Raw genomic sequence first — 115,343 nt, forward strand, 5'->3', positions numbered from 1 at the left:
CAGGATGAATTGGTCTTTCTTCCCCTTGGAGGACTCGGCGAAATCGGCATGAACGCTGCCCTCTACGGCTTCGGCCCCGAGGACGATCGGCAGTGGATTCTGGTCGATTGCGGCATGGGTTTCGGCGGCGAGGAAAACCTGCCCGGGATCGATGTCGTCTATCCCGACCTGCGGTTCATCGAAGAGGAGCGGCACAATCTTCTCGGGATCTTCATCACCCATGCGCACGAGGACCACATCGGCGCTCTGGTGGAGATGTGGCCGCGCCTCCGTGCGCCGGTCTATGCAACGCGGTTCGCCATCGGCCTCCTGGAGACACGACGTCTGTCCGAAGCGGATGCGCCGAAGGTCGACCTGAACGAGATCGTCCCCGGGCAACGCCTGAAGCTTGGTGCCTTCGAGATCGAGTACGTGCCGGTCGCCCATTCGATTCCGGAATCGAACGCTCTTGCGATCCGCACGCCGCACGGTTTGGTGGTGCATACGGGCGACTGGAAGCTCGACAACACGCCCTACCTTGGCAGCCTGACCTCGGAAGACAGCTTCCGGGCCCTGGGCGATGAAGGGGTGTTGGCGCTCATCTGTGATTCCACCAATGTGGTCCGCGACGGCACGAGTCCGAGCGAGTCCGACGTCGCCCGGAATCTGGCCCAGTTGATCAAGGATGCCCCGCACCGGGTCGCGGTCACCACCTTCGCGTCCAATGTCGCCCGCATTCGCTCGGTGGCCGAGGCGGCCCGCGAGTGTGGCCGCGAGGTGGTCGTTGTCGGCCGTGCCATGGATCGGGTGGTCGAGGTCGCCAAGGAGTGCGGTTTCCTGGACGACCTGCCGGAGTTCCGCTCCACGGAAAACTTCGGCTACATGCCCCGTGACAAGATCGTGGCGATCCTGACCGGGTCGCAGGGCGAGCCCCGGGCGGCTCTCGCCCGGATCGCTCAGGACGAGCACCCGGACATCGCGCTGTCCGCAGGAGACCGGGTGATTTTCTCGTCGCGTGCGATCCCCGGGAACGAGAAGGCTGTCGGCTCGATCATCAACAATCTGATCGAGCAGGGCATCGAGGTGATCACCGACCGGACGGAACTGGTGCACGTGTCCGGACATCCGCGTCGCGGCGAGCTGGCGCAGATGTACCAGTGGACCCGTCCCCGCATCGCCATTCCGGCCCATGGCGAGCCCCTGCACCTGAGCGAGCACGCGAAGTTCGCGCGGGCTCAAGGCGTGAAGGAAGTCGTCCGGGCCAAGAACGGATCGCTGGTGCGCCTTTCGCCCGGCCCGGCCGAGATCGTGGACAATATCCCCGCTGGGCGACTCTACCGCGACGGCAACATCGTCATCGGAGCCGGCGAGCGGGCGCTGCCGGAGCGCCGCAAGCTTGCCTTCGCGGGAATCGTCACCGTGGCGATCGCCATCGACGACCGGGGCGAGCTCGTCGGCGATCCCGTGATCGACGCCATGGGCATCCCGGACAAGACCAGACAGGGGCGTGACCTGACCGACGTGATCGCGGACACCGTGGCCGACCTGCTCGACGGGCTCCCCAAAGCCAAGCGACGGGATCCGGAGGCGGTCGAGAATGCCGTCCACCGGGCCGTCCGCGCAGCCGTGAACCAGGAATGGGGCAAGAAGCCCGCCTGCCATGTGCTGGTCATCGAGGCCTAGGAGCTGACAGGGGAGCGCCTATGATCGGACGCCTCAATCACGTTGCCATAGCGGTGCCCGACCTCGCGGCCGCTTCGGACCTGTACCGGAAGACTCTCGGGGCGGACGTCTCGGCACCGGAGGCCCTGGACGAGCACGGCGTCACGGTGGTTTTCATCACGCTGCCCAACACCAAGATCGAGCTTCTCGAGCCCCTGGGAGAGGGATCGCCCATCGCCCGTTTCCTCGAGAAGAACCCGGACGGCGGGGTGCATCACGTCTGCTACGAAGTCGACGACATCATCGCGGCCCGCGACCGGCTTCTGGATTCCGGCGCCAGGGTGCTCGGCTCCGGAGAGCCGAAGATCGGAGCCCACGGGAAGCCGGTGCTCTTCCTGCATCCCAAGGACTTCAACGGCACGCTCATCGAGCTCGAGCAGGCGTGAGGACAAGCTGTTGATAAATCTCGTAAAAGCCCTTTCGGGATCGCTCTGGTCCACGATCGCGGTCGTCGTGGTCGTGTCCGGTCTCGCCGTCACGGCGGCTGTCCAAGCCTTCGGCCTGCGCGTCAGCGGAGGCTTGGCGCTCTACTTCGTGATCTGGTGGATCCTGCTCTTCGCGGTCCTGCCGTTCGGTGTCCGCAGCCAGGTCGAAAGCGGGGACGTGGTCCAGGGGAGCGAGCCAGGAGCCCCAGCCCTTCCGGCGCTTCGGGAAAAGGCCATTTGGACGACACTGGTCGCGTCCGTCGTGCTGGTCGTGGCTGCGGCGGTTTTTCCTTTGGCCGGTCTCTAGAGCATCGGGCGCAAAAGTGGGAAGCGGTTTTGCGCGAAAAGATGCTCCCGAACAAAAGCTTGAAGCATCGGGCGCAGAAGGAGCCGTCTCTCCCCTCCACGTCATCACCGGGCTTGTCCCGGTGATCCCGCTTGTCTGAAGCGCTGAGCCCGAAGCAATCGGGATGGCCGGCACAAGGCCGGCCATGACGTGTGGAAGGTATCATCACCCGCTCATGCCACCCGCTACGTCATCACCGGGCTTGTCCCGGTGATCCCGATTGTTCGAGGCTCCGGGTCGAACGATGCGCCAGCCAAGAGTGGAGCATCGGATCCGAGCCCAAACATGGGTCCACGTTCGGGTCCGATGATCTAGAACCAAGAAGAGAAGGAGCCGAAAAAAGAAAAGCAAGGCTTTCGCCTTGCCTGAACTGCCTTTTGGCAATTTTTGATCCCTGGCTTTCTCAGACCAGCGCCTCAGGGCACTTGGGGATCTTGTTCCTCCCGAAACTCGGACCGTAGCCTTTGACCTTGGAAGGCCTCAGACGTTAGCGGTTCGTTTATAGTCACCTTGCCCGACCGTGTCACCTTTTATGGGCACCTCCTGATGCATTTTTCGGCATTTCTTGTATTGATCTTTGGTCTAATCCATCTCGCCGCAGGCCCGATGGGGCGATGACAGCTTGTCTTTTCCCCGAGGCCTGTGTTGTGTGCTGGAAGCGAGTCGCTACCTTTCTCCTGTTCTGACCGAGATCCAAAGGCGTCCCATGCGTTTGAGCCGCTACTTCCTCCCCATCCTCCGCGAGACGCCGAAGGAGGCGGAGATCGTCTCCCACCGTTTGATGCTGCGCGCCGGAATGATCCGGCAGGAGGCGGCCGGAATCTATGCCTGGCTCCCCCTCGGCTTGAAGGTCCTGAACAAGGTCAACGCGATCGTCCGCGAGGAGCAGAACCGCTCCGGCGCCCTCGAGCTTCTCATGCCGACGATCCAGTCGGCGGATCTCTGGCGGGAATCCGGCCGCTATGACGCCTACGGCAAGGAGATGCTGCGCATCCGGGACCGTCATGAGCGCGACATGCTGTTCGGCCCGACCAACGAGGAGATGGTCACCGAGATCTTCCGGGGCTATGTGCGCTCCTACAAGGATCTGCCGTTGAACCTCTACCATATCCAGTGGAAGTTCCGGGACGAGGTGCGGCCGCGCTTCGGCGTCATGCGCTCGCGCGAGTTCCTGATGAAGGACGCCTATTCCTTCGATCTGGATCAGGCCGGCGCCGTGCATTCCTACAACAAGATGTTCGTGGCCTATCTTCGGACTTTCGCCCGCATGGGCCTGAAGGCGATCCCGATGCGCGCCGACACGGGTCCCATCGGGGGCAATCTCAGCCACGAGTTCATCATCCTGGCCTCGACCGGCGAGAGCGAGGTGTTCTGCCACGCGGATTACCTGAACTTCGACATTCCGCCCGCCGAGACGGACTTCGACGATGTTCCGGGCCTCCAGAGCACCGTGGACAGGTGGACGTCGCTCTACGCAGCCACCTCCGAGATGCACGAGGCCTCGGCCTTCGAGGCGGTTCCGGACGACAAGAAGATGTCCGCCCGCGGCATCGAGGTCGGCCACATCTTCTACTTCGGCACCAAGTATTCGGAGCCCATGGGCGCGAAGGTGATGGGGCCCGACGGGCAGGAGAGGCCGGTCCATATGGGCTCCTACGGCATCGGGCCGAGCCGGCTGATCGCCGCCATCATCGAGGCGAGCCACGACGAGAGCGGGATCATCTGGCCGGAAGCCGTCGCTCCCTTCGACGTGGCGATCCTGAACCTGAAGGCCGGCGACGCCGCGACGGACGCCGCTTCCGAGCGCCTCTATCGCGAGCTGGAAGCGGCAGGACGGGACGTTCTCTACGACGATCGGGACGAGCGTCCTGGTGGAAAATTCGCCACGGCCGATCTCATCGGGGTTCCGTGGCAGGTTCTGATCGGACCCAAAGGTCTCGCCGAGGGCAAGGTGGAATTGAAGCATCGGGCAACGGGACAGCGCGAGCATCTTGCGCTCGAGGACGTGATCGCTCGCCTCACGGTTCGTCAATAAGCCGACATGGCCAAGGACAGAAAAGCCGGCACGGGACCGGCCGGGACCAAACCCTTCTCGCTCTTCGAGTGGATGCTCGCCGGGCGTTACCTGCGCACGCGGCGGCGCGAGGGTTTCGTGTCGGTCATTGCCGGCTTCTCCTTCCTGGGTATCATGCTCGGTGTCGCGACACTGATCGTGGTGCTCTCGGTCATGAACGGATTCCGCAAGGAGCTGCTCGACAAGATCGTCGGCATCAACGGCCATATCTTCGTGGCGCCGCTGGAGAGCCCGCTCACCGACTACCCGGAGGTCGCGGCGCGGATCGCCGCGGTGCCGGGCGTCAAGCGGGCCATTCCTCTCGTCGAGGGGCAGGCCTTCGGCTCCTCGCAGTACAACGGCAGCGGCGTTCTCGTGCGGGGCATCCGGGCTGACGATCTGCGCAAGATCGACCATATCGCGGGCAATCTGCGCCAGGGAACGCTCGAGAATTTCGAGGAAGGCGAGGGGGTGGCGATCGGCCGCCGTCTTGCCGATGCGCTGTCGCTCCAGGCCGGCGACACCTTCACGCTCATCACGCCGCGCGGAGCATCGACACCGTTCGGCACCGCGCCCAGGGTGAAAGGCTATCCGGTCAAGGCGATCTTCGAGATCGGCATGTCGGAGTTCGACTCGACCTTCGTGTTCATGCCGCTGACCGAGGCTCAGAACTACTTCAACCGCAACAACGACGTGCAGCTCATCGAGGTCTATCTCGACAATGCCGATCGGGTGGATGCGGCTCGCGCGGCGATCGACGAGGCGGCGGGCCGGCCGATCCTGATGACCGATTGGCGTCAGCGTAATCGAACATTCTTCGGCGCGCTGGAGGTCGAGCGGAACGTGATGTTCCTGATCCTGACACTGATCGTGCTCGTGGCGGCGCTCAACATCATCTCCGGGCTGATCATGCTCGTGAAGGACAAGTCGGAGGACATCGCGATCCTGCGCACCATGGGAGCGACCCGAGGGGCGGTCATGCGGGTGTTCCTGATCACGGGCGCTTCGATCGGCATCGTCGGGACGATTGCAGGCTTCGGCCTCGGCCTGCTGCTTGCGCTCAATGTCGAAACCATTCGGGACGTCATCTCGCGGTTGACGAACACCAATCTGTTCCCGGCGGAACTCTACTTCCTGAGCCGGCTGCCCGCCGAGGTGAACCCGACCGAAGTGGCGACCATCCTGATCATGGCGATGGTTCTGTCGCTTCTGGCGACCCTCTATCCCTCCTGGCGGGCCGCGAAGCTCGATCCGGTCGAAGCGTTGCGTTACGGTTGAGTATGTCGGCAGCCCAGTCCCAACCCGCCCTCTATCTCTCCAAGGTCGAGCGCCGCTACCCGCAGGGAGACAGCTTCCTCGAGGTGCTGCGCGGTGCCGATCTCGCGATTTGGCCGGGCGAGATCGTGGCCCTCATCGCTCCCTCGGGGACGGGCAAGTCGACCCTTCTTCACCTGGCGGGCCTTCTTGAGAAACCCGATGGCGGACAGGTTTTCGTAGGCTCGAAGCCGACGGCCTCCATGAACGATCAGGAGCGCACGCGCGTCCGGCGGGAGGAGCTCGGCTTCGTCTACCAGTTCCACCATCTCCTGCCGGAATTCTCGGCCCTCGAGAACGTGGTGATTCCGCAGCTCATTCGGGGCCTGTCGCGGACGGAAGCCCAGGATCGGGGGACCCAGCTCTTGACCTTCCTGGGTCTCGGCAAGCGTCTCGATCACCGTCCCGGGGAGCTGTCCGGTGGTGAGCAGCAGCGCGTCGCCATCGCACGCGCCGTCGCCAACGCCCCCCGGCTGCTGCTCGCCGACGAGCCGACCGGCAACCTCGATCCCAACACGGCCGATCGGGTGTTCCAGACGCTGGTGGCCATCGTCCGGGCCTCCAAGCTCGCGGCCCTGATCGCCACCCACAACATGGATCTCGCGGCCCGCATGGACCGCCGCGTGACGATCCGCGACGGCCTGATCGTCCAGCTGCCCTAAGAGATTCGCAAACCTGAAAGCGACGGTGCTCGAGCATCGGACGGAAAAAGTGGACCCGCTTTCGGGATCCATTCCGATGCTGCACTCCTTGATGAGCGCATCGTTCGAGCCGACCCGAAGGGCCGCGCCGCCGAATGCCGGACCCGCTTATCCGCACGATGCGCTGGCGAGCCTGGTGGCGAAGACGCCGGCCGGTGCCTTTTAACGCTTTGTTGACTCCGTCCCGCGCCTGGGTTCCGCACAGGCTTTACACAGAACATCCGATGAACAAAGATGAACATACTGGGAACACGGAGATCAAACCATGCTTCGCTTCATCCTCGAGACCACCGCCGAAATCGCTTCTCTCGCCATGTTCGGGTCTGCCGTGGCAATCTGGGCTCTGGTCCTTTCTCCCATCGCTTGATACCGGGATCCACAAGAACCCACCGGGATTCACAGGAACATAGTCCTCGCGCCCGGTGATCGGACTCCGTTAACATAGAATCGTGCAACTATGCGTGCCATTCGATGAGTAGAGTTTTATGGCGCGCATTCTTCACGATATCGGCTTCGTCCATCTGCATGTCCATTCCTCGTACTCCCTGCTCGAGGGGGCGCTGAAGGTCGCGCAGCTCGCAAAGCTCGCCGCCGCCGACAAGCAGCCGGCGCTCGCACTCACCGACACCAACAACCTCTTCGGAGCCCTCGAGTTTTCCGAGAAGCTCGCGGGCTCGGGCATCCAGCCGATCGCCGGCGTCCAGCTCTCCGTCTGCTTCGAGGAGCCGGATCCGGTCGCCCGCGTGGTGCCGCAGCCATCGAACATCGTGCTGCTCGCGCAGACGGAGGAGGGGTATCGCAACCTCATGCGCCTCGTGAGCCATGCCTATTTCGGCGTGCCGCTGGGTGAGAACCCGCGGGTGATGGCCCCCGCGCTCACGGCACACAGCGAGGGGCTGATCGCCCTGACGGGCGGATTCTCGGGCCCGCTCGATTGTGCGCTGCGCAACGGGGGGCGCCAGGATTTCGCGCAGGCCCGCCTCGACATGCTGAAAAGCGCCTTCGGTCATCAGCTCTACGTCGAGATCCAGCGCCATGGTCTCGAAGACGAGCGCGTGATCGAGAACGAGCTGCTGGCTTTGGCCGACCGGAACGGGCTGCCGATCGTCGCGGCCAACGAGCCCTTCTTCTCGTCGGCGAAGGACTACGAGGCGCACGATGCGCTGCTCGCCATCGCGGAGGGGCAGATCGTCTCGAACCCCAACCGGCGCCGCCTCTCTCCGGAACACCACTTCAAGACGCGCCAGCAGATGATGGAGCTGTTCGCGGATCTGCCCGATGCGCTCCAGGCGAGCGTCGAGATCGCCATGCGCTGCGCCACGCGGGTGCGGACCCGCAAGCCCATCCTGCCGAATTTCGGCACGGGCCCCGACGCGGTTTCCCTGGACGAAGGCGAGGAGCTGAAACGGCAGGCCGAGGAAGGGCTCGAGAAGCGCCTCGCGGCTCATGGACCCGCGCCGGGTCTGACCGAGCAGGATTACCGGGACCGGCTCGCCTACGAGATCGGCATCATCCGGAACATGAAGTTTCCGGGATACTTCCTGATCGTGTCCGACTTCATCAAATGGGCGAAGGACCACAACATTCCGGTCGGACCGGGACGTGGGTCGGGAGCAGGCTCCCTCGTGGCCTATGCGCTCACCATCACGGATCTCGATCCCCTGCGGTTCGCCCTGCTGTTCGAGCGCTTCCTCAACCCGGAACGCGTCTCGATGCCCGACTTCGACATCGACTTCTGCGTGGAGGGCCGAGAGCGCGTCATCGAATACGTGCAGCAGCGCTACGGCGAGGAGCAGGTCGCGCAGATCATCACCTTCGGTACGCTGCTCGCCCGCGGCGTGATGCGCGACGTCGGCCGCGTGCTTGAAATGCCCTACGGGCAGGTGGACAAGCTCACCAAGCTCGTGCCGCAGAACCCGGCCAATCCGGTCACCCTCGCGCAAGCCATCGAGGGCGAGCCGAAGCTTCAGGCGGCCATCGACGAGGAACCGGTCGTCAAGCGCATGCTCGACATCGCGCAGAAGCTCGAAGGCCTTCACCGGCACGCCTCGACCCACGCCGCCGGCGTGGTGATCGGCGACCGGCCATTGCAGGAATTGGTGCCGCTCTATCGAGACCCGAAGACCGGCATGCGGGTGACCCAGTTCAACATGAAATGGGTCGAGCAGGCCGGCCTCGTGAAGTTCGACTTCCTCGGGCTCAAGACCCTCACGGTTCTGCGGACTGCGGTCGATCTCATTCGACGGAAGGGGATCGAGGTCGATCTCTCGGCCCTGCCGCTCGACGACCGCAAGACCTACGAGATGCTGCGGCGCGGCGAGACGGTCGGCGTGTTCCAGGTGGAATCGGCGGGCATGCGCAAGGCTCTGGTCGAGATGGAGACCGACCGCTTCGAGGACATCATCGCCCTCGTGGCGCTCTATCGCCCGGGCCCGATGGCGAACATCCCGGTCTACTGCGCGCGCAAGCTCGGCAAGGACGAGCACAACAAGAAGGACTGGTATCCCCACGACAAGCTGGAGCCCATCCTGCGCGAGACCTTCGGCATCATCGTCTACCAGGAGCAGGTGATGGAGGTGGCGAAAGTCCTCTCCGGCTACTCGCTCGGCGATGCCGATCTTCTGCGCCGCGCCATGGGCAAGAAGATCAAGGCGGAGATGGATGCGCAGCGCGAGCGCTTCGTGTCCGGGGCGAAGGAGGGCGGGCTCGACAAGGCGAAATCCAACGAGATCTTCGACCTGCTCGCCAAGTTCGCGGATTACGGGTTCAACAAGAGCCACGCGGCCGCCTATGCTCTCGTGGCGTTCCAGACGGCCTATCTCAAAGCCAATCATGCGGTCGAGTTCCTGGCCGCGTCGATGACGCTCGATCTCGACAACACCGACAAGCTGGCCGAATTCCGCCGCGAAGCGCAGCGCCTCGGGTTCAAGGTCATCCCGCCGTCGATCAACCGGTCGGGCGTCGTCTTCGACGTGACCTATGACGAAGACGGCAAGGGCCAGATTCTGTATGCCCTTGCGGCCGTCAAAGGGGTCGGTCGCCAGGCCATCGAGAGCGTCGTCGAGGCGCGCGGCGACAAGCCGTTCAAGGACCTTGCGGACTTCGCCCGACGCATCAATCCGCGCATGCTCAACAAGCGCACGCTCGAGAACCTGATCGCAGCCGGGGCCTTCGACGAGCTGGAGCCCGACCGGGCGAAGGCCTGCGCGTCGGTCGACGCCATGATGAGCCTCGCCCAGCAATCTCACGAGGCGGCCAACGGCGGCATGATGGACATGTTCGGCGGTGTCGCGTCGGCGGATGTGCAGCTGCGCATCGGACCCTATGATCCATGGCCCGCCGCCGAGAGGCTGCAGCGGGAATACGACGCCGTCGGTTTCTTCCTCTCCGGCCATCCCCTCGACGAGTACGGCGACCTTCTCAAGAAACTGCGTGTGCAGACCTGGGTCGAGTTCTGCCGCTCGGTCAAGGCGGGCAATTCCGTGGGTCGGGTCGCCGCCACCGTGCTCGACAGGCAGGAGCGCCGCACCAAGACGGGCAACAAGATGGGCATCCTCGTGCTGTCCGATCAGACCGGGCAGTTCGAAGCCATCATCTTCTCCGAAGGCCTGCAGCGTCTCCGGGATGTCCTCGAGCCGGGCTCCGCCGTGGTTCTGATGCTTCAGGCCGGGCTCGAGGGCGAAGAGGTGAGGGCGCGCATCGGCATGGCCGAGCCGCTGGACGAGGCGGTCGCCAAGCACCAGAAGAGCATGCGCATCTTCCTGCGCGACGAACGGCCGATTCCCAGCGTCTACGAGCGGCTCAAGGTCCGGGGCGAGGGCGAGGTTTCCCTCGTGCTCATCCTCGACGACGGCGACCGGGAGGTGGAGGTCAAGCTCCCCGGTAAATACATGGCCAGTCCCCAGATCGCGGGCGCGCTCCGGGCGGTGCCGGGCGTGGTGGACGTGCACATGAACTGACGCGGCCGGAACGGCCCTCACGGAGTGCGGGAGCGAGCCCCGCCTCAGCGACGGCCGGTCTTCGCAGCCGGGGGCTCGGCACCGGAATCATGGACGTCGCCGAGGCAGCGGCGGCCGGGCGGGGGGCTTCACCGGGAAGCTCGGCCATGCCGTCCTCGGACCCTCGAGAATCGGCCCGGAGAAACTCCCCGAGGCAACTCCCCGAGGCCGTGCGAGATTCCTTCCGGGAAAGCGATTCCGCAGCTGACGGGTCTTCCGAGAGCAGGCCACGTCGGCCTTCCCATCCTTTGGCTTGCATTTCCGAGCCTTTACCCCTATATGCGCGCCTATCCCACACGCGGAATCCACCTCATAAGCCCATGAGGTATCCCGGTGGCCGGTTCGACCGGTCCACTGTTCCGCGGAGGCTTAACCGGAGAACAAACTATGGCGCTTCCCGATTTCTCGATGCGCAGCCTGCTTGAGGCTGGCGCTCACTTTGGCCACCAGGCCCACCGTTGGAACCCGAAGATGGGTCAGTACATCTTCGGCACCCGCAACAACATCCACATCATCGACCTCGCCCAGACGGTTCCGATGCTGCACCGGGCCCTCCAGGCCGTCAGCGACACGGTCGCCAAGGGTGGCCGCGTGCTCTTCGTCGGCACCAAGCGTCAGGCTTCCGACGCGGTGGCCGATGCGGCCAAGCGTTCGGCCCAGTACTACGTCAACTCCCGCTGGCTCGGCGGCATGCTGACGAACTGGAAGACGATCTCCGGGTCGATCCAGCGCCTGCGCAAGGTCGACGAGATCCTCGCCGGCGGCGGCCAGGGCCTCACGAAGAAAGAGCGTCTCATGCTCGCCCGTGAGAAGGAGAAGCTCGAGCGTGCTCTCGGCGGCATCAAGGACATGGGCGGCACGCCCGACCTGATCTTCGTCATCGACACCAACAAGGAGCAGCTGGCGATCCAGGAGGCCAAGCGCCTTGGCATCCCGGTGGCCGCCATCGTCGACACGAACTGCGATCCGGACGGCATCACCTTCCCGGTTCCGGCCAATGACGACGCTGGCCGCGCGATCTCGCTCTACTGCGATCTGGTCGCTCGGGCCGCTCTCGACGGCATCTCCCGTGGCGCTGGCGCCATGGGCATCGACATCGGCGAGTCCGAGAACCCGATGGCCGAGGAGCTCCCGGCGAACGACACGGCTGTCGCCGCCTACGAGGGCGAGCAGTTCGAGCGTCTCGCGGCTCCCCGCGGCGCGCCCGACGATCTGACCAAGCTGAACGGCGTCGGCCCGCAGCTCGAGAAGAAGCTCAACGAGGCCGGCATCTTCCATTACTGGCAGCTGGCCGCCATGCAGCCGGGCGATGTCGCCCAGCTCGACAAGGACCTGAAGCTGAACGGCCGCCTGGAGCGTGACGGCTGGATCAACCAGGCCCGCTCGATGATTGAAGCCGCTGCTGCGTGAGCCTGACGGCGCCGCACCATGCAGCGCCGCTTGAACGATTGACCGAGCCCGGCGTTCCACGAGCGCCGGGCTCCCTCTATGCATGAACCTTTGAAAGGAATAGCCATGGCGAACATTACCGCTGCGATGGTGAAGGAGCTGCGCGAGACGACCAGCGCCGGCATGATGGACTGCAAGGCCGCGCTTGCCGAAACGAACGGCGACATGGAGGCGGCGATCGACTGGCTCCGCAAGAAGGGTCTCTCGAAGGCTGCCAAGAAGGCCGGTCGCGTTGCGGCCGAGGGCTTGGTGGCGGTCGAATCCGCCGGTCACACGGCGACGATCCTCGAGGTCAATTCCGAGACCGACTTCGTCGCCCGCAACGACCAGTTCCAGGCCTTCGTTCGCGAAGCCGCCAAGATCGGCCTGATGGGCAACGGCACCCTCGAGTCCCTCGAGGCCGCCCACTTCCCGGGCTCGCAGACGACGGTCAAGGATCGCCTGCAGGAGCTCATCGCCACCATCGGCGAGAACATGACCCTGCGCCGGATCGCCAAGCTCGAGGTCTCCAAGGGCGTGATCGCGTCCTATGTCCACAACGCGGTGACCGAAGGCCTCGGCAAGATCGGCGTGCTCGTGGCGCTCGAATCCGAAGGCGACGTGACCGTCCTCGGCACCCTCGGCCGCCAGATCGCCATGCACGTGGCCGCCACCAGCCCGGTGGCGCTGGACGCCTCCGGAGTCGATCAGGCGACGATCGAGCGTGAGAGCGCCATCCTGCGCGACAAGAACGCCGGCAAGCCGGACCACGTCATGCAGAAGATCATCGAGAGCGGCCTGAAGAGCTACTTCAAGGAGGTCACCCTCCTGGAGCAGCCTTTCGTTCACGATCCCTCGAAGACCGTGACCCAGGTCCTCAAGGAGGCCGAGTCGAAGGCCGGCAAGCCGGTGACCCTCAAGGCCTTCGTCCGCTATGCTCTCGGCGAGGGCATCGAGAAGGAAGAAGCCCCGGACTTCGCGGCTGAAGTGGCCGCCCAGGCCGGTCTCAAGGCCTAAGTCGAACCTGAGTAAAACGGCGGCTCTTCAGCCGCCGTTTTCATGAGAGGCTCGAAAAGAAAGGTCTGACGATGGCAACGTTCCGGCGCATCCTGGTTAAGCTTTCCGGTGAGGCCCTGATGGCTCCCGATGGCTACTGGCTGGATTCTCAGATCCTGTCATCCCTGGCGGAAGATCTGGCCCAGGCCACCCGCGCGGGCTTCGAGATCGCCGTCGTCATCGGCGGCGGCAACATCATTCGCGGCGCCCGCATGAGCGCAGCCGGCTGGATCGACCGGCCCACGGCCGATTCCATGGGCATGCTCGGCACCGTCATGAACTCCCTTGCCGTCGAGACGGCCCTGAACGCGGCCGGCGTTCCGGCCAGGACCATGTCGGCCGTCTCCATGCCGACGATCTGCGAGACCTACGCCCGTCAGCCGGCGCTGCACCACCTCGACAAGGGGCAGGTGGTGGTTCTGGCCGGCGGTACGGGCAACCCGTTCTTCACCACCGACACCGCCGCCGTCCTGCGCGCCGCCGAGCTTCGCTGCGACGCCGTCCTGAAGGCCACCCAGGTCGATGGCGTCTACTCGGCGGATCCGAAAAAGGACCCCGGCGCGATCCGATTCGACCGGTTGACCCACGACGAGGCCATCGCCAAGGACCTGAAGGTCATGGACACGGCGGCCTTCGCCCTGGCGCGGGAGAGCCGGCTCTCGATCATCGTGGGCTCCGTGCATGCCCCGAGTTCCGTGACGGCGCTTCTCCAGGGGAAAGTGCCGTCCACCGTGGTCGCCCCTTGATCCAAGGGCCTTGATGCTGGACCCTGGGAAGCGTAAGCCCGTTTAAATAGTTCGCGTAAGGACAAATTCTGATGGCCACGACCTTTGATCTCGCCGATGTGAAGCGCCGCATGCAGGGCGCCATCAACGCTTTCAAGAACGACCTGGCTAGCCTGCGCACCGGGCGCGCCTCGCCGAACCTGCTCGACCCCATCCAGATCGACGCCTACGGGTCCCTGATGCCGATCAGCCAGGTTGCCACCGTCAACGTGCCTGAGCCGCGCCTGCTGAGCGTTCAGGTCTGGGATCGGGGCATGGTGGCGGCCGTCGAGAAGGCGATCCGGGAATCGGATCTCGGGCTCAATCCGCAGACGGAAGGGCAGGTGATCCGCCTGCGCATTCCCGAGATGAACGAGCAGCGCCGCAAGGAGATGGTGAAGGTGGCGCACAAATATGCCGAGGAGGCGCGGGTCGCCGTTCGACACGTCCGACGCGATGGCCTCGACCTGCTCAAGAAGCTTGAGAAGGACAGCGCGATCAGCGAGGATGACGGCAAGCGTCATGCGGATCAGGTTCAGAAGGCGACCGACCAGTTCGTGGCCGAGATCGACAGCCTTCTCGTCACCAAGGAAAAGGAAATCATGCACGTCTGACAGCCAGGCGCGCATTGGGACGGACATATGAGCGGCGAAGCCAAAAAGTCGGCCCCGAGCCTTGCGTGCAACGAAGCAGGCGAGGGGATGCCGACTCATGTTGCCATCATCATGGATGGAAACGGCCGCTGGGCCGCTCAGAGAGGGCTGCCTCGGTTCGAAGGGCATCGCAAGGGGATCGACGCGATCCGCCGTGCGGTCAGAACCGCGACGGATCTCGGTATCCGCTTCCTCACCGTCTACAGCTTCTCGGCGGAGAACTGGCGCCGGCCCGCCGATGAGGTCTCGTATCTCATGGGATTGCTCAAGCGCTTCGTACGCCACGACCTCGCCGAGTTGCACGCCAACAACATCCGCGTTCGCATCATCGGCGAGCGCGAAGGCTTGGCCTCCGACATCCGCATGCTCCTCGACGAAGCGGAGCAGCTCACCCGCTCGAACACCGGCCTGACCCTCGTCATCGCGTTCAATTACGGAGGCCGCCAGGAGATCGTGAGTGCCATCCGGGCTCTCGCGGTCAAGGTGAAGGCGGGAACACTCGACCCGTCCGAGATCGACATGAACACGGTCGGAGCGACCCTCGACACCCATGGCATTCCCGACCCGGATCTCGTCATCCGGACGTCGGGCGAGCAGCGGGTGTCGAACTTTCTCACTTGGCAGACCGCGTATTCCGAGTTCGTCTTCCTGCCCTGCTTCTGGCCGGACTTCGACGAGACGGCGTTTCAGAGCGCGATCGCCGAGTACTACAGGCGCGATCGCCGTTTCGGCGGTTTGAGCGCGCGGGCAGGCTGACGATGGTCGCAGACCAGGGCTCGTCCTTGCCGTCCCATCCAAAGCCGAGTTCATCCAAGGAACTGACGACGCGCATTCTGTCCGCCGTCGTCATGATCGCAGCCGCCCTGCTGACGGCCTATTGGGGCGGCTGGCCCTTCGCCCTGTTCTGGCTGGCGGCCGGGACCGCCATCATGGTGGAATGGACCCGGATGACGGGGGCCGAACCACGCCCCCTGGTGCAGGGCGTCCTCGCGCTCGGGCTCGCCGTTCTGACCGCCCTTCTCCTCGCGGAGGCGAGCTTCGGCCTGTTCCTCCTGGCAGGGCTCGTCTTCCTTGTGACGGGCATCGTTGTGACCCGGGGCGGCCCCAGCCGGATCTGGTCGGGCTCGGGCTTTCTTTATGCATCCTTGATCGTTCTCGTCCCGCCGATCGTGCGCGACCATCCCGAACTTGGAATTCTGGGCCTGCTGTGGATGTTCGCCGTCGTGTGGGCAACCGACATCGCGGCCTATTTCACGGGACGAACCTTTGGGGGGCCGAAGCTCTGTCCGCCGATCAGCCCGAAGAAGACATGGTCCGGCTTCGTCGGAGGCGTCGTCGCGGCGGCCCTGTGCGGCGTGTTGGTCGCCTGGGCCGGCGGGGCCTACGGCCACAGCCTGCCCTTCGGCTTACCGGCAGTCGCCGTGCTGTCCGTCGTCGCATCGGTCGCAAGCCAGATCGGAGATCTCGGTGAGTCGGCTCTGAAGCGCCATTGCAACGTGAAGGACTCGAGCCATCTCATCCCGGGACACGGCGGCGTCATGGATCGCCTGGACGGCTTCTGGGCCGTCTGCCTTATCGTTGGGGCCATTCTGCTGACGATTCACCTCACTGCATAGGCGCCCATGACCCGTTCCATCACGATTCTCGGCGCGACCGGCTCGATTGGCCGCTCGACGGCCGACGTCATCCTGGCTCATCGGGACGAGTTTCGTGTCGAAGCCGTCGTCGGGGGCAGCAATGCGGCCGCTTTGGCGAAGATCGCCAAAGACCTGGGGGCCAAATTCGCCGCCCTGGCCGACGAGGCGGCCGAAGGGGACTTGAGACAGGCTCTGACGGGAAGCGGAATCAGGGGCGGAGCCGGACAGGCGGCCGTTCTGGAGGCGGTCGATCGCGATGCCGACATCGTGCTGGCCGCCATCAGCGGAACGGCCGGCCTTGCTCCCACCCATGCCGCACTGAAACCGGGCCGGCGGATTGCCCTCGCCAACAAGGAAAGCCTCGTTTGCGCCGGCGGCGTCTTCATGGCTGACGCCCGCCGCCTCGGGGTCGAGGTGATGCCGGTGGATTCCGAGCACAACGCGCTGGATCATGCTCTTGCTTCGGGTTCGGACCGGGATGTGGAGAAGGCCGTGATCACCGCATCCGGCGGACCCTTCCGCACCTGGACCAGGGAGCGGATCGCGGGAGCGGATGCACGGGAGGCGTCAGCCCATCCCGTCTGGTCCATGGGCTCGAAGATCAACATCGACTCCGCCACCTTGATGAACAAAGGGCTCGAGCTGATCGAGGCTCATCATCTGTTCGACCTCGAGGCGGGGCGGCTCGACGTGCTGGTGCACCCGGAAGCGATCGTGCACGGCCTCGTTCAGTGGAGCGACGGCGCCGTGACCGCAGGCCTCGCCTTGCCGGACATGAAGGTTCCGATCGCCAATGCGCTCCGGAATCAGAACCGCCTGAGGATGGATTTGCCTCGTCTCGATCTTGCCGCGATTGGTCGATTAAGCTTCGAGCCGCCTGACGAAGGGCGCTTTCCATGCCTATCTCTGGCGAAGGCGGCACTCAAGGCCGGTGGGGCCATGCCCACGATCCTGAACGCTGCCAACGAGATTGCGGTCGAAGCCTTTATTGCGGATGCGATCGGATTTTACGATATTTCCGAGATAGTTGAACGGGTTTGTTCAACGTTTTCCGGAAGAAATATCGCGGCGCCGTCGACGGTGGCGGACGCATTGTGGATCGACCAGGAAGCCCGTCAGGCGGCACGGCAGCTTCTGCCGGTCCGGACCGGAACGGCGCGGCTCTGAAGAGCCCGAAGGGGACGATGATGGACTTTCTTTCGACGATCGGCGGGGCGACGGGCTCCCTGTTCCTGACGCTGATCTCCTTTCTCGTGGTTCTCACGGTGGTCGTGTTCATCCACGAGTTCGGCCATTTCTGGGTGGGGCGGCTCTGCGGCGTCGGAGTGACGGCCTTCTCGATCGGTTTCGGGCGCGAGCTGATCGGCTGGACGGACAGAAAGGGGACCCGCTGGAAGATTTCGGCGATTCCCCTTGGCGGCTACGTCAAGTTCGTCGGCGACCTCAACGCGGCCAGCGTGCCCGACCAGGACCAGCTCGACCGGATGCCGGTGGAGGAGCGCGCCATCAGTTTTCCCCACCAAAATGTGGCCAAGCGCGCGGCGATCGTCGCGGCGGGTCCGATCGCCAATTTCATCCTGGCCATCGCGATTTTCGCGGGCTTCAACTACTTCAACGGCCGTCAGGTGCTGGAGCCGAGAATCGAGGCGGTCCAGCCGGGAAGCGCGGCGGAAAAGGCGGGCTTCCAGCCCAAGGACCTGATCCTGACGGTGGATGGCCGGCAGATCCAGACCTTTGCCGACATGCAGCTGATCGTCAGCTCCAGCGCAGGGGAGCCCCTCGAGTTCACGATCGATCGAAACGGGCAGACGGTCGCTCTGACGGCCACCCCGAATTTCGTCGAGCGAACCAGCCCCTTCGGAAAGCAGCGCATCGGCCTTCTGGGGGTCGAGGCTTCCAGGGACCCATCCGCGATCAAGCGCCTGACCTATTCCCCTTGGGGAGCCGTCAAGGCGGCCGTGACAGAGACATGGAACCTCGTCGAGCGGACCCTGAACTTCATCCGACGCCTCGTGATGGGCTGGGAATCGGCCGATCAGCTCTCGGGCCCCATCGGGATCGCCCGGGCGTCGGGCACCGCCTTCGACGTCGGCGGCGTCTACAGTCTCGTCAGCCTGATCGGCTTCATGTCCGTTTCGATCGGGCTCATTAACCTTTTTCCCATTCCGCTGCTGGATGGCGGGCATCTTCTGTTCTATGCCATCGAGGCGGCGCGGGGCCGTCCCTTGAGCGAGAAAGCCCAGGAAATCGGGTTCAGGATAGGGTTTGCCCTGGTGGCGATGCTCATGCTGTTCGCCACTTGGAATGATCTTGTTCACCTTGGCAGCAGTTTTCTGGGCCAGGGATCGTGACAAGGACGCCACGCTCTTCAAAAATTGGTACTCTGTTGTGGATGTGCCGTTTGCAATAGCGGCGAAAGTTTGTACAAGCGGTCCACACGGATAAGGTTGGGGGCACTCGTCTCCGACCGGCGGGACCTTCCTCGCCAGGGACAGAATATAAAGAACGGGCCAGTTGATGATGTCGACGACCAAGCCTCGCCGGAAGAAGCCGGCCACCACCGCCATTGTCGCGATCAGCGCGCTGATGGCCGGGATTACTGCCGGGGAGAGCGCCTTCGCCCAGCAGGTGGCCCCGGGGAATCGCCGCGCTTCCGCAGCACAGGGTCCTATCGTCAACCGCGTGGTGGTCGAAGGAAACAAGAAGGTTGAGAAGGCCCTTCTTGAGGACCAGCTTCAGGCCCGCGCTCGCGCTCCGTACAACCAGGCTGCCGTGGACGCAGACGTTCAGCGCATCCTCGAGGTCTATCGCCGTTCCGGGCGCGGTCTCGCCCAGGTGACCCCTCGTCTGGTGGACCTGCCCAACGGAACGGTCGACGTGGTCTACACCATCAACGAGGGTGACAAGACCGGCGTGAAGGATATCCGCTTCGTCGGGAACAACCAGGTGTCTTCCAGCCGCCTGCGCGGTCTCATGCAGACCACGGAGACGAATCTCCTCAGCTTCCTGAAAAGCTCCGACGTGTACGATCCCGATCGGCTCTCGACCGATCTGGACCTCATCCGCCGGTATTATCTCAAGAACGGCTATGCCGATTACCGCCTCGTCTCGAGCGATGTGGCCTTTGACCCCAACGGGGGCGGTTACGTCATCACGATCACGGTCGACGAGGGCGAGCAGTACCGCTTCGGCAGCGTGACGGTGGATCCCCGCATTGCCGGTGTGGATCCGGGCGCCGTGCGCCGGGACATCTCGACTTCCGAAGGCTCGGTCTACAACGCCGAAGCGGTTGAAAAGTCGGTTCTGGCGCTGACGACCGCTGTCGGCCGTCAGGGCAATCCCTTCGCTCAGGTGCGTCCGGTCGGTACGCGCGATCCCTCCACGCGCACGGTCAATCTGACCTATGTGGTCGAGGAAGCCCCGCGGATCTACATCGAGCGCATCAACGTGCGCGGCAACAGCCGCACCCGCGACTACGTCATCCGTCGCGAGTTCGAGCTGGGCGAAGGCGATGCCTACAACCAGGTCCTGGTCGACCGCGCCGAGCGCCGCCTGAACAACCTCGGCTACTTCAAGCGCGTTCGTATCTCCAACGAGCCCGGCTCTTCGGCCGACCGCGTGGTCGTGAACGTGGACGTGGAGGATCAGTCCACCGGTTCGTTCGCCATCTCGGGCGGCTACTCGACGGCCGACGGTTTCATCGGCGAAGTCTCGGTCACCGAGACCAACTTCCTGGGCCGCGGCCAGTTCGTCCGTCTCGCCGGGCAGCTCGGCCAGCGCGCCTACGGTGTCGACTTCTCGTTCACCGAGCCGTACTTCCTGGGCTACCGGATGTCGGCCGGCATCGACCTGTTCTCGAAGTTCAGCGATCAGACCCGGTACTCCCGTTACGAGAACCGCATGACCGGCGGTACGCTTCGCCTCGGACTCCCGTTCACGGAAGAGTTCACGGTCACGGCTCGCTACTCGCTGTATCAACAGTCCCTGGATATCCCGAACGACACCGATCAGCCATACAACGACTGCTCGGTTCCGATCCCGGGCTATACCCAGCTGAACGCCGACGGAACGCCCAACCGCCAGTTCTGCGAAGGCAACGGCGAAGCCTCCCTGGCGATCAAGGAATCGCAGGGCGACACGATTACCTCGCTGGTCGGCTTGACCTACAACTACAACACGCTCGACAGCATCCGCGAGCCTCGGAACGGCTTCTATGCCGAAGTGAAGACCGACGTTGCCGGCCTCGGAGGCGACTCGCATTACTTCCGCGTCACCGGCGACGCGCGGTACTATCGCGAGCTGTTCGAGGATGTGGTGGGTATCGCCCGTATCCAGGGCGGCCACATCATGGGCTTCGGCGACAACGGTGCCGAGTTCGCACAGGGTGGCGATCTGCGCATCATCGACCACTTCTTCATGGGTCCGTCCCTGGTCCGCGGCTTCGCGCCCAACGGCATCGGGCCGCGTGACATCTCGAGCCTCGACAGCCGGGCCAACGCTATCGGCGGCACCACCTATTTCGGCGGCACGCTCGAAGTGCAGTTCCCGATCTGGGGTCTGCCGCGCGAACTGGGTCTGAAGGGTGCGGTCTTCGCCGATGCCGGTACGCTCTACGGCTACGACGGTCCGACCACCTTCGACGTGAACGGCAACAACTTCATCGACGGCTATTCCGGAACCTGCACGCGCAACGCGAGCGCGACCACGACGCAGGAATGCATCGAGGTTCTGGACAGCAAGAAGATCCGCTCTGCCGTCGGCGCGTCGATCCTGTGGTCGTCGCCGCTGGGCCCGATCCGCTTCGATTACGCATTCGCCCTCTCGAAGGAAGAGGGTGTGATCAGGGATGGCGTGCGGGTCGGTGCAGACCGGACTCAAGCCTTCCGGTTCACCGGCGGCACGCGCTTCTAATCGGGGAGGGCGCCTGCGGGCGCCCTCACTTATGGTTTATGACAGAATCCAATTTCTTCCCGCAAAGCCAGACGTTGACTCTGCGTCAGGTGGCGGAGATGGCGAACGCAACGCTCCCCGACGGCACCGACGGGGAGTTTTTGCTTAAGGGCGTCGCCCCTCTCGAGAGCGCAGGGCCCGGCGATCTCGCCTATATGGACAACCCGGCCTATGTCGGCGCTTTGGCGACGACGCGCGCCCGCGCATGCCTCGTGACGCCACGTTATGCCGCAAAGGTCCCGTCCGGCACGATCGCCGTCGTGACCCCCCAGGCCTATCGGGTTTTCGCGCAGGTTCTCGGGATCCTGTTCCCGTCCGCCATGCGTCCGGAATCGGCCTTCGCGTCGACCGGGGTCTCACCCGGCTCCTTCGTTCATCCTTCGGCACGGCTGGAGCATGGGGTCCGGGTCGACCCGGGCGCCGTCATCGGGCCTCACGCCGAGATCGGGTCCGGCACCCTCATCGGGGCCCATTCCGTCGTCGGTCCCAAGGTGAAGATCGGGCGCGACTGCTCCATTGCGGCCCATGTGACCGTGTCCCATGCCTTCATCGGCAACCGGGTCATCCTCCATCCCGGGGTCCGGATCGGGCAGGACGGGTTCGGCTTCGCCATGGGACCTCAGGGCCACCTCAAGGTGCCGCAGGTCGGCCGCGTCATCATCCAGGACGACGTGGAGATCGGCGCCAACACCACCGTCGACCGAGGCGCCAGCCGCGACACCGTGATCGGCGAGGGGACGAAGATCGATAACCTGGTCCAGATCGCGCATAACGTGGTCATCGGCCGCCATTGCGTGATCGTCGCGCAGGTCGGCATCGCCGGGTCCACGACGATCGAGGACTACGTGGCTCTCGGCGGGCAGGTCGCCGTCAAGGGGCACGTGCGGATCGGCATGGGAGCCCAGATCGCGGCGACCAGCGGGGTCAACGGCGATGTTCCTCCTGGAGCCCGCTGGGGGGGTATCCCGGCCCGGCCGATGCGCGAATGGTTCCGTGAGATTACGGCCCTGAAAAAGCTTGCATCCCAGGGCGATTCCGCCAAAGACGACGGTGCGTCTTCATAACGTTCGTTGAAGGCACCCACTACCGCCGGGAGTTCACGTCATGTCCGAAGCGCCCACCACGCTTCAAACCGCCGATATCATGGAGATCCTGGAGCTCCTGCCGCACCGGTATCCTTTCCTCCTGGTCGACAAGATCATCGAGATCGACGGCGACAGATCGTGCATCGGCATCAAGAACGTCACCTTCAATGAGCCACAATTCACGGGCCATTTTCCGACCCGGCCGATTTTTCCCGGCGTTTTCCTGATCGAGGCCATGGCCCAGACGGCGGGTGCCATCTGCGTCAAGGCGAAGATGGCCGAGCAGGCGAAGCCGAAGCAGGTTTTTTTCATGACAATCGATAAAGTGAAGTTTCGCCGGCCCGTCGAGCCGGGTGACCGGGTCGAGTTCCACATGCGCAAGCTGAACAACCGCCGCAATATGTGGTGGTACAAGGGCGAGGCGAAGGTCGAAGGCACCCTCGTCTGCGAGGCCGAGGTCAGTGCCATGCTGGTGCTCGAATAATGGACGTCACGATTCATCCGACCGCCGTCGTGGAGGATGGGGCCAAGATCGGCCCGGGCGTCAGGATCGGTCCGCTCTGCACTGTCGGGCCCGAGGTCGAGCTCGGCGAGGGCTGTCAGCTCATGAGCCATGTGGCCCTGGCCGGGCGGACGAAGATCGGCCCGCGGACCCGGATCTTCCCGTTCGCCTCCATCGGCCATATCCCTCAGGATCTGAAGTACAAGGGCGAGGCCTCCACCCTCGAGATCGGCGCCGATTGCATGATCCGCGAAGGCGTGACCATGAATCCCGGCACCGAGGGAGGCGGTCTTCGTACGGTGATCGGGGACCGCTGCGCCTTTCTGGCCAACTCGCATGTGGGCCACGACACCAAGGTCGGCAACGACTGCATCCTGTCCAACAACGTGATGCTGGCCGGCCACGTGACGGTGGGCGATTTCGTGATCTTCGGGGGCGGTTCCGCGGTGATCCAGTTCGCCCGCGTCGGCTCCCATGCCTTCGTGGGAGGCATGTCCGGCCTGGAGAACGACCTGATCCCCTATGGCATGGCCATGGGCAACAGGGCGCATCTGGCGGGCCTCAACATCATCGGTCTGCGGCGCCGTGGCTTCAGCCGTGAGCAGATCCACGACATCCGCCGGGCCTATCGCCTTCTGTTCGCCGATGAGGGCACACTGGCGGAGCGCGTCGAGGACGTGGCCGGAGAGTTCGACGATCATCCGTTCGTGCACGAGATCCTCGACTTCATCCGCGACGGCAAGGATCGGGCGATCTGCACGCCACGGGACCCCGTCAGCTCGTCCGGTTAGTGCATCGTGCGGAAAAGTGATTCCGGTCCTCCGCACCGAGTGATGCGCTCGCCGAATGAAGATGCAGCGAACCGGCCCAAGAGGCATCCGTCGGCTTTCGGGCCCGATTCTTCCGTGCCTTCAGGCCCGATCGCGATCCTCGCCGGGGCGGGGCAGCTTCCCATCCAGGTGGTGGATCATCTCGAGGCGACGGGAAGGGACGTCCGTGTGCTGGCGTTCCGCGGCTTCGCCGAAGGCGATCTGCAGCGGCGCGCCCATGCCACCGTCGACCTCCTCGACCTGAAGACGATCATGAACACCCTCGAGGGATGGCGACCCGCGGCTGTCTCTCTCGTGGGGGCCGTGCGCCGCCCGGGCTTCTCCGCGCTGCTCAGTGCCTATTCTCTGTTGCGGAACATGCATGAGGTCAGAGAAGTCATCACGCGCGGCGACGACCAGGTCCTGCGCGGTGCCGTGATGCTGCTCGAGGAGCGCGGCCATCGCGTGGTCGGCGCCCACGAGCTCGCGCCCGATCTCGTGGCCGCTCGGTCCCTGAGCGGAGTTCGCGAACCCGGCGCCGACGACCGCGAGGCCATCGGCCTCGGCCTCGACCTCCTCAATTCCCTGTCGGCCTTCGACATCGGTCAAGGCGCGGTCATCGCTCGCAGGCACGTTCTGGCGATCGAAGGCCCCGAAGGCACGGATCGAATGATCCGGCGTGTCCTGAAGATGCGACAGTCCTGGCTCGGGCTTCGGCGCCGGGAAGAGGGTGGAGTGCTGATCAAGGCGGCGAAACACGGCCAGGATCTCCGGGTCGATATGCCCACCATCGGACCGCGCACGATCGTGGAGGCGGCGAAGGCCGGGCTTTCCGGCATCGCCATCGGGGCCGGCTCCACCTTCGTGCTGGAGCAGGAGAGGACCCTCGCGACGGCCGACAGGCTCGGTCTTTTTCTGATCGCCGTCGACCTGCCCTGGATGGAGGATTCCCTTGGCTGAGAACGAGCCGCTGACCATCTGGATCGTCTCCGGCGAGGAGTCGGGCGATCAGCTCGGGGCGAAACTGATGCGCTCCTTGAAGGCGAGGCTCGGAAGCGACCGCCTGCATTTCGGCGGCGTCGGCGGCCATGCCATGGAGGGAGAAGGGCTGAAGAGCCTGTTTCCCCTCGAAGAGATCGCCGTCATGGGCTTTTCCGCCGTCATTGCCCGGCTCCCTTCGATTGTGAAGCGGATCCGGCTCACGGCGGATGCCGTCGTGGCGGCAGAGCCCGATATGCTCGTCATCATCGACAGTCCGGATTTCACCCATCGGGTCGCCAAGGCGGTGAGACGCCGGGCGCCTCACATCCCCATCATCGATTACGTCAGCCCCTCCGTCTGGGCTTGGCGCCCGGGCCGCGCCCCGAAGATGCGCGCCTATGTGGATCACCTGCTGGCCCTGCTGCCGTTCGAGCCGGCCGCTCACGAGCGCCTGGGCGGTCCGCCGACCACCTATGTCGGCCATCCGCTGATCGAGCGTCTCGCCGACATCAGGCCGGTGCCGGGCGAGCGCGGCGGCGCCGGGGACGAACCCCTCAAGCTGCTCGTCCTGCCGGGCAGCCGGCGCTCGGAAGTCAGCCGCCTCATGGAGCCCTTCGGCGAGGCAATGGCCCTCCTCAGGGAGCGCTCGCCGCGTCCGTTCGAGGTGACGATCCCGGCGGTTGCCCATCTCGCTCAGGACATCAGGGCCCGGGCAAAGTCCTGGCGCGTGCAGCCGCGGATCGTCGAGGGGGAAGGGGCCAAATGGGCCGCATTCCGCGAGGCGGATGCAGCGCTCGCGGCTTCCGGCACCGTGACCCTCGAGCTCGGCCTCTCCGGCGTCCCGATGGTGGTGGCCTATCGCGTCTCCAAGATCGAGGAGGTGCTGAAATATCTCATCAAGGCTCCCTCCATCGTGCTGACCAACCTCGTGCTCGGCGAGAACGTCATCCCGGAGCTCATCCAGTGGGACTGCACGCCCGACAAGCTTGCCGATGCGCTGCTTCCACTCCTTCATGACTCTCCCGAACGCCGGCGGCAGCTCGCGGCCTTCGGCAAGCTCGATGAGCTGATGCGGATCGGCGACGAAGTGCCGAGCGAGCGCGCGGCGCGGATCGTGGAAGAGGTGCTGGCTTCCCACAGGAATGCTTGAAGGGGTCGGGGGATGCACAATCCCCTGGTCGTGCCCGACCCGGCACGGTGATCCCGATCCGGAGAATGCGATGCCTCAGGATTTGGAAAGGCGCTAGCGCATTGGACGGACCCAGAGGGCCGCGTCCGAGGCTCTAACCCGGTTCGACCGTCCCATCACGGGACCGGACGACAAAAAAGGGGCCTTTCGGCCCCTTCTCGCTGTCGGCATGTCCGTCCGCCTCAGCCGCGCTGGGCGACCGTCACATAATCGCGCTCCGTCTCGCCCGTATAGAGCTGGCGCGGACGGCCGATGCGCTGGGACGGATCCTCGATCATCTCGCTCCACTGCGCAATCCAGCCGACCGTCCGGGCGAGCGCGAACAGCACCGTGAACATGGAGGTGGGGAAGCCCATCGCCTTCAGGGTGATGCCCGAATAGAAGTCGATGTTCGGGTAGAGCTTCTTCTCGATGAAGTACTCGTCCTTCAGGGCGATCTGCTCGAGTTCCACGGCCACGTCGAGGAGCGGATCGTCCTTGATGCCGAGTTCGTTGAGCACCTCGTGGGTGGTCTTCTGCATGATGCGCGCGCGCGGGTCGTAGTTCTTGTAGACCCGGTGGCCGAAGCCCATGAGGCGGAACGGATCGTTCTTGTCCTTTGCCTTGGCGATGTATTCCGGAATGCGATCGGGCGTGCCGATCTCCTCCAGCATCTTCAGGGCCGCTTCATTGGCGCCGCCATGAGCGGGTCCCCACAGGCAGGCGATGCCGGCCGCGATGCAGGCGAACGGGTTGGCCCCCGACGAGCCGGCCAGGCGCACGGTCGAGGTCGAGGCGTTCTGCTCGTGGTCGGCGTGCAGGATGAAGATCCGGTCGAGGGCGCGCGAGAGCACCGGATTGACCTTGTATTCCTCGGCCGGCACCGCGAAGCACATGCGCAGGAAGTTGGACGTGTAGTCCAGTTCGTTCTGCGGATACACGAAGGGCTGTCCGATGGAGTACTTGTACGCCATGGCGGCGAGCGTCGGCATCTTGGCGATCATGCGCATGGAGGCGATCATGCGCTGGTGCGGATCCGAGATGTCGGTGGAGTCGTGATAGAAGGCCGACAGGGCGCCCACGCAGGCGACCATGATGGCCATCGGGTGCGCGTCGCGGCGGAAGCCGGTGAAGAACCGGTTCATCTGGTCGTGCACCATGGTGTGGCGCGTGACGCGGTAGTCGAAATCGGCCTTCTGAGCAGCGGTCGGCAGCTCTCCGTAGAGGAGCAGGTAGCAGGTCTCGAGGAAGTCGCCGTGCTCGGCGAGCTGATCGATCGGGTAGCCACGATAGAGCAGGATGCCCTTGTCGCCGTCGATATAGGTGATCTTCGACTCCGTGGCAGCCGTCGAGGTGAAGCCGGGATCGTAGGTGAACATCCCGGTCTGTCCGTAGAGCTTCGAGATGTCGATGACGCTCGGGCCGATGGTGCCATCTTTGACCGGCAGTTCCACGGACTTGTTGTCGACGGTGACTGTGCTGGTGTTGGAACTCATGCGTCGTGGCCCTTTCAAAAAGGAGGCCGGGCAGAACCTAGAGCAACCTGTGGATCGGAGAAGACCTCCGTGGTTGCCCAACCGCGGTTTGCCGGTCGGTCGGTAGGATAATGGCGCCTTCGGTAGCTTATCCGTGGGAACGGAGCAAGCACATCTAAAGGCGAGATGCCCTTGCTATGCAGCAGGCGCATCCTTGATTTGGTCCCGAAGACGCAACATGGTTTCGTCCTTGCCGAGCACTGCCATCACGTCGAAGAGACCGGGCGATGTGGCCCGCCCGGTGAGGGCCGCTCTGAGCGGTTGCGCCACTTGGCCGAGCTTGGCTCCGATGGCCTCGGCGTGCTCGCGCACGACCGCTTCCACGCTGCGGGCCGACCAGTCGGTGACGGCGTCGAGCTTGTCCGCGATGCCGGCGAGGCGCGTCACGCCGTCCGCGAGCAGGCTCGCCGCCTTCTCGTCGAGATGCAGCGGGCGCTGCGCGTAGAGATAGTAGGCACTGTCGAGCAGCTCCACGAGGGTCTTGGCGCGTTCCTTCAGGCCGGGCATGGCGGCGATGAGCTTCTCGCGCAAGCCCGGCCTGAAGGTGCGTCCGAGATGGTGCTCGTCCTTGTCCAGCTCCGGCAGCAGGTCCTCGAGGGCCTGCACCAGGCGCTCGTCGTCCGCCTGGCGCATGTAGTGACCGTTGAGGTTCTCCAGCTTGGCGAAATCGAAGCGCGCCGGCGACCGGCCGATGCTGCCGAGATCGAAAGCATCGATCATCTCCTGGGTGGAGAAGATCTCCTGATCCCCGTGACTCCAGCCGAGGCGCACGAGATAGTTGCGCAGGGCCTCGGGAAGATAGCCCAGGCTGCGATAAGCCTCGACGCCGAGAGCGCCGTGCCGCTTCGACAGCTTGGCACCGTCGGGTCCGTGGATGAGCGGAATATGCGCCATCTTCGGCACGTCCCAGCCGAGCGCCTGATAGATCTGCGTCTGCCGGGCCGCGTTGGTCAGGTGGTCGTCGCCGCGGATCACGTGAGTCACGTTCATGTCGTGGTCGTCCACCACCACGGCCAGCATATAGGTGGGCGTGCCGTCCGAGCGCAGAAGGACAAGATCGTCGAGATCCTTGTTCTGCCAGACCACCCGGCCCTGCACCTCGTCCTCGACCACCGTCTCGCCCTCGGTCGGCGCCTTGAGGCGGATGACGGGCTTGACGCCCGCCGGTGCCTCCGCGGGGTCGCGGTCGCGCCAGCGGCCATCGTAGCGCAGGGGCCGGCCCTCCTTGCGGGCGGTCTCGCGCATCTCCTCCAGTTCCTGCTGGCTGGCATAGCAGCGATAGGCGCGGCCCTGCGCCAGCAGGCTCTCCGCGACCTCCCGATGGCGGCCGGCCCGGGAGAACTGGTAGACCACGTCGCCATCCCAATCGAGGCCGAGCCATTGGAGCCCGTCGAGGATCGCCGCGATGGCGGCATCGGTGGAGCGCTCCCGATCCGTGTCCTCGATGCGCAGCAGCATCTTGCCCCCGTGGCGCTTGGCGTAGAGCCAGTTGAACAGGGCCGTGCGCCCGCCGCCGATATGCAGGAAGCCGGTGGGAGAGGGGGCGAAGCGGGTGACGACGGTCATCGCGGGAAACCTTGAATGGAAAAAACTCAACGAGCTGAGCGGCTTGTACCGTCCGCAGCGTCATCCGACTCAATCCACAGGACGGTTTGGGCCGGGGCGTGCAGTCGTCTAGCATGCAACCTGACCCGCGTTAAGCCGAAGCCACGATGGAAGACAACCGAGAGAAGCCCTATCGGATCCCGCGCCACGGCGCGCGGGCCGTGGTGCTGCCTCGGCCCTGGGCTTACCCGGTCGAATGGCGTCGTCTCGACGGTCGTGGCTGGCTCTCCCGGAGCATCGCTCACGAGATGGACCAGCGCCGGCTCTTTCCTTGGATACCGGTCTTTTTCGGCATCGGCATCGTCCTTTTCTTCCAGGCCGATGGCCAGCCGGCCCTTTGGGCGCCGTTCGGCGCAGCCGCATCCTGTGCCGCTGCCGCAGTCGCTCTTCGACGGGTTCAGGCGGTCTCCATCGCCCTGATCGCGATCGCCGCGCTCTTCGCGGGCTTTTCGGCCGGGGCCATCCGCATGCGGTCCGTGGCCGCCCCGGCGCTCTCCCGCATCGTCGTTACGCCGGTCACAGGCTTCATCGAGTCCATCGAGGAGCGGCCGGAGGGCAAGCGGCTGCTGCTGCATGTGGTCGAGATGAGGAATGTCCCGGATGCGGAGCGGCCCGAGCGCATTCGGGTCTCCGTGCGCCGCGGGATCGAACTTTCGCCCGGGCAGCTGATGACCGGCACGGCGCGGCTGTTGCCGCCGTCGCAGCCCGCATGGCCCGGGGGCTACGACTTCGCCCGGGACGCCTATTTCAAGGGGATCGGCGCGGTGGGGTCGATGGTCGGTCAGATCCGCCCGACCGCGTCGCCGCCCGGCGCGAGTTCGGCTCCGACTTGGGCTCTGTGGCTGGCCGCGTCCGTCGACGCAGCCCGCAATGCCCTGACCGAGCGCATCGCCACCTCCATCGGGGGAGCGGCCGGAGGCGTCGGTGCCGCGCTGGTGACGGGCAAGCGCGGCCTCATCCCGGAGCAGACGAACGCGGTCCTGCGCGGCGCCGGCATCTATCACATCGTGTCGATCTCGGGCCTCCACATGGTCCTGGCCGCAGGCACCTTCTTCTGGCTGGTGCGGGCCCTCCTGGCCCTTGCGCCGGGTCTTGCTCTGTCGTGGCCGGTCAAGAAGATCGCCGCCGTGGCCGCGATGGTCGGGGCCACGATCTACTGCATCTTCTCGGGCTCGGATGTCGCCACGGAGCGCTCGCTCATCATGACTCTCGTGATGTTCGGGGCGGTTATGGCGGACCGTCCCGCCTTGAGCATCCGCAACCTGTCGATCTCCGCCCTCGTGGTGCTCGCGCGGGAGCCGGAGGCGCTCCTCGGCCCGAGCTTCCAGATGTCGTTCAGCGCGGTTGCCGCCATGATGGCCCTCGTGCCTCTCATGCATCGGAGGGTTCCCGACGGAGGGTCCTCCGGTCTTGTCGCGCGCGTCGCGTCCAGGGCAGCGCGGCCGGCGTTCGGACTTGTCACGACGACCCTGGTGGCCAGCGTCGCGACCGCGCCGTTCGCAGCCTATCATTTCCAGAGCCTGAACCCCTACGGTCTCGTGGGCAACGCGCTGGCCCTTCCGCTCGTCTCCCTTGTCGCGATGCCGTGTGCCGTGCTTGGCGTCCTGGCCTATCCTTTCGGCCTCGACCGGCCGATCTGGCAACTCATGGGAGCCGCGGTCTCGCAGGTGCTCGATGTGTCGACCTGGGTCGGCGGCTTCGGCGGGTCGACTCTGGTCGTTCCGGCCCTGGGCAGCGCCTCTCTCGTCCTCCTGAGCGTCGGGCTGATCCTGCTGGCGCTGCCCGCGTCCTCCCTGCGCTGGCTGGCGGTCGTACCCGCCGGGGTGGGGCTCGCCTGCGCGGCTGTTCCGTACCGCTACGACGTCTTCATCGACCGGGACGGAGCAGGGGCGGCCATCCGCGGCCGGGACAGTCGGCTGACGCTCGTCGGGCGCCCGTCTCGCTTCATCGCCGAGCAATGGTTGCGTGCCGACGGGGATGCGAGGAGCGTTGACGATGCGAGCCTCAGACGGGACGCCAGATGCGACAGGGCCGGCTGCGTGGTGGCGGCTGCCGGCGGACGCTGGATCGCATTCGTCCAGGAGTTCTCTGCCTTCGAAGAGGATTGCCGCCGCGCCGCGGTGGTGGTCTCACGGCTCCAGGCGCCGCCGGGCTGCAAGGCCGGCTTCGTCTGGGACGGTGGGGCGTTGAAGGAAAGCGGAGCGACGACGATCCGCTTCACACCCGAGGCCGTCGAGGTGCGCTCTGTCCGGACAGGAAGCCAGATCCGGCCATGGTCGGAGGCGGCGCATCGGCCGGAGCTGTCGCCCGCTCGGGAAGGGCCGCGCCGAGCGCAACCGATCCCCGAGCAGGATCTTCCCGAAGAAGGCGTCAGTACCGGCGAACCAGACTGACGAGCTTGCCCTGAATCTTGACCCGATCGGGGCCGAGCACGCGGGTTTCATAGGCCTGGTTCGCGGCCTCGAGGGCGATGGAGGATCCCCGACGGCGGAAGCGCTTCAAAGTCGCCTCCTCGTCGTCGATCAGGGCCACGATGATGTCGCCCGTATTGGCCGTGTCCTGCCGGCGGATCACCACGAGATCGCCGTCGAGAATGCCGGCCTCCACCATCGAGTCGCCCCGAACTTCCAGAGCGAAGTGATCGCCCTGGGCCAGGAAATCGCCCGACAGGGTGATGGAGTGGCTGCGGGTCTGGATGGCCGAGATCGGCACACCGGCGGCGATCCGGCCCATGACCGGGATCGTCGCTTCCCGATCGCGCGGATCGGGCGCCGGCTGTGGCGCGGCCTTGGTCTTACCGGCGAGGCCCCCCTCGACCACGCTCGGGGTGAACCGGCGCTGGCTCCCCGCGCCGCTCGTGCTCTCCGGCAACCGGATCACCTCAAGGGCCCGGGCGCGGTTCGGCAGGCGGCGGATGAAGCCGCGCTCCTCGAGCGCCGTGATCAGGCGATGAATGCCGGACTTGGACTTGAGATCGAGCGCATCCTTCATCTCGTCGAAGGACGGCGGCACGCCGGTCTCACGCAGCCGCTCATGAATGAAGCGGAGCAATTCGTGCTGTTTACGCGTCAGCATGGCTGGCCCTTACTGCCCCTCAGCGGGGCGATTCTGAAACAAATCGGGAACAAGGTAGCTGTTCCCGCTGTGTTCCGCAAGCCTGGGTATTCCAGAATTGATCAACAGGTCAGCAGAAGCGCTCGAGCCTGATGATCCGGCAGGCCTCTCCGGCCGCAGCCGCGGGGGCGTGAGGCGGGCGGACCAGGAGCGCGTCCGAGCGCTCGAGGATGCTCAGCATCGACGAATCCTGGAGCAGATGCGGGGTCGCGACCGGCAGCATCAGGCGCTCGGGCCCCTTGGTCAGGCTCACGGGAACGTCCTGGAACGAGAGCGAGGCGCGCATGTAGTCCTGACGCTCGCGATTGGCCGGAAGATCGGCGCCCAGTACGGCATCCTCCGTCGGGTCGTCGGCCGCTTTCTGGTCGCCAAGGAGCGCACGGATGGCCGGAATCAGGAAGAGCACGGCGCAGACCAGAGAGGAGACCGGATTGCCCGGCAGGCCCAGGAGCAGGGTTCGTCCGAGGCGCCCGTGCATCAGGGGCTTTCCCGGCCGCAGCGCCACGCGCCAGAAGCCGAGGTCCATGCCGTGGCGGCTCAAGGCCTCCTGCACCAGGTCGTGCTCGCCCACGGATGCGCCGCCGAGCGTCACGAGGATGTCGGCTCCGGCGTCCCTGGCCGTCCGGATCCGCTCGTCGAGCGACTCGAGGGTGTCGCGGGCGATGCCGAGATCGATCGCTTCCGCGCCGGCCCTCTCCGCCATGAGGATCGTGGCCGGCAGGCTCGAGGCGGTGATCTGGTCGGGACCGACAGGCTCGCCCGCCCGCACCAGCTCGTCGCCGGTCGCGAGAATGGCGACTCGCGGCCTGCGGTGCACGCCGAGTTCCCCGTGGCCCATGGCGGCCGCGAGAGCGACATGGCGGGAATCCAGGCGCAATCCGGCCTGCAGGAGCACATCGCCGGCCCGGAAATCGAGGCCGGCGGCCCGGATATGACGACCCGGGCGGGTCGCCTCCTTGACGGTCACCTGATCGCCCGATCTCTCCGCGTCCTCCTGCAGGACCACCGCATCGGCGCCGGCAGGAACAGGAGCCCCGGTGAAGATCCGAACGGCGTCGCCGGCGCCGACAGCCCCGGAGAATCGGTTTCCGGCCGCGCTCGCCCCAATCACCCGCAGGGTCTTCGGAACGGTCGCACAATCGGCGCTTCGCACCGCATAGCCGTCCATCGCGGAGGCCGGGAAGGGGGGCTGGTCCCGAAGCGCGCTCACATCTTGGGCGAGGGTCCGGCCCGCGCAGGCGGCCAGGGGCACATGCTCGGTCTCGACCGGTCTTTCGACACTTGCCAGAACGCGGGACAGAGCATCCTCGACCGAAATCAGGTTCATGGCGCCTCGAAATCCCCCGAGCGGCCGCCGCTCTTGCGGCGCAGGCGCACGTGCTCGATCCGCATCGCCTTGTCGACGGCCTTCACCATGTCGTAGATCGTCAGGCAGGCGACGGAGACGGCGGTCAGGGCCTCCATCTCGACGCCCGTCTGGCCCGATACCTTCACTTCGGCGCTCACCCTCACGCCCGGAAGGCTGTCATCGAGGGTGCAGTCGACCTTCACCTTCGAGATGAGAAGGGGATGACAGAGCGGGATGAGTTCGTGAGTGCGCTTGGACGCCATGATCCCGGCGAGACGGGCCGTGCCGAGAACGTCGCCCTTCTTGGCCTCGCCGTGGCGGATCAGGTCGAGCGTTTCCGCCTGCATGATCACGCATCCCTCGGCGATCGCGGTGCGGCTGGTGACGCCCTTGTCGGAGACGTCGACCATGCTGGCCTGACCGGTCGCATCGAGGTGCGTGAGTTTCGTCATGCGCCCTCGCCGAACAGAAGCTTCCGGGTGGCCGCCGCAACATCGGCCTGACGCATCAGGCTCTCACCCACGAGAAACGTGCGGATGTGGACCTCCGACAGCCGCTCGATGTCGGACCGCGTGAAGATCCCGCTCTCTCCGACGACGATGCGGTCCGACGGGATCAGGGGTGCCAGTTCCTCGCTGACGCCGAGGGACACCTCGAAGGTGCGCAGGTTGCGGTTGTTGATGCCGATCAGCCGGGTGCCGAGGGGCAGGGCGCGCTCCAGTTCGGCGCGATCGTGCACCTCGACCAGCACGTCCATGCCGAGATCATGGGCCGCGTCGATCAGGGCGCGGGCCTCCCCGTCGGAGACGCTCGCCATGATCACCAGGATGCAGTCGGCTCCCCAGGCCCGGGCCTCGTAGACCTGGTAGGGCTCGAACAGGAAGTCCTTGCGCAGCGCCGGCAGGCCGGACGCGTCGCGGGCCTGGGCCAGGTACTCGGGCCTGCCCTGGAAGGACGGTTCGTCGGTCAGGACCGACAGGCAGGTGGCGCCGCCCTCCGCATAGGCCCGTGCGAGGCTCGGCGGGTCGAAGTCGGCGCGGATCAGCCCTTTGGACGGACTTGCCTTCTTCACCTCGGCGATGAGAGCCGGGCGCCCTTCGGTGAGATGGCGCTCGATGGCCCTGGCGAATCCGCGCGCCGGCGCGGCCGAGCGGGCGCGCCGCTCCATCTCGCTTTGCGAAACGGCAGCCTTCGCGGCTTCGATCTCCCGGCGCTTGTAAGCTTCGATCTTGCTGAGAACGTCAGCCATGGAAGCCCCTCGCTCAGCTGTTGGACACTTTGACGAGGCGCTCGAGCGTCGCCTTGGAGGCGCCGCTGTCCAGAGCCCGGGACGCCCGGTCGAGCCCGTCGCGCAGGTTCTCGGCTTCGTCCGCGACCACGAGCGAGGCGGCCGCGTTCAACAGGGCGACATCCCGATAGGGGATCCGGGCGCCGTCCAGGACGGCGCGCAGCTGGGCCGCATTGTGCTCCGGATCGCCGCCTCGCAGGTCGTCGAGCGAGACGGTCGGCAGGCCGACCTCCTCGGGCGTCACGGTGAAGCGGCGGATCGCGCCGTTCTCCAGGGCCGCCACGAAGGTCGGCCCGGTCGTGGTCATCTCGTCGAGGCCGTCGGAGCCGTGGACGGTCCAGACCTTCTGAGATCCGAGCTCCTTCAGAACCTGGGTGAGCGGCTCGATCCAAGCTTCCGAAAACACGCCGAGAAGCTGGCGCTTGACGCCGGCAGGATTGGCGAGCGGACCGAGCAGGTTGAAGATCGTCCGGGTGCCGAGCTCGACCCGCACGGGGGCCACGTGGCGCATGGCGGCGTGATGGGTCTGGGCGAACATGAAGCAGAGTTTGGTCTCGTCGAGGCACCGCTCCAGGCCCTCCGGATCGAGGCCGAGCCGGAGGCCGAGAGCCGCCAGGACGTCCGCCGTGCCGGATTTGGAGGAGGCCGCCCGGTTGCCGTGCTTGGCCACGGGAACGCCGCAGGACGCCACGATGATCGACGCGAGGGTGGAGATGTTGTAGCTGCCCTTGTGGTCGCCGCCGGTGCCGACGATGTCCACGGCCTTGTCAGGCGCATTGACCCGCAGCATGCGGCCACGCATGGCCGTGACGGCGCCGACGATCTCCTCCAGAGCCTCGCCGCGCACCCGCAGCGCCATCAGGAAGGCGCCGCCCTGGGCGGGCGTCACTTCGCCGGAGAGCAGGTCGTCGAAGGCATCCCGCGCCTCGTCGCGCGTCAGGGATGCGCCCGTGGCGACCTTGGCGAGATAGGATTTGAACGATTCCATCGCTTTCACTGTCCTGCTGATGCTGCGGCACCACCGACAGCCCGGTATCTGGCGTTCCAATCCGCCGCGAGATCGAAGAAATTGCGCATGATCGTCACGCCGTGCTCCGACAGGATGCTTTCAGGGTGGAATTGCACACCGTGGATCGGCAGGGCGCGGTGCGACAGGCCCATCACGAGGCCGTCGGAGGTTTCCGCCGTGACCTGGAGGTCGGCCGGGCAGGTTTCGCGGTCGACGATGAGCGAATGGTAGCGGGTCGCCTTGAAGGGGCCGTTGATGCCGCGGAAGACGGCCTGCCCGCCGTGCTCCACGTCGGAGACCTTGCCGTGCATGGGCAGGGGCGCCCGCGAGACGGTGCCGCCGAAGACCTGGCCGATCGTCTGCAGCCCGAGGCAGACCCCGAAGGTCGGGATGTCGGGCGAGGCCCGCCTGACCAGGTCGAGGCAGATCCCCGCCTCGTTCGGCGTGCAGGGGCCGGGAGACAGCACGATGGCGTCCGGCTGGGAGGCGAGCACCTCGTCGGTCGTGATGGCGTCGTTGCGCACCACGTCGACGGAGGTCGCGAGGGGACCGAGCAGATGCACCAGGTTCCAGGTGAAGCTGTCGTAGTTGTCGATGACGAGAACGCGGGTCATAGCGCGCCGACGTTCGCGTAAGCGAAGCTCCCGGTCAAGGGACGCCTTGGCTCACCGCTCATTGTCCGACCCTCGCCTGGCTGGCGAACCGCACGGCTTCCTCTGCGGCCCGGAACAGCGCCTTGGACTTGTTGATGCATTCCTGCTGTTCGGAGGCCGGATCGGAATCGTACACGATCCCGGCTCCCGCCTGAACGGCCATGCGTCCGTCCTTCACGACCGCGGTGCGCAGCACGATGCAGGTGTCCATCTCGCCATTGGCGCCGAAATACCCGATGCAGCCCGCGTAAGGCCCGCGCTTGTCCTTTTCCAGCTCGTCGATGATCTGCATGGCCCGCACCTTCGGGGCGCCGGAGACCGTGCCGGCCGGGAAGCCCGCCACCAGGGCATCCAGGGCATCGAACGAGGGGTCGAGCCTGCCCTCGACGTTCGACACGATGTGCATCACCTGGCTGTAGAACTCGAGGAAGAACGAATCCGTGACGTCGACGGAACCCATCTCGGCCACGCGGCCGACATCGTTGCGTCCGAGATCGAGCAGCATGAGATGCTCGGCCCGCTCCTTGGGGTCGGCCAGCAGGCTTTCCGCATGCGCCCGGTCCTCGGCCGCCGTCGCGCCGCGCGGGCGCGTTCCGGCGATGGGGCGGATCGTGATCCGCCCGTCTCGGACCCGCACCAGGATTTCCGGCGAGGAGCAGACGATCTGGAAGTCCTCGAAGTCGAGGTAGCAGAGGAACGGCGCGGGATTGACCCGCCGCAGCGAGCGGTAGAGCGCGAAGGCCGGCAGGGGAAAGGCCGACTCGAAGCGCTGCGAGAGCACCACCTGGAAGATGTCGCCGGCCCGGATGTACTCCTTCGCCTTGGCGACCATCGCCTGGAATTCCTGCGGCGTCGTGTTCGAGACCGGGGGATCGAAATGGATCCGGGTCGGATCGCTGCGGTCGTCGATGGGAAGCGGCCGCTCTAGGGCGAGTGTCACGTCGTCGAGGCGCGCGAGGGCGCCCTCATAGGCGGCCCTCGCGGAGGTTCCGGACCGCGGGCGCACGGGCGTGATGAGGGAGATCTCGTCCTTCACCGCGTCGAACACGACCATGACGGTCGGGCGGATCAGGATGGCGTCGGGAACCTCCAGCACGTCCGGGTTGGGCTCGGGCAGGCGCTCCATGAGCCGCACCATGTCGTAGCCCAGATAGCCGAAGAGGCCGGCCGCCATGGGCGGCAGATCGTCGGACAGGGGCAGGGCGCTTTCCTTGATCAACGCCCTCAGGCTCTCCAGGGGAGGAGCGCCCTCCGGGGTGAATTCCTGCATGCGGCCGAGAGCCTCCCGGTCGATCGACGCCACGCCGCCCTGGCACCGCCAGACCAGATCGGGATCGAGCCCGATCATGGAGAAGCGGCCGCGGGTCGCTCCGCCTTCCACCGATTCGAGCAGGAACGCCGAGCCCTTCCGGTCGTGCCGCAGCTTCAGGAAGGCCGCGACAGGGGTCAGCAGGTCGCCCACGAGGGTCGTGCGCAGGACGCCGGCTTCGCCGGCCTCGTAGGCCGCCGCGAAGGTGTCGAAATCGGGTGTGGTCGTCATCGGTCTAGGATTCGCCGCCCGTGGCGCGACGCAGCGCCTGCTGATTGATCTTGACTCCGAGATCCTGGCGGACCTGGGCGATGTACTGGCTGAGCAGGTCGTCACCGAAGCCGGTCCGGAGCTGGTTTTCGGCGTTCTGCGCGGCCTGGGTCGTGGTGACCAGGGGCGGCACGGTGGCGGACGTGACCTTGAACACCGCGCGGGCGTCGGTTCCGTTCGCGGCGTGGCCGGCCTTGCCGACCGGAACGGCGAAGATGCGGTTCACCGCCTCGGCCGCGAGATCGCCCTTGGCGGCATTGCGGGCGAGGTCCGTCCCATTCAGGACCGACGCCCCGACCGACTGGGCCACGGCTTCGAGGGCCTCGCCCTTCTCCAGGCGGCCGGTCAGTTCGTTCGCCTTCTCGGACAGGCGCTGCGCCACCTGATCCTCGCGCCATTGGGCGGCGACCTGATCGCGGACTTCGTCGAGGGTCTTCTCCCGGGAGGCCTCGATCCCGGTCACGTCGTACCAGACATAGCCCGTGGCCGTGCGCAGGGGTTCGTTGTCGACCCCGATGTCCGAGGCGAATGCCGCTTTCACGACCGCATCCTTCTCGGGCAGGTTCACCGGGTTTCCGGCCTTGTCGAGGCCGCCGGCCTCGACCGCCGGCACCTGGATCAGAATCAGCCCCTTTTCCTTCGCGACGTCCGCCAGAGGCTTGGCGCCGGCGCGCAGATCCTCGATCTCATCGTGGATCCGCTCGATCTGACCCTTCGCACGCTCCTGGGCGAGCTCCTGCCGGATCTCGGCCGCGACCTCCTCGAAGGGACGGACCGACTCGGGCTGGATCTGGGTGACGCGCACGAGCACCGGTCCGAAGCGGCCGGTGATCGGGGCGCTGACGCCGCCCTGGTCAAGCGCGAAAGCCGCGTCCGCGACGGCCTGATCGAGCATCTCGGCCCTGGTGAAGGTGCCGAGCTCCAGATCCTGCGGGGACACATTGCGCTCGGTGGCGACCGCCTCGAAGGCCGTCCCGTCCTTGATCTTCGCGGCCGCCGCCTCGGCGTCGGCCTGGGACGGAAAGGTGATCTGCTGGATGGTGCGGCGCTCCGGAGTGCCGTAGGACGCCTTGCGCTGGTCGTAGGCCTGGCGCGCATCGGCCTCGGACACCGCATCCGGCTTGGCGAGCGCCGCCGCGTCGAGAGCCATCACCGAGACGGCCCGGTATTCGGGAGCCCGGAAGGTGCTCCGGCGCTCGTTGAAGAAGCTCTGGAGCTGCTCGGCCGACGGCGCCGGAATGTCGCCCGCCATGGCCGGGGTCAGCAGCAGGTAGGAGGCGGCGCGCCGCTCGCTGGCGTAGCGGTGCAGGGCTTCCCGAGCCGCGATCGGGACGTTGATGTCGCCCGCGATGGCCTCGGCCAGATGGAGGCGGGCCATGGCGGAACGCTGGTCGTGAACGAAGCCGGCCTCGGAGAGACCCGCATTGCGGAGAGCCTGGTCGAACTGCGCGCGGTTGAACTGGCCGTCGGCACCCTTGAAGGCCGGGTTGTTCACGATCGAGGCGGCGACGAGCTGATCCGACACGGAGAGGCCCATCTGCTTGGCCTGTTCGGCCATGACCGCTTCCGTGACGAGGTTGGACACCACCTGCTGATCGAGGCCGAAGGCCCGCGCCTGCTCGGGGCTGATCACCGTGCGGAACTGGCGCCCGAGGCGCTGGAGCTCGTTGGTGTAGGCGGTGCGGACCTGGTCGACCGTGATGGTCGTGCTGCCGACTTCGGCCACCGCGGAAGCCGGAGTGACGCGGAAGATATCGCCGATGCCCCAGATGGCGAAGCTGACGATGAGGGCACAGAAGAAGATGGTGGCGATCGCTTTGCCGACCACCGTCTGCCCAGCCTTGCGCATGTTCCGAAGCATCGTGAACCCGTTTTCCAAAAACTCGTTAATCCTGCCGATAAACGATCAGGGGCTCTACGAAAAGGGCAAGTCTGGTTGAAAGAAGGCTCCAGCCTCTGCTACTGCCGGATCATCAAGCGTGACAGGAGTGCCTCACATGAGCGTCGATAGGCCGCGCCCGCTGGTGGCGGGAAACTGGAAGATGAACGGGTTGAGGTCCTCGACGAGGGTCCTGGAGGAGATCCATGCGGGCTATACCCCGGGCCTCAAGGCCAAGGTCGAGCTCGCCGTCTGTCCGCCCGCCACCCTGGTGGGCGTTTTCGCCCATCACGCCGTCGGGTCCCGGGTGGCCATCGGCGGCCAGGACTGCCATGCCAAGGAATCGGGCGCCTTCACGGGCGATCTGTCGGCCGAGATGCTGGCCGACGCCGGGGCGACCTACGTGATCGTCGGCCATTCCGAGCGCCGTCAGTACCACAGGGAGAAGGATGTCGATGTCTGCGCCAAGGCCGTGGCGGCCTATCGCGCCGGCCTGACGGCCATCGTGTGCGTCGGGGAGACCCGCGAGGAGCGTGAAGCGGGCAAGACCCTGGCGGTCGTCCGCAAGCAGCTGCGCGGCTCGATCCCGGTCGATTCGAACAGCCACAACCTCGTGGTCGCCTACGAGCCGGTCTGGGCCATCGGCACCGGCCTGACGCCGACCGTCGCCGACGTGGCGGAGGTGCATGCCCTCGTCAGGGACGAACTGCGCCGCCTCGTGGGCAAGGCGGAGGCGCCGAGGGTCCGCATCCTCTACGGAGGCTCCGTGAAGCCTTCGAACGCCGCCGAGCTGATGGCCGTGGACAACGTCGACGGTGCCCTCGTGGGCGGGGCGAGCCTCGTCGCGGCCGATTTCCTCGCGATCGCCGGCGCCTATCTCGGGTAACGGCGAAAAGGCGGCTTGCGGGTCTTTGATCCTGCGCCCACCTATGCTACAGGCCGCCGCAACGAACGGATTGCGAGCGGCTGCCGCCCTGTGCGCAGCCGCTTGAGGTTTTTGAAAACGATGCAAACAGTTCTCATCATTGTCCACCTGATCATCGTGCTCGCCCTGATCGGCGTGGTTCTCCTGCAGCGCTCCGAGGGCGGCGGCATGGGTCTCGGCGGCGGGGGAGGCGGCGTTTCCGGCTTCATGACCGGGCGCGGCCAGGCCAACGCCCTGACCCGTGCGACGGCGATCCTGGCCGGCCTGTTCTTCGTGACGAGCATCGCGCTCACCGTCATGGCGACCACGACCCGTGCCCCGCGGTCGATTCTCGATGGCGCCGCGCCGGCGGCTCCGGCTCCGGGCCCGCAGGCTCCGGCCGCGCCGCAGGGCGGCAACGTGCTCGAGCAGCTTCAGCGGCTCCAGGGCGATCAGCCGGCGGCTCCGGCCCCCGCCTCGCCAGCGCCGACAGCGCCTCAGCAGTAAGCGAACCAGGGCCGGACCTTCCGGCCCTCTCTTTTTGTGGATGGGTTTCGGGTGGCCGGGTTCGCGATTGCGAATCGGCGCCCGATGTTTATGGATAGGGGTCCATGACGCGGTACGTATTCATCACCGGCGGCGTGGTGTCTTCGCTCGGCAAGGGTCTGGCTTCGGCGGCTCTGGGAGCGCTTCTCCAAGCACGCGGCTACAAGGTTCGGCTTCGCAAGCTCGACCCATATCTCAACGTCGATCCGGGGACGATGAGTCCCTATCAGCACGGCGAGGTCTTCGTGACCGATGACGGCGCTGAGACCGATCTGGATCTCGGGCATTACGAGCGCTTCACCGGCGTTCCGGCCACCAAGGCCGACAACATCACCACCGGGCGCATCTATCTCGACATCATCACCAAGGAGCGGCGCGGCGACTATCTCGGCGCCACCATCCAGGTGATTCCTCACGTGACCAACGCCATCAAGGACTTCGTGCTCACGGGCAACGAGGGCTTCGATTTCGTTCTCGTGGAGATCGGCGGCACCGTCGGCGATATCGAGGGGTTGCCGTTCTTCGAGGCCATCCGCCAGCTCGGCAACGACCTCGACCGGGGTCAGGCGATCTACGTCCACCTGACCCTGCTTCCGTTCATCCCGTCGGCGGGCGAGCTGAAGACGAAGCCGACCCAGCACTCGGTCGCGGAACTGCGCTCCATCGGCATCCAGCCGGACATCCTGCTCTGCCGTACCGACCGCGAGATCCCCAAGGACGAGCGCCGCAAGCTCGCCCTGTTCTGCAACGTGCGCGAGACCGCCGTGATCGAGGCGCGCGACGCCCGCTCGATCTACGACGTCCCGCTCGCCTATCACGAGGCGGGACTCGACAGCGAGGTCCTGGCCGCCTTCGGGCTCGACAGCGCGAAGGTGCCCGACCTGTCCCGGTGGACCACCATCTCCGGGCGCGTCCACAACCCGGAAGGCGAGGTGACGATCGCCGTGGTGGGCAAGTATACCGGCCTCAAGGACGCCTATAAGTCGCTGATCGAGGCCCTTCACCACGGCGGCATCGCCAACCAGGTGAAGGTGAACCTGGAATGGATCGAGAGCGAGATCTTCGAGCACGAGGATCCGGCCCCATTCCTCGAGGGCATCCACGGCATCATGGTTCCCGGGGGCTTCGGCCAGCGCGGCGCCGAGGGAAAGATCCGGGCGGCGCGCTTCGCCCGCGAGCGCAAGGTGCCGTATTTCGGCATCTGCTTCGGCATGCAGATGGCGGTGATCGAGGCGGCGCGCTCGCTCGCCGGCATCCAGGATGCCAGCTCGACGGAGTTCGGCCCGACCGCCGAACCGGTCGTCGGCCTCATGACCGAGTGGCTGCGCGGCAACGAGCTCGAGAAGCGTGCGACCGGCGGCGATCTCGGCGGCACCATGCGCCTCGGGGCCTATCAGGCTTCGCTCAAGCCCGGCAGCAAGGTGGCGGAGATCTATGGCGGCACCGAGATTTCCGAGCGTCATCGGCACCGCTACGAGGTCAACATGACCTACCGCGACCGGCTTGAGGGCAAGGGTCTGCGGTTCTCCGGGGTCTCGCCGGACGGCGTGCTGCCCGAGATCGTGGAGTACGAGGACCATCCCTGGTTCATCGGCGTCCAGTACCATCCCGAGCTGAAATCGCGTCCGTTCGAGCCGCATCCGCTCTTCAAGAGCTTCATCCATGCGGCCGTGGAGCAGAGCCGCCTGGTCTAAGGGCCGCCGCCGCCTGACCCTCGGGCCGAACTCCACCCTCTCCACGTGATCACCGGCCTTGTGCCGGTGATCCCGATCCGTCGGGCACAACGCTCTTCCGATCGGGATGGCCGGGACAGGCACGGCCATGACGGGGACGATATGCCTTTGACGCAGCATCCCCGGGGGCGAACTTCCGCGCGGCCTTCGCCAAACCGGGCCCGCCGCACGAGCGCATCCTGCGGACCCAGCGGGCCGCGCTAAGCATCGGACGTGAAAAGTGGACTTGCACTTTTGGGATCCATCCGATGCTTTCTTCTTGAATGAGAGCATCGGTCAGAACGGACCCAGCGGGCCGCGCCAGCGAAAACCGGATCTACTTTTCACGTCCGATGCTCTAGGTATGCTCTCGTTACAGGAAAGTGCCCAATGTCACGCCGGATCGACCATCTCGTCATCGCCGTCCGCGATCTCGACCAGGCCGGGAGCTTCTATCACCGTCTCGGCTTTCAGGTCGGCGCCCGCAACCGGCACCCCTGGGGCACCGAGAACCGCATCGTCCAGCTGTCGAATTCCTTCATCGAGCTGATCACGATCGGCGAGGGGGCCGCCATCGCGCCTCATCGGGCGAGCGCCTTCAGCTTCGGGGCCTTCGTCCAGGACTATCTCAGGGACCGCGAGGGTCTTGCGATGCTTGTCCTCGACAGCCGGGACGCGACGGCGGACGCTGCCCTGTTCGACCGGAGCGGCATCGGATCGTTCGAGCCGTTCCATTTCGAGCGCAGTGGACGGCGTCCCGACGGCAGCGAGACGAAGGTCGCGTTCACCCTCGCCTTTGCGGCGGCCGACGGAGCGTCCAAGGCCGGTTTCTTCGTCTGCCAGCAGCATTACCCGGAAAACTTCTGGAATCCGGAGTTCCAGCGCCACGACAACAAGGCCTCCCGGATCGCCTCCGTGACCCTGGCGGCTCCGGATCCGGAGCGCCACCGTGGCTTCCTGACGGCCTTCACGGGGGTTCAGCCCGCGAGCCCCGACGGCGACGACCTGTCGTTTTCCCTCGGCGAGGATCGGGTCGACGTGATGACGCCGGACGACGCGGCCGAGATCTATGGCTCGGTTGAGGCGGAACTCGACCAGCCGTCCTTCGTGGCCTTCGCCGTGCGCGTCGAGGACATCCGTCGGCAGGCGACCTGGCTCGACTCCGCCGACATCCCCTACCAGCATATTGGCAGCAGGCTCATCGTGCCGGCCAGCACCGCCTTCGGGGTCGCGATCGCATTCGAGCCAACGTAATCTTAACCATAGCCCCTGTACGGATTGAAATAATGAATCGTATGGGGGATTGACCGTGGCTACATCTCTGGCGGGCCTGCCCGACTTCCTGATCTTCTTCGTCCTCGCGGTCGCCCTGGTCGGCCTGTATCTCGCGATCTACACGCTGGCGACCATGCACAACGAATTCGCGCTCATCCGCGAGAACGTGATCTCGGCCGCCACGGCCCTCGGCTTCAGCCTCGTCGGCTTCGCTCTTCCGCTCGCGAGCGCCATCGTGCACGCCCAGACGATCATCGACTGCCTCGTCTGGGGCCTCGTCGCCCTCGCGGTGCAGATCATCGCATACTGGCTCGTCCGCATCGTGATGCCGAACCTCTCGCAGCGCATCGCGGGCGGCGAGATGGCCGCCGCCCTGTTCCTCGGCGCCGCTTCCCTCGCAGCCGGGATCATCAATGCGGCCGCCATGACGTTCTGAGAACACGTCCGTTCCGGACCGGACGGTCGCGGACCTCTCCTCGAGACGCCGTCAGAGGCTCGCCTCGACCATGCGGGCGAACTGCAAGGCCTCCGCCCGCATGCCAGGAGGCACCAGCATCGGATTCTTGTGTCGGACGGCATACAGCATGGCGATCCGCTCGATCGCCCGGAGATAGAGATCCGGGATCTCGTTCTCGCCCCACTCGAACGACTGGTAGTCGCGCAGGCTGATTTCGATCTCATGCGCCATTCTGCTCTGCGTGAACCCCAGCGCGGTCCTGAGAGCGACCAGTTCCTGCATCTTGCTGTCTTCGGACATTAGTGCGCCCCCCACGCGCCGCCACGTCAATAGGTCGGTCCGGTTCAGATCGGCCTGAAGGTAAATTTTCTCAGTTTTCCCAGGCAGATAGCATCCTGTTTTCGAATTGACCTAAAGTAAATCGACCTTTGGTTGGAAGCACGGGGTTTGCTGATCTTTTGGTTAAGGGTCGTTTCGCTCCGGTGCGGTGAGCCCGGCGGCCGGGCCGCTGCCGGAGAGGCGGCGGCCGCCATCCGCGACCGGAAGCCATGCGCATCGCCGCTTTGCTTGCCGGTCCAGAAAGGCTAGAGACGGCGCATGACCGATCCGAAACAGCACCCCACCGTCGTCGAGGCCGGCTCCGTCCGCTTCGGCAACCACCTGCCCGTCAGCATCATCGCCGGCCCCTGCGCCATGGAGAGCCGCGACCACGCGCTCGAAATGGCGGCCGCGCTCAAGGAGATCGCCGGAAGGCTCGGTCTGGGCCTGGTCTACAAGTCATCCTTCGACAAGGCCAACCGGACCTCGATCTCCAGCGCGCGCGGCATCGGCCTCGACAAGGCGCTGTCGATCTTCGCCGAGGTGAAGGAGAGATACGGTCTGCCGGTGATCACCGACGTGCACGAGAACGACCAATGCGCCCCCGTCGGCGAGGTGGTCGACATCCTGCAGATCCCCGCCTTCCTCTGCCGCCAGACCGATCTGCTGATCGCCGCGGCCAGGACCGGGCGCGTGGTCAACGTGAAGAAGGGCCAGTTCCTGGCGCCCTGGGACATGGCGAACGTGGCCGCCAAGGTGACGGGAGCCGGAAACCCCAACGTGATGCTGACCGAGCGCGGGGCCTCCTTCGGCTACAACACCCTGGTGTCCGACATGCGCTCTCTGCCGATCATGGCCGAGACGGGCGCCCCGGTGATCTTCGATGCCACCCATTCGGTGCAGCAGCCGGGCGGCAAGGGCACGACGTCGGGCGGCCAGCGGGAATATGTGCCGGTGCTCGCCCGAGCGGCCGTCGCGGTCGGCGTGGCCGGCGTCTTCATCGAAACCCACCAGGACCCGGACAAGGCTCCGTCGGACGGGCCCAACATGGTTCCGCTGAAAGAGCTCGAAGGCTTGCTGGCGCAGCTGAAGGCCTTCGACGCGTTGGCGAAGGGCAGGGCGGCCTGACCTTTCCATGACTTTTCAGGAGGTCAGGTCTGCGTTCCTGATCCTCGTGCCGCGACGAGGCCGTGATAAGGAGCGTGAGCTCCGTTCACGGCCTTTTTCATTGGGATTCCATGTCCTCCCGCAACCTGATCCTGATCCTCGCCACCAGCGGCTTCGCGAGCACCTTCTCGGGCCGGGCCGTCGAGCCCATGGTCGGGATCATCGCCCGCGACCTGAACTCCGCCCCGCAGACGATCGCGCTCCTGTCCGCCGCCTTCGCGCTGCCTTACGCCTTCATCCAGCCGGTCCTGGGCCCGATCGGCGATGCCCTGGGCAAGGAGCGCGTCATGAAGGTGGCGCTGGCGCTTCTCTTCCTGGCCTTGGCCTGCTCGGTCCTCGCCCCGAACGCGGCGACGCTCTTCACGCTGCGCATCGTCGCGGGCGCGGCGGCCGGCGGGGCGGTGCCGCTCTCCATCGCGCTGATCGGCGACCGGGTCGAGATGGCCAAGCGCCAGGTCGCCCTGAGCCGCTACCTGGTCGCCGTGATCATCGGGCAGCTGGCCGGCTCGTCCTTTGCCGGACTCCTGGCGGAGCTGATCGGCTGGCGCGGGGTGTTCACTCTCTCGACCGGCCTGGTGGCCCTGGCCTTCGCCGCCACCGTGATCGGCTTCCGGGGGGCGTCGCCGGGCGGGAAATTCGATCTCGAGAGCGCGCTCCTGCGCTATCGGGACATCCTGTCCAACCCGCGGGCGCTCACTCTCTTCAGCCTCGTCTTCGTCGAGGCCATCGCGATTTTCGGGATCTTTCCCTATGTGGCGCCGCTGCTCGAGGAGCGGGGCGGGGGCGGGGCCGCGGAGGCCGGCTTCGCCATCGGCGGATTTGCGGTCGGCGGCCTGATCTATTCCGCCCTCGTGAGCTGGATGCTGAGGCGGCTCGGCATCGGCAGGATCCTCCTGGGCGGAGGCTTCTTCGCCGGGGCCGCCCTCGTTGTCCTGGGCCTCGGCGGCGACTGGAAGCTCGATGCCATCGGCCTGCTGCTCATGGGCCTCGGCTTCTACATGCTTCACAACACCTTCCAGGCCCAGGTGACCGAAGTGGCTCCGGGAGCGCGCGCCTCGGCGGTCGCTCTCCACGCCTTCTCGTTCTTCTGCGGTCAGGCGCTCGGCGTCGTCGCGATGGGGGTCGGCCTGCGCAATATCGGCCTGGCCGGGGCGACGGGCATCGCCGCCCTGATCATCGTAGGGGTCGGCGTGACCGCGTCAGCCCTCCTGACCCGGCCCGCCGCTCAGCGGGCCCGGTAGGGCGCCACGCCCTGATCGGGCAGCCAGAGGTTCTTCGGCAGTTCGCCGGTCTGCCAGAACACGTCGATGGGAATGCCGCCGCGCGGGTACCAGTAGCCGCCGATGCGCAGGTAGCGGGGCTCCAGCAGGTCGGCGAGGCGCTTGCCGATAGCCACCGTGCAATCCTCATGGAAGGCGCCGTGATTGCGGAAGCTGTGCATGTAGAGCTTGAGCGACTTGGATTCGACCAGCCACGGACCGGGCAGGTAGTCGATCACCAGGATGGCGAAATCCGGCTGTCCCGTGACGGGGCACAGGGAGGTGAATTCCGGCACGGTGAAGCGGGCGAGATAATCGGTGTCGGGATGCGGGTTGGGCACCCGGTCGAGCTGCGCCTCCTCGGGGGATTGCGGCTGGGCGCTGGCGTGGCCGAGCTGGAGACTGGTTTCCGTCATCGGGAATTGACCTTGGATTGATAAGGGGAAAGCTCTTGCCGTCCTTGCTCACATGGGCATTTCGGTCAATAAGCCAATTCATGACTTGAGGCCGCACCCGTCATCCGGGCGGCGCCGGCCGCACTTCAGCCCGCAGGAGCCTGCCCCATGACCGCCATTATCGACGTTTTCGCCCGCCAGATCCTCGACAGCCGGGGCAATCCCACGGTCGAGGTGGATGTGACCCTCGAAGACGGCTCCATGGGCCGGGCCGCCGTGCCCTCGGGCGCCTCCACGGGGGCCCACGAGGCGGTGGAGCTGCGCGACGGCGACAAGTCGGTCTATCTCGGCAAGGGCGTGCTCAAGGCCGTCGACGCGGTCAACAACGAGATTCTCGACGCCATCGGGGGCATGGACGCGGAGGAGCAGGTCGCCATCGACGAGACCATGATCGAGCTCGACGGCACCCCGAACAAGGCCCGCCTGGGCGCCAACGCCATCCTGGGCGTGTCGCTGGCCGTGGCCAAGGCGGCGGCCGATGCCGCGGCACTCCCGCTTTACCGCTACGTGGGCGGCACGCAGGCCCGCGTCCTGCCGGTTCCGATGATGAACATCATCAACGGCGGCGCCCATGCCGACAACCCGATCGACTTCCAGGAATTCATGATCATGCCGGTCGGCGCCCCGACCCTGGCGGAAGCCGTGCGCATGGGATCCGAGGTGTTCCACACCCTGAAGAAGGCCCTCAAGGATGCCGGCCACAACACCAATGTGGGCGACGAGGGCGGCTTCGCCCCGAACCTTCCCTCGGCGGAGGCCGCCCTCGACTTCATCATGAAGTCCGTCGAGCAGGCCGGCTACAAGCCCGGCCAGGACATCGTGCTCGGTCTCGACTGCGCGGCCACCGAGTTCTTCAAGGACGGCGCCTACCATTACGAAGGAACCGGCCAGAAGCTGAACCCGCAGCAGCAGGCCGAGTACCTGGCCAAGCTCGTGTCCGCCTATCCGATCGCCACCATCGAGGACGGCATGTCCGAGGACGACTGGGAGGGCTGGAAGGCCGTGACCGACCTGATCGGGTCCAAGTGCCAGCTCGTCGGCGACGACCTGTTCGTGACCAACGTGGAGCGTCTGTCCGAGGGCCTCGAGCGGGGCGTCGCCAACTCGCTCCTGGTGAAGGTGAACCAGATCGGCTCGCTCACCGAGACGCTTGCCGCCGTCGACATGGCCCACCGGGCCGGCTACACGGCGGTCATGTCCCACCGCTCCGGCGAGACGGAGGATTCCACCATCGCGGACCTCGCGGTCGCGACCAATTGCGGGCAGATCAAGACCGGCTCGCTCGCCCGCTCGGACCGGACCGCCAAGTACAACCAGCTCATCCGCATCGAGGAAGAGCTCGGTCCCCAGGCGCGCTATGCCGGCCGGGCGGCCCTGAAGGCGCTGCGCTGAGCCAAGCTCGTCCCAACGAAACGTCGCGAGAACGCGTGAAAGAGAGGGGGCCGAAAGGCCCCCTTTGTGCATCCGTGAGCCTATGAAGAGACCGCTCGTCTTTTGATATGTTTTAACGATTCATGATCCTATGGTAGTGAAGGTACTGGTGGGGGCTGTGGCCCTGGCTTCATCGACGATCCAGTCTTCCCAGTCATAGGAATTTAAACATGAATTTATCACTGCTTGGGCCGCTCGATGCTCTCACGATCGGCAATCTGGACGGGGACGTGGTCCAGACCACCGTTCAGGAGGCCGTTCTGATCGACCGGGATGGCGATGCGACGCTCGATCTCATCGACGCGAACGAGCCTCTGCGATCCCTCATCGTCGATAACAGCCTGGGCGGGGATCCAACCGACCGGCTCGGGATCGATACGAGCCTCGGCCACATCACCCTGTCCGGCGACCTCGAGGAAGGGGCCAAGATTCTTTACGATGGCACCGTCATCGGCACGATCTCGAGCCTGAACTCGGTCATGTGGATCGATCTCGAGGCGGGGGTCACGACGACTCAGGTCCAAGAACTCATCCATGCGGTGACCTACACCAATGTTTCGACCTCATCGGACATCTTCGAGCGCGCCATCTCGATCGCCGTCATGTCCGACGACAACATGTACGTCGCCGACATGACGGTCCAGGTGGCGCCCGCGTCGGTCGTGTTCCTCGAGAAGGGCGTGGAGGCGAGGACGGGTACCTCGGCGGACGATACATTCGCGGTCTCGGCAGTCGCCCTCGATGAAGGAGATACCCTGGACGGTGACGATGGCAACGATACTCTGCAGTTCGTTGGGATCGGAGGCGATTTCGATTTTAGATTGCTTGCCGAGCTGAAGAATGTCGAATTCATCGTGGGCCGAACCGGTGACGACACCATCGTGCTCACGGCACAGCAAATGTCCGGTATCACGGCAATCGATGGCGGAACAGGCTCCGACCCGGACGCGGAGTCTGACACCCTGGTCATCACCGGCGGCCCCGTCGATTTTTCCGACAAGATCATCACCCACATCGAGCTGATCAGGTTCGCCTCGGCTGCCGGCAGTGTCGTGACGTTTGACGACAAAGCTTTGGCTCTCAAGACTTTCGCCTACCAACCCGGGCTCAAAATCGTCCTCAGCGGAGACAGCTTCAACCCCGAGGAACGTGACCAGCTGCACCTTCAGGGATTCGAGTTTGTTCAGGACATATCCGGGACGGATTCGGATGAACCGCCTCAAATCTCAGGGCTCAACGGCGACCGCCTCTACATCACCCCGCAGAGGCCCGTCCCTCTCGATTATGGGCGGAATGCCGTTCTGTCCGACGACAGTCCGTTCATGCGAACGCTGACCATCGATGTGGTGAACGGTTCCGAGGCGCTCGACCGTCTGGGGCTCGACACCATCGGCAAGATCGCCCGGGATGCCACCACCATCACCGTCAACGGGACAGAGATCGGACATGTGAGCGAGGAGACCTCCTCGCATCTGACCATCTCCTTCTCCACAAGCGCGACGCCCGCGCTGGTTCAGGAGCTCATCCGCTCCCTGACCTATACGAGCACCGGCCCGACCGCCGCCGCCCGCGAGGTCAAGATCACCCTGGAAGACAGCTTCGGCAACACGACGCAGGCCACCGTGACGGTTGTCCCCGACGAGAAGCCGACCCAGGTGAATTTCATGGGAACCGCCGTGAACGAACTCGCCGCGAACGGCGATCAGGTCGGGATCCTGTCGGCCCTCGATGCCAATCCGGACGACAGGGTGACCTTCACGCTGATCGACGACGCCGGCGGGCGCTTCAAGCTCGACGCCTCGGGGAGGAACGTGGTCGTGGCCGATGGAGTCAAGCTCGATTACGAGCAGGCATCGGCGCACAGCATCACCGTCCGCGCCACCGACAAGGCCGGTCAGTTCACGGACCAGACCTTCAGGATCGCCGTTCGGGACATCTCGACCGAGATCACGGATGGCACCGGCGGGGACGACCGGATCGTCGCCGGGGCGGGCAAGGATCGCCTCGGCGGCGGCCTCGGCAACGACACCCTCAACGGCGGGGCCGGGAACGACATCCTCACCGGGGGCGGGGGCCGGGACGTCTTCGTTTTCGATTCGAAGCTCGGCAAGACCAATCCGGCCAACAAGAAGAGCAATCTGGACAAGATCGTCGACTTCTCGTTCACGGACGACACCATCCATCTGGCGAAGTCGATCTTCAGCACGATCAAGAAGGGCGCCCTCGCGAAGGGGGCATTCCATGTGGGAACGGCCGCCCACGATGCCAGCGACCGGATCATCTACAACAAGAATACCGGCGCGCTGCTCTACGACAAGGACGGCACGGGGGCGAAGCAGGCCGTCCAGTTCGCCACCCTGGCCGGGCACCCGCTCAAGGTGTCGGCGAGCGACTTCTTCGTGTTCTGACCGACCCGTCCGTGCCCCATTCGAGCGCGGACGGGCCTCCGCGGTTGCGTGATCCCGTTGCAGTCCCGAGCGGTGACGCCCGGGCTGGGGCGGCGCGGCGACCCGGGCTCGGAAGGGCGCGCAGTGCCCCTGGTCAACACCTCCTTAACCATGCCGGTGTATGACTCGTCTTCATGGTGATCCGCAGACGCGCACGACGATTCTTGATTCCGCTGGTGCTCTACAGCATCTCGGCCGGGGTGGCGGCCTATTTCGTCCATCACGCCCATAGCGGCGCGCGCGGCATCGAGGCGCAACAAAAGTATGAGGCGCAGGTCGCCGAACTTTCCGCGGAACTCGATGGTTTAAAGACCCAGCGCTCCGAGTGGGAGCGCCGCATCGCGCTGCTCCGGAGCGATCAGATCGACCGCGATCTGCTCGAGGAGCGGGCGCGCGTCATGCTGGGCCGCGTGCACAAGAACGACCTGGTGATCATCACCGGACCGTAATTAACAATAACTTAAAAGTTCTGCTTAACTGAAATCGAGTTGATCGAAAATTTCAGTTGCGGGCCAATAGGTTGTGCATTTCATTGTGCACCGCAAAACACCTTTTGACCTACTCGCTTTCCGATTCCGACTGCGCTACAACTTTCGTCGAGGAAACCCTTCGGAGGACCCGATGGCTGTTGCTGCCCGCAAGGCGGGCCGTGCCGGTGCAGGCGCGGCTAACAAGACTACCCCCAGCAAAGGCTCCAAGAACGGAGCCACCCCCAACTCCCCACAATTCGACAAGAACCAGGATCTGTCAGCTTATAACGATATGCTGCTGATCCGCCGCTTCGAGGAAAAGTCCGGCCAGATGTACGGCATGGGACTGATCGGCGGCTTCTGCCACCTCTATATCGGCCAGGAGGCCGTCGTCATCGGCATGCAGATGGCCACGCGAGAGGGCGACCAGGTGATCACGGGTTACCGCGATCATGGTCACATGCTGGCCTGCGGCATGGACGCGAAGGGCGTCATGGCCGAGCTGACGGGCCGTCGCGGCGGCCTGTCAAAGGGCAAGGGCGGCTCCATGCACATGTTCTCCAAGGAGAAGCATTTCTACGGCGGCCACGGCATCGTGGGCGCGCAGGTGTCGCTCGGGACGGGCATCGCGTTCGCGAACCATTACCGCGAGAACGGCAATGTCTGCCTGACCTATTTCGGGGACGGCGCGGCCAACCAGGGCCAGGTCTACGAGAGCTTCAACATGGCGGCGCTCTGGAAGCTGCCTGTCGTCTACGTGATCGAGAACAACCGATACGCCATGGGCACGGCCGTGACGCGTGCGTCCGCCCAGACGGACTTCTCCAAGCGCGGCCTGTCCTTCGGCATCCCGGGCGAGCAGGTGGACGGGATGGATGTCCGCGCGGTCTACGCCGCCGGCCAGCGCGCCATCGAGCATGCCCGCACCGGCAAGGGTCCGTACATCCTCGAGATGCAGACCTACCGCTACCGCGGCCACTCCATGTCCGATCCGGCGAAGTACCGCACGAAGGACGAGGTGACCCGCATGCGCGAGGAATACGACCCGATCGAGCAGGTCCGCCGCCGCCTGCTGGAGAGCTGGAAGCTGTCGGAAGACGAGCTCAAGGCCATCGACAGCAAGGTGCGCGAGATCGTCAACGAGGCGGCCGAGTTCGCCACGCACGATCCGGAGCCGGATCCGTCCGAGCTCTATACGGACATCCTCCTCTAAGCGACGCGTTGGCGTCGCTTCCCCCCGAATCTCGCCGCTGCGACAATCAAAACGAGTCTTTTAATGGCGATCGATATTCTCATGCCTGCCCTCTCGCCCACCATGGAGCAGGGCAAACTGGCCAAATGGCTGAAAAAGGAAGGCGATCAGGTCAAGCCCGGCGACGTGCTGGCCGAGATCGAGACCGACAAGGCCACCATGGAGGTCGAGGCGATCGACGAGGGCGTCCTCGCCAAGATCCTCATCTCCGACGGCACGGACAACGTGGCCGTGAACACCCCCATCGCGATTCTGGCCGGCGAGGGTGAGGACGTTTCCTCCGCGGCCGCGTCGGCCAAGGCGCCGGCCGCTCCGGCGCCGGAGTCCCAGCCGGCACCGACGCCCGACATGGAGCGGGAAGGCATGGCCGACCGCCCGTCGCCGGATTCCATCCAGGGTACGGACGTGACTCCGGTGGGCGAGCCTGCGGCCCCCTACGTGATCCAGACCCGCACGGCGCACGATGCCATGGCGGAGATCCCGGAAGGGACCGAGATGGTCTCCATGACGGTCCGCGAGGCGCTTCGCGACGCCATGGCGGAAGAGATGCGCAAGGACGACACGGTGTTCGTCATGGGCGAAGAGGTGGCCGAGTACCAGGGCGCCTACAAGGTCACCCAGGGCCTTCTGCAGGAATTCGGCGCCAAGCGCGTGATCGACACGCCGATCACCGAGCACGGCTTTGCCGGCGTGGGCGTCGGCGCCGCCTTCACGGGCCTGCGCCCGGTTGTCGAGTTCATGACCTTCAACTTCGCCATGCAGGCGATCGACCAGATCATCAATTCGGCCGCCAAGACCCTCTACATGTCCGGCGGCCAGCTCGGCGCTCCCATCGTGTTCCGCGGGCCCAACGGGGCCGCCGCCCGCGTGGCCGCCCAGCACAGCCAGGACTTCGCCGCCTGGTATTCGCAGGTTCCTGGCCTCAAGGTCGTGGCGCCTTACTCGGCCTCGGACGCGAAGGGCCTCCTCAAGAGCGCCATCCGCGATCCGAACCCGGTCGTGTTCCTGGAGAACGAGATTCTCTACGGCCAGTCTTTCCCGGTGCCGAAGCTCGACGACTTCACGGTCCCGATCGGCAAGGCGCGCATCCACCGTCAGGGCAAGGACGTGACCATCGTGTCCTTCTCCATCGGCATGACCTACGCGCTGAAGGCTGCCGAGGAACTGGCCAAGGAAGGCATCGAGGCCGAGGTCATCGACCTGCGCACGATCCGCCCCATGGACACCGACACGATCGTCGCCTCGGTCATGAAGACCGGCCGCTGCGTCACGGTGGAAGAGGGCTATCCGCAATCGGGCGTCGGCGCCGAGATCGCCATGCGCATCATGGAGAATGCGTTCGACTATCTCGACGCCCCGGTGATCCGCGTGACCGGCAAGGACGTGCCCATGCCCTACGCGGCCAACCTCGAGAAGCTCGCGCTCCCGTCGGTGGCGGAAGTGGTGCAGGCGGCGAAGGCCGTTTGCTACAGGTGATGAAATGACTGAACGGAAATTCGAGGCTCTCAACGTTCCGCCCGACGCCCTGGAAAAAGGGGGCGTCGAGATCCTGAGGGCTTCGGTCGTCGACGGGGCGGTGAGCATCGCGCTGCGCCGCGCCTTCGACGATCCGTTCACCTGGGGCGTGCTCCTGGTGGATCTCGCCCGTCATGCCGCGCGCGTCTACGCCATGGAAACCGAGTTCTCCGAAGAGGAGGCTCTCGCCGAGATCACGGCCGGCATCCAGGCCGAGCTCGACGATCCGAGCGATCCGGGCTCGACGCAGGCGATCAATTAAACCTTTCCAGATCAGGATCCATCAACGCCATGCCCATCAATATCCTGATGCCCGCCCTGTCTCCCACCATGGAAAAGGGCAACCTTGCCAAGTGGCTGAAGAAGGAAGGCGACCCGGTGAAATCCGGCGACGTGATCGCCGAGATCGAGACCGACAAGGCCACCATGGAGGTGGAAGCGGTCGACGAAGGCATCCTCGCCAAGATCGTCGTTCCGGAAGGCACGGCCGATGTTCCGGTCAACCAGCTCATCGCCCTGATCGCCGGCGAGGGCGAGGACCCGAAGAGCGTCACGGCTCCCGCCGCGGGCGGCGCTCCGGCTCCGGCGCCCAAGGCGGAAGCCGCACCGGCGCCGGCCGCTCCCGCGGCGGCGCCTCAGCCGCAGGCCAATGCCATTCCTGGCGATGCCTCGGCTCACATGTCCTATGCCCGGGTCGATCAGGCGCCGGCCGGCCCCGCGCAGGCGGCCAAGCCCAACGGGGCAGGGCAGCAGACCGGCAACCGGGTCTTCGCCTCTCCGCTCGCCAAGCGCATCGCGAAGGAAGCCGGCGTCGACCTCGGGTCGGTCCGGGGTTCGGGACCGCATGGCCGGATCGTCGAGAAGGATGTCCGCGCCGCGCTCCAGGGCGGCGGCGCCAAGCCCGCCGCCGCTCCGGCGGCGGCTGCGCCGGCACCGGCGGCCAAGCCGGCGGCCCCGCAGCTCGCGCCGAGCATGGGCGCCGACCAGGTCAAGGCGATGTTCGAGGCCGGCTCCTACGAGGAGGTGCCGCTCGACGGCATGCGCAAGACGATCGCCAAGCGCCTGGTCGAGTCGAAGCAGACGGTGCCGCACTTCTACCTGGCGCTCGACTGCGAACTCGACGCCCTGATGGCGCTGCGCGAGCAGATCAACAACGCGGCCGGGAAGGACAAGGACGGCAAGCCCGCCTACAAGCTCTCGGTCAACGACTTCGTCATCAAGGCGCTCGCCATCGCGCTCCAGCGCGTGCCGGCCGCAAACGCGGTCTGGGCCGAGGACCGCATCCTGAAGATGAAGCACTCCGACGTGGGCGTGGCGGTCGCCATTGAGGGCGGCCTGTTCACCCCGGTCGTGCGCAGGGCCGAGCAGAAGACCCTCACGGCCATCTCGGCCGAGGTGAAGGACATGGCGGGCCGGGCCCGCAACCGCCGCCTCAAGCCGGAGGAATACACCGGCGGCTCGACCGCGGTGTCGAATCTCGGCATGTACGGCATCAAGGACTTCCAGGCCGTCATCAACCCGCCCCACGGCACGATCCTTGCGGTCGGCGCCGGCGAGCAGCGGGTGGTGGTGAAGAACGGCGCACCGGCGGTCGTGCAGGCCATGACCGTGACGCTCTCCTGCGACCACCGGGTGGTCGACGGGGCGCTCGGGGCGGAACTCCTGGCGGCCTTCAAGCAGCTCATCGAGAGCCCGATGGGCATGCTGGTCTGAAAGACGTCATGGCCGGGCTTGTCCCGGCCATTCTCTGTCGGCGATAGGGAGGCTCCATGCCGCTCATCCGCATCTCGCTTCGCAACGGCAAGACGCCCGCCTATCGGAAGGCGCTGGCGGACGGGGTCTATCTCGCCCTGCGCGAAACGTTCAACGTTCCCGAGGACGATCTCTTCGTCACCGTCAGCGAGCACGAAGGCGACAACTTCTTCTACGGGGCGAACTATCTCGACATCCCGCGGAGCGACGATCTCGTCATCATCCAGCTCACCGTCAGCAACACACGGACCATCGACCAGAAGAAGGCCCTCTTCAGACGGATCGTCGAGAAGCTCGGGGCGGATCCCGGCCTTCGTCCCGAGGACGTGTTCATCAACCTGATCGAAGTCGAAAAGGAAAACTGGTCCTTCGGTCACGGCATCGCGCAGTACGCGCAGGGGAACTAGCACTATGGCAAACCAGTACGACATCATCGTCATCGGCGGCGGGCCGGGGGGCTATGTGGCGGCGATCCGCGCGGCCCAGCTCGGGTTCAAGACCGCCGTGGTGGAGCGCGAGCATCTGGGCGGCATCTGCCTCAACTGGGGCTGCATCCCGACCAAGGCGCTCCTGCGTTCGGCCGAGATCTACCACTATATGGAGCACGCCAAGGATTACGGCCTGTCGGCCCAGGGCATCGGCTTCGACGCGGCCGCCATCGTCAACCGCTCGCGCGGCGTCTCCGGCCGGCTTAACGGCGGCGTCGGCATGCTGCTGAAGAAGAACAAGGTCGACGTGATCTGGGGCGAGGCGACGATCTCGAAGGTCGGCGAGGTGGTCGTGACCGCCCCGAAGAAGCCCGCCATGCAGCCGCAGAACCCCGTTCCGAAAGGCGTGCTGGAGCCCGGGACCTACCAGGCCAAGAACGTCATCGTGGCGACCGGCGCGCGTCCCCGGGCGCTGCCGGGCATCGAGCCGGACGGCAAGCTGATCTGGACCTATTTCGAGGCCATGGTGCCGCCTTCCATGCCGAAGTCGCTCATCGTGATGGGCTCGGGCGCCATCGGGATCGAGTTCGCCTCCTTCTACCGCACCATGGGCGTGGACGTGACCGTGGTCGAGGTCATGCCGCAGATCCTGCCGGTGGAGGACGCGGAAATCGCCGCGCTCGCCCGCAAGCGCTTCGAGAAGCAGGGCATGAAGATCTTCTCGGGCGCCAAGGTCACGAAGGTCGAGAAGGGCGCGAACTCCATCACGGCCACCATCGACGACGGCAAGGGCGGCACGCAGACCATCACCGCCGAGCGGATGATCTCGGCGGTCGGGGTCGTCGGCAACATCGAGAATCTCGGCCTGGAGAAGCTCGGGGTGAAGATCGAACGGGGCGTGGTCGTCACGGACGGCCTCGGACGGACCAATGTGCCCGGCATCTACGCCATCGGCGACGTGGCTGGCCCCCCGATGCTGGCGCACAAGGCGGAGCACGAGGGCGTCATCTGCGTCGAGACCATCAAGGGCCTGCATGCCCACGCCATGGACAAGGCCAAGATCCCGGGCTGCACCTATTGCAACCCGCAGATCGCCTCCGTGGGCCTCACCGAGGCCAAGGCGAAGGAGCAGGGCTACGACATCCGGGTCGGCCGCTTCCCGTTCATCGGCAACGGCAAGGCCATCGCGCTCGGCGAGCCCGACGGCCTGGTGAAGACGATCTTCGACAAGAAGACCGGCCAGCTGCTCGGCGCCCACATGGTCGGCGCCGAGGTGACGGAGCTGATCCAGGGCTTCGTGATCGCGATGAATCTCGAGACAACGGAAGAAGACCTGATCCACGCCGTCTTCCCGCACCCGACCCTGTCTGAGACCATGCACGAGAGCGTCATGGATGCCTACGACCGGGTGATCCACATCTGAGGCGCTCCGGTCCCCAACTTTGCGTGGACCCAAGGCGAGTTCCAGGAATTAACCAGCCAGGACCGGTGAAACGGCCCTGGCTGCGCCGTCTGACGACGGGGACAGCCGCCCAGACCGTCGGCACGGGAGGAGGCGGCGATGACAAGCGTCGCAATGAGGGACGAGGTCCGGACCTCGCAGTCCCGCAGGAAGCCCTGGTACAAGGTTCTCTACATCCAGGTTCTGATCGCGATCTTTCTCGGCATTCTCGTCGGCTGGCTCTTCCCGGACCTGGCCAAGAGCGACTGGATCAAGGCCCTCGGGGACGGCTTCATCAAGCTCATCAAGATGGTCATCGCGCCGATCATCTTCTGCACGGTGGTGTCCGGCATCGCCCACATCCAGGACGCCAAGAAGGTGGGACGGGTCGGCATCAAGGCCCTGGTCTATTTCGAGGTGGTGTCGACCTTCGCGCTCGTCATCGGCCTTCTCGTCGGCAATATCGTGAAGCCGGGCGCAGGGTTCGCCGGGACGCCGGACCCGGCCGCAGTCGCCGGCTACGCCAAGCAGGCCGCCGAGCAGAAGCCGGTCGATTTCCTTCTGCACATCATTCCCGACAGCGTGGTCGGGGCCTTCGCCCAGGGCGACATCCTCCAGGTCCTGCTGTTCGCGATCCTGTTCGGCTTCGCCCTCCTGGTTCTCGGCGAGCGGGGCGAGACGGTCCGCAATATCATCGACGACGTGGCACATGGCATGTTCGGCGTCATCGCCATCGTCATGAAGGCGGCCCCGATCGGGGCTTTCGGGGCCATGGCCTTCACGATCGGGCGCTACGGCCCCTCGGCGCTGGGAAACCTCTTCGGCCTGATCGTGACCTTCTATGCCACGGCGGCGCTGTTCATCTTCGTCGTGCTGGGCGTGATCGCGCGGATCGTGGGCTTCAGCATCTTCAAGTTCATCGGCTACATCAAGGACGAGCTGCTGATCGTGCTCGGCACCAGCTCGTCCGAGAGCGCCCTGCCGCAGCTCATGGAGAAGCTCGAACGGCTCGGCTGCTCGAAATCCGTCGTGGGCCTCGTGGTCCCGACCGGCTATTCGTTCAACCTCGACGGCACCAACATCTACATGACCCTGGCGACCCTGTTCATCGCGCAGGCGCTCGGCTACGACCTCACCCTCAGCCAGCAGCTCACCATCCTGCTCGTGGCGCTCCTCACCTCGAAGGGCGCCAGCGGCGTCACCGGGGCGGGCTTCATCACGCTGGCCGCGACCCTGGCGGTGGTGAACCCGGCCCTCGTGCCCGGAATGGCGATCATCCTCGGCATCGACAAGTTCATGAGCGAGGTGCGCGCGCTCACCAACATCACCGGCAACGGCGTGGCCGCCGTGGTCGTGGCCTGGTGGGAGGGCGAGCTCGACCGCGACAAGCTCAATGCGGGCCTCAACCGGCAGGTCGACCCGTCCGACGTCGAGACCGCCGTGACCACGGATTGATCGCCGGATGTTAGGAGCGGGTGCCCACCCGGACCTTCGGCAGAAGCGTGACGCCCGCCCTCTCGGGCCTGGCGAATCTCTTCGCGCCGGCCACGCAGCCGATCACCGCGAGCGTGGCGGCGATCATCGACCACCCGACCGTCTCGTGCAGAAGGGCGGCCGCCCAGAGGAGGCCGAGGAACGGCTGCAGGAGCTGCAGCTGCCCCACGCCGGCGATGCCTCCCAGGGCGAGGCCCCGGTACCAGAACACGAAGCCGATCAGCATGGAGAACAGGGACACATAGGCGAGCCCGAGCCATGCCGGGACGCCGATTCCACCCAGGGAGTCGGGCCATGTGAGAAGCGTCAGCGGCCCCGTGACGGGCAGCGACAGGGCCAGCGCCCAGGAAATGACCTGCCATCCGCCGAGCCGCCGCGCCAGCGTCGCGCCTTCGGCGTAGCCGAGCCCGCAGAGAAGAACCGCCCCGACCATCAGCAGATCGCCGGCCGGTGAGGCCGAGAATCCCTGGAGCAGCGAGAACCCGGCCACCATCGCGCCGCCGAGCCCCGAGAAGACCCAGAAGGCCGGCTGCGGCCGCTCGCCCCCCCGCAGCACCCCAAAGACCGCTGTCGCCAGGGGCAGGAGGCCGATGAACACGATCGAATGGGCCGACGTGACATGTCGGAGCGCCAAGGCGGTCAGGAGCGGGAAGCCGATGACGACGCCCAGCGACACGATCCCGAGGGCGGCAAGGTCGGACCGGGCCGGGCGCTTCTGGCGCAGGATCATCAGCAGGGCGGCGCCGAGGAGCCCGGCGATGCAGGCCCGCGCCACGGTCAGGAACAGGGGATCGAAATCCGCCACGGCCACGCGCGTGGCCGGCAGCGAGCCGCTGAAGATCAGCACGCCGACGAAGCCGCTGATCCATCCTGTCTTCGTCCGGTCCATGTCCGTGCCTCCGCGGGATGATCTTCTCGGCTCGATCACATGGTTTTTCCAGGTACGGTCCAGTACAGTTCATCCGAACTGTCATGGTCATGGAGGCAGTACAGTGGATGAGCTCGGAACCAATCGCCCGCCCGGAACCCGGGTGGAGCATGTCATGCAGGCGGTCCGCGCGCGGATCGCAAGCCGGTCCCTGAACCCGGGCGCGAAGCTGCCGTCGATCCGCGCCCTTGCCACGACGATGGGCGTGTCCAAGTCCACAATCGTCGAGGCCTATGACCGGCTGGCGGCGGAAGGCGTCATCCGGTCGAGGCCGGGCTCCGGCTTCTTCAGCGCGGCGGCGCCGCCGCCCCTGTCTCTCGCGGAGCTCGGGCCGCGCCTCGACCGGGCCGTCGACCCGTTCTGGGTGTCGCGACAGTCCCTGGAGGCGGGGCCGGGGATGCTCAAGCCCGGCTGCGGCTGGCTTCCGGCCGAATGGCTGCCCGATGAAGACATCCGCCGCGCCCTCCGCCAGCTCGCCCGGACCAGGGAAACCGCGAAGCTGACCGATTACGGCACGCCGGGAGGACTGGCGCCTTTGCGTCAGCTCCTGTCGCGCCGCATGGCCGAGCAGGGCTTTCATGCCGGTCCGGACCAGATCCTGCTGACCGAATCCGGCACCCAGGCAATCGATCTCGTATGCCGGCTCCTGCTGCAACCGGGCGATGCGGTCCTGGTGGACGATCCCTGCTATTTCAACTTCCTGGCCGTTCTGCGTGCCCATCACGCGAAGATCGTCGGCGTCCCCTATACCCCGGAGGGGCCCGATCTCGTGGCATACGAGACGGCGCTCGCCGAGCACCGGCCCCGCCTCTACATCACCACCTCCGGCCTCCATAACCCGACCGGCGCCACATTGAGAGCCGCGACGGCCCACAAGGTGCTGAAGCTCGCCGAAACCCATGGGGCCCTCATCGTCGAGGACGACATCTTCGCCGATTTCGAAAGGGAGCCGGCGCCGCGGCTCGCCGCTCTCGACGGCCTCGACCGCGTGGTGCGGATCGGGAGCTTCTCCAAAACGCTTTCAGCCTCCTTCCGGTGCGGTTACATCGCGGCCAGGACGGACTGGATCGACAGGCTGGTCGATCTCAGGATCGCCACCGGCTTTGCCAGCAGTCCCTTGTCGCAGGATCTCGTCTTCAGCGTCCTCGGCAGCGGCACCTACCGCAAATACCTGGACGGGCTGCGGGTCCGCCTTGCGAAGGCGAGGACGGACACTCTGCGGCGTCTGCGCGCCCTCGGCATCGAACCGTGGCTGGAACCCGAGGCCGGCATGCTGCTCTGGTGCCGTCTGCCGGATCGCCTGAACGCCGCCGACGTGGCGCGGCACGCGCTTCGGGGCGGCGTGGTGCTCGCGCCCGGCAATGTCTTCAGCCCGGCGCAGACCGCCGCCGATTTCATGCGTTTCAACGTGGCCCAGTGCGGGGACGAGCGCGTGTTCAGGATTCTCGACGGAGCCATGCGGTCCGGGCTCTGAATGCATCCCGGGCGGACGCCGCGGCGCAGCGATCAGCGCTCCGGTCCAGTGGCGTTGACGCCCGCCAGCGATCCGCAGCAATCTTGCCCTCCAGCTCTGAAGAGGAGGGGGACATGGCGGGTTCGGATAACCGGCACGAGGGCCGGTGCCGGTGCGGTCGGGTCAGGTTTCGTGTCGATGGGCATCCCATCATCGCCATGGCCTGTCATTGCGAGGGTTGCCAACGCATGACCGCGAGCGCCTTCTCGCTGAGCGTCCTTTATCCGAGCGACCGGTTTGCCGTGCTGCAGGGCGAGCCCGTGATCGGCGGACTGCACGGTGCCACGCGGCACTTCTTCTGCCCGCACTGCATGAGCTGGCTCTTCACCCGGCCCGAGGGCATGGACGAGTTCGTCAACGTCCGCACCGCGATGCTCGAAGACCCGGGCCGGTTCCCGCCGTTCATCGAGACCTATACGAGCGAGAAGCTCCCATGGGCCACCACACCGGCCCTGCACAGCTTCGAGAGCCTGCCGCCGATGGAGCGCTATCCCGAGCTGGCGGCCGAGTTCGCGTCGCGGGTCGGCCCGGCCACGGGCGGGGTGTGATCCTCCTCCCTCATCCCGCCGCGTCGCTGACGCCCCTCACGTCCTGACGCCCTCCGCACGTCATGGCCGGCCATCCCGATCCGAGAAACGCCGCCGCCACGGAAGGGAGATCACCGGCGTGATGACGTGGAGCTGATCATGTCCGAAGAGCTCGATCCGGAACGGCACGGAGCGGCGCAGCGGCGGCATCCCCGCGAGCTCGTCGATGGCGGGAAACCCCGGTCACGATGCAACGATAGGGCAGGCCTGCCATCTGAGCATTTGCGAATGTCCGCCGGACGTCTTAAATCAGCGGCAGATCAGGAAGGGCAGGGTTCCCTCGCCCAGGGATTGTAGCTTCATGGCCGTCGTTCTCGACCTCCTCAACAAGGACCAACGCCCCCGCCATCCGGAAAAGGCGCATCGGCCGGACCAGCCCGTTCAGCAGCGCAAGCCCGAATGGATTCGCGTGAAGGCTCCCGGTTCGCCGAAATGGGCCGAGACCAACCGGATCGTGCGCGAGAACAAGCTCGTCACCGTCTGCGAGGAGGCCGGCTGCCCCAATATCGGCGAATGCTGGGAGAAGAAGCACGCCACCTTCATGATCATGGGCGACACCTGCACCCGGGCCTGCGCGTTCTGCAACGTGAAGACCGGCCTGCCGCAGGCCCTCGACCGGAACGAGCCCGAGAGCGTCGCCAAGGCCGTGGAGAAGCTCGGCCTGGAGCATGTGGTCATCACGTCCGTGGACCGTGACGACCTGGCGGACGGCGGCGCGCAGCATTTCGCCGACGTGATCCGGGCCATCCGGGCCCGTTCGCCGAAGACCACCATCGAGATCCTGACGCCCGACTTCCTCCGCAAGCCCGGCGCACTCGAGATCGTGGTGGCGGCCAAGCCCGACGTGTTCAACCACAACCTCGAGACCGTGCCGTCCAAGTACCTGAAGGTCCGGCCCGGGGCCCGCTACTTCCACTCCATCCGCCTGCTGCAGCAGGTGAAGGAGCTCGATCCGACGATCTTCACCAAATCCGGCATCATGGTCGGCCTGGGCGAGGAGCGGAACGAGGTTCTCCAGCTCATGGACGATCTTCGCTCTGCCGATGTGGACTTCATGACCATCGGCCAATACCTCCAGCCCACCAAGAAGCACCATCCGGTGATTCGCTTCGTGACGCCCGACGAATTCAAGGCCTTTGAAACCACGGCCTATGCCAAGGGTTTCCTCCTCGTCTCCTCGACCCCGCTGACGCGCTCGTCGCACCACGCGGGAGAGGATTTTGCCAAGCTGAAGGCGGCTCGTCTGGCGAAGCTCGGCTGAAACCTGACGGACACGGTTCGGACTTGGCATGCAGCGCATCTTGGTGATCGGCAGCCCGGGCGCGGGCAAGAGCACCCTGGCGAGCCGTCTCGCAGGGCGCCTCGATCTGCCGCTGATCCACCTCGACCGGGAGTATTTCGGCCCCGGCTGGACCGTGCCCGACAGGGCCGAATGGCGTGAGCGGGTGAAGACCCTCGCGGCCCGGCCGGCCTGGGTCATGGACGGCAACTACGCCAGCACCTTCGATATTCGTGTTCCCCGGGCGACCGCCATCGTCTGGCTCGACCTGCCGCGCTGGCGATGCGCGTCGAGCGTTCTCTGGCGGGTGGCGAGGAACTACGGTCGCTCCCGGACCGATCTGGGCGACGCGGGGCCGGAACGGTTCGACTGGTCCTTCATGCGCTGGATCTGGTCCTACCCGCGACGGATGCGGCCGAAAACAGCCCGGATGCTGGAGCGTCTTCGCCCCGATCAGCAGGTTTACGTCCTGCGCTCCCGCTCCGAGATCCCGGCCCTCGAGGCCACGCTTGCAACCGTCAAAGAGGCCGCCTGAGCATGCCGACCTTTCGCACCACGCGCACCGTCCAGCATACGCCGGCTCAGATGTTCGCCCTGGTGGCCGATGTGGAGCGCTATCCGGAATTCGTGCCGCTCTGCGAAGAATTGCGGGTCATGCGCCGGGTCCAGAGCGGGGAGGGCATCGAGTCGCTCGTCGCCACGATGTCGGTGGGCTACAAGGCCATCCGGGAAACCTTCACCACCCGGGTGACCCTCGACGATCCCCGTCGGAAGATCACGGTCGAGTACGTGGACGGGCCCTTCAAGTATCTCGAGAACCGCTGGACGTTCCGCGAGGCGCCGGGCGGCTGCGAGGTGGATTTCTACATCAACTACGAGTTCAAGAGCTTCGCGCTGGGGCTTCTCATGGGCAGCGTCTTCGACAAGGCCTTCCGCAAGTTCACCGAAGCCTTCGAGGAGCGGGCGGACGAGATCTACGGCGCGCCGCCCGCGTCCCGGGCCGGGGCCAAGACCGCCTGATCAGCGAAGAACCTGCTCGAGCAGGGACAGGGCGTCCTCGACGGCCCGACGACGCACAATCTCCCGGCCGAGGTCGCCGTAGCGGCGCTCGAGGTGCACCGTCCCGGCCCCCTTACGGGCGAGGCCGAAATGCACCAGACCGACCGGCTTCGCGGCCGTCCCGCCGGTCGGGCCGGCAACCCCCGTGATGCCCAAAGCCACGTCGGCGCGCGAATGGGCGAGGGCGCCCTTCGCCATGGACCGGGCGACCTTTTCGCTGACGGCGCCCTCGGAGACGATCAGTTCGGCCGGGACCCCAATCAGCTCCGTCTTCGCCTCGTTGGAATAGGTCACGAAGCCACGCTCCACCACAGCGGAAGAGCCCGAGATCTCCGTCAGCAACGCCGCCACGAGGCCTCCGGTGCAGGATTCCGCCGTGGCGATCTTCAGGCCCCGCCGGCGATAGGCCTCGAGGAGCGCTGCGGCGCGGTTCACCAATTCAGGGGTCATGGACTTGTCTCCGGCAGGCGGATCGTGGCGGCCGCCTGCGCGGCAATGCCCTCGCGGCGGCCCGTAAAGCCTAGTTTCTCGGTGGTCGTCGCCTTGAGCGAGACCTGGTCGACGCGCAGGCCGGCGATTTCCGCGATCCTCTGCCGCATCTCCTCCCGATGGGGGCCGAGCCGCGGTAGCTCGCAGAGCAGGGTCGCGTCGAGATGATCGACCATCCCGCCCCGACGGCGGACGAGCTCCACCGCATGGGAGAGGAACCGGTCGGAGGAGGCGCCGCGCCATTGCGGATCGCTCGGCGGGAAGTGGGTGCCGATGTCCCCGTCGGCCAGGGCGCCGAGGACAGCGTCCGTCAGGGCATGAAGGATCACGTCGCCGTCCGAATGGGCGACCACCCCGCGGTCGTGAGGAACCTTGACTCCGCCGAGCCAGACATGGTCGCCGTCGCCGAAGGCATGCACGTCGAAGCCGGTGCCAAGGCGGGTCAGGTATGGGGTGTCTCGGCTTGTCATGCGCCGCTCGGCCTCTTGGAAATCGCCAGGATGGGTCAGTTTGGCATTGCCCGCTTCCCCCTCGAAAACGTGAACCGTCAGCCCGGCCCATTCCGCCAGGGCGCCATCGTCGGTGAAACCATGAAGGCCCGAGGCCGCCGCGTTGCGGTGTGCGTCGAGGAGGAGCGGAAACTTGAAGGATTGCGGGGTCTGCACCGCCCTGAGCGCCGACCGATCCGGGGTGGAGACCACCTCGGACCGATCCCCGACGATCTTGATCGTATCCGTGACCGGAATCCCCGGAACGGCCGCATCCCAGAGGAGGCCAGCCTCGATGGCTCTGTCGATCAGGTCAGGGCTCGCGAAGGGGCGGGCCGCATCGTGCACGAGGACGATCTCGGGGTCCGAAGCCGCCAGCGCGTCCAATCCGCTGCGAACCGAATCCTGCCGCGTCGCGCCGCCATGGACGCATGGCAGGAGTGCCGGTGTGACGGATGGCAAACCCCGGACCGCTGCCTCATAAAGCGCCTGGTCGTCAGGATGGATCACGACGACGGCCCGGGCGATCCGCGGGTGGGAAGCAAAGGCGAGGAGCGTTCTTGCGAGGACGGATTGCCCGTGCACCAGGCGGTACTGCTTCGGGATTCCTTCCCCGGCTCTCGATCCACGGCCTGCGGCAACGATGAGGGCGGCAACTGACATCCGGGCGAGATCTCCGCGACGAACGTTCTCCTAAGCGCGAGGGGCCGGGAAAGCAAATCCCCGTGAGAGGGGCTTGCACCGGCGGGCGAAATGGCTATTGATTAGGCACAATGAGTTTTGATCAAAAATTAGGCGCAAGCGGCTTTCACATCGGTCCGGTTCGGGTCGAGAGGGCGGCCATTCTCGCACCCTTGTCCGGAGTGACCGATGTCGCATTCAGGCGCATCGCCAAGCGTCTGGGGGCCGGGCTCGTCGTATCCGAGATGGTGGCGTCGGACGAGCTGGTGCAAGGCTCCGAGGAGGCGCAGCTCCGGGCGGAAGGCGCCGGGATCGAGCCTCACGTCGTGCAGCTGGCCGGCTGTGAGCCGCGCTGGATGGCGGAGGCCGCCCGGGTGGCCGAGGCCGCGGGAGCGCGGATCATCGACATCAACATGGGCTGCCCGGCCAAGCGCGTGATCGGCGGCTTCGCGGGATCGGCCCTCATGCGGGATCTCGATCACGCTGCCCGGCTCATCGACGCGACCGTCACGGCCGCGAGCGTTCCCGTGACCGTCAAGATGCGGCTCGGCTGGGATCAGGGCGCGATCAACGCTCCCGACCTCGCCCGCAGGGCCGAGGCCTTGGGCGTCAAAGCCGTGACCGTGCACGGCCGGACGCGCCAGCAGTTCTACAAGGGGCAGGCCGACTGGACGGCCATCGCGGACGTCGTCGATGCGGTGAGCATTCCTGTCATCGCCAACGGCGATGTCGGGTCGCTCGACGATGCCCGGCGCTGCCTGTCGGCCTCGGGTGCGGCGGCCGTGATGGTAGGGCGCTCCGCGGTTGGAAGGCCCTGGCTCGTGGGCCAGATCGGCGCCGCCCTCCAGGGCGTGACCGTACCCGATCCGTCCCCGGAGGACATGACCGAAATCGCCCTCGAACATTATGCGGGGCTGCTGTCGCTCTATGGCGAGAAGGTCGGCGTGCGGCATGCCCGCAAGCACCTGGCCGCCTATGCCGACGCGGCCGCCGCCGCTGGCTTTCCCGTCGCGCCGGGGCTTCGTGCGGCTCTGGTGACCTCCGAGGAGCCCAGGACCGTGCTTGCGCTGCTGAGCTCGCTTTACGGGCAGCGGGGCCGGGAGGCGGCATGACGGTGGCGGCCATCAACGACCTGATCATGAACGCGCTTCCGATTCCGGTTCTGACCGTCGGGCCGGAGCACCGGATCGTCCATGCCAATGCGGCGGCCGAGTCGTTCTTCGAGATGAGCCTGCGCATGATGCTGCGCCAGAAGCTCGGCGACCTGCTGCCCTTCGGCTCGCCCGTGATGGCGCTGGTGGAGGATGTCCGCCAGCGGGGCTCCAGCGTCAGCGAGCACCGGGTCGACATCGGCAGCCCGCGCCTGGGCGCGGAACGCATCGTGGACGTTTCGGCCAGCCCGCTCGGCGATGAGGCCGACAGCGTGATCCTCATGCTCCAGGAGCGGACGATCGCCGACAAGATGAACCGCCAGCTGACCCACCGTGGAGCCGCCCGGTCGATCACCGCGCTCGGGGCCTTGCTGGCGCACGAGATCAAGAATCCGCTCTCCGGCATTCGCGGCGCGGCACAGCTCCTCGAGCAATCCGCCAGCGAGGACGACCGCCTGCTGACGCGCCTCATCTGCGACGAGACCGACCGGATCGTGAAGCTCGTGGAGCGCATGGAGCTGTTCGGCGAAGAGAGGCCGGTGGAGCGGGGGCCGGTGAATATCCATGGGGTGCTCGACCACGTGAAGCGCCTCGCCCAGTCCGGCTTTGCACGGCACATCCGTTTCGTCGAAAACTACGACCCGTCCCTTCCACCCGTGCTCGGCAACAGGGATCAGCTGATCCAAGTCATCCTGAACCTGGTGAAGAATGCCGCCGAGGCCGTCGGCATCGATGCCCCGGACGGGGAGATCGTGTTGTCGACAGCCTTCCGGACCGGGGTGCGGCTCCAGGTCCCGGGCTCCCAGGAGCGGGTCAGCCTGCCCATCGAGCTCGGCGTCATCGACAATGGTCCCGGCATTCCCCCGGAACTGATGAGCGATCTGTTCGATCCTTTCGTCACGACGAAGGTCCAGGGCAGCGGCCTCGGTCTCGCGCTGGTGGCGAAAATCGTCGGGGATCATGGCGGCATTGTCGAATGCGAGCCCGCGCCGAGACGAACCACATTCAGAATCCTCCTGCCCATGCACCGCGCCGACGACGGGCGCGGATCCGATTTGTGAGACATATGCGATGCCGAGCGGACAGATCCTTCTCGCCGATGACGATGCAGCCATTCGGACCGTCCTGAACCAGGCCCTGTCGCGGGCCGGGTACGAGGTTCGCTCCACCAGCAACGCCGCAACCCTCTGGCGGTGGGTGTCCCAGGGGGAGGGCGACCTCGTCATCACGGACGTGATGATGCCCGACGAGAACGCCTTCGACCTTCTGCCCCGCATCAAGAAGATGCGGCCGGACCTGCCGATCATCGTCATGAGCGCTCAGAACACCTTCATGACGGCCATCAAGGCCTCGGAGCGCGGAGCGTACGAGTACCTTCCGAAGCCCTTCGACCTCAAGGAACTCGTGGCGGTCGTCGGCCGGGCGCTGTCCCGGCCCCGGAACGTGCCCACGGGGGCCGGCCCGTCGCCCGAGAACGAGGACATCCCGCTCGTGGGCCGTTCGCACGCGATGCAGGAGATCTACCGGGCGCTCGCCCGTCTCATGCCCACGGACCTAACCGTCATGATCACGGGCGAGTCCGGCACCGGCAAGGAACTCGTCGCGAAGGCGCTGCACGATTACGGCAAGCGCCGGCAGGGCCCGTTCGTGGCCGTGAACATGGCGGCGATTCCCCGCGAGCTGATCGAATCCGAGCTTTTCGGTCACGAGAAGGGCGCCTTCACCGGCGCGACCGCCCGCAGCACCGGGCGATTCGAGCAGGCCGAGGGCGGCACCCTGTTCCTCGACGAGATCGGCGACATGCCCATGGAGGCCCAGACGCGCCTCCTGCGGGTCCTTCAGCAGGGCGAATACACGACGGTCGGCGGCAGGGTTCCGATCAAGACCAACGTCCGGATCGTGGCCGCCACGAACAAGGACCTGCGCGTGCTGATCCAGCAGGGCCTGTTCCGGGAGGATCTCTATTTCCGCCTCAACGTGGTTCCCCTGCGCCTCCCGCCCCTGCGCGAGCGCGTCGAGGACATTCCGGACCTGGCGCGTCACTTCTTCATGCTGGTGGAGAAGGAGGGGCTCGCCCGCAAGCAGCTCGACGCGGAGGCCATGGACCGGCTGAAACGGTACCGCTGGCCGGGCAACGTGCGCGAGCTCGAGAATCTCGTGCGGCGCTTGGCCGCCCTCTATCCGCAGGATACGATCACCGGCGCGATCATCGACGCGGAACTCGACTCGCAGCCGCTGCTGACGCCGCAGCCTGTCGGGAAGGTCTCCCAGGCATCCCAGCAGGGTTCGGAGGGGCTGTCGGAAGCCGTGGAACGGCACTTGAACGAGTATTTCTCCGGCTTCCGAGACACGCTTCCGCCTCCGGGCCTCTATCACCGCATCCTGCGCGAAATCGAAGGTCCCCTGATCGGAGCGGCCCTGGCGGCCACGCGCGGGAACCAGATCCGGGCGGCCGAGCTTCTCGGGGTCAACCGCAATACCCTGCGCAAGAAGGTGAGGGATCTCGAGCTCATGGTGGTGCGGTCCAACCGCGGCTGAGCCTTCCCGGCTGTAATAATTTGACCACAGTGTTGTGTTGGTGCATCACCCAATGACAGGGTGCTGAACCGAAAGCACCCCTTGGGGGCCTCGGATCTTGACCGACCAGAGCACGATGGAACAACACCGTTCGTCCGAGACGGGCCACAACTGGCTGATCTGGGTCGGTTACGTCGCCGTGCCGACGGCGCTCGCTTCGGCGCTGGTCACGTTCTTGATCCTGGCGGGTGCGACGCCGATCCCTCCGACGAACAGCATCGTGCAATGGGTCTTCATCCTCAACGGCGTCCTCATTGCCCTGCTGCTCGGGATCGTTGCCTGGCAGTCCCAGAAGCTCATCCGGGCAAGGATCCAGGGAGCGGCCGCCGCGGGCCTTCATGTTCGGATCGTGGGACTTTTCACCCTCGTGGCCGGGGTGCCGGCCATTCTCATCGCTGGCGCGGCCTCGGTCTCGTTCGAACGTGGCCTCGACTCGCGATTGACGAGCAACATCAAGGATTTGATGACGAACACGGTCGCGATTGCCTATTCGTACCGTGAGATTCAATGCCGGACCCTTGCCCGCGAAACGCAACTCCTGGCCGCGGACCTGAGTCGCGCGATTGCGTTCTACAACACCGATCGCAACTTTTTCCGCGACTTCATGAGCTCGCGCGCCCGCTTTCTCGGCCTGCCTGTCGCAATGGTCGTGGAGCCTAACGGCACGGTTCTGGAGAGAGCCCTCGGCAAGCCGCTTCCGGATCTTCCCGAGCCCACGCCGGCGGATATCGAGGATGCCAACACGCAAGAAGCTCTCTGCCTACTCCCCGGCACAGGCAACATCCTGCGATCTGTCCTCAAGCTCAACGACGGAAGCAATCGAACTCTTTATGTGGCTCGCGAGGTCGACCGCCAGGCGATCGAATTCCCGGCAGTGGCCGAAAACGGCGTGGCCTTTTACGCGGCGCTCGACCAGCGAAAGGCCGGGCTTCAATTCGCCTTCGCGTCCATGTTCACGCTGATCGCCCTGATCGTGCTGCTGTCTGCGGTCTGGTTCGGGCTCAACTTCGCCAACCGCCTCGTCGCTCCCATCCGGCGCCTCATCCATGCGACCGACCAGGTGGCGACCGGCAACTTCTACGTCCAGGTTCCGGTTCGCCGGGGGGAGGGCGATCTCGGACATCTGGGCGAGACCTTCAACAAGATGACCTCCGAACTGCGCCGCCAGCATGATGGCCTGACGGCCGCCAGCGACCTCATGGATCGGCGGCGGCGATTCACCGAGGCGGTTCTGGCCGGCGTGTCGGCTGGCGTCATCGGCGTCAACGCCCGGGGCCATATCACCATCGTCAATCCCTCGACCGAGGCCCTGCTCGGCACGTCCCACAAGGAATTGCTCGGCCAGCCGATCACAACCGTTCTGCCGGAGGTCGCCTCCCTGGTCGAGGAGATGAACCAGGGGCGCCAGCGCCTGATGCAGCAGCAGATTCACATCTCCCGGAAGGGCAGGGAGCGCACCATCGATGTTCGCGTGACCAGCGAACAGGCGCGCGGAGGCCTGCGGGATCTCGTCATCACCCTCGACGACATCACGGATCTCGTGGTCGCGCAGCGCACCTCGGCCTGGGCCGACGTGGCGCGGCGCATCGCCCATGAGATCAAGAATCCCCTGACGCCGATCCAGCTCTCGGCAGAGCGCATCCGCCGCAAGTACGGCAAGGTGATCACGACGGACCGGGAAGTGTTCGATCAGTGCACGGATACCATCGTGCGGCAGGTCGACGACATCAAGCGGATGGTCGACGAGTTCTCGTCCTTCGCCCGCATGCCCAAGCCCACCATCGGCGACGAGGACCTGACGGAGACGATCCGGCAGGTGGTCTTCATGATGAAGATCGCCCATCCGGAGATCGCGTTCATCGATCAGGTTCCGGCCGGCTCCCTGATCGCTCCCTTCGATCGAAGGCTCGTGTCGCAGGCGGTGACGAACATCGTCAAGAATGCAACGGAAGCGATCGCCGCGGTGCCGGAAGCCGAGCGGGGCCAAGGGCAGATTTCGGTGCTGCTCGACGACACCCACCCGGATTATCTGATCCTGGCGATCACGGACAACGGCAAGGGGTTTCCCGTGGAAGGCCGCCAGCGCCTCCTCGAGCCCTATATGACGACGCGCGAGGGCGGAACCGGACTGGGCCTGCCGATCGTTGCCAAGATTCTGGAAGACCATGGAGGTGGCATGGAACTGGCCGACAACCCCGCAGGCAGGGGCGGGCAGGTTCGCATGTGGATCCCCAAGACGAAGCACGTTGCATCGGAAGAGGCATCGGCCGCTTCCAGCCGAAATGACTCTCGCAGGGCAAGCCTATGAGCGCTGATATTCTCGTCGTCGACGACGAAGTCGACATTCGTGAGCTGGTGGCCGGCATTCTCGAGGATGAAGGACACCGGACCCGGACGGCCGGCACGTCCGACGACGCCCTGGCGGCCATCGAAACGCGGCGCCCCCACCTGGTCTTCCTCGACATCTGGCTTCAGGGAAGCCGGCTCGACGGGTTGCAGGTGCTGGAGATCATCAAGTCCCAGCACCCGGATCTGCCCGTTGTGATGATCTCCGGACACGGCAACATCGAGACGGCCGTTTCGGCCATCAAGGCCGGGGCCTACGACTTCATCGAGAAGCCCTTCAAGGCCGACCGGCTCGTCCTCGTGGCCGAGCGGGCCCTGGAGGCCTCGCGCCTGAAGCGCGAAGTCCGCGACCTGCGCTCGCGTTCGGTTCAGGCGAGCCGAATCGCCGGCCGGTCGATCGTCATCAACCAGCTCCGCCAGGCGGTGGAGCGGGCCGCGCCGACCAATGCGCGCATTCTGATCACCGGAGCGCCCGGCTCGGGCAAGGAGCTGACCGCCAGGACGGTTCACGGCCTGTCCACCCGCGCCAACGGTCCGTTCGTCGTTCTCTCCGCCGCGACGATCACGCCCGACACCATGGAAGCGGAGCTTTTCGGTACGGAAGGCGGCGAGGGCGGAGGACGCCGTGTCGGAGCCCTGGAGGAGGCCCATGGGGGCACCCTCTACATCGACGAGATCGCCGACATGCCGCGCGAGACGCAGAACCGCATCCTGCGTGTCCTGGTCGACCAGAACTTCCAGCGCGTCGGCGGAACGACCCGGGTTCATGTGGATGTGCGCATCGTGTCCTCGTCCAGCCGCGACCTGCCTGGAGCCATCGCGGCAGGCCAGTTCCGCGAGGATCTCTTCCACCGGCTCGGCGTGATCCCGATTCGCGTGCCGTCCCTGGCGGAGCGGCGCGAGGACGTGCCCGAGCTGATCGAGTTCTTCATGGAGCAGATCTCGTCCACGACCGGCCTCCCGAAACGGCGCATCGCCGAGGACGCCATGGCGGTCCTCCAGTCGCACGACTGGCCCGGCAACGTGCGACAGCTCCGCAACAATGTCGAGCGGCTGATGATTCTCACCTCCGGCGATCCCGACGCCGAGATCACGGCCGACATGCTGCCATCCGAGATCGGCGCCCTCGTGCCAAGCACTCCGGGCGGGGCAGGGGGAGAGAAGCTCATGAGCCTGCCCCTCCGGGAGGCGCGCGAGATCTTCGAACGCGAGTATCTCCTGGCGCAGATCGCGCGCTTCAGCGGCAACATCTCGAGAACGGCGGAGTTCATCGGCATGGAGCGCTCGGCGCTGCACCGGAAGCTGAAATCCCTCGGAATCGGAGGATAGGGGTTCTCCGGTACCGGGCGGGACAGGGTTCTGCAGGTCGGGAAAGAACGAAAACCTACAATCCACGGGAAAATATGCTCCGAGGGGGTAGAACTGTTGCGCCCCCCTTGCCGAACGCTGCCGTTCGCCCTGTAATAGATCTGCCGGTCACCGACCGCACGAAAGCGGACAACCATATTCAGGCGGCCCCATAGCCAAGACCGGCGGCGATGGGCTGGCGAGGCAACTTCAATGGCGGGCGATCGCGCGCAGAATCTTCAGGACACATTTCTGAACTATGTTCGGAAGCAGAAAATCCCCCTGACGATCTTTCTCGTGAACGGGGTGAAGCTTCAGGGCGTCGTGACCTGGTTCGATAATTTCTGCGTCCTTCTGCGCAGGGATGGTCATTCGCAGCTGGTTTACAAACACGCCATTTCCACCATCATGCCAGGACAGCCCGTGCAGTTGTTCGACCAGATCGACGAGGCTGGCGAGAAGGCTTGAGGTGACCGAACCACGCAGCCCTGGGGAAGAACGTCTCGCCCAGCTTGCCGAACCTGAAAAAGAGGTTGCAGCCGGCACAAGAGCCCTTGTGATCGGCCCCTATCTGACCCGCAGGCGGCGCGCATCGGTGGAATCGGACGGTGAGGGCGGCAACCCACGCCCTCCCGAAGCGCGCCTCGACGAGATCACCGGCCTCGCCCTCGCCATCGACCTGACCATCGTGCATTCGCTGATTGCGCCTCTTGCGTCGCCGCGTCCCGCCACGTTCATCGGCAGCGGCAAGGTCGAGGAGCTGGCCGGTCTGATCCGGGCCGAAGAGGTCGGGCTCGTGGTGATGGACTGCGCCCTCAGTCCGGTGCAGCAGCGAAACCTCGAGAAGGCCTGGGGTGCCAAGGTCATCGACCGGACCGGGCTGATTCTCGAAATCTTCGGGCGCCGGGCCCGCACGAAAGAGGGCACCCTCCAGGTCGAGCTGGCCCATCTGTCCTACCAGAAGGGCCGTCTCGTCCGCTCCTGGACTCACCTCGAGCGCCAGCGCGGCGGCTTCGGCTTCCTGGGGGGGCCGGGCGAGACCCAGATCGAGGCCGACCGGCGCCTGATCCAGGAGCGCATGACCCGGATCGAGCGTGATCTGGAGAGCGTCGTGAAGACACGCTCCCTGCACCGGACCAGCCGGCGGCGGGTCCCCTATCCGATCATCGCCCTGGTCGGCTACACCAATGCGGGCAAGTCGACCCTGTTCAACCGGATGACCCAGGCCGATGTCCTGGCCGAGAACATGCTGTTCGCGACCCTGGATCCGACCTCGCGAGCCATTGAGCTGCCGCATGGGGAGAAAGCCATCCTGTCGGACACCGTCGGGTTCATCTCCGATCTGCCGACGATGCTCGTGGCTGCCTTTCGGGCGACTCTGGAGGATGTGGTCGAAGCGGATGTCCTGCTTCATGTCCGGGACGTATCCCACGGAGAGACCGAGGCTCAGGCCGGCGACGTCGCCGTCGTCCTGCGGGAGCTCGGGATCGATCCGGATGACACGAAGCGGGTCGTCGAGGTCTGGAACAAGGCGGATCTCCTGTCGCCCGAGGACCGTGAGAGGCTGTCCGCCACGTCCCACCGGACGGACGAGGAGCGGCGGCCGATCCTCATCTCGGCCCTGACCGGCGACGGCATCCCCGAACTGCTCGCCACGATCGAGCAGCACCTGGCTCTGGGACGACCGACCTACGAGGTCGACGTGGCTCCGGAAGACGGGCAGGGGCTCGCCTGGCTGCACGAGAACACGGAGATCCTGGAGCGCCGGGCGAAGGAGAATGGGCACACCATCCTTCAGGTCCGGCTTGTTTCCGGCAAGGAACCCCGGTTCCTGAACAGGTTTCCCGAGGCGCGCGTCCTATAGGGCCGAGCCGGATTTCCGCTCGGCGAGCTTCGCCGCCACCCAGAGCCGCTCCATCTCGTCGAGCGACGCTTCATCAAGGCTCCTGTCCTGCGCCCCAAGAGCCGTCTCGATCGCCCTGAAGCGCCGTTCGAACTTGGCGTTGGTCCGCCGGAGGGCGCGCTCGGAATCGATCGAAAAATGCCGGGCGAGATTGGTCACCGAAAACAGCAGGTCGCCGATCTCGTCTTCGATCCTGTCTCGATCACCGGATGAAGATGCGTCCTTAACCTCTTCCAGCTCCTCGTGAATTTTATCGATGACTTGTGTTGCCTCGGGCCAGTCGAACCCGACCCTGGCGGCCTTCGAGGTCAGCTTCTGGGCCCTGGTCAAAGCGGGCAGGGCAGTCGGAATTCCGCCGAGGAATCCGGCCTCGTGCGCTTCGGGCGACTGCCCGAGTGCCTCGCGGTCGGCGCGCCGCTCGGCCTTCTCTTCCGACTTGATCCTGTCCCAGAGGCTTTTCACGTCCTCGGGCGACAGGTCCCTGATGTCTCCGAAAACGTGGGGATGACGCCTGATGAGCTTGCGCGTGATGGCGTCGACCACGTCGGGAAAGGCGAACGCGCCCTGCTCTTCCGCCATGCGGGCGTGGAAGACGACCTGAAGCAGCAAATCGCCGAGTTCGTCCCGCAGATCGGCCAGATCGCCGCGCTCGATGGCGTCGACCACCTCGTAGGCTTCCTCCAGCGTGTAGGGGGCGATCGATGCGAAGTCCTGCTCGAGATCCCAGGGACAGCCGGTCTCGGGCGTGCGCAGGGCCGCCATGATCTCGATCAGCCGCGTGATGTCCGTGGAAGGCTTCATGATGGAATCCCTGGTCGCTTCGGCCGTGTCATAGCCTGAGGACAGAACGACCGGCTAGCCGGAATTGCCTCATCGCCCTGGTTTAGCGGTATAAGGTGAGCAGGACACCTCAAGCACAGCAAGGACGAAACCCCAATGAGAGCGCGGGTCAAACTGGTCGACGGCATGATGTTCGTGGGCGAGTCCGGGAGCGGCCATGCCGTCGTCATGGACGGGGCGCCCGAATATGGCGGACGCAACGTCGGCATCCGCCCCATGGAGATGCTTCTGATCGGGCTCGGCGGCTGCACGGCGTTCGATGTGGTTCAGATCCTCAGGAAGGGCCGCGAGCAGGTCACGGATTGCGACGTCGAGGTCACGGCCGAGCGCGCCGAGACGGATCCCAAGGTCTTCACGGCCATTCATATCGAATACCGGGTCAAGGGGAGGGATCTCGCGCCGGCCAAGGTCGAGCGGGCGATCGAGCTCTCCAAGGAGAAGTACTGCTCCGCCTCGATCATGCTGGGAGCGGTCGCCAAGATCACCCATTCCTGGACGGCCATCGAGGAAGCCGGGGACATGGAGGCCGCCTCCTCCTGAAACCTTCCCTGACCCGAGGCCATCACCATGAAGCTGTTCTTCTCTGACGCCCAACTGGCTCATCGACCCAGGCAATACATGGTGCATGGCCGGATCGTTGCGCCCTTCGAAAACCCCGACCGGGCGACGACGCTTCTCGCGGTTCTGGAGGCGCAGGGACTGATCGCGACCGATCCGGGCGACCGCGGTCCGGACCCGATCCTGGCCGTTCATGCCGACCATTACGTGGATTTCCTTCAGGGGGCCTACGATCGCTTCCTGGAACTGCCGCATCATGGTCCGGAGGTGCTGCCGAACGTGCATCCCTATCGAGGCTCGAGCGGCGATCTGGAGGAACGCGGCAGGCCGCGCCCGACAGGGATTCTCGGCCAAGCCGGCTGGTATGTGGGCGACATGTCCTGCGCCATCATGGCAGGCACCTTCCAGGCCGCCTACGCGTCCGCCCAGGCGGCCATTGCCGCAGCCGAGGCGGTGCTGGCCGGCGAGCGTGCGTCCTTCGCGCTCTGCCGTCCGCCCGGACACCACGCCTATGCGGACCGGGCCTCGGGCTTCTGCTTCTTCAACAATGCCGCCATCGCGGCCACCTTGCTGCGCGGCCACTTCGCCAAGGTCGCCATCGTGGATTTCGATACGCACCACGGCGATGGGACGCAGGCGATCTTCTATACCCGCCCGGATGTCCTCTACGGCTCCGTGCATACCGATCCCACGGCCTATTATCCGCATTACGCGGGTTATGCGGACGAAACCGGGGCCGGGCTCGGCGAAGGCGCCAATCACAATCTGCCGCTCGCCCCGGGGGCCGACGGCGAGGCGTTCATCGACGCCAATCAGAGGCTGGCGCTGGCCGTTCAGGCCCATGGAGCGGAAGCGCTGGTGCTGTCGGCCGGCTGGGACGCCCATCGGGACGACCCGTTGTCGAAGCTCGACATCACGACCGACGCCTATGCCCGCATCGGAGAGATCTGGGGCAAGATCGACCTTCCGACCCTGATCGTCCAGGAGGGCGGATATTCGCTGGCGGCGGTCGCCGAGGCCGCGCCGGCTTTCATCGCCGCATTCCGGGAGAATGGCGCCGGATAGGCCTGGCGGCGCCGGCGATCACGCGCTCTTCGGGTTTGACGGGTCGGAAGCAGCCCCGGCGATCGGGGCCGAGGGAAGGGTGCGCCGAGGAGCGCAGCCAAGCCTGCACACGAAATTCGCATAAGATATATTATGGAACTAACGCTATCGCCCCGGCGGCTCTTCGCTGGCCCCCCGACCGGCGTCCGTGCCGAGCGCGGAATACCATTCCGCATATGGCGTATCCCGGACCAGCTGCCGGTTGTAGTCAGGCGCGCCGTCGCTCCACCACACGGGACCACGTTCGCCGAGTGCTCGCTTCGCGTCATCGACCCGGGCACGAACTCTGGCCAGTGCCTCCGGATCGTCCCTGACGCTGCGGACGGCCCGGCGCGCCGTCATCAGCTCGTGCACAAGGCGCTCGCGCTCCTGAGGCTCGAGTTCCGGATTGCTCAAGCGCCACAGCCGACCGCGGACCACGAAATACCGGCCATCGGGCGTTCGCGGATACGGGGTGCCTGTTCGCGCACGGCTCACCGGTCGCCCCGATCGCCGGCTTGGGAAAGCAGCCTGGCCGGAACCGGCCGGTCCTGTCCGAAGGGACTGGGTGTCCGTCCTTCCCGTCCTTCCATCACGCCGTCTCGACCTGAAGTCCGTCGTAGGCCGGCTCGATATGCGGTGGCAGCTCGCGGCGAAGCGTCTCGTAGTCCAGATCCGTGTGCAGGTTCGTCAGAATGGCTCGCCTCGGCCGGACCCTGCCGATGAGCTCCAGAGCTTCCGAAAGCGAGAAATGGGTCGGATGAGGCGTGTAGCGCAAGGCGTCCAGGATCAGGACCTCCAGCCCCTCCAAGGCCGGCAGGCTCTCATCCGGCATGTGGCTCACGTCCGGAGCGTAAGCGATGCCGCCGAACCGGAAGCCGAGAGCATCGATATCGCCGTGAACCATCCGGAACGGCAGCGCGTCGACCGGGCCGCCGGCGCCCGACACCGCCACCGGAACGCCGGGCTTCAGGCAGCGCATTTTCAGGATCGGCGGATAGCTGCTGCCGGCCGGCGTCTCGAAACAATAGCCGAACCGCATCTGGAGCAGCTCGCTGGTCATCCGGTCGGCATAGACCGGGATCCGCTGATGCTGAACGATCGCGAGCGGCCGCAGATCGTCAATCCCGTGGATGTGGTCCGCATGCTCGTGGGTGACCAGAACGCCGTCGAGGTGCCGCACGTCGGCCCCGAGGAGCTGGTCGCGCAGATCGGGACCTGTATCGACCAGGACGGTGGTGACGCCACCGGGCCCGGTTCGCTCCACGAGAACGGAACAGCGCCTGCGCCGGTTCTTCGGGTTGTTCGGGTCGCAGGCTCCCCAGCCGACGCCCACCCGCGGCACGCCCGCGGAGGATCCGCAGCCGAGGATCGTCAGTCTCGTCGTCATGACGCGAGCGCCCGCCCGGAAGCCGCATCGGCGGAGGCCGCCTTGGAGAACAGGCGATAGAAGTTACCTGTCGTCAACGTGGCGATGTCCTGCTCGCCCACGCCGGCCACCTCGGCAAGAACGCGGGCCGTGTGGGCCACGAAGGCCGGTTCGTTGGTCTTGCCGCGATGCGGCACGGGAGCGAGATAGGGGGCATCGGTCTCCACGAGCAGGCGATCGTGCGGAACGGCAGCGGCGATCCGGCGGATCTCCTCCGAGTTCCGGAAGGTCAGGATGCCGGAGAAGGACACGTAGAGCCCAAGTTCGACCCCGACTCGGGCGAGCTGTTCGCCGGACGAGAAGCAGTGAAGAACCGCATTGAAGCGCCCTCGCCCCATCTCGTCGGTCAGGATCCGGATCATGTCCTCGTCGGCGTTCCGGGCATGGATCACCAGAGGCAAACCGGTTTCCCGCGCGGCCGCTATATGGGTGCGGAAAACCCGCTGCTGCACGTCGTGCGGGCTTTTGTCGTAATGGTAATCGAGGCCGGCTTCGCCGATGGCGACGCAGCGCGGATGCCCGGACAGCTCGATCAGCCGCTCGGCCGGCACGTCCGGTTCGGCGGCCGCGTTGTGGGGGTGCGTCCCGACGGTGCAGAAGATGTCGTGATGGGCTTCGGCCAGGGACCGGTAGGTCTGGAAGCGCTCCACATGGGTCGAGATGGTCACCATGCGGCCGACCCCGGCGGCCGCGGCCGACGCCAGAACATCGGGGAGGCGGCTCTGAAAGTCCGGGAAATCCAGGTGGCAATGGCTGTCGACCAACATCGGTGAAGGCGCCCTCCTCTATGGTGGTTTGCTGCATAAAGCGGTTCAAAGCCTGCGTCTAGCGACGCACCCCCTGGGCGGTCGCCTCCGGCTCGTCATCCTCTTTGGTTTCCTTGTGGCGCATCCGGCGAAGCCGCTCCTGCTGCCGGGATACGGGAGCTTCGTCGTGTTCCTGCGGCCGAACCACGGGGACCGCCAGGCACACGCTCTGGGCCGGAAGGACATCGCACCAGTCGTGCATCAGCTGCTTGTAGCAGCGTCCGACCGGTCGGATGTTGCGATCCAGGTCGTACAACCCCACCGGCGTGACACGGTTGTTCTCCTGGCGCAGGGCCGTGTCCCAGTCCATCTGGTCCGTGAGCGAGTACCAGGTGAACCCGACGATCGGCACGCCGGTGTTGCGCACCCGCAGGACGTTGGCCCATTGCTTCCAGAGCCAGTTCACGGCTTCGTCGCCGTTCGGCCCCTGCATCAGATTCGTCTCCGTATGCATGACCGGAAGCCGATACCGGTCGTAATATTGGCGGGTGATCTCGTCGTAGCCGAAGACATCGCCGGCCGAGCGCGTCGAGCCGTCGGCGCAGACCCGGTGCTCGTTGGTCACGTAGTAGTCGTTCCCCATGATGCAGTGGTGGCGGAGCGAGGAACGGCTGAGGAAGAAGTGGTACTCGTCGCGGCTCATGCCGCTATCCATCAGGAACTCGTACATCTCCGAGTCGATTCTGCGGCCATAATTCAGGTCGAGGGACAGGAAGCGCCGGGCGTTCATGATCTCGGCCGGCTTGATCGCGGCCGGGTTCTCGGCGTGGAAATACTCGGACGACTCGCTCTGGATGAACAGGGCGTCCGGCCGGACCTTGAGGATCCGCTCCATGGCGAGGACGTTGGCCTTCACGATATGCTTGAGGGCGGTCACGAAACTCTGGTCGCTGGTCATCTGCTCGTTCCACCAGCCGTAGGCGGCGGAGAACTGGGCGCAGATGAACATCTCGTTGATCGGCGTGTAGAGCTGCACCCAGTGGTAGCGGCGCGCGAAGTCTTCGGCATAGGACGCGAAAAGATCCGGGAAATCCGGGTTCTGGAAGTTGCCGATCCAGTCCGGGACGCCGAAGTGGCAGAGATCCACGATGGGAATGATGTTGCGGCGGAAAATCTCGCCGAACGTCATGTCGGCGAAGGACCAATCGTAACGGCCCGGCCCGATGAACGTCGTATGCAGGGGCGGACCGTAGCGCAGGACCTGGATGTCCAGGTCGTTCAGAAGGTCGAAATCCGTCTTCCAATGGGTGTAATGGCCGCATTTCTCCATCTGGTCGATGCGGGTGCGGCCATTGTTGATGGTCGGGATGCTGTTCTCGATCCCGGTCGCGAACATGAAGCTGGTGTACATCGCGCGCTTCCGCTGAGGGCCCGGCCGGGCCTTTCGAAGCGGACGCGTCAGGACGCCTCCGCCTCGATATAACGCGGGAAAATCGGCCCAGGTTGCGGAAGCGCCGTGCCGGCCGCCAGACGGTGCTCCGGTCCGATCGCCGCGATTGCCCTGCCCTCCGGCGCAACAGCCAGCAGGTCCAGCAGCTTGGCGGCGGCCGTCGGAACGAACGGCTGAGCCAGAATGCCGACGGCGCGCAGAATCTCGGCCGTCACATAGAGGACGGTGTTCATGCGGGCGGGATCGCTCTTGCGCAGCACCCACGGCTCCTGGGAGGCGAAGTACCGATTGGCCTCCGCCACGACGGCCCAGATCTCGGCCAGGGCCGTATGGACGGCGAAATCCTTCATGGCCGCCCTCGCCTTCCCGGGCAAGGCGTCGGCCAGCCAGAGGACGTCCTGGTCCGCCTGGGTGAACGCGCCTGGCTGCGGCACGGCGGCGTCGCAGTTCTTGGCGATCATCGAGAGCGACCGCTGCGCCAGGTTCCCGAGATCGTTCGCCAGATCCGCATTGATGCGGTTGACGATGGCCTCATGGGAATAGTTCCCGTCCTGGCCGAACGGGACCTCGCGCATGAAGAAGTAGCGGATCTGGTCGACCCCGTATGTGTCGGCAAGGTCGAAGGGATCGACCACGTTGCCGACCGACTTCGACATCTTCTCGCCCTTGTTGAGCAGGAAGCCATGCCCGAAGACGCGCTTCGGCAACGGCAGCTCGGCCGACATCAGGAAGGCCGGCCAGTAGACCGTATGGAAGCGCACGATGTCCTTGCCGATGATGTGAACGTCGGCCGGCCAGTAATGCCAGCGCGGATCGTTCTCATCGGGGAATCCGCAGCCCGTGACGTAGTTGTTGAGGGCATCGATCCACACGTACATGACGTGCTTCGGGTCGCCCGGCACCGGCAGGCCCCAGGCGAAGGTCGTCCGGCTGATCGAGAGATCCTGCAGCCCGGACCGCACGAAGCTCGTGATCTCGTTGCGGCGGGTCTCCGGGCTGATGAAGTCCGGGCTGGCCTCGTAGAGGGCGAGGAGCCTGTCCTGATAGGCGGAGAGCCGGAAAAAGTAGCTCTCCTCCTCGATCCACTCGACCGGCGTGCCGGTCGGCGCGCGCCAGCTGCCGTCCGGCTGCTTCGTCAGCTCGCTCTCGTCGTAATAGGCCTCGTCCCGCACCGAGTACCAGCCGGAATACTTCGACAGGTAGATGTCGCCCTTCTCCTGCATCCGGCGCCAGAGTTCCTGCGTCGAGGGCAGATGATCCGAATCCGTGGTGCGGATGAAGCGGTCGTAGGAGCAGTCCAGCCGGTCGGCCATGGCCTTGAACTTGGCCGCCATCTCGTCGACGAAGGCCTTCGGGGTGGTGCCGTTCCTGTCGGCCGTCTGCTGGATCTTCAGGCCGTGCTCGTCCGTGCCGGTCATGAAGAACACGTCATAGCCGTCGATGCGCTTGAACCGGGCGATCGCGTCGGAGGCCACGACCTCGTAGGCATGGCCGATATGGGGAGCACCATTCGGGTACGAGATAGCCGTGGTGATGTAGAATTTCTGCTTGTCGGCCATGTCGGATCCTAAGCCCTGAAATCAAAAACCTTCGAGAAACGAAGCTTCAAGCCGCCCGCCGAACCGCATCGGCGAGATCGTCGAACATCGTCAGGATGAAGGGCCGGCGGTCGAGGTTGAACACGTCGATCTCCCGCGCCGAACGGCCGATCTTCTCACATACCTCCACCAAAGGTGCAAGGCGCGACGCGCCGAGGCCCGCCTGCTCGTGGAGGCGCTCGGAGACCCAGCGCTCCACCGTTTCGAGGGCCAGCGCGTAGGTGTCGTCCGCATCCCGGCGAGAGAGGGCTTCCGCAAGCGCGAGGACCTGTCTGGCATCGGTCGCCGGCAACCCGTCCAGGAGACGGGTGATCTGGTCGATGAAGGCGACCTTCTCCGCGTCGAGCAACTCCAAGGTGCGTCGGACGGAGCCCTCGCCGTAAGGCAGAGCCTGCTCCACCAGATCCCGGGGAATATCGCTCCAGGGCGAGCCGAGGGAGGCGATGGCCGCCTGGATGTCCCGATCCTCCAGAGGGCGCAGGAGAAGCCGGCGGCAACGGGACCGAATGGTGGGAAGCACCCTCTGCGGGGCATGACTGACGATGAGGAAGAGCGAACGCGGCGGCGGCTCCTCGATCACCTTGAGCAGCGCGTTGGCGCTCGAGATCGTCAGATCCTCGGCGCTGTCGACGATGCAGACCCGGTATCCTCCGTCGGCAGCGGTCGAGCCGAACATGGCGAGCGCCCGACGGACCGCGTCGACCGGGATGGTCGCGGACGGCCCCTTCTTGTCCGTGGCCGGAGCCCTTCTCAGGACCGAAAGGTTGGGGTGGGACAGGGCCGCCACCTGGCGCGCCGCACTCGAATCGGGGGACAGGTCCAGGCTCGAAATGGCTTGATCGCGGCTCTTTCGCGGGTCGAGAACCGTGCGGGCGACCCGGTAGGCCAGAGTGGCCTTGCCGATCCCCTGAGCGCCGCCGATCAGCCAGGCGTGGTGAAGGCGGCCGCTGCGCAACCCTTCCAGGAAGGCCTCCTCGCCTTCCCTGTGGCCGAAGAACGCGAACTGCTCCCGGGGATGCGGGGCTCCCTCCAGCTGATCCGGCTCGGCGACATCTTCAGCGTCACGCGACATCGAGCGACCTCGCGGCGGGTTCCGTCACCTGGGGAAGGCGCTCGCGCAGGGCCGCCCAGATCGCGGCCGCGACTTCGTCCGGATCCTGATCCGCATTGATCACGGCGCATCGTTCCGGCGCGGCCCGGGCGATGGAGAGATAGGCCTGACGGAGAGACTGGTGGAAGGAGAGGTCCTCTCTCTCGAACCGGTCAGCGCCCTCGCCCTTCCCGGCCTGCCGCGCTCCCGCCCGGGCGAGTCCCGTCTCCGCCGGGAGATCGAGGATGAACGTGAGGTCGGGCTTCACGCCCCGGAGAGTGATGGCCTCGAGCCGGTCGATCAGTCCCTTGTCGATGTTGCCCAGGGAGCCCTGATACGCCCGGGTGGAATCGGCGAAGCGGTCGCAAAGAACGTGGGTCCCGTTCGTGAGCGCCGGCACGATCGTCCTGTCCAGGTGGTCGATCCGGGCGGCGGCGAACAGGAGAGCTTCCGCGAACGCCCCGAGATGCTTGGCGTGGCCTTCCAGGATGAAGGCGCGGATCTCCTCGGCATGGGGCGATCCGCCGGGCTCGCGGGTCACGAGAACGGGCTGGCCCATCTGCGACAGACGGGCCCTGAGCCTCTCGATCTGTGTCGACTTGCCGGCGCCCTCCCCGCCTTCGAAGGTGATGAAGCAGCCTTTCATCAAATGCCTTCGATCACGCTCGTGAAGGCGCGGCGCACCCAGCCGGTGCTGAATTCCAGCAACCCATCCAGGGCGCGCTGGCTCAGCGTCCCTTCCTGGACGTCCTCATTGGCATAGAGCGGCATGTCGAGAGCCTGCATGTCCCCGCGGTTGACCTGGAGCCGGGCCACCTCGGCCCCTTTCTGGACAGGGGCTTTCAGGGGGCCGGTGTAGATGATGCGCGCGGTCACCCGTTCGCCTTCTCCACGAGGCACAAGTACACGAACCGGCTTCTGCGACACAAGCGGCAGGGACCGCCGGCTCCCGCCGAAAACCTGAGCCTCTCCAACGACCTGCCCCTCGGCGAACAGCTGCTGGGTTTCGAAGGCCCGGAAGCCCCAGTCCAGGAGCTTGCGCGACTCGGCCGCGCGGTCCTTGGCCGTCTTGAGACCGTTCACGACCACGATGAGCCGTTGGTCGTTCTGGACGGCCGAGCCGATGAGACCGAAGCCGGATTCATCGATATTGCCCGTCTTCAGCCCGTCGGCCCCGATATCGAGGAACAGCAGCGGATTACGGTTCTGCTGGCGGATCTTGTTCCAGGTGAAATCGCGCTCCCCGAAGATCTTGTAGAGATCGGGATAGGTCTCGATGATGTAGAGGGCGAGCTTCGCCAGGTCCCGGACGGTGGTCTTCTGCTCGGGGTGTCCGTAGCCGGTTGCGTTGCGGAAAGTCGTCTTGGTCAGGCCGATCTGCTTGGCCCGCTCGTTCATCATGCGGGCGAAGTTGTCTTCCGTACCGGCCACGCCCTCGGCGATCGTGATGGCGGCGTCGTTGCCCGACTGAATGATGAGACCCCGCAGCAGATCTTCGAGCCGGATCGAGGTGTTCACCCGGGCGAACATGGCCGAGCCGCCCGATCCCCCGCCCCCTTTGCGCCAGGCATTCTCCGAGACGGTGAACTCGCTGTCGAAATTCAGGCGGCCATTCTTGATCTCGTTGAACACCACCTCGGCCGTCATGGTCTTGGCCATGCTGGCCGGCACCGTCGGCTCGTCGGCATTCTTCTCGAACAGAACCGCATGGCTCCCAGCGTCCATGAGGATGGCCGTGGGCGCCATGGTCTGAAAATTCTGGGCTTGCGCGGCCTGCGGCCAGGCGACCGAGAGGGAGATGGCGCTCCATACCAAACCAATCGCCGCCAGGCAGCGGGCGACCTTAACGTGACGCATCGTCAAATTCTCCAGGATCCTCCCTTAGGAGACCCCGAATCTGTGGCGCGTCAACAACAAATCAACGTCCGGCTACGCTGGCCTGTGCGGCATGTTACGCGGGTTCAGGTCGGTCGAAGGCGGCCACTAGCGCAGAACGAACTTCTCCGGGCTGGCGGGCGCATAAGCCCCTGCCCTCTGGAAGCCGGATTGCGCGTTCCCGGCCGGCGCCTCGTAGAGGCTCGCGACCACTGGACGCGACGCAGGAACGGTCCCGGGAGCGGCCGAACTGATCCGCGCGACCGGGCTCGCCGCGCTCGGGATCGTCCCGAGGTCGAATGGACGCTCGGGCGGAAGTGGGACATTGCTGGCCATCGCGGCACCGGCGGGCTGGGCCGCGCGAGCCGGGGCCGAATAGGCCTCGTCGTCGGGCTCGTAGGTGCGCAGAGCGATGGCCTGCCGGGGAGCGTTGGGCTGCGGCGCCGCCCGGGCGATCATGGTCGGAGCCGCTCCGGTCAGAGAGGCCGGCGTGCCGTCCGTCCTGAGGCTCGCCAGGAGGATGCGGTCGTCGCTGCCGTTGGTGGAGGCGCGGCCGACATATTCGACCCGGACGCGAGCCGTTCCCGACTGCCGGAAGCCCAGAGCGGCGGCGGCCTTCTCGGAGACGTCGATGACCCGGTTCCCGTGGAAGGGGCCGCGATCGTTGACCCGGACGATCATCGAATGACCGTTCTGTAGGTTCGTCACGCGGGCGTAGCTCGGCAGCGGCATGGTCGTGTGCGCGGCCGCGATGGAATCGCGGTCGAAGACCTCGCCGTTGGCCGTCATGCGGCCATGGAAATTGGACCCGTACCAGGAGGCGAGCCCCTCGCTGGCGCGGGGGGTCTCGTTCGGAACATAGGTGCGGCCGGCGACCATATAGGGCTTGCCGACCATCTCGCGGCCGCCGCCCTTCGGGATCGGCTGGCCGTCGGCCACGACCTTCGGGCTTGGGGCTACGCCGTATTTGGGATCGATGCCGCCACGCACATTCGAGGAGCAATTGGCTGCCGTCAGGGCGATCGCGGTCACGCCTGCGATGCGGATGAGCGTCCACTGATTGAAGGACGAGGCCTGTCCCTTCATTCCGGTCTTCGCAGCAGCGCCCTCACAAGCCATCTCGTCTCGCATCCTATCGTCTGTTCGGCGCATGGCGTCTCCTCCACTGCGCGGACATCAAGCCAAAGTGCTGATCCACTCCTTAAAAGGAAGTTAAACCGCCGCGCTTGTCAATGGCAAAGCTGCCAGAGCTGAAACAATAATACATTTTGCGAAACGGCATTATGATTCAGGAGGTTGGGGCTACTTCCTGAGATACAGGTTTCGGGAGATCTCTGACTCCTGGGCTGATCTGGAGGCCCGGCAGAGGGCGCAAAATCAGCGGGCATCGCCGCCGGCGAAATCGATTTCGGTCCTATTCGGAGAAGCTTAGCCGAAGATGCTCATGCGCGACGTCCTCGATGCCGGAGTTCTAAACGGAATCGGGCTCAGATTTGCGAGGAATTGGTTAAAAAATCCCTTCGCTTCCCGTGAGGCCGCGCGGAAAGAAAGACGGAGGATGGCGGAGGGGATGAGGTCCTCCTAGTTGAATCACTAGGCCATTGTTTTGTTAGATTTCAATGGGTTGACTAAAGATACCTGTGTGGAGAAACCGGGTCGATTAGCTGTATGGAGCCTTCCCCCATGCAACTCGTTGAGCGTCATCAGCCAACCTACCGGGCCGACAACTGGCACCGAGGCCCAGGCCAAACCCGTTCACTTATCTCTTGGGGTTCTATCCAACTGAACCACAACGGCCTGAGGGGACCATAGGGCACTAAGAACAGGCTGGGCTACAATGGCACCAACGATTGCAAAGGACGCCGCAGCAAGGCCGATATAGCCGCACGTCTGAAGACGCCTCTTGTCGGGCATTAGCTACCCTCCCGAGCATCAATGATGCCGAGTACCGCTTAATGTTCAAGCTGGTTGCGGCTCCGGCGCTTGGAGCTTCACCAGCAGGTCGCGATGAGCATACCAGTCCCTGAGCGTCTCCTGCATTTCGTGCAGCGCCGCCTTGGCGCCTGCGGTGGGCTGGGCCTCCCAGGCGAGTTCCTGAATGAGAGCAATTTGATCCGAGATCTGCTGCTTGAGGTCGTTGATGTCGCTCGTGAGCCTTTCCAGTTCTTCCGGCGGACGAAGTGCAGAGACGGATTGGCTAGAAAGACCATCTTCAAGTTTGAGCATGTCTCGGCATAGCGCCTGATGGGCTTAAAGCCAAGCTTCCCACCCCACGTCCCTGCCAAGCACGATCTCACGAAGAGCCCTGCCGTTGCCGTGGCGGGACGTCAGGGCTCTTAACCCCGCCTCAAGGAGGCATGCCTCATCCTCGCCTTGCTTTCAGAGAAACTGGCACAAGCCACGGGAAAGCGCACAAGGGGCATGCACAATGGATCACACTGATCTCTTAGAGTTGGTCGCTGACGATCTGACCCAAAGCGTCTCAAAGATGCTCATCGAGATGGGCTCGGAAGACGGTCAGAGGTTCGCCAGAAGAGCCCTCGTCAATTTCGCAACCCAAGCCCTTAGCGGCGCTCCTAGGGTCGGCGGGATGGACATCTCGACTTTCACAGACGGTGAGAGACACGCTCTGGCTCAAGCCTCGGCTATGGTGCTCGCAACCATCCAAGCGGATGCTTCGAGGCCACAGTAGGAAGCCGGGAGGCGATCTCCTCCGGATGCCACTTGCGCTGTTGCTATCTCTTCACTGGCGGCAATCTTCAGGTTGGAGGCCCGCGCACTCCAAACGCTGGAAGAAGGCCGTCAGCGACAGCACCCCCCAAAAAGAAAGAACCCCAAGCGGGGAACTTGGGGCTCTCTCACAGAGGACCATGAAGTAGCTTATGCGTCTGCCTGGGATATTCGGCGAAGAAGGCCCAGGCATAGACCCAACTCTGCGCCTGTCATTTTGGTCCGCCTCACATCCAATAATTTCGCCTAAGGCACAGGTGGAAACAATCTCGCCTCTTGCTGTTACCGAGAGGATGGGGGCTGCGATGCCTGAGATTGCTAAAGCTTCGTACTATCGGGAATTGAAGCGGGAGTTGGACTTACGTGAAACCGAGGCCCAGCTTCTTGCGGCTGCCGCGGAGAAGCTCGAACGGGAAAGTCAGACCGTCATAGCCGAAGCAATCCGCGATATGTGGCGGCACAATGAGGTTGCGAGGCTCAGACTTCAGACCCAGTTAGGTGCCCTTTTCTTCTGCTGAACAACGGACGTGCACTGGCAGCCCAACGAGCCGCTTTAAGATATCAAAGAAAAGCCCAGTCGAACGGCCTAGATCACCGATAGCGTGACCGCGGAATGCACCCCGAGGAAAGTCAGACCAGCGGCAATCGACACAGCCAACACAGTCGTCCTGAGGTCATCCTCATCCTGGTCGTTCATGGGGCCGCTCCCGAAAGTCGCTTCCTTTTGCTGGATAACGCTTGCGAGGTTCGGATGATTCCGTGTGGGCAGTAGTGAATACGGGCTACTTCTCTCCCCAAAAAGAAAGCCCCCTTGGCCTCAAGGGAGCGCTGGAGGTTCCGGCTCGTGTACATGGGTCAAACCGCTGCGCCGGGGACCACTTACCTACATGGCTAAGCTCAGCGTGTCTGTCTGGTTCCAGACAGTTCTGCACTTCAATCCTAGGTCTCGCCGACCTCGGGGGACCTAGCCCTATGGAACGCAGCCCGATCAGGTAGCTCTCCATCCCCGAAGGCTCCCTGGAACCACGACCATACTTTCCCATTTCTCCGACACCCGAAGCGCCAAGATGGGAACGTGACGATGATGACCCAGAACGAACGAACCGCCCTCGCAATGCTACGCTCCGGCTTTAGCTGGCAGGATGCCTCTGACGCGAGCCACGTAAGCATCGATCGGTTGAAGGAGTTGTGGGCGGCGAACGGGGCTCACTCAAAGAGAGATGATGCCAACCGGCGTTGATGACGCATTCTGGCGGATCTTTGCCCGGTCCAAGAACGCCCCTTGAGGTGGCATGAGGGCATTTTCCGAGTACAAGCCAACCACCAAACCATCGGGGCTGCCATCGCGCGGCCCCTTCTCGTTCCAAGGTGCCATTTCCTTCCGCTCCTCTCCGTCGCCAGCGGCGTTTCTCGTCTGGCAGGGACTCGCACCCCATCCGACCAACTTTGGCCGTTTGGTTTTATCTCTGAAAGAATGCCTCTAGGGTAACCTGAAGTGGACCTGTAGCATGGCCCGAGAGTAACCTAGGGATGGATCGGAGGATCTCTCTGGGAGGTCGCTATGAGGACAGTCATGTCCTTATTCACTGTCATTCTCACCCTGACCCTCGCCACCTTGTTCGTCCTCATGGCTGGTCTGTATCTGATCTCACTGTTCCTAGACCCATCGATGATGCGCTTCTGGTGACCAGAGAGGCCATTTTGTTTGTGCCACGCCAATGAAAGGGTATCGACAGGATCGCGGCGAGGAATTCCCCCCGGTGCCCCTCGCGCCACACACGCGGTCCATAGAAGCGTGACGACACCCGCCCCATACCGCACACTGGGCAAAGGCGTCGGCAGAGCAGATCCAAGTTTCGAGCAAGTTCGGTCTGTCCTTATCCGTTGCCAATGATCTTACTGGCTAGGGCTGACAGGATGAACTGTGGGCCATATCCGGTGATCTCCGATGCAATGATCGCACCAATGACGATGGCAGAAGCAACCGCAACTCGGCGGACGCGAGGGTTATGCTGTTCTATCCTCATAGGATTCTCCTTAAGAATAGACCTGGGAGCATACGCGCCTCACAACATGGCTGAGGTGCTCCGTCACACAGCATCGGGACAGGCTGTTCCACGAGGGCTTACCCCTAAGGCTGTCCGTCTTGGACTCGGTCAGCGGCACGACAATCCCAAGCGGTTTAAGGACCCCTTCGATGTCATCAGCCCTTTGGGTCAGAAGATCCTTGCAGAGAACTGGCATTGGGTTGCCGCTGATCTCCAACAGGCGAAGCAGTCTAAGCCAATCGTGAGGGAGACCTCAAAGGCGCTGGCAAGACTCAAGGAGGGTCGCCGTCGTGAGATGACGACCCAGATTGACGTCTGTTGGCTACGTGATCACTTCCCTAAACTGACCCAGGACGAGATCGCCAGTCTTGTCGACATCACGCAGTCGCTGGTGAGCCGCTACGCGAAGCTTCAGGGGAAGCAGAGGGATCATGTGAAGAACCCGTTACGGAGCCACCATGGCTGCTGCCACAATGGTTGCAGCATATCCTGAGACGGTGACGAGTGGGCCGAGCACAACAGCTGCTGCAAGGAGGCCGAGAGAGGTCTTAAGGGTACGCATAACGAGGCTCCTCAAATGTTGGACCTCAAGCCTGACCCCATAAGGCTAACCGATGGTTAACCTTGGCAATAGCGATTGCTGCCCTTCTGGTCACCTGATCTTAATCCCTCCCCTGCTCTAAGCCCGCTCTTTCGATCCCCAGAACAAGCTCTTTCACTGACAAGCCCATCGAGCAATTCATGAACAATCAAGCCATTATCTTCACAGACGGAGCTTGCCTCGGTAACCCTGGACCAGGAGGCTATGCCGCTGTGGTCACTATTGCAGGCCATGAGCAGATCATCGTCGGACGCGACCGCTCGACGACGAACAACAAGATGGAGATGACAGCAGCCATCAAGGCGCTTGAAGCTGTCCCTCAGGATCTTCCCATCGTGATCCACAGCGACAGCCAGTACGTCATCAAAGGCGCGACCGAGTGGCTCCGTGGGTGGAAGGCCAAAGGGTGGCGCAAGGCTGACGGCAGGCCTGTCATGAACCAGGATCTGTGGATGAAGATGGACGCTGTCATGGTGGGCCGGAAAATCACTTGGAAGTGGGTCAAGGGCCACGCTGGTCACCCTGAGAATGAGCGAGTGGATCAACTGGCGAACTGGGAAGCCGTGAGGGCTTCAGCGGGGTCGAGTGATTCATGAGGAACTGCTGAGCAAAGGACGCTACCACGAGAGCTATGGCCAATCTTCAACTAACACCCTCAGATACTCAGTAAGTGTTAGTTGAAGATTTCAGGATTGCGAACGCTTCAGCAGCATGGCCTTATGCCTCCCCAATCGATTTTCACTGACCGCACAAGCTTCAAATTGCAAGGGAATGGCATGGAATTCAAATCGAAATCGGAAACGGAGGCCGTTGCGGACGCTTATCCTTCGGTGCTTGCCTCAACGGCCGAAGAGAAGCTTCACTATCTTCTAAACGCGGTTGAGAGCATGGACCGGCGAACCGCACAAGAGTTGGAGCGGCTCGACAGCAGCGGCGCTGAAGAGGAACTTAAAGCGTTCATCAGACAGGACATTCTGGCTCGCCACCAAGTAAGGCGATCGCCTCTTCAGGACTCAGTGGAGGAGCTACGTGCGTTCTACCGTGCTTCGACGCCAGAGAGCCAAAACTGAGCGTTAGCTTAGGCTGACCACACGGCCCTCACGGGCCACTTTTTTGCAGTCCGAGACGGTGCCCTCAGGCACCCAATCGCCCCAGCCGAGGAATAGCCCCTCCCCAGCTGGGGCGTTTCATGTCGATCAATGACCCTAGCCGACGAATGAACCCTGCTGGATTTCCGGCAGGGACACCCTGAGGACCTTCTTCAGTCGCTCATCGATCACCTCGATGATGATCTCTGATCGCGCATCCGGCGGCATTTCAGTCCACCGTTCCAGGAGCCGGTGCCCTATCCTGAGGACCTCAACACGGGCGGCTGCTAGGTCAGGCAGCTCCACACCATCGCAGTCCTCATCGACGCCAAACCTGCTCCGAACATCTATGTAATAGAGTGGCATGGCTGCCAGCCCTCCATTCACGTGGGTCAGTTCCCTCAGGTTCAGCCAGGATTGCATCGGCTCGATGAACCTCTCAGGAACAAGGATGCAAGCGCCTCAGGATGGCTGGATATTGGAGCCTTGTGCTGATCATGACCCGGTTCTTGCCGTTACGAGGCGACTCATCCGACCAGAATGGAGGTTCTATAGGCCAGTGGCGTCATGCAAAATGCCTATGCTCATGCGTGGCGGACCTGAGTGGGTCGCTCTCAAGCAGATCGTGGAAAAGCTAGAAAATTTATTATCTTAGGGGATGACAAAGCGAGATGGCGGAGGGGGTGGGATTCGAACCCACGGTGGGCTTGCACCCACGGCGGTTTTCAAGACCGCTGCCTTAAACCACTCGGCCACCCCTCCGGATGCGGAGAAATCCGCACCGGCACTCATCCTTCTCTAAGGCCGCCCGGCCGGACACGTCAACCGACACGGCCTGATCTCCCCGGCGATAGCCCTCCCCGCAAGCCTTGCCCGCAACCCTTGCCCGCAGGCCCTCACGACCAATGCGTGCGCGCCGTATCGATGTGCAGATCGTCCATGGGCTGAATGGGGTCGGCCACCGGCTGATCGAGTTCCGCCGCCGCATGGGGCGTCGTCTGATGAGCATCGCCGCCATTGACCTGATCCGTCCAGGCGCTCGAGGCGTCATGCCCGGGATCGATGACGCCATCCGCCATCAGCAGGAGAATGTCCGATCCGGAGAGATCCTGGGTCGTGCCGGAATCCGCCCCGGCCGCGAGGCCGTGAATCTCCGGCGCAGCCGGCGGGGGCTCGTCCACGACGATGTCGACGGATCTCGGCGCAGAGGTCGCTCCCTCGCTGTCGCGCAACGTGACCGAGATGCTCCTGGATCCGGCCGCGAGCCCGGACGCATCGCTGCTTTCGAGGACGAGGGACTGGAGCACCGCGGCGTAGGTCTCGGGCCTGGCGTGGCCGCTCAACGTCAGCGTCCCGGCAGAATAGCCGCCGCCGACCACCTCGATGCCCGTATCGCCGATCATCACGTGCCCGTTCTGGTCGTGGAGGGCATAGCCGTCGAAGTCGAGACGATCGTTCGGCTGCCCGCCGGACAGGGTGATGGTCGCGCCGCCGAGCTCGGGGCTGTCGATGTCGCTCGCCCGGGCGGCCCCGATGGCGTGGGTCTGGTGCGCGCTCGCGTCGGCATGGGCGGGCGCGGTCAGGCTCAACTCGGGAGCGTCGTTCACGGGATCGATGGTCACCGTGAATGGGGTCGTGGTCGTGGCGGTCTGGCCGGTCGCCTCGGTGCTGGTCGCCTGGAGGGTGAGATGCAGCGTCCCGTTCCAGTCGTCGGCGGGGATGAGCTGGAGGCCCGTCAGGGCCCCGGCGGGAACCCGCCATGCGCCGTCGGCGAGCGCCTCGCCCTGCGAGAGCCGGAAATCCGCGGGAATTCCCAGGACGGTGACCGAGAGGGTCTCGGAACCGTCCGTGTCCACGAGGGCGGCGGACAGGTCCAGCGGGATCGCGTGATCCTCGTGTCCGACCACGTCGTGGACGGTCACCTGGGGCGCATCGGCCACGGCCGTCACGGTCACCAGATGCGTGCCTGTGACCTCGCGGGTCGCGGTGACGCCATTGCCCGCGTCGGTGATGGTCGCTTTCAGGGTCAGGGTGAAATCGGCATCGCTATGACCCGAGAGCTGAACCGATACGAGACCGGCCCGCAGGTCGGCCGTGGAGACCAGCCAGCTGCCCGGCGCCTGTTGGGAGCCCACGGTCAGGCTCGCGCCGGTCGGAAGCCCTGAGACTTGCGTGAACTCCGACCAGGTTTCGGATCCGTCCGTGTCCTGGAGGGTGAAGGTCGGCTTGATCAGGATCGCGGTATCCTCGGCTCCCGCGCTCATGCCGCCGATCGTTCCCGTGTCCGCGACAGGGTTGAGGCTCACCGTGAAGTCCACGGATGTCCGGGCGGGCGATCCGCCGGTGGTCTCCGTGGCCACGCCGGTCAGGGTCAGGGTCAACTGGCCCGAAAACTGTGCCGGCGGCGTCATGGTCAGCCCGTTGAGCTGCGCGGGAGTCAGCAGCCAGCTGCCGTCGGGCTGCCTCGTGCCCGCATTGAGGCTGGCACCGGCCGGGACGCCGCTGAGCACGAACTCCAGGGTCTCGGATCCGTCCGTATCCCGCAGAGAGCCGCCCAGGCCCGCAAGGCTGACCGTCGTGTCCTCGCTGCCCGTGACATGGGACACGGTCACATCGGGAGCATCCGCGACGGCGCCGACCTGGACGCGGAAGCTCGCCTCGGTCGTGGTGGAGCCGCCCGTGCTCTCCTGGGCCGTCGCCCGGATGGTCAGGGAGAATGTCCCGGCGTAGTTCTCCGGCGGAATGACGGCGAGCCGCGGCAGGTCGGCGGCAGACACGATCCACGTTCCGTCGGCCTGCTGTGCCCCGTAGGTGAGGCTCGCGCCGGCCGGCATGCCCGAGATGACGACCGTCAGGACTTCCGAGCCGTCCCGGTCGGTCAGGGCTGCCGCGAGGTTCAATGCGATCGGCTGATCTTCGAGACCGGATGCATCGCGGGCGCTCACGACCGGCGCATCGGTCACGGCATCCACCTGCACCTGGAACGTATCGCGGGTGGTCGCGACGGAGCCGTTTGATGTTTCCCGCGCGTGGGCCAGCAGGGTCAGGTTCATGGTCCCGCTCCAGTCGGCGGGCGGCGTCACGGTCAGGCCGGCGAGCTGCGAGGGCGTGAGCGTCCAGCTGCCGTCGCCGTTGTTGATGCCCGCGGACAGGCGCGCGCCTTCGGGCAGCCCCTCGATCACCACGGAGAGCACCTCCGAGCCGTCGGTATCCGTCAGCCGGGCCGAGAGGTTGAGATTGATGGTCCCGTCTTCGTTCCCCGCCGCATCATGCACCGCGATGACCGGAGCATCGGCCGCTGGCGCGACGGAAACGGAAATCGTCCGATATGTCGTCTGCGTGTCGCCGTTGCTTCCTTCCCGGGTCGTCGCCTCGACCTTCAGTTCGAAGGTCCCGTACTTGTCCGGAGGCGGCACGAAGCGGAGACTCGCGAGATCGGCGGTGTCGACCCGCCATTGTCCGCCCCCGAGATCGACGAGACCCGTGCCTTCGAGCCGAGAGCCCGCCGGAAGATCGGAGATCATGACGGACGTGACGCTCTCGCTTCCGTCGCGGTCGCTCGCCGTGACGGACAGGTTGAGGGGAACTCCCGTGTCCTCGACTCCGGCCGGAGGATTGGCACCGATGGCGGCATGGTCGGCAACGGCTGTCACTTCGACGTTCAGCGTGGCCTTGGTGCTCGTCTGGCTGCCCGTGGCCTCGGTGGCGACGGCCGCGATCTTGAGCGTGATCGTCCCCGAGAAATCGGCCGGGGGCGTCAGGGTCAGGCCGGTCAGCTGATCAGGGCGGAGAACCCACGCGCCGGTCGCCGGATCCCGCACGCCGGCCGACAGGGACGCGCCGGCGGGAACGCCCTCGATGCGGATGCCGAGGGTCTCGCGGCCGCTGTCCGCGTCGTTGGTCATGGCTCCGATGGACAGGGTGACGGAGCCGTCTTCGTTGGTGACCGCATCCTCGACCGTCAGGCCGGGAGCCTGCGCGACCGGCGCGGTGCCGGGCGTCGCGTCGGGTGTGGTGCCGGATCCATCGCCACCGGTTCCCCCGCCTCCCCCGACGGGCGCCGTCACGGTGACCGGAACGGTTTCGGTTCGGGCAGCTTGGTCGCCCTCGCGCTCCACCCCGACCGCCGTCACCGTGAGACTGAAGCTCCCGGTGTAGCCGGCCGGTGGACGGATCGACAGGGTCGGAAGGGACTCGACGGGAACCAGCCACAGCCTTTCGCCCGCCGGGACGCCGGCGGACAGGACGGCGCCGTCGGGCACGTCCCGCACCCAGATGTACAAGGTTTCCGACCCATCGGTGTCGCCAGGGGTCGCCGTGATGTGGAGCGGGATCCGGCCCTCGTCGGGGTTGATGCTGGCGTGGCCTGTCCCGGTGGAGGGCTCGAAACTCACGACGGGCGTGTCGGCATCGCCGAGGGGATCCACCACCATCTGACCGCCGATCGTGGCCCGCACGCCGCCGCTGTCCTCGATCGTCATCGAGACGTGCAGGGTGGCCGCCCTGTCGCTGTCGTGCGGCATGGTCAGAGTCACGCCGGTCATATCCTTGGCGGAGATCCGATAGATACCGTGTTCGTCCGGCGTGACGACGGTGTCGTTCGCCAGGCGCAGAACGGCTCCTTCGGGAACGCCGCTGATGAGAATGTCGCCGACGACCTTCTCCGAATTGTCGCTGTCGGTAAGACCCGGGTCGAGGCGCAGCGCGATGGGCCGATCCTCGGTCCCGTGCATGGTCCCCCAGTTGCCGGAGGTTCCGTCGAGACCACCGACGGCGGGAACATCCACCACCGCCTTCACCTCGACCGGGAAGGTGACGGGCGTCCTGGCCTCGTCGCCTCCCCGCTCCTCCTGCGAAACCGCCGTGACGGACAGGTTGATCGTGCCGGAGAAATTGGCCGGCGGCAGCAGCGTGACCACCCTGGCCTCCGCGGCCGTCAGCGACCAGACACCCGGGCCGCGATAGGTGCCGTGGGACATGATGGCGCCGTCCGGCACGCCTTTGATCACGAAGCTCAGCGCCTCGGACCCGTCGTAGTCCGGCAGGGTCGCCGTGAGGTTCAGGGCAATCGGAGTGTCCTCGAGGCCGCTGGCGCCGGCGACATCCATCACCGGAGCGTCCGCGACGGCCCGCACCGTCACCGGGATGTCGCGGGGCTCGCTTTCGGCCTTGCTGCCGTTGGGCTCGGCCGAAACGGCCACGACCCGGACGGTGAAATCCGCGTCCGATTGAGCGGGCGGCGTGATGGTCAGGCTGTTCACCTGCGCCGGATCGACCGACACGCTCCCGTTGACCACGACCAGTTCCACGCCGCTGGCGCGGACGGTCGCTCCGTTCGGAATGCCCGTGATCCTGAATTCGACGATCTTTTCCGAACCGTCCCGATCGGTGGTCCAGGCCGTCATGTTCAACGGAATGGCCGTATCCTCGTCGCCGAAGGCCGGTGCGACCCGCAGCCCCGGGGCATCCGCGACGGCATCGACCGTGACCTGGAAGGACACGTCGCGCATTTCGGTCTTGCCGGTCGATGTCTCCCTGGCGGTCGCTTCGATCCTGAGATCGATCGTGCCCGAATAATCCGCCGGGGGATTCAGGGACACGCTCGAAAGATCCTTTGCGTCCACGAGCCAGGAACCGTCGGATTGAGGAACGCCTTTCGTGAGAGAGGCGCCGCTTGGAACCCCGTAAATCCTGACCGTCAGGGTCTCCGAACCGTCCGTGTCCGCGAGCGAGGCCGAGAGGCTCAGCGCGATCGGCTGGTCTTCCTTGCCGGAGACGTTCGCGGCAGCCACGTTCGGCGCGTCCGTCACGGCGAGAACCTTGATGGCGTAGGTGCCCGTCACCTCCTGGCTGACCGTCTTGCCGTTGCCGGTGTCGCTCAGGGTCGCCTTGAAGGTCAGGCTGAAGTCGTCATCGCTGTTTTCCGGTGGCTTGATGGAGATCCGCCCGGTCCGCAGATCCGCCGTGGACACGGTCCACACGCCGTCCGCGACCGTGCCTCGATTGAGCGTCGCTCCTGCCGGAACTCCGATAATCCGGGTCGTCTCGGACCATGTCTCCGAGCCGTCCTTGTCAGGGGTTGCGAACGACGGACTGAGCTTGATCCACGTGTCCTCGTCACCCTTGACCGCGCCGCCGATCGTGCCTTGATCGAGCACGGGGTCGAGGTTCACCGTGAAGGATGCCGCGTTCCGAGCGCTGGGGGCGCTCGGGTCGCTCTCCGTCGCGATGGCCGTCAGCGTCAGCTTGATCGTGCCGGAGACGTTCGGCGGCGGCGTGAGGACCGCCTGCTCCAGTTGGGCCGGGGTGAGGAGCCACCCTCCGGTCGCCTGCTTGACGCCGACATTCAGTTTCGAACCATTGGGCGCGGTCAGAAGAAAGCTCAGAGTCTCCGACCCGTCGAGATCGCGCAGGGCCCCGCCCAGCCCCTTGAGGACGACAGGCTCGTCCTCGCGGCCGGAGAAGTTCACGACCGTGACGTCAGGCATATCCGCAACTGCCCCGACATCGACCCGGAAGTCGGCCGAGCTGGTCCGCGTATCGCCGTTGGCTTCCTTCGCCGTCGCCTCGATGCGCAGGGTGAGCGCCCCCGAAAAGTCCTTCTGCGGCACGAGTGAAAGATGCGGGAGATCGGCGGGAGCCACGCTCCAGCTGCCGTCCTGCTGCCGGGTGCCGTGGGACAGGCTGACATCGGCCGGCACGCCGAAGACGGCGACGGACAGCACTTCCGAGCCGTCCTGATCCTTCAGGACTGCGCTGAGATCGAGCGCCACCGGCGTGTCCTCAAGGCCCCTGACGTCATGAGCGGCGATCTGGGGAGCATCGGCGACCGCCTCCACATCGACCTTGAACGGAACCCGTGTCGTCGCAGTCGATCCGTTCGACGTTTCGCGCGACTGGGCCACCAGGGTCAGGGCCATGGTGCCGCTCCAGTCGACGGGCGGCGTCACCTTGAGCCCGGTGAGCTGCGCCGGAGACAGGCTCCAGGTGCCGTCGCCGTTGTTCGTGCCTGCGGACAGCTCTGCCCCTTGCGGCAGTCCTTCGATCACGAACGAAAGCACTTCCGAGCCGTCGAGGTCGGTCAGAGCGCCCGAGAGATCGAGACCTACGGGCTGGTCTTCCCGGGTGGCTGCATCATGGGCGCTGGCCTGCGGGATGTCGGCAACGGCTTCCACATGCACCTGGAAAGGGGCATCGGTCGTCGCCGTCGAGCCTTTGTCGCTCAGGGAGACGGCACGCAGGGTGAGGCTGATCGTGCCGGAGAAGTTTTCCGGCGGCAGGATGGAAAGGTCCGAAAGATCCGCCACATCCACGCGCCAGCTGCCATCCGCGGCGCGGCTGCCGTGCGACAGCGAGGCCCCGGCCGGGATGCCGAGGATGCTTGCCGACAGGGTCTCGGAACCGTCCGTATCGGTCAGAGCGGCGGAGAGGTCGAGGGCGGCCCATCCGTCCTCGCGGCCCGAAGCGTCATGGACGCTGACCGCCGGAGCGTCGGAGACGTTGTCGACCTCCACCTGGAAGGCCGTGCTCCGGGTGGCGGTCGAGCCGTTCGACGTCTCCCGGGTGGTTGCCTCCAGGGTCAGGTTGATCGTGCCGGAAAAGTCCTTCGGGGCCGTGATGGCGAGATGCGCGAGGTCGGAGGGCTGGACGCTCCAGCTGCCGTCGGCCTGGTGGGAGCCGTGCGAGAGCGTCGCGTCGGCCGGCACGCCGAGGATCCTCACGGAGAGAGTCTCCGACCCATCCGTATCGACGAGAGCAGCCGAGAGCTTCAGCGGGATCGGGCGATCCTCATCCCCGGTCACGTTGGCCGCCGAGATCACGGGCGCATCGGCAACGGCAGACACCGCAACCGTGTGGGTGCCCGTCACGACCCGACTGGCGCTCCGGCCGTCCACGCTGTCGATCAGGGTCGCGGTCAGGGTCAGGGTGAAATCCTGGTCGCTGTGCTCGGCCGGTCGAAGGCTCACGAGCCCGGCCTGCAGGTCGGCGGTCGAGACCTGCCACACGCCCGGCGCGATCTCCGTGCCGCGGCTGAGCGAGGCGCCGGCCGGCAAGCCCGCCACCTGGGTGAACGCGGCCCAGGTCTCGGACCCGTCCGCGTCCGGGGTGACGAAGGACGGCTGGAGCACGATCGCCGTGTCCTCCGGTCCGGCGCTCGCACCCGAAACGGTGCCGGCGTCGGCGACCGGATCCACCGTGACGGTGAAGGTCGTGGCGGTGCGGGCACTCGGAACGCCCGCCTCGCTCTCGGTGGCGACGGCCGCGAGAGTGAGGCTGATCGTCCCCGAGAAGTCCCTGGGCGGCGTCATCGACAGATGCGCGAGGTCGGCGGGCGACACGTTCCAGCTGCCGTCCGGCTGGCGCGTGCCGTGTGACAGGGAGGTGCCGTCGGGCACGCCGAAGACGCTGACGGACAGGACTTCCGATCCGTCGGCGTCGACGAGCCGGGCGGACAGGTCGAGCGGGATCGGCCGGTCCTCGTCGCCCGAGACGTCGGCGGCCGACACCACGGGAGCATCGGCCACCGCCGTGACGGTGACGGAATGCGTTCCGGCCACGATCCGGCTGGCGCTCGCGCCGCCGGCGCTGTCGATGAGCGTTGCGGTCAAGGTCAGGGTGAAATCCGCATCGCTGTGCGCGGCGGGCTGGATGGTCACGAGACCGGCCTGCAAGTCGGCCGTCGACACCTGCCACACGCCCGGCGCGATCTCGGAGCCGCGGTTCAGGGATGCGCCGGCCGGGAGGCCCGCCACCTGGGTGAACGCGGCCCAGGTCTCGGACCCGTCCGCATCCGGGGTCATGAAGGTCGGGCGAAGCAGGATCGGGGCGTCCTCCGATCCCGTGCTCGTCCCGCTGATCGTGCCCGCATCCGCGACCGGATCGACGGCCACGACGAACGTGGCCGAACTCCGGGCACTCGGAACGCCCGGTTCGTTCTCGGTCGCGATGGCCGTCAGAGTCAGGGTGAACGTGCCGGAGGCCTGCGGCGGCGGCGTGAGGGTGAGACCCTCCAGCTGCGCCGGCGTCAGGGCCCAGCGTCCGCCCCCGAGGGCCGTTCCCGCGCTGAGCGTGGCTCCTTCGGGCACTCCGCTGAGCACGAAGCCGAGGCTCTCGGAACCGTCCGTGTCACGCAACGCGCCGCCGAGGCCGGCGAGGCTCACGGGCGTGTCCTCCAGCCCATGGGCGTCCGCAACCGTCACGGCCGGTACGTCGGCCACGGCATGCACCTGCACCTGGAAGGGCGCGTCGACGAAGGACGTCCCGCCGTTCACCTCCTGCGACGTGGCGCGCAGGGTGAGGCTGACACTGCCGGAGAAGTTCTCCGGCGGAATGAATCCGACATGCTGCAGATCCGCCGGCGACACGGTCCAGCTGCCGTCCGGCTGGCGCGTGCCGTGGGTCAGCGACGCGCCTTCGGGAACGCCGAAGATGGTGATCGACAGCGCCTCAGAGCCATCCGTGTCGCCCAGGACGGCCGTGAGATCGAGCGCGATCGGCTGATCCTCCTCGCCCGACGCATCGGCGACCCGGACACGGGGGGGAGATGCCATCGTATCGCGCGGCTCCTCGGGCTGAGGCTCCCCGGGAGTGGGCCGGTCCACGGAAGGCGGCGCCACGACGGGCTGGTCCTCGCGGTCGGAGGGACGCCCGGTGGCCATGGCGGGTTCGAACGCGGCCGCGGTCGCGGACGGCGGCGCGCTGGAGGAGCCCGCAACCACTCCCGCCTTCGCGACCGCGGCGGACGAGCGCACGAGCGTCGGGGCGATCTCCGGAGCGTCCGCGATGGCTCTCCGGATCTCCGTCGGCAAGCCGGAAGGCGGCGGCGTCTCGAGCCTGTCGAGCGCCACATCGATCGGCTTGGCGGCCTGAGCGTCCGCCAGGGGCGCGATCCCGCCCGTTGCGGCGGACGCGCCGCCCGAAGGGGTTCCCGGCACCATGCCGAAAGCCGCAACCGCCTCCGTTCCGCCGACGAGGTTGCCGCTGGCCCCGCCGTCGCCGACGGGAACCGCCCGCTGGACGGCGCGCAGGGCCCGCAGGGCCTCCTCGTCGACCACGCTGGCATCGAACGGAATGGTCAGATCAGGTTGCTGGGTCATGGATGTGCTCAGCGCTCGTGAAAGGATGCCGCCATGGCGGAGTAGATCGGCTTCAGCAGGTATTGCAGCACGGTCTTGGTGCCGGTGGTGATGTCCGCCTGGACGGTCATGCCGGCGACGAGCTGCGCGTGACGGGGGTCGTGGCCGACATGCTGCTGCTTGAGGGCGATGCGGGCGCGGTAGTGCGGCTGCCGCTGCTCGTCGAGGAAGGTGCCGGCCGAGATGCGCTCCACCGTCCCCTCCACGGAGCCGAAGCGCGCATAGTCGAAGGCCTGGACCTTCACATGCACCGGTTGTCCGACCTCGATGAAGCCGATATCGCGCGGCATGAGCCGGACGTCGGCCACGAGCTGCGCGTCCTGCGGCATGACTTCCGCGACCAGGCCGCCGGGCGGCAGCACGGTTCCCGGGCGATGTACGGCAAGCCCGCGCACAACGCCGCCGATCGGCGCGCGGAGCAGGATCCGCTCGGCCCGGTCTTCCAGCTTGTGCACGACTTCCCTCGTCTCGGCGACCTCGAGGGCGACGCGCGCCGCCTCCTGCCGCGCCTCGTCCACGGCCGTGGACTGCGCCTCGACGACGCGAGCTTCCGCTTCGGCAAGACCCCGTTGCGCGGTGGCGCGCTGCCCGGTCAGCCGCTCGTGCTCGGCCTTGGCGCTCATGAAAAGGCGCTGCGCTTCCAGCACCGAGAGACGGGTCGTCAAGCCGCTTCGCGCGAGTTCCTCGCGGATTGCGAGTTCCTTGGAATGCAGCTCCATCTGTTCCCGAACCGACGCGATCTGCCCGGCCAGGGTGGCCAGATCGCCGCGCCGCTGCGCCACCTGCTCCTGGAGAACCGAGACACGGTCGGCCATCGCCCGCAGGCGCGCGGTCAGCGCCGCGCGCTGCGGCTCGAGGAAGAGCCCGGAGGACAGGGGCGGCATGGTCTGCGCGTCACCGCCCGCGGAAGCGACGACCCCGGCGGTCGGCCCCTGGCGCCCGCGCAGGTCGAGAGCCAGCATGTTGCCCTCCGCGGCCGCGGCGAGCCGTTCGGCCTGCAACTGGAGGGATTCGAGCCGATGCCGCGCCTGCGACAGCTCAGACTGCGCCACCGCGTCGTTCATGCGCAGCAGAGGCTGCCCCTCCTCGACCGCTTCGCCCTCGTTCACGAGCACTTCGGCCACGATCCCGCCCTCGAGATGCTGAACGGGCGCCGGCGCCACCGTCGGGGCGATCTCGCCTACGCTGACGGCGACTTCCGGCACATGGGCCAGCGTCGCCCAGGTCAGTCCTGCCGCGACCAGGAGCCCGGTTCCGAGGACGACGGTGCGCTCGAGCCCATGCACCCGCAACTCTTCGAGGGCGAGCACGTGACCGTCCGGACGCGGCTTGCGGCTCGCACGCGGGAGGGCACGGCGGTCCGTCACCGGCGGGAGGATTTCGCCTGACGAGGCGGAGAGTGCGATCTTGCTCATCATGCAACCTTCGAGTTGTTGGCCGCGGACAGATGGCCGAAGGCGGCGTTCGCCACGGACGGGCCGATCGGGGCTCTCGTCGGGCGTGGGCCGACGGGAGGAGCCGTCTGCTGGTCGAGTTCTTCCACCTGCCCGTCGCGCAGGCGCAGGACGCGGTCGGCAAGCCGGATGTGGCTCGGCCGGTGGGTCGCCATCAGGATGGTGCAACGGCCGCGGCGCGAGGCGATGACGTCGGTGAAGGCTTTCGCGCAGGCGTCGTCGAGACCCGCGACGGGTTCATCGAGCAGCAGGATCGGCGCGTCGCGCAGCAAGGCGCCCGCCAGGGCGATCCGTTGCAGGATGCTGCGCGGCAGGCGGCCGCTCTGGTTGTCGCCGACCCGGGTGTCGAAACCCTGCGGCAGGGCCTCGATGGCCTCGAGGACTCCGGCTTCGGCGGCCGCGGCGCGCAGCTCCGCGTCCGATGCGCTCGGGCGCGCGAGACGCAGGTTCTGCGCCACCGTGCCGTAGAGAAGTCCGGGCGATTGCGGCACCCAGCCGATGCTGCGACGGAGCACGGCGGGATTGAAGGAACGCACGTCGTGGCTGTCGATCCGCACCAGGCCGCCCTGAGGCCTGTAGAGCCCTGCGATCAGCAGAAGCAGGGTCGACTTCCCGCTCCCTTCCGCACCCGTCACCGCGACGACCTGACCGGGCTGGATGGCGAAGCTGGCGCCGGCGAGGACCGGTTCGGATTGCGGGAGATAACGCAGGGTCACGCGCTGGAACACGATGGCGCCATGCTCCGGCGGCGCCATCCGCGCCTCAAGCGGCGGAGGCCGCTCCGTCTCGAGCGCCATCAGCCCGTCGACCTGCCGGATGGAGGCCTGAGTCTGCTCCCAGCGGGACAGCATGACGAAGCAGGTCTGCATCGGGCCGAGAACCCGCCAGATCAGCATCATGCCCGCGATCAGCGCGCCCGCGGTCATCGCGCCGCCGAGGACCGCGAGCACGCCCATCACGACGGCGGCGAGACCCGAAAGGGTCACGAGCGCCTGGCTCGTGGCGAGAACCGACCCGGACAAGGTGCTGACCCGGGCCGAGGCGACGGCCGCCGCGGCCGCTGCCGCGGAATAGCGATCGATCCAACGCTCCTCGGCTCCGACGAGCTTCAGGGTTCTGACGGTTTCGAGTGCTTCGACGGCGAGGGCTTCCCGCGCCTGATTGGCCCGGGCGGCCTGCTCGATCGCCAGCCGCATCGGTCCGCGGGAGACGAGGTAGAGGGCCACGAACCCGATCGCCGTGCCGACCGGAACCACCGCGATCCAGCCCCCCAGCACCACCATGAGCACGATGACGAGCAGCGTGAACGGCATGTCGAGAAGGGCGACGGCGAAACTCCCGGTGAGAAATTCCCGAATGGCCGCAAAGTCCCGCAGACGTGAGACCTGGGAGGCGGTCCCGGCCCTTTCCACCAGGGCCGTCGGCAAGGACATGAGCTGCGTGAAGACCGCGCTCGGCACCGTCCGGTCGAGCCGTTCCGCGATGCTGAGCAGCGCCCGCTGGCGAATGGACCGGAATGCGACCTCGAGGAGGATGGCGATTGCCGCACCGACGACCAGCATCGGCAGGGTCTGCGGGCTGTAACCGGCGATCACCGTATCGAAGACCGACATGGTGAACACGGGCACCGCGAGCCCGAGCACCGCCATCAATCCGCTGATGCCCAGCAGCGCCGGCAGATCGCCGCGGAACCGTCGGGCGATCCCGCTGAACCATCCCTGACGCGACGTGCCCGCATCCGCATCGATGACGAGCATCAAGGTCCCGCGAAGCGTCTCGGGACTGCAGGGCTCCACGTGGCCGGTCGCCCCGTCGAGAAGAAGGATTCTCCCCTCTTCATCGCGATAGACGATCGCCGCCGCGCCGCCCGTCGGCAGCAGGATCGCCGGCAGTCGCCTCGGATCGAGGCTCCCGCGCGACAGGCGCTCCATGCGGGTCGGATAGCCGAGGATGGCCAGAGTGTTCCGCACGTCCGTGATGTCGAGATCCGGTTTGACGTGCGGCAGAGCCGACAGAAGATCGTCCGCACTGCCGGACCATTCCATCAGCCACAGCATGGTCGTCAGGCAGCGGGAGAGATCGGACGGAGCGACTAGGTCCTCCGGCAGCTCCAGCGGAAAGCGCGAACGATCTTCTGTGGCCAGGTTCATGACACGCGCTCCAAACGGCTGTCCCGGATCGTGTAGACCCGGCTGGCGATGTTCAAGGTGGAGGGACGGTGCGTGACGATCACGACCGTCACCCTGCCCCGGAGGTCCGCCAGGAGGCGAGCCAGCCGTGCATCGCTGTCGCCGTCGATCTGGGACGTGATGTCGTCGAGGAGGAGGATGCGCGGCTCCTCCACCAACGCACGGACCACGCCGATCCGCTGGGCCGCGCCCCGCGGCAGGGGCGTGGCCGCCACACCGACCTGAGTGTGCCAGCCGCCCGGCAAGGCGCTGGCGACCTGGTCGAGGCCGAGTTCCGTGGCGAGGCGCAGGGCCAGGCCCTCGCGCTGCGGTTGATGCATCGTCATGTTCTGCAACAGCGTGCCCCGGACCAGCGCCGGGTCCGGCGGCACCAGAGCGACCAGCCGCCGTGCCGGACCGACGTCGACCCCGGCGAGATCCTGCCCGTCGATCCGAACCTGCCCGCTCGTCGCCTTGAGGTCTCCCGCGATCAGGCGCAGCAACGTGGATCGACCCGACCCGTTGGAGCCCGTGATGCCGACGATCTCGCCGGGCAAGGCCTCCAGGTCGAGACCGTCGAACAGCCATTCGCCGTGGCGCGGGGTGCGAAACCGAACGTCCTGCAGGTGGATGTGCCCGGCCGGCACGTCCAATGTCGGGCGCTCGGGGTTCCGCTCCTGAGGCAATGCGCCGATCTCGGCGACACGCCGCTTGCTCTCCCGGAGCGATTGCAGGCGCGACCACAGGGCGACACCGCCGAGCAGAGGCTGCATCGTGCGGCCGACCAGCATGGTGCAGGCGCCGAGCCCGCCCACGCTGAGCTGTCCGCTCAGAACCATGTGGCAGCCGAAGGCCGCGACCCCCACAGTGGCGACCTGGGCCAGCAGCATGCCGCCTTCCTGACCGGACGAGATCGTATGCGACAGCTTCCGGCGCAACTGGGCGGAGCCGTTCTGCAGGCGCTCGTAGCGCCGCTCGAGCAAGGGCTCGGCACCCAACACCTTCATGGAATGAATGCAGTTCAGGGTGTCGAACAGGAAATTGAAGCGACGTTCTTCGGCCATCGCGAGATCATGAGCCGCGCGGCGGACACGGCGTCCGGTCAGCGCCGCCAGCAGCCCGACGCCGGCCAGGAGCGTCAGGGGCACCAGGACCAGCGGACCTGCCAGATACCAGATGCCGAGGAGGTAGAGCAGCGCGAAAGGCAGGTCGAGCATCGCCTGCAGGGCGGGGCCGGACCAGGCCTCGCGCAGGGTGCCGATCGCCGAGAGGCGCTCGGCGTAATAGCCGTTGCCGTGGGCCTCGAGCTCGGACAGGGGAGCATTCAGCAGGCACTCCATGGCCTGGCGGTGGGCCTGGGCCTCCGACGTTGCCGCGACACGGGCAAGCACCCGGCCGCGCACGTGCCGCAAGAGCGCCTCCAGAAGAACCGCGACGGCCACCGTCGTGGCAAGCACCGCCAGGGTCCCGACGGCCTTGTTCGGCAGGATCCGGTCATAGACCTGGAGCAGCGCGACGGGAAGCGCCAGCGCGAGCAGGGTGATGAGCAGCGTCGCCTCGATCACCGGGATCATGAACCCGATCCCGAAGCGGCCGATCAGGCCTCTGAACGGGCGTGTCAGCCAGGGGCCGGCGGACACCATCGATGGTGCCGCGGTAGAAACGGCGGACCGATCCATAACGCTACCAATGGCCTTTCGGCCGAAAGAACAATGATGATGTCTTTGATGAAATATACCGGGCTCTCACCGGTATGGCGGGACGGCATCATGCCTTTGAGCCAGCCTCATCTGAGTGAGCGCCCAACCCGCCATGAGTTTCAGCCTATAGCTACACTAGAATTCGGAAATATTTTCTTATGTGTCAATGCAATGTTGTGTCGCGCCCGCTCGTAACATTCTGGTAAAGTTAACATTCGACCCTGGAACTCCTCGGACGCTGCATCGAAGTCCCGACGCGAACGGCTCCGGGATCTGGGCTCCATCGGCCGCGCGGCAAAGGTCCGCCTCCAGGCCTGAGCGGAGAACAGGCGCTGCGCCAAGTCTGCGTCACGGTGGCAAGAGCAATGCGGCCGCACCGTCCAGGTCCGACACCTCCGAATAAGGCAGCCAGTCCGGGTTGCCCGCCTCCCCCCGCCGGTTCACCCAGATGCCGCGGAGGCCCAGTTCGTGACAGGCCTTCATGTCCCAGTACATGCCCATGGCGACGTGCACCATCTGGTCGGGCGTGACACCTATCGTGCGGTAGGCGTATTCGAAGAGCTGTCGCGACGGCTTGTAAGCCCGCGCCTGTTCGGCGGTGATGACGTAGTCGAACGGGACCCCGATGCGCGCCACGGTCGGGGCGATAAGATCGTCGTCGGAGTTCGTGAAGATCGCGAGCTTGTAGCGCTCGCGCAGGCGCCGCAGGACCTCCGGGACCTCGGCGTGCGGGCCCATCCTCATGGGCGAGGACGCGATGCGCTCGATCTCGTCCGCGCCCGGAGTCAGCCCGTGTTCGCGGAACGCAGCGGCAAAGCCGATGCGCAGGATGTCCTTGTAGAGGCGGTGCGGCCTTTCCGCCGTCAGGCGCCGCCCCTGCGCGGAGAAGCTGTCGAGGATCGCGGATGCGCTCGCGCCGCTCGCCTCGTGCCGCGCCAGCGCGGCACCGATCTCGCGCTCGAGCACCTCGTACCATTGCACGAGCGTCCCATAGCAGTCGAACGAGATGACCTTCGGGGTAGGATCGAGCTTGAACATCGCGGTGTCGGATCCGGGCATCGGGAGAGCCTGCTGTTCGTCATGCCTCGACAAGGCTTCACCACGGCAGCGGATCACGAAACCGCGGCCGCGGCAACGCTTCGGCGCGATTCAGGCCCTGGAGCTGTTTCCACGAGCGTGGAAACAGCTCTCTTCCTTGGCTTGCCGCATTTTTCAACGGCGGACCGGATCCACTTCGCCGAAAATAGCTCTAATCGCTCATCTCGACCGGCGGCGTCCCATAGGTGTGAAACGACTCGACGGTCTTCATGCCCCAGGCCTGGCCCTTGCGGCGCTCCGCCTCCGTCCACACGATCGGCTTCCAGTCCGGGGCCAGGATGAGGCGGGCGCCGGCGTTGCAGACCTCGACCCGGTTACCCCCCGGTTCGTAGACATACAGGAAGAAGGTCTGCTGCACCGCGTGCTTGTGCGGACCGGATTCGATGGAAACGCCGGCCTCCAGGAAGATGTCGGCGGCTCTCAGGACGTCCTCGCGGCTGTCGAGCGCGTAGGTCAGGTGATGGAACCGACCCCTCGCACCGGTATGGTCCCGCGTGAACGCGAAGTCGTAGCTCTTGTTGGTCAGCGTCATCCACATGCCGGCCTCGGTGCCGTCGTCGAGGACGATCTGCTCGGTCAGCCGGCAGCCGAGATAGGTCTCGTAGAAGATCCGGTTCTCCCGGATGTCCGCCGCGAGGCAGTTCAGATGATCGAGCCGGCGGACATTGACGCCCCGGGCCGGGAACCGCTGCGCCTGGTTCTTAAGAGCCGGCTTCAGCTCCGGCGGAGCCTGGTACCACTCGGTCTCGTAGTAGAGCTCCACCACGTGCCCGTCCGGATCGCGACACAGGAAGGCCGGCCCGTGACCGAGATCGCCGTCCGTCCAGCCGATCTCGTAACCCGATCCCTTCAGAGAAGCGACGCGACGCTCGAGTGCCTGCCGGCTGCGGGCGCGAAAGGCCATATGGCCCATGCCGGGCTTCTTCGAGGCGGTGAGCTTGAGCGAGTGGCGCTCGTAGTCGTCCCAACCGCGAAGGTAGACCGAATCGCCCTGCCGTCCGCTCTCCGTCATGCCGAGCACGTCGACGAAGAAGCGAAGGCTCTCCTCGGGCCTGGGCGTGAGCAGCTCAAGGTGGCCGAGATGGGCCAGGTCGAGCACCGGTTCGTCCTGCATCGTCGTATCCCTCGCGTGTGACGGGATTGGCGAGGGAACTCTTTGCTCCCTCGCCTGCCCGATCAGGCCGCCTGCTTGGCTCCGGAGCCGGGGCTGCCCCACACCTCTTCGGCGATCTCGACGATCATGCGCAGCTTGGCCCATTGCTCGTCCTCGGCCAGGGTGTTGCCCTCCTCGGTGGAGGCGAAGCCGCATTGGGGCGAGAGGCAGAGCTGGTCCAGATCGACGTATTTCGTCGCCTCGTCGATCCGGCGCTTGATGTCGTCCTTGTGCTCGAGGATGCCGGTCTTGGAGGTCACGAGGCCGAGAACGACGGACTTGCCCTTGGGCAGGAAGCGCAGGGGCTCGAAGCCGCCGGCGCGGTCCGTGTCCCATTCCATGAAGTAGCCGTCCACCGGCATGCGGTTGAACAGCACCTCCGCGACCGGCTCGTATCCGCCGGACGCGATGAAGGTCGAGCGGAAGTTGCCGCGGCACAGGTGCATGGTGATCGTCAGATCCTCCGGCTTGTCCCTGAGCGCCTCGCGCACCATGCCGGCATAGATCTCGGGCTGCTTCTCCGGGTCGTCCCCGCGCTGGCGCAGCATCTCGCGCTGCTCCGGATCGCAGAGATAGGCGAAGGAGATGTCGTCGAGCTGCAGATAGCGGCAGCCGGCATCGTAGAAGGCGTGAACGGCCTTGTTGTAGGCCCGGCCGACATCGGCATAGAAATCGTCCATGTCGGGATAGACGCCCATGTTCATCATCTTCCGCCCGCCGCGGTAATGGAGCATGCTCGGTCCCGGAATGGTCATCTTGGCGACCCGGTCCGTGTTGTCCTTCACGAAGCGGAAGTGGTCGATCATCGGATGCTGGCCGGAGAAGCCGACCTTGCCGGTGATCCGCAGCGCCTTCGAAATGCCGACGCCGCCCTTGAAGTTCATGCCCGAATCGGCCTCGACGGAGGTGACGCCGTCGAGATGCTCCAGGAAGTCGAAATGCCAGAAGGCGCGGCGGAACTCGCCGTCCGTCACCGCCTGCAGGCCGATCTCCTCCTGTTTCCTGATCAGGGCCCGGATCTCGCGGTCCTCCACCTCCTTCAGGGCCTCGTCCGAGATCTCGCCGTCGTGATGCTTGTGGCGCGCCTCCTTCAAGGCGGCGGTCCGAAGCAGGCTGCCGACCATATCGGCGCGGAAAGGCGGTTTCGTGCGTTGCATGGGCTTTCCTCCAGATGAAAAAATCTAACGTGCGGCCATCCGGGCCGGCTTCTTCTTGGCCGTCACCCCGAGATGCTGCTCGAGGGCGGCCGGGTCGTCGATCAGCGACCGGCTCGTGCCGGAATGCACGATGGTGCCGCGGTCGAGGATGACGGCATTGTCGGTGACGCCGAGGATCTTCTGGGCGTGCTGCTCCACCACGATGGCGGACATGCCCTCCTGGCGGATGATCCGGTTCAGGGCCGCCAGCAGTTCCTCGATGATGATCGGAGCCAGCCCCTCCGTGGGCTCGTCCAGCAGCATGAGCTTGGGGTTGAGCACGAGCGCGCGGGCGATGGCGAGCATCTGCTGCTCGCCGCCCGAGAGCTGGTTGCCGAGATTGGAGCGGCGCTCCTTGAGGCGGGGGAACATCTCGTAGACGCGGGCCAGCGTCCAAGGCCCGGGGAGCGCCACCGCGGTGATGTTCTCCTCCACGGTCAGGGACTTGAAGATGTTGCGCTCCTGCGGCACCCAGCCGATCCCGGCGAGCGCCCGCCGGTCCGGGCGGGCCGCCGTGACGTCCTGGCCGTCGAGCCGGATCGAGCCGCCGCGCAGCCGCGTCACCCCGATGATCGTGTTGAGCAGGGTCGTCTTGCCGGTGCCGTTGCGCCCGAGCACGGCGAGCGACTCCCCGGGCTTGAGCGACAGGTCGATCTTCGAGATCACGACGGCCTCGCCGTAACCGGCGGAGACCTGGCTGAGCTGCAGAAGGTCATTCATCGACGCTCTCCCCGAGATAGACGGCTCGAACCCGGGGATCGGTCGAGACCTCCTCGACGCTGCCTTCGGTGAACAGCCCGCCGTTGACCAGGACCGAGATCCGGTCGGCGAAGCTGAAGACCAGGTCCATGTCGTGCTCGATCAGAAGAACCGACACGTCCCGCGGCAGGGCCGCCACGGTGGCGAGCAGCTCGTGCCGCTCGGCCTCGGGCACGCCGGCGGCCGGCTCGTCGAGGAGGAGCACCCGTGGCCGGCACGCGAAGGCGACGGCGATCTCCAGGAGCCGCTGCTTGCCATAGGCCAGATTCGCGGTGCGCTCGTCGAGCACGTCGGTGAGGCGGAAGCGCTCGGCGATCTCGACGATCTCGTCGACGATCTCGCGCTTGCTGCCGATCACGCGCCACCAGTCGTGGCCTCCTCCCATGCGCTCCGACACCGCCAGACCGAGCGTTTCGAGCGGCGTCATGGCCGGGAAGAGCTGGTTGATCTGGAACGTGCGGGCGAGACCGCGCTGGACCCGCAGTTCCGGCCGCAGGCGCGTGATGTCCTGGCCTTCCAGGAGGATCTGCCCGGATGTGGGCGCGAGCACGCCCGTGAGGAGGTTGATGAACGTGGTCTTGCCGGCGCCGTTCGGCCCGATGAGGGCATGGCGGGCGCCCTGCTCCAGCCTGAACGTCACGTTGTCCGTGGCCACGAGGCCGCCGAAGCGCTTGACGAGGCCTCTGGTTTCGAGAGCAGCCGCCATGTCAGACCTCCCGGGCCGTCGTCGTGGGCAGGGGCCGTGCCTTGTCGGTCGCGAGGCCGCGCCGCGACCGCGGCCGCAGGGCCCGGACCCGGTCGGTCAGCCGCTCGCGCCCTGCCAGCACGAGGAGGACGAGAATCAGGCCGATCCAGAACTGCCAGTATTGCGGCGTCCAGGCGGAGAGAACGTCCTGAAGCACCTTGAAGAAGACGGCCCCGATGAGCCCGCCATAGAGATAGCCGACGCCACCGATCACCAGCACCAGCATCACGTCGGCGGAGCGGTGGAAGGCGAGCACGTCGAGGGAAACGAACTGGGTGGTCTGGGCCAGCAGGGCGCCGGCGACGCCGGCATAGGCGGCTGCCAGGGTATAGACCGCCACGAGGCGGCGGTTGACCGGGATGCCGACAGCCCTGGCCCGGAGGGGGTTGTCCCGGATCGAGCGCAGCGACAGGCCGTAGGGCGACACGACGATCCGCCGCGCGATGACGAACAGCACGAAGGTCACCACGAGGCTGTAGGCGTAGGCGACCGTTCCGAAGATGTCGAACTCGAACAGGCCGAGGATCGGCCCCATGGTGATGCCCTGGAGCCCGTCGGCGCCGCCGGTGAGCCAGGACATCTGGTTGGCGAGCTCGCCCAGGACGAGGGCGACGCCGAGCGTCACCATGAGCTTGGTCAGGTCAGAGCCGCGCAGGACGAGGAAGCTGGTGACGAAGCCGAGAATCGCCGCGGCGAGCGCGGCGACGCCCAGGCCGAGCAGAGGATCGCCGATCCCGTTCTTGGCCAGGATGCCGGCCGCATAGGCGCCGAGCCCGAAGAAGGCTGCGTGGCCCAGGGACACGATGCCGGCATAGCCGAGGATCAGGTCCAGAGACAGGGCGAACAGGCCGATGATCGCGATCTCGTTGAGGATCAGATGGCGCTCGGGCAGGAAGACCAGGGTGGCGGCCGCCACGAGCCAGAAGGCGACCTCGCCCCAGCCCCATCGGCCCCTCCGGCCCAGGGCCGCCCTTACGTTATCGGCAGTGTCGGACTGCATCGGCATGTTTCCTGTCGGTTCAGCGCGCACGGGCGAACAGCCCCTGGGGGCGGAGAACGAGAACGACGATCATGAGCGTGTAGATGACGAAGGCGCCCAGGCTCGGCACGTAGTACTTCCCGGCCACGTCGGCGATCCCGAGCAGCAGGGAGGCCAGGAAAGGTCCGGTGATGCTCGTCGTCCCGCCGACGGTCACGACGATCAGGAAGTAGATCATGAACTTGAGCGGGAACGTGGGATCGAGCCCCAGGATCTCGGCCCCCAGGGCGCCGCCCAGGCCCGCGAGTCCCGACCCGACCGCGAACGTGGCGGCGAAGATCACGCTCACGTTGATGCCGAGTCCGCGGGCGACGCGCGGATCGTCCACGGCGGCCCTCAGGCGGCTGCCGAACCGGGTCTTCGTGAGGATGAACTGGAGGGCCACCACCAGGACACCGCATACGGCGATGATGAAGCTGCGGTACAGCCCGACCTGGATCCCCAGGATCTCGACGCGCCCCTGAAGCCAGGTGGGGATGCGGATCATCTGCTGCTGCGAGCCCATGG

General features: G+C 65.8%; 96 protein-coding genes and 1 tRNA gene (2 of these 97 cut by a window edge). 58 read left to right on the forward strand and 39 right to left on the reverse strand.

Features of this window, described 5'->3' with window-relative positions; all coding sequences use genetic code 11:
- From OCW50_RS06880 to lpxB, 22 genes are all read left to right on the forward strand, one after another.
- Positions 1-1,662, forward strand: the 3' portion of a protein-coding gene (locus OCW50_RS06880) for a ribonuclease J (protein WP_262268915.1). It extends 12 nt beyond the left edge of the window; 1,662 of the gene's 1,674 nt are visible here — the last part of the coding sequence; its start codon lies beyond the left edge, outside the window; the stop codon is at positions 1,660-1,662.
- A 20-nt stretch (positions 1,663-1,682) separates the two neighbouring features.
- On the forward strand, positions 1,683-2,087 hold the full coding sequence (mce, locus tag OCW50_RS06885; RefSeq protein ID WP_262296909.1) for a methylmalonyl-CoA epimerase: 405 nt from the start codon (positions 1,683-1,685) through the stop codon (positions 2,085-2,087).
- A gap of 10 nt (positions 2,088-2,097) precedes the next feature.
- Positions 2,098-2,433 carry a DUF1467 family protein gene (locus OCW50_RS06890; protein WP_315974403.1) on the forward strand — a complete coding sequence of 112 codons (336 nt, stop codon included), beginning with the start codon at positions 2,098-2,100 and terminating at the stop codon, positions 2,431-2,433.
- Between the two features lie 745 nt (positions 2,434-3,178).
- Positions 3,179-4,507 (forward strand): proline--tRNA ligase, encoded by a 1,329-nt coding sequence (proS, locus tag OCW50_RS06895; protein ID WP_262268918.1) that lies wholly within the window; start codon positions 3,179-3,181, stop codon positions 4,505-4,507.
- A 6-nt stretch (positions 4,508-4,513) separates the two neighbouring features.
- Positions 4,514-5,803: a lipoprotein-releasing ABC transporter permease subunit gene (locus OCW50_RS06900; protein ID WP_262268919.1), complete on the forward strand. Its 1,290-nt coding sequence runs from the start codon at positions 4,514-4,516 to the stop codon at positions 5,801-5,803.
- 2 nt (positions 5,804-5,805) lie between these two features.
- A complete protein-coding gene (locus OCW50_RS06905; RefSeq protein WP_262296910.1) occupies positions 5,806-6,501 on the forward strand; it encodes an ABC transporter ATP-binding protein in 696 nt (231 codons plus the stop codon).
- Between the two features lie 25 nt (positions 6,502-6,526).
- Entirely contained in the window at positions 6,527-6,706 is a 180-nt protein-coding gene (locus OCW50_RS06910) for a hypothetical protein (protein ID WP_262296911.1), read from the forward strand.
- 319 nt (positions 6,707-7,025) lie between these two features.
- Positions 7,026-10,499 (forward strand): DNA polymerase III subunit alpha, encoded by a 3,474-nt coding sequence (gene dnaE / locus OCW50_RS06915; RefSeq protein ID WP_262296912.1) that lies wholly within the window; start codon positions 7,026-7,028, stop codon positions 10,497-10,499.
- A 426-nt stretch (positions 10,500-10,925) separates the two neighbouring features.
- The gene (locus tag OCW50_RS06920; RefSeq protein ID WP_262268923.1) at positions 10,926-11,948 is read left to right on the forward strand and encodes a 30S ribosomal protein S2; all 1,023 of its coding nucleotides are present in this window, start codon (positions 10,926-10,928) and stop codon (positions 11,946-11,948) included.
- Between the two features lie 105 nt (positions 11,949-12,053).
- Positions 12,054-12,983, forward strand: a complete 930-nt coding sequence (tsf, locus tag OCW50_RS06925) for a translation elongation factor Ts (protein WP_262268924.1) — start codon at positions 12,054-12,056, stop codon at positions 12,981-12,983.
- A gap of 71 nt (positions 12,984-13,054) precedes the next feature.
- A complete protein-coding gene (pyrH, locus tag OCW50_RS06930) occupies positions 13,055-13,768 on the forward strand; it encodes a UMP kinase (RefSeq protein WP_373371321.1) in 714 nt (237 codons plus the stop codon).
- A gap of 71 nt (positions 13,769-13,839) precedes the next feature.
- Positions 13,840-14,400 carry a ribosome recycling factor gene (frr, locus tag OCW50_RS06935; RefSeq protein WP_262268925.1) on the forward strand — a complete coding sequence of 187 codons (561 nt, stop codon included), beginning with the start codon at positions 13,840-13,842 and terminating at the stop codon, positions 14,398-14,400.
- Positions 14,401-14,427: 27 nt separating this feature from the next.
- The gene (locus OCW50_RS06940; RefSeq protein ID WP_262268926.1) at positions 14,428-15,195 is read left to right on the forward strand and encodes an isoprenyl transferase; all 768 of its coding nucleotides are present in this window, start codon (positions 14,428-14,430) and stop codon (positions 15,193-15,195) included.
- Positions 15,196-15,197: 2 nt separating this feature from the next.
- Entirely contained in the window at positions 15,198-16,055 is an 858-nt protein-coding gene (locus tag OCW50_RS06945) for a phosphatidate cytidylyltransferase (protein ID WP_262296913.1), read from the forward strand.
- Between the two features lie 6 nt (positions 16,056-16,061).
- Positions 16,062-17,243: a 1-deoxy-D-xylulose-5-phosphate reductoisomerase gene (gene dxr / locus OCW50_RS06950; RefSeq protein ID WP_262296914.1), complete on the forward strand. Its 1,182-nt coding sequence runs from the start codon at positions 16,062-16,064 to the stop codon at positions 17,241-17,243.
- A 20-nt stretch (positions 17,244-17,263) separates the two neighbouring features.
- Positions 17,264-18,427, forward strand: coding sequence for an RIP metalloprotease RseP (rseP, locus tag OCW50_RS06955; RefSeq protein ID WP_262268929.1), 1,164 nt, complete (start codon positions 17,264-17,266; stop codon positions 18,425-18,427).
- Between the two features lie 166 nt (positions 18,428-18,593).
- A complete protein-coding gene (gene bamA, locus OCW50_RS06960) occupies positions 18,594-20,987 on the forward strand; it encodes an outer membrane protein assembly factor BamA (RefSeq protein ID WP_262296915.1) in 2,394 nt (797 codons plus the stop codon).
- Between the two features lie 38 nt (positions 20,988-21,025).
- Positions 21,026-22,090 (forward strand): UDP-3-O-(3-hydroxymyristoyl)glucosamine N-acyltransferase, encoded by a 1,065-nt coding sequence (gene lpxD, locus OCW50_RS06965; RefSeq protein WP_262296916.1) that lies wholly within the window; start codon positions 21,026-21,028, stop codon positions 22,088-22,090.
- A 40-nt stretch (positions 22,091-22,130) separates the two neighbouring features.
- On the forward strand, positions 22,131-22,595 hold the full coding sequence (fabZ, locus tag OCW50_RS06970; protein WP_262296917.1) for a 3-hydroxyacyl-ACP dehydratase FabZ: 465 nt from the start codon (positions 22,131-22,133) through the stop codon (positions 22,593-22,595).
- Complete coding sequence (gene lpxA / locus OCW50_RS06975) at positions 22,595-23,404, forward strand: acyl-ACP--UDP-N-acetylglucosamine O-acyltransferase (RefSeq protein ID WP_262268933.1); 810 nt, start codon at positions 22,595-22,597, stop codon at positions 23,402-23,404. Before fabZ ends, lpxA begins: the two co-directional genes overlap by 1 nt.
- 114 nt (positions 23,405-23,518) lie before the next feature.
- Positions 23,519-24,382 carry an LpxI family protein gene (locus tag OCW50_RS06980; RefSeq protein WP_262296918.1) on the forward strand — a complete coding sequence of 288 codons (864 nt, stop codon included), beginning with the start codon at positions 23,519-23,521 and terminating at the stop codon, positions 24,380-24,382.
- Positions 24,375-25,553: a lipid-A-disaccharide synthase gene (gene lpxB, locus OCW50_RS06985; RefSeq protein ID WP_262296919.1), complete on the forward strand. Its 1,179-nt coding sequence runs from the start codon at positions 24,375-24,377 to the stop codon at positions 25,551-25,553. Before OCW50_RS06980 ends, lpxB begins: the two co-directional genes overlap by 8 nt.
- A gap of 221 nt (positions 25,554-25,774) precedes the next feature.
- Here lpxB and gltA read toward each other — a convergent pair whose 3' ends face one another.
- Positions 25,775-27,067: a citrate synthase gene (gene gltA / locus OCW50_RS06990; RefSeq protein WP_262296920.1), complete on the reverse strand. Its 1,293-nt coding sequence runs from the start codon at positions 27,065-27,067 to the stop codon at positions 25,775-25,777.
- Between the two features lie 174 nt (positions 27,068-27,241).
- Entirely contained in the window at positions 27,242-28,672 is a 1,431-nt protein-coding gene (gene gltX, locus OCW50_RS06995) for a glutamate--tRNA ligase (RefSeq protein ID WP_262296921.1), read from the reverse strand.
- Positions 28,673-28,818: 146 nt separating this feature from the next.
- On the opposite strand from gltX, the gene OCW50_RS07000 reads away from it, so the two are divergent.
- Positions 28,819-31,104, forward strand: a complete 2,286-nt coding sequence (locus OCW50_RS07000) for a ComEC/Rec2 family competence protein (protein WP_262296922.1) — start codon at positions 28,819-28,821, stop codon at positions 31,102-31,104.
- On the opposite strand, the gene lexA is transcribed toward OCW50_RS07000, so the two are convergent.
- The 8 genes from lexA to OCW50_RS07040 form a co-directional block, all read right to left on the reverse strand.
- Positions 31,082-31,786 carry a transcriptional repressor LexA gene (gene lexA / locus OCW50_RS07005; protein WP_262296923.1) on the reverse strand — a complete coding sequence of 235 codons (705 nt, stop codon included), beginning with the start codon at positions 31,784-31,786 and terminating at the stop codon, positions 31,082-31,084. The genes OCW50_RS07000 and lexA overlap by 23 nt on opposite strands.
- A gap of 109 nt (positions 31,787-31,895) precedes the next feature.
- On the reverse strand, positions 31,896-33,152 hold the full coding sequence (locus OCW50_RS07010; protein WP_262296924.1) for a molybdopterin molybdotransferase MoeA: 1,257 nt from the start codon (positions 33,150-33,152) through the stop codon (positions 31,896-31,898).
- A complete protein-coding gene (gene moaC / locus OCW50_RS07015) occupies positions 33,149-33,625 on the reverse strand; it encodes a cyclic pyranopterin monophosphate synthase MoaC (RefSeq protein WP_262268941.1) in 477 nt (158 codons plus the stop codon). The genes OCW50_RS07010 and moaC overlap by 4 nt, the downstream gene beginning before the upstream one ends.
- Positions 33,622-34,422 carry an indole-3-glycerol phosphate synthase TrpC gene (trpC, locus tag OCW50_RS07020; protein WP_262296925.1) on the reverse strand — a complete coding sequence of 267 codons (801 nt, stop codon included), beginning with the start codon at positions 34,420-34,422 and terminating at the stop codon, positions 33,622-33,624. The genes moaC and trpC overlap by 4 nt, the downstream gene beginning before the upstream one ends.
- A gap of 13 nt (positions 34,423-34,435) precedes the next feature.
- On the reverse strand, positions 34,436-35,449 hold the full coding sequence (gene trpD, locus OCW50_RS07025; RefSeq protein ID WP_262268943.1) for an anthranilate phosphoribosyltransferase: 1,014 nt from the start codon (positions 35,447-35,449) through the stop codon (positions 34,436-34,438).
- Between the two features lie 5 nt (positions 35,450-35,454).
- A complete protein-coding gene (locus OCW50_RS07030; protein ID WP_262296926.1) occupies positions 35,455-36,084 on the reverse strand; it encodes an anthranilate synthase component II in 630 nt (209 codons plus the stop codon).
- Between the two features lie 58 nt (positions 36,085-36,142).
- A complete protein-coding gene (gene trpE / locus OCW50_RS07035; RefSeq protein ID WP_262296927.1) occupies positions 36,143-37,663 on the reverse strand; it encodes an anthranilate synthase component I in 1,521 nt (506 codons plus the stop codon).
- A gap of 4 nt (positions 37,664-37,667) precedes the next feature.
- Positions 37,668-39,563, reverse strand: a complete 1,896-nt coding sequence (locus tag OCW50_RS07040; protein ID WP_262296928.1) for a peptidylprolyl isomerase — start codon at positions 39,561-39,563, stop codon at positions 37,668-37,670.
- A 136-nt stretch (positions 39,564-39,699) separates the two neighbouring features.
- Between OCW50_RS07040 and tpiA the strand changes: the two genes are divergently transcribed.
- The 5 genes from tpiA to OCW50_RS07065 all read left to right on the forward strand — a co-directional run bounded on the left by tpiA (position 39,700) and on the right by OCW50_RS07065 (position 44,454).
- The gene (tpiA, locus tag OCW50_RS07045) at positions 39,700-40,467 is read left to right on the forward strand and encodes a triose-phosphate isomerase (RefSeq protein WP_262296929.1); all 768 of its coding nucleotides are present in this window, start codon (positions 39,700-39,702) and stop codon (positions 40,465-40,467) included.
- 120 nt (positions 40,468-40,587) lie between these two features.
- The gene (secG, locus tag OCW50_RS07050) at positions 40,588-40,992 is read left to right on the forward strand and encodes a preprotein translocase subunit SecG (protein WP_262268948.1); all 405 of its coding nucleotides are present in this window, start codon (positions 40,588-40,590) and stop codon (positions 40,990-40,992) included.
- A 104-nt stretch (positions 40,993-41,096) separates the two neighbouring features.
- A complete protein-coding gene (pyrG, locus tag OCW50_RS07055; RefSeq protein WP_262296930.1) occupies positions 41,097-42,725 on the forward strand; it encodes a CTP synthase in 1,629 nt (542 codons plus the stop codon).
- Between the two features lie 408 nt (positions 42,726-43,133).
- On the forward strand, positions 43,134-43,997 hold the full coding sequence (locus OCW50_RS07060; RefSeq protein WP_262268950.1) for a VOC family protein: 864 nt from the start codon (positions 43,134-43,136) through the stop codon (positions 43,995-43,997).
- A 55-nt stretch (positions 43,998-44,052) separates the two neighbouring features.
- A complete protein-coding gene (locus tag OCW50_RS07065; protein ID WP_262268951.1) occupies positions 44,053-44,454 on the forward strand; it encodes a DUF350 domain-containing protein in 402 nt (133 codons plus the stop codon).
- A gap of 51 nt (positions 44,455-44,505) precedes the next feature.
- On the opposite strand, the gene OCW50_RS07070 is transcribed toward OCW50_RS07065, so the two are convergent.
- Entirely contained in the window at positions 44,506-44,775 is a 270-nt protein-coding gene (locus tag OCW50_RS07070; RefSeq protein ID WP_262268952.1) for a transcriptional regulator, read from the reverse strand.
- 297 nt (positions 44,776-45,072) lie between these two features.
- Between OCW50_RS07070 and kdsA the strand changes: the two genes are divergently transcribed.
- Positions 45,073-45,921 carry a 3-deoxy-8-phosphooctulonate synthase gene (gene kdsA / locus OCW50_RS07075; protein WP_262268953.1) on the forward strand — a complete coding sequence of 283 codons (849 nt, stop codon included), beginning with the start codon at positions 45,073-45,075 and terminating at the stop codon, positions 45,919-45,921.
- Between the two features lie 110 nt (positions 45,922-46,031).
- Positions 46,032-47,201, forward strand: a complete 1,170-nt coding sequence (locus OCW50_RS07080; protein ID WP_262296931.1) for an MFS transporter — start codon at positions 46,032-46,034, stop codon at positions 47,199-47,201.
- On the opposite strand, the gene queF is transcribed toward OCW50_RS07080, so the two are convergent.
- The gene (queF, locus tag OCW50_RS07085) at positions 47,186-47,635 is read right to left on the reverse strand and encodes a preQ(1) synthase (protein WP_262296932.1); all 450 of its coding nucleotides are present in this window, start codon (positions 47,633-47,635) and stop codon (positions 47,186-47,188) included. The genes OCW50_RS07080 and queF overlap by 16 nt on opposite strands.
- Positions 47,636-47,782: 147 nt before the next feature.
- On the opposite strand from queF, the gene eno reads away from it, so the two are divergent.
- The 10 genes from eno (at position 47,783) to OCW50_RS07135 (ending at position 59,865) form a co-directional block, all read left to right on the forward strand.
- On the forward strand, positions 47,783-49,066 hold the full coding sequence (gene eno, locus OCW50_RS07090; RefSeq protein WP_262296933.1) for a phosphopyruvate hydratase: 1,284 nt from the start codon (positions 47,783-47,785) through the stop codon (positions 49,064-49,066).
- A 209-nt stretch (positions 49,067-49,275) separates the two neighbouring features.
- Positions 49,276-51,513: a hypothetical protein gene (locus tag OCW50_RS07095; protein ID WP_262296934.1), complete on the forward strand. Its 2,238-nt coding sequence runs from the start codon at positions 49,276-49,278 to the stop codon at positions 51,511-51,513.
- A 173-nt stretch (positions 51,514-51,686) separates the two neighbouring features.
- Complete coding sequence (locus tag OCW50_RS07100; RefSeq protein ID WP_173950535.1) at positions 51,687-52,001, forward strand: FtsB family cell division protein; 315 nt, start codon at positions 51,687-51,689, stop codon at positions 51,999-52,001.
- Between the two features lie 172 nt (positions 52,002-52,173).
- The gene (pdhA, locus tag OCW50_RS07105) at positions 52,174-53,235 is read left to right on the forward strand and encodes a pyruvate dehydrogenase (acetyl-transferring) E1 component subunit alpha (protein ID WP_262296935.1); all 1,062 of its coding nucleotides are present in this window, start codon (positions 52,174-52,176) and stop codon (positions 53,233-53,235) included.
- A 63-nt stretch (positions 53,236-53,298) separates the two neighbouring features.
- Positions 53,299-54,750 (forward strand): pyruvate dehydrogenase complex E1 component subunit beta, encoded by a 1,452-nt coding sequence (locus tag OCW50_RS07110; RefSeq protein ID WP_262268959.1) that lies wholly within the window; start codon positions 53,299-53,301, stop codon positions 54,748-54,750.
- A gap of 4 nt (positions 54,751-54,754) precedes the next feature.
- Positions 54,755-55,051 (forward strand): DUF5076 domain-containing protein, encoded by a 297-nt coding sequence (locus OCW50_RS07115; RefSeq protein ID WP_009491179.1) that lies wholly within the window; start codon positions 54,755-54,757, stop codon positions 55,049-55,051.
- Positions 55,052-55,080: 29 nt separating this feature from the next.
- On the forward strand, positions 55,081-56,502 hold the full coding sequence (locus OCW50_RS07120) for a pyruvate dehydrogenase complex dihydrolipoamide acetyltransferase (RefSeq protein WP_262296936.1): 1,422 nt from the start codon (positions 55,081-55,083) through the stop codon (positions 56,500-56,502).
- 56 nt (positions 56,503-56,558) lie between these two features.
- Positions 56,559-56,948, forward strand: a complete 390-nt coding sequence (locus OCW50_RS07125) for a tautomerase family protein (RefSeq protein ID WP_262296937.1) — start codon at positions 56,559-56,561, stop codon at positions 56,946-56,948.
- 4 nt (positions 56,949-56,952) lie between these two features.
- The gene (gene lpdA / locus OCW50_RS07130; protein ID WP_262296938.1) at positions 56,953-58,392 is read left to right on the forward strand and encodes a dihydrolipoyl dehydrogenase; all 1,440 of its coding nucleotides are present in this window, start codon (positions 56,953-56,955) and stop codon (positions 58,390-58,392) included.
- 138 nt (positions 58,393-58,530) lie between these two features.
- Positions 58,531-59,865, forward strand: coding sequence for a dicarboxylate/amino acid:cation symporter (locus tag OCW50_RS07135; protein WP_262268963.1), 1,335 nt, complete (start codon positions 58,531-58,533; stop codon positions 59,863-59,865).
- Between the two features lie 10 nt (positions 59,866-59,875).
- Here OCW50_RS07135 and OCW50_RS07140 read toward each other — a convergent pair whose 3' ends face one another.
- Complete coding sequence (locus tag OCW50_RS07140) at positions 59,876-60,793, reverse strand: DMT family transporter (protein WP_262296939.1); 918 nt, start codon at positions 60,791-60,793, stop codon at positions 59,876-59,878.
- A 103-nt stretch (positions 60,794-60,896) separates the two neighbouring features.
- Here OCW50_RS07140 and OCW50_RS07145 point away from each other — a divergent pair, with 103 nt between their 5' ends.
- The 5 genes from OCW50_RS07145 to OCW50_RS07165 all read left to right on the forward strand — a co-directional run bounded on the left by OCW50_RS07145 (position 60,897) and on the right by OCW50_RS07165 (position 65,231).
- Positions 60,897-62,306: an aminotransferase-like domain-containing protein gene (locus OCW50_RS07145; RefSeq protein WP_373371322.1), complete on the forward strand. Its 1,410-nt coding sequence runs from the start codon at positions 60,897-60,899 to the stop codon at positions 62,304-62,306.
- 113 nt (positions 62,307-62,419) lie between these two features.
- Positions 62,420-62,893 (forward strand): GFA family protein, encoded by a 474-nt coding sequence (locus OCW50_RS07150; protein WP_262296940.1) that lies wholly within the window; start codon positions 62,420-62,422, stop codon positions 62,891-62,893.
- Positions 62,894-63,233: 340 nt separating this feature from the next.
- Positions 63,234-64,193, forward strand: a complete 960-nt coding sequence (gene lipA, locus OCW50_RS07155; RefSeq protein WP_262268966.1) for a lipoyl synthase — start codon at positions 63,234-63,236, stop codon at positions 64,191-64,193.
- A 28-nt stretch (positions 64,194-64,221) separates the two neighbouring features.
- Positions 64,222-64,746: a P-loop NTPase family protein gene (locus tag OCW50_RS07160; protein WP_262296941.1), complete on the forward strand. Its 525-nt coding sequence runs from the start codon at positions 64,222-64,224 to the stop codon at positions 64,744-64,746.
- Positions 64,747-64,748: 2 nt separating this feature from the next.
- Positions 64,749-65,231, forward strand: coding sequence for a type II toxin-antitoxin system RatA family toxin (locus OCW50_RS07165; protein ID WP_262268968.1), 483 nt, complete (start codon positions 64,749-64,751; stop codon positions 65,229-65,231).
- Here the strand turns inward: OCW50_RS07165 and OCW50_RS07170 are convergent, their stop codons facing one another.
- Together OCW50_RS07170 and OCW50_RS07175 are read right to left on the reverse strand one after the other, a co-directional pair.
- Positions 65,232-65,720 (reverse strand): CinA family protein, encoded by a 489-nt coding sequence (locus OCW50_RS07170; RefSeq protein ID WP_262296942.1) that lies wholly within the window; start codon positions 65,718-65,720, stop codon positions 65,232-65,234.
- On the reverse strand, positions 65,717-66,910 hold the full coding sequence (locus OCW50_RS07175) for a bifunctional 2-C-methyl-D-erythritol 4-phosphate cytidylyltransferase/2-C-methyl-D-erythritol 2,4-cyclodiphosphate synthase (protein WP_262296943.1): 1,194 nt from the start codon (positions 66,908-66,910) through the stop codon (positions 65,717-65,719). The genes OCW50_RS07170 and OCW50_RS07175 overlap by 4 nt, the downstream gene beginning before the upstream one ends.
- A 110-nt stretch (positions 66,911-67,020) precedes the next feature.
- Here OCW50_RS07175 and dusB point away from each other — a divergent pair, with 110 nt between their 5' ends.
- From dusB to hflX, 7 genes are all read left to right on the forward strand, one after another.
- Complete coding sequence (gene dusB, locus OCW50_RS07180) at positions 67,021-68,040, forward strand: tRNA dihydrouridine synthase DusB (RefSeq protein WP_262296944.1); 1,020 nt, start codon at positions 67,021-67,023, stop codon at positions 68,038-68,040.
- The gene (locus OCW50_RS07185) at positions 68,037-69,140 is read left to right on the forward strand and encodes a two-component system sensor histidine kinase NtrB (protein ID WP_262296945.1); all 1,104 of its coding nucleotides are present in this window, start codon (positions 68,037-68,039) and stop codon (positions 69,138-69,140) included. Before dusB ends, OCW50_RS07185 begins: the two co-directional genes overlap by 4 nt.
- A gap of 10 nt (positions 69,141-69,150) precedes the next feature.
- Entirely contained in the window at positions 69,151-70,617 is a 1,467-nt protein-coding gene (gene ntrC / locus OCW50_RS07190; RefSeq protein ID WP_262268973.1) for a nitrogen regulation protein NR(I), read from the forward strand.
- A 115-nt stretch (positions 70,618-70,732) separates the two neighbouring features.
- The gene (locus tag OCW50_RS07195; RefSeq protein ID WP_262296946.1) at positions 70,733-72,964 is read left to right on the forward strand and encodes a sensor histidine kinase NtrY-like; all 2,232 of its coding nucleotides are present in this window, start codon (positions 70,733-70,735) and stop codon (positions 72,962-72,964) included.
- Positions 72,961-74,331: a nitrogen assimilation response regulator NtrX gene (gene ntrX / locus OCW50_RS07200; RefSeq protein WP_262268975.1), complete on the forward strand. Its 1,371-nt coding sequence runs from the start codon at positions 72,961-72,963 to the stop codon at positions 74,329-74,331. Before OCW50_RS07195 ends, ntrX begins: the two co-directional genes overlap by 4 nt.
- Positions 74,332-74,562: 231 nt before the next feature.
- A complete protein-coding gene (gene hfq, locus OCW50_RS07205) occupies positions 74,563-74,817 on the forward strand; it encodes an RNA chaperone Hfq (protein ID WP_009491222.1) in 255 nt (84 codons plus the stop codon).
- 1 nt (position 74,818) lies between these two features.
- Entirely contained in the window at positions 74,819-76,213 is a 1,395-nt protein-coding gene (gene hflX, locus OCW50_RS07210; protein ID WP_262296947.1) for a GTPase HflX, read from the forward strand.
- Here the strand turns inward: hflX and mazG are convergent.
- Positions 76,208-77,053, reverse strand: a complete 846-nt coding sequence (mazG, locus tag OCW50_RS07215) for a nucleoside triphosphate pyrophosphohydrolase (RefSeq protein WP_262296948.1) — start codon at positions 77,051-77,053, stop codon at positions 76,208-76,210. The two genes, hflX and mazG, sit on opposite strands and share 6 nt — an antisense overlap.
- A gap of 135 nt (positions 77,054-77,188) precedes the next feature.
- Here mazG and OCW50_RS07220 point away from each other — a divergent pair, with 135 nt between their 5' ends.
- Both OCW50_RS07220 and OCW50_RS07225 read left to right on the forward strand, forming a co-directional pair.
- On the forward strand, positions 77,189-77,632 hold the full coding sequence (locus OCW50_RS07220) for an OsmC family protein (RefSeq protein WP_262296949.1): 444 nt from the start codon (positions 77,189-77,191) through the stop codon (positions 77,630-77,632).
- A 27-nt stretch (positions 77,633-77,659) separates the two neighbouring features.
- On the forward strand, positions 77,660-78,715 hold the full coding sequence (locus OCW50_RS07225; protein ID WP_262296950.1) for a histone deacetylase family protein: 1,056 nt from the start codon (positions 77,660-77,662) through the stop codon (positions 78,713-78,715).
- A 144-nt stretch (positions 78,716-78,859) separates the two neighbouring features.
- On the opposite strand, the gene OCW50_RS07230 is transcribed toward OCW50_RS07225, so the two are convergent.
- The 10 genes from OCW50_RS07230 to OCW50_RS07275 form a co-directional block, all read right to left on the reverse strand.
- Positions 78,860-79,231, reverse strand: coding sequence for a hypothetical protein (locus OCW50_RS07230; protein ID WP_262296951.1), 372 nt, complete (start codon positions 79,229-79,231; stop codon positions 78,860-78,862).
- Between the two features lie 94 nt (positions 79,232-79,325).
- On the reverse strand, positions 79,326-80,123 hold the full coding sequence (locus OCW50_RS07235; RefSeq protein ID WP_262296952.1) for an MBL fold metallo-hydrolase: 798 nt from the start codon (positions 80,121-80,123) through the stop codon (positions 79,326-79,328).
- Positions 80,120-80,929 (reverse strand): TatD family hydrolase, encoded by an 810-nt coding sequence (locus OCW50_RS07240; RefSeq protein ID WP_262296953.1) that lies wholly within the window; start codon positions 80,927-80,929, stop codon positions 80,120-80,122. Before OCW50_RS07240 ends, OCW50_RS07235 begins: the two co-directional genes overlap by 4 nt.
- A 58-nt stretch (positions 80,930-80,987) precedes the next feature.
- On the reverse strand, positions 80,988-82,319 hold the full coding sequence (locus OCW50_RS07245) for a family 1 glycosylhydrolase (RefSeq protein ID WP_262268984.1): 1,332 nt from the start codon (positions 82,317-82,319) through the stop codon (positions 80,988-80,990).
- Positions 82,320-82,366: 47 nt separating this feature from the next.
- Positions 82,367-83,917: a methionine--tRNA ligase gene (metG, locus tag OCW50_RS07250; protein ID WP_262296954.1), complete on the reverse strand. Its 1,551-nt coding sequence runs from the start codon at positions 83,915-83,917 to the stop codon at positions 82,367-82,369.
- Between the two features lie 46 nt (positions 83,918-83,963).
- Entirely contained in the window at positions 83,964-85,028 is a 1,065-nt protein-coding gene (locus tag OCW50_RS07255; protein ID WP_262296955.1) for a DNA polymerase III subunit delta', read from the reverse strand.
- Complete coding sequence (tmk, locus tag OCW50_RS07260; protein ID WP_262296956.1) at positions 85,018-85,692, reverse strand: dTMP kinase; 675 nt, start codon at positions 85,690-85,692, stop codon at positions 85,018-85,020. Before tmk ends, OCW50_RS07255 begins: the two co-directional genes overlap by 11 nt.
- On the reverse strand, positions 85,692-86,903 hold the full coding sequence (locus OCW50_RS07265) for a D-alanyl-D-alanine carboxypeptidase family protein (RefSeq protein ID WP_262296957.1): 1,212 nt from the start codon (positions 86,901-86,903) through the stop codon (positions 85,692-85,694). Before OCW50_RS07265 ends, tmk begins: the two co-directional genes overlap by 1 nt.
- A gap of 126 nt (positions 86,904-87,029) precedes the next feature.
- Positions 87,030-88,007 (reverse strand): septal ring lytic transglycosylase RlpA family protein, encoded by a 978-nt coding sequence (locus OCW50_RS07270; RefSeq protein ID WP_262296958.1) that lies wholly within the window; start codon positions 88,005-88,007, stop codon positions 87,030-87,032.
- Positions 88,008-88,880: 873 nt separating this feature from the next.
- Entirely contained in the window at positions 88,881-89,147 is a 267-nt protein-coding gene (locus OCW50_RS07275) for a hypothetical protein (RefSeq protein ID WP_262296959.1), read from the reverse strand.
- Positions 89,148-89,956: 809 nt separating this feature from the next.
- On the opposite strand from OCW50_RS07275, the gene OCW50_RS07280 reads away from it, so the two are divergent.
- From OCW50_RS07280 to OCW50_RS07295, 4 genes are all read left to right on the forward strand, one after another.
- Positions 89,957-90,169 carry a hypothetical protein gene (locus OCW50_RS07280; RefSeq protein WP_262296960.1) on the forward strand — a complete coding sequence of 71 codons (213 nt, stop codon included), beginning with the start codon at positions 89,957-89,959 and terminating at the stop codon, positions 90,167-90,169.
- 1,555 nt (positions 90,170-91,724) lie between these two features.
- Positions 91,725-92,192 carry a hypothetical protein gene (locus OCW50_RS07285; RefSeq protein WP_262296961.1) on the forward strand — a complete coding sequence of 156 codons (468 nt, stop codon included), beginning with the start codon at positions 91,725-91,727 and terminating at the stop codon, positions 92,190-92,192.
- Between the two features lie 248 nt (positions 92,193-92,440).
- The gene (gene rnhA / locus OCW50_RS07290) at positions 92,441-92,896 is read left to right on the forward strand and encodes a ribonuclease HI (RefSeq protein WP_262296962.1); all 456 of its coding nucleotides are present in this window, start codon (positions 92,441-92,443) and stop codon (positions 92,894-92,896) included.
- 180 nt (positions 92,897-93,076) lie between these two features.
- Positions 93,077-93,370, forward strand: coding sequence for a hypothetical protein (locus tag OCW50_RS07295; RefSeq protein ID WP_262296963.1), 294 nt, complete (start codon positions 93,077-93,079; stop codon positions 93,368-93,370).
- 135 nt (positions 93,371-93,505) lie between these two features.
- Here OCW50_RS07295 and OCW50_RS07300 read toward each other — a convergent pair whose 3' ends face one another.
- From OCW50_RS07300 to OCW50_RS07360, 13 genes are all read right to left on the reverse strand, one after another.
- Positions 93,506-93,754: a DUF6894 family protein gene (locus tag OCW50_RS07300; protein WP_262296964.1), complete on the reverse strand. Its 249-nt coding sequence runs from the start codon at positions 93,752-93,754 to the stop codon at positions 93,506-93,508.
- A 306-nt stretch (positions 93,755-94,060) separates the two neighbouring features.
- Positions 94,061-94,150 (reverse strand) — tRNA-Ser (locus OCW50_RS07305).
- A 134-nt stretch (positions 94,151-94,284) separates the two neighbouring features.
- On the reverse strand, positions 94,285-103,485 hold the full coding sequence (locus OCW50_RS07310) for a DUF4429 domain-containing protein (protein WP_262296965.1): 9,201 nt from the start codon (positions 103,483-103,485) through the stop codon (positions 94,285-94,287).
- Positions 103,486-103,493: 8 nt separating this feature from the next.
- Positions 103,494-104,939 carry an HlyD family type I secretion periplasmic adaptor subunit gene (locus OCW50_RS07315; RefSeq protein ID WP_262296966.1) on the reverse strand — a complete coding sequence of 482 codons (1,446 nt, stop codon included), beginning with the start codon at positions 104,937-104,939 and terminating at the stop codon, positions 103,494-103,496.
- The gene (locus OCW50_RS07320) at positions 104,939-107,128 is read right to left on the reverse strand and encodes a peptidase domain-containing ABC transporter (protein ID WP_262296967.1); all 2,190 of its coding nucleotides are present in this window, start codon (positions 107,126-107,128) and stop codon (positions 104,939-104,941) included. Before OCW50_RS07320 ends, OCW50_RS07315 begins: the two co-directional genes overlap by 1 nt.
- A complete protein-coding gene (locus tag OCW50_RS07325) occupies positions 107,125-108,789 on the reverse strand; it encodes a peptidase domain-containing ABC transporter (RefSeq protein ID WP_262296968.1) in 1,665 nt (554 codons plus the stop codon). The genes OCW50_RS07320 and OCW50_RS07325 overlap by 4 nt, the downstream gene beginning before the upstream one ends.
- 405 nt (positions 108,790-109,194) lie before the next feature.
- Positions 109,195-109,905 carry a haloacid dehalogenase type II gene (locus OCW50_RS07330; protein ID WP_262296969.1) on the reverse strand — a complete coding sequence of 237 codons (711 nt, stop codon included), beginning with the start codon at positions 109,903-109,905 and terminating at the stop codon, positions 109,195-109,197.
- 190 nt (positions 109,906-110,095) lie between these two features.
- Positions 110,096-111,058 carry a catechol 2,3-dioxygenase gene (locus OCW50_RS07335; protein WP_262296970.1) on the reverse strand — a complete coding sequence of 321 codons (963 nt, stop codon included), beginning with the start codon at positions 111,056-111,058 and terminating at the stop codon, positions 110,096-110,098.
- 62 nt (positions 111,059-111,120) lie between these two features.
- Entirely contained in the window at positions 111,121-112,254 is a 1,134-nt protein-coding gene (locus OCW50_RS07340; RefSeq protein WP_262296971.1) for a 5-methyltetrahydropteroyltriglutamate--homocysteine S-methyltransferase, read from the reverse strand.
- 24 nt (positions 112,255-112,278) lie between these two features.
- Positions 112,279-113,013 carry an ABC transporter ATP-binding protein gene (locus tag OCW50_RS07345; protein WP_262296972.1) on the reverse strand — a complete coding sequence of 245 codons (735 nt, stop codon included), beginning with the start codon at positions 113,011-113,013 and terminating at the stop codon, positions 112,279-112,281.
- Complete coding sequence (locus tag OCW50_RS07350) at positions 113,006-113,758, reverse strand: ABC transporter ATP-binding protein (protein ID WP_262296973.1); 753 nt, start codon at positions 113,756-113,758, stop codon at positions 113,006-113,008. Before OCW50_RS07350 ends, OCW50_RS07345 begins: the two co-directional genes overlap by 8 nt.
- Before the next feature lies 1 nt (position 113,759).
- On the reverse strand, positions 113,760-114,797 hold the full coding sequence (locus OCW50_RS07355) for a branched-chain amino acid ABC transporter permease (protein WP_262296974.1): 1,038 nt from the start codon (positions 114,795-114,797) through the stop codon (positions 113,760-113,762).
- A gap of 19 nt (positions 114,798-114,816) precedes the next feature.
- On the reverse strand, positions 114,817-115,343 hold the 3' portion of the coding sequence (locus OCW50_RS07360; RefSeq protein WP_262296975.1) for a branched-chain amino acid ABC transporter permease. It continues 328 nt past the right edge of the window; only the last 527 of its 855 coding nucleotides appear in the window; its start codon lies off the right edge, out of view; the stop codon is at positions 114,817-114,819.

This window comes from Microvirga sesbaniae, assembly GCF_025460805.1.
Lineage (GTDB): Bacteria > Pseudomonadota > Alphaproteobacteria > Rhizobiales > Beijerinckiaceae > Microvirga > Microvirga sesbaniae.

Excerpts from the sequence above, each read along its gene's own strand:
- OCW50_RS07010 (WP_262296924.1), bottom strand. The coding sequence starts at position 33,152 with ATGAACCTGATTTCGGTCGAGGATGCTCTGTCCCGCGTTCTGGCAAGT.
- OCW50_RS07125 (WP_262296937.1), top strand. The coding sequence starts at position 56,559 with ATGCCGCTCATCCGCATCTCGCTTCGCAACGGCAAGACGCCCGCCTAT.
- mce (WP_262296909.1), top strand. The coding sequence starts at position 1,683 with ATGATCGGACGCCTCAATCACGTTGCCATAGCGGTGCCCGACCTCGCG.
- OCW50_RS07070 (WP_262268952.1), bottom strand. The coding sequence starts at position 44,775 with ATGTCCGAAGACAGCAAGATGCAGGAACTGGTCGCTCTCAGGACCGCG.
- OCW50_RS07255 (WP_262296955.1), bottom strand. The coding sequence starts at position 85,028 with ATGTCGCGTGACGCTGAAGATGTCGCCGAGCCGGATCAGCTGGAGGGA.
- OCW50_RS07000 (WP_262296922.1), top strand. The coding sequence starts at position 28,819 with ATGGAAGACAACCGAGAGAAGCCCTATCGGATCCCGCGCCACGGCGCG.
- mazG (WP_262296948.1), bottom strand. The coding sequence starts at position 77,053 with ATGAAGCCTTCCACGGACATCACGCGGCTGATCGAGATCATGGCGGCC.
- OCW50_RS07235 (WP_262296952.1), bottom strand. The coding sequence starts at position 80,123 with ATGACGACGAGACTGACGATCCTCGGCTGCGGATCCTCCGCGGGCGTG.
- bamA (WP_262296915.1), top strand. The coding sequence starts at position 18,594 with ATGATGTCGACGACCAAGCCTCGCCGGAAGAAGCCGGCCACCACCGCC.
- OCW50_RS07350 (WP_262296973.1), bottom strand. The coding sequence starts at position 113,758 with ATGGCGGCTGCTCTCGAAACCAGAGGCCTCGTCAAGCGCTTCGGCGGC.
- OCW50_RS06940 (WP_262268926.1), top strand. The coding sequence starts at position 14,428 with ATGAGCGGCGAAGCCAAAAAGTCGGCCCCGAGCCTTGCGTGCAACGAA.
- metG (WP_262296954.1), bottom strand. The coding sequence starts at position 83,917 with ATGGCCGACAAGCAGAAATTCTACATCACCACGGCTATCTCGTACCCG.
- hfq (WP_009491222.1), top strand. The coding sequence starts at position 74,563 with ATGGCGGGCGATCGCGCGCAGAATCTTCAGGACACATTTCTGAACTAT.
- OCW50_RS07080 (WP_262296931.1), top strand. The coding sequence starts at position 46,032 with ATGTCCTCCCGCAACCTGATCCTGATCCTCGCCACCAGCGGCTTCGCG.
- OCW50_RS07170 (WP_262296942.1), bottom strand. The coding sequence starts at position 65,720 with ATGACCCCTGAATTGGTGAACCGCGCCGCAGCGCTCCTCGAGGCCTAT.
- OCW50_RS06900 (WP_262268919.1), top strand. The coding sequence starts at position 4,514 with ATGGCCAAGGACAGAAAAGCCGGCACGGGACCGGCCGGGACCAAACCC.
- OCW50_RS07175 (WP_262296943.1), bottom strand. The coding sequence starts at position 66,910 with ATGTCAGTTGCCGCCCTCATCGTTGCCGCAGGCCGTGGATCGAGAGCC.
- pdhA (WP_262296935.1), top strand. The coding sequence starts at position 52,174 with ATGGCTGTTGCTGCCCGCAAGGCGGGCCGTGCCGGTGCAGGCGCGGCT.
- gltX (WP_262296921.1), bottom strand. The coding sequence starts at position 28,672 with ATGACCGTCGTCACCCGCTTCGCCCCCTCTCCCACCGGCTTCCTGCAT.
- lpxA (WP_262268933.1), top strand. The coding sequence starts at position 22,595 with ATGGACGTCACGATTCATCCGACCGCCGTCGTGGAGGATGGGGCCAAG.
- lipA (WP_262268966.1), top strand. The coding sequence starts at position 63,234 with ATGGCCGTCGTTCTCGACCTCCTCAACAAGGACCAACGCCCCCGCCAT.
- OCW50_RS07300 (WP_262296964.1), bottom strand. The coding sequence starts at position 93,754 with ATGCCACTCTATTACATAGATGTTCGGAGCAGGTTTGGCGTCGATGAG.
- OCW50_RS07285 (WP_262296961.1), top strand. The coding sequence starts at position 91,725 with ATGGCTGAGGTGCTCCGTCACACAGCATCGGGACAGGCTGTTCCACGA.
- OCW50_RS07040 (WP_262296928.1), bottom strand. The coding sequence starts at position 39,563 with ATGCTTCGGAACATGCGCAAGGCTGGGCAGACGGTGGTCGGCAAAGCG.
- OCW50_RS07310 (WP_262296965.1), bottom strand. The coding sequence starts at position 103,485 with ATGACCCAGCAACCTGATCTGACCATTCCGTTCGATGCCAGCGTGGTC.
- OCW50_RS07220 (WP_262296949.1), top strand. The coding sequence starts at position 77,189 with ATGAGAGCGCGGGTCAAACTGGTCGACGGCATGATGTTCGTGGGCGAG.
- trpC (WP_262296925.1), bottom strand. The coding sequence starts at position 34,422 with ATGGCTGACGTTCTCAGCAAGATCGAAGCTTACAAGCGCCGGGAGATC.
- OCW50_RS07355 (WP_262296974.1), bottom strand. The coding sequence starts at position 114,797 with ATGCAGTCCGACACTGCCGATAACGTAAGGGCGGCCCTGGGCCGGAGG.
- OCW50_RS06945 (WP_262296913.1), top strand. The coding sequence starts at position 15,198 with ATGGTCGCAGACCAGGGCTCGTCCTTGCCGTCCCATCCAAAGCCGAGT.
- proS (WP_262268918.1), top strand. The coding sequence starts at position 3,179 with ATGCGTTTGAGCCGCTACTTCCTCCCCATCCTCCGCGAGACGCCGAAG.
- OCW50_RS07340 (WP_262296971.1), bottom strand. The coding sequence starts at position 112,254 with ATGCAACGCACGAAACCGCCTTTCCGCGCCGATATGGTCGGCAGCCTG.
- pyrG (WP_262296930.1), top strand. The coding sequence starts at position 41,097 with ATGACGCGGTACGTATTCATCACCGGCGGCGTGGTGTCTTCGCTCGGC.
- lpdA (WP_262296938.1), top strand. The coding sequence starts at position 56,953 with ATGGCAAACCAGTACGACATCATCGTCATCGGCGGCGGGCCGGGGGGC.
- eno (WP_262296933.1), top strand. The coding sequence starts at position 47,783 with ATGACCGCCATTATCGACGTTTTCGCCCGCCAGATCCTCGACAGCCGG.
- OCW50_RS07245 (WP_262268984.1), bottom strand. The coding sequence starts at position 82,319 with ATGTACACCAGCTTCATGTTCGCGACCGGGATCGAGAACAGCATCCCG.
- OCW50_RS07275 (WP_262296959.1), bottom strand. The coding sequence starts at position 89,147 with ATGCTCAAACTTGAAGATGGTCTTTCTAGCCAATCCGTCTCTGCACTT.
- frr (WP_262268925.1), top strand. The coding sequence starts at position 13,840 with ATGGCCACGACCTTTGATCTCGCCGATGTGAAGCGCCGCATGCAGGGC.
- OCW50_RS07030 (WP_262296926.1), bottom strand. The coding sequence starts at position 36,084 with ATGACCCGCGTTCTCGTCATCGACAACTACGACAGCTTCACCTGGAAC.
- OCW50_RS07185 (WP_262296945.1), top strand. The coding sequence starts at position 68,037 with ATGACGGTGGCGGCCATCAACGACCTGATCATGAACGCGCTTCCGATT.
- OCW50_RS07160 (WP_262296941.1), top strand. The coding sequence starts at position 64,222 with ATGCAGCGCATCTTGGTGATCGGCAGCCCGGGCGCGGGCAAGAGCACC.
- OCW50_RS07325 (WP_262296968.1), bottom strand. The coding sequence starts at position 108,789 with ATGGTGTCCGCCGGCCCCTGGCTGACACGCCCGTTCAGAGGCCTGATC.
- ntrX (WP_262268975.1), top strand. The coding sequence starts at position 72,961 with ATGAGCGCTGATATTCTCGTCGTCGACGACGAAGTCGACATTCGTGAG.
- OCW50_RS07115 (WP_009491179.1), top strand. The coding sequence starts at position 54,755 with ATGACTGAACGGAAATTCGAGGCTCTCAACGTTCCGCCCGACGCCCTG.
- OCW50_RS06905 (WP_262296910.1), top strand. The coding sequence starts at position 5,806 with ATGTCGGCAGCCCAGTCCCAACCCGCCCTCTATCTCTCCAAGGTCGAG.
- fabZ (WP_262296917.1), top strand. The coding sequence starts at position 22,131 with ATGTCCGAAGCGCCCACCACGCTTCAAACCGCCGATATCATGGAGATC.
- OCW50_RS07265 (WP_262296957.1), bottom strand. The coding sequence starts at position 86,903 with ATGCGTCACGTTAAGGTCGCCCGCTGCCTGGCGGCGATTGGTTTGGTA.
- rnhA (WP_262296962.1), top strand. The coding sequence starts at position 92,441 with ATGAACAATCAAGCCATTATCTTCACAGACGGAGCTTGCCTCGGTAAC.
- tsf (WP_262268924.1), top strand. The coding sequence starts at position 12,054 with ATGGCGAACATTACCGCTGCGATGGTGAAGGAGCTGCGCGAGACGACC.
- OCW50_RS07270 (WP_262296958.1), bottom strand. The coding sequence starts at position 88,007 with ATGAAGGGACAGGCCTCGTCCTTCAATCAGTGGACGCTCATCCGCATC.
- dnaE (WP_262296912.1), top strand. The coding sequence starts at position 7,026 with ATGGCGCGCATTCTTCACGATATCGGCTTCGTCCATCTGCATGTCCAT.
- trpD (WP_262268943.1), bottom strand. The coding sequence starts at position 35,449 with ATGGAATCGTTCAAATCCTATCTCGCCAAGGTCGCCACGGGCGCATCC.
- OCW50_RS07110 (WP_262268959.1), top strand. The coding sequence starts at position 53,299 with ATGGCGATCGATATTCTCATGCCTGCCCTCTCGCCCACCATGGAGCAG.
- gltA (WP_262296920.1), bottom strand. The coding sequence starts at position 27,067 with ATGAGTTCCAACACCAGCACAGTCACCGTCGACAACAAGTCCGTGGAA.
- OCW50_RS07120 (WP_262296936.1), top strand. The coding sequence starts at position 55,081 with ATGCCCATCAATATCCTGATGCCCGCCCTGTCTCCCACCATGGAAAAG.
- OCW50_RS07295 (WP_262296963.1), top strand. The coding sequence starts at position 93,077 with ATGGAATTCAAATCGAAATCGGAAACGGAGGCCGTTGCGGACGCTTAT.
- dusB (WP_262296944.1), top strand. The coding sequence starts at position 67,021 with ATGAGTTTTGATCAAAAATTAGGCGCAAGCGGCTTTCACATCGGTCCG.
- OCW50_RS07100 (WP_173950535.1), top strand. The coding sequence starts at position 51,687 with ATGGTGATCCGCAGACGCGCACGACGATTCTTGATTCCGCTGGTGCTC.
- dxr (WP_262296914.1), top strand. The coding sequence starts at position 16,062 with ATGACCCGTTCCATCACGATTCTCGGCGCGACCGGCTCGATTGGCCGC.
- OCW50_RS07225 (WP_262296950.1), top strand. The coding sequence starts at position 77,660 with ATGAAGCTGTTCTTCTCTGACGCCCAACTGGCTCATCGACCCAGGCAA.
- secG (WP_262268948.1), top strand. The coding sequence starts at position 40,588 with ATGCAAACAGTTCTCATCATTGTCCACCTGATCATCGTGCTCGCCCTG.
- OCW50_RS07345 (WP_262296972.1), bottom strand. The coding sequence starts at position 113,013 with ATGAATGACCTTCTGCAGCTCAGCCAGGTCTCCGCCGGTTACGGCGAG.
- moaC (WP_262268941.1), bottom strand. The coding sequence starts at position 33,625 with ATGACGAAACTCACGCACCTCGATGCGACCGGTCAGGCCAGCATGGTC.
- OCW50_RS07280 (WP_262296960.1), top strand. The coding sequence starts at position 89,957 with ATGCCTGAGATTGCTAAAGCTTCGTACTATCGGGAATTGAAGCGGGAG.
- lexA (WP_262296923.1), bottom strand. The coding sequence starts at position 31,786 with ATGCTGACGCGTAAACAGCACGAATTGCTCCGCTTCATTCATGAGCGG.
- OCW50_RS07320 (WP_262296967.1), bottom strand. The coding sequence starts at position 107,128 with ATGAACCTGGCCACAGAAGATCGTTCGCGCTTTCCGCTGGAGCTGCCG.
- OCW50_RS07165 (WP_262268968.1), top strand. The coding sequence starts at position 64,749 with ATGCCGACCTTTCGCACCACGCGCACCGTCCAGCATACGCCGGCTCAG.
- OCW50_RS07150 (WP_262296940.1), top strand. The coding sequence starts at position 62,420 with ATGGCGGGTTCGGATAACCGGCACGAGGGCCGGTGCCGGTGCGGTCGG.
- OCW50_RS06920 (WP_262268923.1), top strand. The coding sequence starts at position 10,926 with ATGGCGCTTCCCGATTTCTCGATGCGCAGCCTGCTTGAGGCTGGCGCT.
- OCW50_RS07140 (WP_262296939.1), bottom strand. The coding sequence starts at position 60,793 with ATGGACCGGACGAAGACAGGATGGATCAGCGGCTTCGTCGGCGTGCTG.
- OCW50_RS07335 (WP_262296970.1), bottom strand. The coding sequence starts at position 111,058 with ATGCAGGACGAACCGGTGCTCGACCTGGCCCATCTCGGCCACCTTGAG.
- OCW50_RS07060 (WP_262268950.1), top strand. The coding sequence starts at position 43,134 with ATGTCACGCCGGATCGACCATCTCGTCATCGCCGTCCGCGATCTCGAC.
- OCW50_RS07195 (WP_262296946.1), top strand. The coding sequence starts at position 70,733 with ATGGAACAACACCGTTCGTCCGAGACGGGCCACAACTGGCTGATCTGG.
- OCW50_RS07095 (WP_262296934.1), top strand. The coding sequence starts at position 49,276 with ATGAATTTATCACTGCTTGGGCCGCTCGATGCTCTCACGATCGGCAAT.
- OCW50_RS07315 (WP_262296966.1), bottom strand. The coding sequence starts at position 104,939 with ATGAGCAAGATCGCACTCTCCGCCTCGTCAGGCGAAATCCTCCCGCCG.
- OCW50_RS07240 (WP_262296953.1), bottom strand. The coding sequence starts at position 80,929 with ATGTTGGTCGACAGCCATTGCCACCTGGATTTCCCGGACTTTCAGAGC.
- kdsA (WP_262268953.1), top strand. The coding sequence starts at position 45,073 with ATGACCGATCCGAAACAGCACCCCACCGTCGTCGAGGCCGGCTCCGTC.
- OCW50_RS07135 (WP_262268963.1), top strand. The coding sequence starts at position 58,531 with ATGACAAGCGTCGCAATGAGGGACGAGGTCCGGACCTCGCAGTCCCGC.
- OCW50_RS07330 (WP_262296969.1), bottom strand. The coding sequence starts at position 109,905 with ATGCCCGGATCCGACACCGCGATGTTCAAGCTCGATCCTACCCCGAAG.
- ntrC (WP_262268973.1), top strand. The coding sequence starts at position 69,151 with ATGCCGAGCGGACAGATCCTTCTCGCCGATGACGATGCAGCCATTCGG.
- tpiA (WP_262296929.1), top strand. The coding sequence starts at position 39,700 with ATGAGCGTCGATAGGCCGCGCCCGCTGGTGGCGGGAAACTGGAAGATG.
- trpE (WP_262296927.1), bottom strand. The coding sequence starts at position 37,663 with ATGACGACCACACCCGATTTCGACACCTTCGCGGCGGCCTACGAGGCC.
- lpxD (WP_262296916.1), top strand. The coding sequence starts at position 21,026 with ATGACAGAATCCAATTTCTTCCCGCAAAGCCAGACGTTGACTCTGCGT.
- pyrH (WP_373371321.1), top strand. The coding sequence starts at position 13,055 with ATGGCAACGTTCCGGCGCATCCTGGTTAAGCTTTCCGGTGAGGCCCTG.
- tmk (WP_262296956.1), bottom strand. The coding sequence starts at position 85,692 with ATGAAAGGCTGCTTCATCACCTTCGAAGGCGGGGAGGGCGCCGGCAAG.
- rseP (WP_262268929.1), top strand. The coding sequence starts at position 17,264 with ATGGACTTTCTTTCGACGATCGGCGGGGCGACGGGCTCCCTGTTCCTG.
- queF (WP_262296932.1), bottom strand. The coding sequence starts at position 47,635 with ATGACGGAAACCAGTCTCCAGCTCGGCCACGCCAGCGCCCAGCCGCAA.